This is a genomic window from uncultured Algibacter sp. (assembly GCF_947495925.1).
Lineage (GTDB): Bacteria > Bacteroidota > Bacteroidia > Flavobacteriales > Flavobacteriaceae > Algibacter_E.
Genome location: NZ_CANMAU010000004.1, coordinates 57,672 through 173,014, shown reverse-complemented (window position 1 = coordinate 173,014; position 115,343 = coordinate 57,672). Strand labels below are relative to the sequence as shown.

General features: G+C 33.6%; 93 protein-coding genes and 1 tRNA gene (2 of these 94 cut by a window edge). 59 read left to right on the top strand and 35 right to left on the bottom strand.

Annotated features, from left to right (window positions below; genetic code table 11):
* The 7 genes from Q0857_RS09825 to Q0857_RS09795 form a co-directional block, all read right to left on the bottom strand.
* Positions 1-532, bottom strand: the 5' portion of a protein-coding gene (locus tag Q0857_RS09825) for a cytochrome c peroxidase (RefSeq protein WP_298534485.1). 524 nt of this gene lie to the left of the window's left edge; 532 of the gene's 1,056 nt are visible here — the first part of the coding sequence; it begins with the start codon at positions 530-532; its stop codon lies off the left edge, out of view.
* A 57-nt stretch (positions 533-589) separates the two neighbouring features.
* Positions 590-1,372 carry an MbnP family protein gene (locus Q0857_RS09820; RefSeq protein ID WP_298534482.1) on the bottom strand — a complete coding sequence of 261 codons (783 nt, stop codon included), beginning with the start codon at positions 1,370-1,372 and terminating at the stop codon, positions 590-592.
* Between the two features lie 198 nt (positions 1,373-1,570).
* Positions 1,571-1,957, bottom strand: a complete 387-nt coding sequence (locus Q0857_RS09815; RefSeq protein ID WP_298534479.1) for a hypothetical protein — start codon at positions 1,955-1,957, stop codon at positions 1,571-1,573.
* Between the two features lie 73 nt (positions 1,958-2,030).
* A complete protein-coding gene (locus Q0857_RS09810; RefSeq protein WP_189360808.1) occupies positions 2,031-2,228 on the bottom strand; it encodes a hypothetical protein in 198 nt (65 codons plus the stop codon).
* Between the two features lie 124 nt (positions 2,229-2,352).
* Positions 2,353-3,153 carry a TIGR00266 family protein gene (locus Q0857_RS09805; protein WP_298534470.1) on the bottom strand — a complete coding sequence of 267 codons (801 nt, stop codon included), beginning with the start codon at positions 3,151-3,153 and terminating at the stop codon, positions 2,353-2,355.
* A gap of 137 nt (positions 3,154-3,290) precedes the next feature.
* Positions 3,291-3,746 carry a DUF4442 domain-containing protein gene (locus Q0857_RS09800; RefSeq protein ID WP_298534467.1) on the bottom strand — a complete coding sequence of 152 codons (456 nt, stop codon included), beginning with the start codon at positions 3,744-3,746 and terminating at the stop codon, positions 3,291-3,293.
* 209 nt (positions 3,747-3,955) lie between these two features.
* A complete protein-coding gene (locus Q0857_RS09795) occupies positions 3,956-6,796 on the bottom strand; it encodes a T9SS type A sorting domain-containing protein (protein ID WP_298534464.1) in 2,841 nt (946 codons plus the stop codon).
* A 402-nt stretch (positions 6,797-7,198) separates the two neighbouring features.
* Between Q0857_RS09795 and Q0857_RS09790 the strand changes: the two genes are divergently transcribed.
* The 4 genes from Q0857_RS09790 to Q0857_RS09775 all read left to right on the top strand — a co-directional run bounded on the left by Q0857_RS09790 (position 7,199) and on the right by Q0857_RS09775 (position 10,849).
* Positions 7,199-7,645, top strand: coding sequence for a DUF4870 domain-containing protein (locus tag Q0857_RS09790; RefSeq protein WP_298534460.1), 447 nt, complete (start codon positions 7,199-7,201; stop codon positions 7,643-7,645).
* Positions 7,646-7,880: 235 nt separating this feature from the next.
* Positions 7,881-8,222, top strand: a complete 342-nt coding sequence (locus Q0857_RS09785) for a PadR family transcriptional regulator (protein WP_298534457.1) — start codon at positions 7,881-7,883, stop codon at positions 8,220-8,222.
* Positions 8,219-10,009, top strand: coding sequence for a PspC domain-containing protein (locus tag Q0857_RS09780; RefSeq protein WP_298534454.1), 1,791 nt, complete (start codon positions 8,219-8,221; stop codon positions 10,007-10,009). The genes Q0857_RS09785 and Q0857_RS09780 overlap by 4 nt, the downstream gene beginning before the upstream one ends.
* A gap of 117 nt (positions 10,010-10,126) precedes the next feature.
* Positions 10,127-10,849, top strand: a complete 723-nt coding sequence (locus Q0857_RS09775; protein ID WP_298534452.1) for a head GIN domain-containing protein — start codon at positions 10,127-10,129, stop codon at positions 10,847-10,849.
* Between the two features lie 360 nt (positions 10,850-11,209).
* Here Q0857_RS09775 and Q0857_RS09770 read toward each other — a convergent pair whose 3' ends face one another.
* Both Q0857_RS09770 and Q0857_RS09765 read right to left on the bottom strand, forming a co-directional pair.
* Complete coding sequence (locus tag Q0857_RS09770) at positions 11,210-12,526, bottom strand: glycoside hydrolase (protein ID WP_298534449.1); 1,317 nt, start codon at positions 12,524-12,526, stop codon at positions 11,210-11,212.
* A 5-nt stretch (positions 12,527-12,531) separates the two neighbouring features.
* Positions 12,532-15,363, bottom strand: coding sequence for a glycoside hydrolase family 2 TIM barrel-domain containing protein (locus tag Q0857_RS09765; RefSeq protein ID WP_298534446.1), 2,832 nt, complete (start codon positions 15,361-15,363; stop codon positions 12,532-12,534).
* Positions 15,364-15,536: 173 nt separating this feature from the next.
* Here Q0857_RS09765 and Q0857_RS09760 point away from each other — a divergent pair, with 173 nt between their 5' ends.
* The 3 genes from Q0857_RS09760 (at position 15,537) to Q0857_RS09750 (ending at position 19,319) form a co-directional block, all read left to right on the top strand.
* Entirely contained in the window at positions 15,537-16,694 is a 1,158-nt protein-coding gene (locus Q0857_RS09760) for a hypothetical protein (RefSeq protein ID WP_298534443.1), read from the top strand.
* A gap of 418 nt (positions 16,695-17,112) precedes the next feature.
* Positions 17,113-18,435 (top strand): MFS transporter, encoded by a 1,323-nt coding sequence (locus tag Q0857_RS09755; RefSeq protein WP_298534440.1) that lies wholly within the window; start codon positions 17,113-17,115, stop codon positions 18,433-18,435.
* 119 nt (positions 18,436-18,554) lie between these two features.
* Entirely contained in the window at positions 18,555-19,319 is a 765-nt protein-coding gene (locus tag Q0857_RS09750) for an aldolase/citrate lyase family protein (RefSeq protein ID WP_298534437.1), read from the top strand.
* 157 nt (positions 19,320-19,476) lie between these two features.
* Here Q0857_RS09750 and Q0857_RS09745 read toward each other — a convergent pair whose 3' ends face one another.
* Entirely contained in the window at positions 19,477-21,912 is a 2,436-nt protein-coding gene (locus Q0857_RS09745; protein ID WP_298534434.1) for a hypothetical protein, read from the bottom strand.
* 669 nt (positions 21,913-22,581) lie between these two features.
* A tRNA-Pro gene (locus tag Q0857_RS09740) sits at positions 22,582-22,656 on the bottom strand.
* A gap of 120 nt (positions 22,657-22,776) precedes the next feature.
* On the opposite strand from Q0857_RS09740, the gene Q0857_RS09735 reads away from it, so the two are divergent.
* The 16 genes from Q0857_RS09735 to Q0857_RS09660 all read left to right on the top strand — a co-directional run bounded on the left by Q0857_RS09735 (position 22,777) and on the right by Q0857_RS09660 (position 40,545).
* Entirely contained in the window at positions 22,777-25,077 is a 2,301-nt protein-coding gene (locus Q0857_RS09735) for a TonB-dependent receptor (protein ID WP_298534431.1), read from the top strand.
* 30 nt (positions 25,078-25,107) lie between these two features.
* Positions 25,108-26,235 carry a PQQ-dependent sugar dehydrogenase gene (locus Q0857_RS09730; RefSeq protein WP_298534428.1) on the top strand — a complete coding sequence of 376 codons (1,128 nt, stop codon included), beginning with the start codon at positions 25,108-25,110 and terminating at the stop codon, positions 26,233-26,235.
* A gap of 6 nt (positions 26,236-26,241) precedes the next feature.
* A complete protein-coding gene (locus Q0857_RS09725) occupies positions 26,242-26,643 on the top strand; it encodes a cytochrome c (RefSeq protein ID WP_298534425.1) in 402 nt (133 codons plus the stop codon).
* 65 nt (positions 26,644-26,708) lie between these two features.
* A complete protein-coding gene (udk, locus tag Q0857_RS09720) occupies positions 26,709-27,314 on the top strand; it encodes a uridine kinase (RefSeq protein WP_298534422.1) in 606 nt (201 codons plus the stop codon).
* Position 27,315: 1 nt separating this feature from the next.
* Positions 27,316-27,639 carry a septum formation initiator family protein gene (locus tag Q0857_RS09715; protein ID WP_298534419.1) on the top strand — a complete coding sequence of 108 codons (324 nt, stop codon included), beginning with the start codon at positions 27,316-27,318 and terminating at the stop codon, positions 27,637-27,639.
* Positions 27,626-28,987 carry a methylmalonyl-CoA mutase subunit beta gene (locus Q0857_RS09710; RefSeq protein WP_298534417.1) on the top strand — a complete coding sequence of 454 codons (1,362 nt, stop codon included), beginning with the start codon at positions 27,626-27,628 and terminating at the stop codon, positions 28,985-28,987. Before Q0857_RS09715 ends, Q0857_RS09710 begins: the two co-directional genes overlap by 14 nt.
* A gap of 1 nt (position 28,988) precedes the next feature.
* Positions 28,989-29,660, top strand: coding sequence for a hypothetical protein (locus tag Q0857_RS09705; RefSeq protein WP_298534414.1), 672 nt, complete (start codon positions 28,989-28,991; stop codon positions 29,658-29,660).
* A 5-nt stretch (positions 29,661-29,665) separates the two neighbouring features.
* Positions 29,666-31,789 carry a methylmalonyl-CoA mutase gene (gene scpA, locus Q0857_RS09700; protein WP_298534411.1) on the top strand — a complete coding sequence of 708 codons (2,124 nt, stop codon included), beginning with the start codon at positions 29,666-29,668 and terminating at the stop codon, positions 31,787-31,789.
* A gap of 152 nt (positions 31,790-31,941) precedes the next feature.
* The gene (locus Q0857_RS09695; protein WP_298534408.1) at positions 31,942-34,764 is read left to right on the top strand and encodes a pitrilysin family protein; all 2,823 of its coding nucleotides are present in this window, start codon (positions 31,942-31,944) and stop codon (positions 34,762-34,764) included.
* A gap of 125 nt (positions 34,765-34,889) precedes the next feature.
* Positions 34,890-35,654, top strand: a complete 765-nt coding sequence (locus Q0857_RS09690) for a ParA family protein (RefSeq protein WP_298534406.1) — start codon at positions 34,890-34,892, stop codon at positions 35,652-35,654.
* Positions 35,655-35,657: 3 nt separating this feature from the next.
* A complete protein-coding gene (locus Q0857_RS09685) occupies positions 35,658-36,572 on the top strand; it encodes a ParB/RepB/Spo0J family partition protein (protein ID WP_298534403.1) in 915 nt (304 codons plus the stop codon).
* The gene (locus Q0857_RS09680) at positions 36,562-37,173 is read left to right on the top strand and encodes a DUF5683 domain-containing protein (RefSeq protein WP_298535083.1); all 612 of its coding nucleotides are present in this window, start codon (positions 36,562-36,564) and stop codon (positions 37,171-37,173) included. The genes Q0857_RS09685 and Q0857_RS09680 overlap by 11 nt, the downstream gene beginning before the upstream one ends.
* Positions 37,174-37,203: 30 nt before the next feature.
* A complete protein-coding gene (dapB, locus tag Q0857_RS09675) occupies positions 37,204-37,908 on the top strand; it encodes a 4-hydroxy-tetrahydrodipicolinate reductase (RefSeq protein WP_298534400.1) in 705 nt (234 codons plus the stop codon).
* Between the two features lie 66 nt (positions 37,909-37,974).
* Positions 37,975-39,558 (top strand): signal peptidase I, encoded by a 1,584-nt coding sequence (gene lepB, locus Q0857_RS09670; protein WP_298534397.1) that lies wholly within the window; start codon positions 37,975-37,977, stop codon positions 39,556-39,558.
* Positions 39,559-39,613: 55 nt separating this feature from the next.
* Positions 39,614-40,237, top strand: a complete 624-nt coding sequence (locus tag Q0857_RS09665; RefSeq protein WP_298534394.1) for a WbqC family protein — start codon at positions 39,614-39,616, stop codon at positions 40,235-40,237.
* Entirely contained in the window at positions 40,237-40,545 is a 309-nt protein-coding gene (locus Q0857_RS09660) for a DUF6122 family protein (protein ID WP_298534391.1), read from the top strand. Before Q0857_RS09665 ends, Q0857_RS09660 begins: the two co-directional genes overlap by 1 nt.
* Before the next feature lie 2 nt (positions 40,546-40,547).
* Here Q0857_RS09660 and Q0857_RS09655 read toward each other — a convergent pair whose 3' ends face one another.
* From Q0857_RS09655 to Q0857_RS09615, 9 genes are all read right to left on the bottom strand, one after another.
* Positions 40,548-41,276: an endonuclease/exonuclease/phosphatase family protein gene (locus Q0857_RS09655; protein ID WP_298534388.1), complete on the bottom strand. Its 729-nt coding sequence runs from the start codon at positions 41,274-41,276 to the stop codon at positions 40,548-40,550.
* A gap of 302 nt (positions 41,277-41,578) precedes the next feature.
* The gene (locus Q0857_RS09650) at positions 41,579-42,448 is read right to left on the bottom strand and encodes a rhomboid family intramembrane serine protease (protein ID WP_298534385.1); all 870 of its coding nucleotides are present in this window, start codon (positions 42,446-42,448) and stop codon (positions 41,579-41,581) included.
* A complete protein-coding gene (locus Q0857_RS09645) occupies positions 42,448-43,284 on the bottom strand; it encodes a rhomboid family intramembrane serine protease (RefSeq protein WP_298534382.1) in 837 nt (278 codons plus the stop codon). The genes Q0857_RS09650 and Q0857_RS09645 overlap by 1 nt, the downstream gene beginning before the upstream one ends.
* Before the next feature lie 3 nt (positions 43,285-43,287).
* Positions 43,288-45,138: a DNA mismatch repair endonuclease MutL gene (gene mutL / locus Q0857_RS09640; RefSeq protein WP_298534380.1), complete on the bottom strand. Its 1,851-nt coding sequence runs from the start codon at positions 45,136-45,138 to the stop codon at positions 43,288-43,290.
* A gap of 3 nt (positions 45,139-45,141) precedes the next feature.
* Positions 45,142-45,432, bottom strand: coding sequence for a riboflavin synthase subunit beta (locus tag Q0857_RS09635; RefSeq protein WP_298534378.1), 291 nt, complete (start codon positions 45,430-45,432; stop codon positions 45,142-45,144).
* 19 nt (positions 45,433-45,451) lie between these two features.
* Positions 45,452-45,685 carry a hypothetical protein gene (locus Q0857_RS09630; protein ID WP_298534376.1) on the bottom strand — a complete coding sequence of 78 codons (234 nt, stop codon included), beginning with the start codon at positions 45,683-45,685 and terminating at the stop codon, positions 45,452-45,454.
* Between the two features lie 225 nt (positions 45,686-45,910).
* The gene (locus tag Q0857_RS09625) at positions 45,911-48,451 is read right to left on the bottom strand and encodes a glycoside hydrolase family 2 protein (RefSeq protein WP_298534374.1); all 2,541 of its coding nucleotides are present in this window, start codon (positions 48,449-48,451) and stop codon (positions 45,911-45,913) included.
* 279 nt (positions 48,452-48,730) lie between these two features.
* Positions 48,731-49,216, bottom strand: a complete 486-nt coding sequence (ribH, locus tag Q0857_RS09620; protein WP_298534371.1) for a 6,7-dimethyl-8-ribityllumazine synthase — start codon at positions 49,214-49,216, stop codon at positions 48,731-48,733.
* Between the two features lie 10 nt (positions 49,217-49,226).
* Positions 49,227-49,997, bottom strand: coding sequence for a tetratricopeptide repeat protein (locus tag Q0857_RS09615; protein ID WP_298534369.1), 771 nt, complete (start codon positions 49,995-49,997; stop codon positions 49,227-49,229).
* A 137-nt stretch (positions 49,998-50,134) separates the two neighbouring features.
* Here Q0857_RS09615 and Q0857_RS09610 point away from each other — a divergent pair, with 137 nt between their 5' ends.
* From Q0857_RS09610 to Q0857_RS09595, 4 genes are all read left to right on the top strand, one after another.
* Positions 50,135-51,214 (top strand): DNA replication/repair protein RecF, encoded by a 1,080-nt coding sequence (locus Q0857_RS09610; protein ID WP_298534368.1) that lies wholly within the window; start codon positions 50,135-50,137, stop codon positions 51,212-51,214.
* Positions 51,215-51,225: 11 nt separating this feature from the next.
* Complete coding sequence (locus Q0857_RS09605; RefSeq protein ID WP_298534365.1) at positions 51,226-51,906, top strand: mutarotase; 681 nt, start codon at positions 51,226-51,228, stop codon at positions 51,904-51,906.
* Between the two features lie 22 nt (positions 51,907-51,928).
* Complete coding sequence (locus Q0857_RS09600) at positions 51,929-52,225, top strand: DUF721 domain-containing protein (RefSeq protein ID WP_298534363.1); 297 nt, start codon at positions 51,929-51,931, stop codon at positions 52,223-52,225.
* 98 nt (positions 52,226-52,323) lie between these two features.
* Positions 52,324-52,515 carry a cold shock domain-containing protein gene (locus tag Q0857_RS09595; RefSeq protein ID WP_067150460.1) on the top strand — a complete coding sequence of 64 codons (192 nt, stop codon included), beginning with the start codon at positions 52,324-52,326 and terminating at the stop codon, positions 52,513-52,515.
* 265 nt (positions 52,516-52,780) lie between these two features.
* On the opposite strand, the gene Q0857_RS09590 is transcribed toward Q0857_RS09595, so the two are convergent.
* Complete coding sequence (locus Q0857_RS09590; RefSeq protein WP_298534361.1) at positions 52,781-53,200, bottom strand: nucleoside-diphosphate kinase; 420 nt, start codon at positions 53,198-53,200, stop codon at positions 52,781-52,783.
* A gap of 87 nt (positions 53,201-53,287) precedes the next feature.
* Between Q0857_RS09590 and Q0857_RS09585 the strand changes: the two genes are divergently transcribed.
* From Q0857_RS09585 to Q0857_RS09515, 15 genes are all read left to right on the top strand, one after another.
* Positions 53,288-54,307: a bifunctional oligoribonuclease/PAP phosphatase NrnA gene (locus Q0857_RS09585; protein ID WP_298534359.1), complete on the top strand. Its 1,020-nt coding sequence runs from the start codon at positions 53,288-53,290 to the stop codon at positions 54,305-54,307.
* A complete protein-coding gene (gene gldI / locus Q0857_RS09580; protein WP_298534357.1) occupies positions 54,300-54,833 on the top strand; it encodes a gliding motility-associated peptidyl-prolyl isomerase GldI in 534 nt (177 codons plus the stop codon). The genes Q0857_RS09585 and gldI overlap by 8 nt, the downstream gene beginning before the upstream one ends.
* On the top strand, positions 54,799-55,971 hold the full coding sequence (locus Q0857_RS09575) for a peptidylprolyl isomerase (protein ID WP_298534355.1): 1,173 nt from the start codon (positions 54,799-54,801) through the stop codon (positions 55,969-55,971). The genes gldI and Q0857_RS09575 overlap by 35 nt, the downstream gene beginning before the upstream one ends.
* Positions 55,972-55,988: 17 nt before the next feature.
* Entirely contained in the window at positions 55,989-56,918 is a 930-nt protein-coding gene (lgt, locus tag Q0857_RS09570) for a prolipoprotein diacylglyceryl transferase (RefSeq protein ID WP_298534352.1), read from the top strand.
* 1 nt (position 56,919) lies between these two features.
* Complete coding sequence (locus Q0857_RS09565; protein WP_298534350.1) at positions 56,920-57,405, top strand: DUF192 domain-containing protein; 486 nt, start codon at positions 56,920-56,922, stop codon at positions 57,403-57,405.
* Positions 57,406-57,563: 158 nt separating this feature from the next.
* Positions 57,564-58,292 (top strand): DUF2092 domain-containing protein, encoded by a 729-nt coding sequence (locus tag Q0857_RS09560; protein WP_298534348.1) that lies wholly within the window; start codon positions 57,564-57,566, stop codon positions 58,290-58,292.
* A 27-nt stretch (positions 58,293-58,319) separates the two neighbouring features.
* Positions 58,320-59,387, top strand: a complete 1,068-nt coding sequence (locus tag Q0857_RS09555; protein WP_298534345.1) for a DUF6515 family protein — start codon at positions 58,320-58,322, stop codon at positions 59,385-59,387.
* Positions 59,388-59,474: 87 nt separating this feature from the next.
* Positions 59,475-61,055, top strand: a complete 1,581-nt coding sequence (locus Q0857_RS09550; protein ID WP_298534343.1) for an arylsulfatase — start codon at positions 59,475-59,477, stop codon at positions 61,053-61,055.
* A 15-nt stretch (positions 61,056-61,070) separates the two neighbouring features.
* A complete protein-coding gene (locus Q0857_RS09545) occupies positions 61,071-62,018 on the top strand; it encodes a transporter (RefSeq protein ID WP_298534341.1) in 948 nt (315 codons plus the stop codon).
* Positions 62,019-62,030: 12 nt separating this feature from the next.
* Complete coding sequence (locus tag Q0857_RS09540; protein WP_298534338.1) at positions 62,031-63,908, top strand: DUF3604 domain-containing protein; 1,878 nt, start codon at positions 62,031-62,033, stop codon at positions 63,906-63,908.
* A 7-nt stretch (positions 63,909-63,915) separates the two neighbouring features.
* Positions 63,916-66,069, top strand: coding sequence for a DUF748 domain-containing protein (locus Q0857_RS09535; RefSeq protein ID WP_298534336.1), 2,154 nt, complete (start codon positions 63,916-63,918; stop codon positions 66,067-66,069).
* 82 nt (positions 66,070-66,151) lie between these two features.
* The gene (locus Q0857_RS09530; RefSeq protein ID WP_298534334.1) at positions 66,152-66,958 is read left to right on the top strand and encodes a hypothetical protein; all 807 of its coding nucleotides are present in this window, start codon (positions 66,152-66,154) and stop codon (positions 66,956-66,958) included.
* Between the two features lie 136 nt (positions 66,959-67,094).
* The gene (locus Q0857_RS09525) at positions 67,095-68,636 is read left to right on the top strand and encodes an arylsulfatase (RefSeq protein ID WP_298534332.1); all 1,542 of its coding nucleotides are present in this window, start codon (positions 67,095-67,097) and stop codon (positions 68,634-68,636) included.
* 69 nt (positions 68,637-68,705) lie between these two features.
* Positions 68,706-69,092, top strand: coding sequence for a hypothetical protein (locus tag Q0857_RS09520; protein ID WP_298534329.1), 387 nt, complete (start codon positions 68,706-68,708; stop codon positions 69,090-69,092).
* An 80-nt stretch (positions 69,093-69,172) separates the two neighbouring features.
* The gene (locus tag Q0857_RS09515; RefSeq protein ID WP_298534327.1) at positions 69,173-70,630 is read left to right on the top strand and encodes a hypothetical protein; all 1,458 of its coding nucleotides are present in this window, start codon (positions 69,173-69,175) and stop codon (positions 70,628-70,630) included.
* A 121-nt stretch (positions 70,631-70,751) separates the two neighbouring features.
* Here the strand turns inward: Q0857_RS09515 and secDF are convergent, their stop codons facing one another.
* The 4 genes from secDF to Q0857_RS09495 all read right to left on the bottom strand — a co-directional run bounded on the left by secDF (position 70,752) and on the right by Q0857_RS09495 (position 76,847).
* Positions 70,752-73,742 carry a protein translocase subunit SecDF gene (gene secDF, locus Q0857_RS09510; protein WP_298534325.1) on the bottom strand — a complete coding sequence of 997 codons (2,991 nt, stop codon included), beginning with the start codon at positions 73,740-73,742 and terminating at the stop codon, positions 70,752-70,754.
* Between the two features lie 207 nt (positions 73,743-73,949).
* Positions 73,950-74,570: a hypothetical protein gene (locus Q0857_RS09505; RefSeq protein ID WP_298534321.1), complete on the bottom strand. Its 621-nt coding sequence runs from the start codon at positions 74,568-74,570 to the stop codon at positions 73,950-73,952.
* A 72-nt stretch (positions 74,571-74,642) separates the two neighbouring features.
* Positions 74,643-75,569 carry a malate dehydrogenase gene (mdh, locus tag Q0857_RS09500; RefSeq protein WP_298534319.1) on the bottom strand — a complete coding sequence of 309 codons (927 nt, stop codon included), beginning with the start codon at positions 75,567-75,569 and terminating at the stop codon, positions 74,643-74,645.
* Between the two features lie 258 nt (positions 75,570-75,827).
* Positions 75,828-76,847: a DUF6588 family protein gene (locus Q0857_RS09495; RefSeq protein ID WP_298534317.1), complete on the bottom strand. Its 1,020-nt coding sequence runs from the start codon at positions 76,845-76,847 to the stop codon at positions 75,828-75,830.
* 190 nt (positions 76,848-77,037) lie between these two features.
* On the opposite strand from Q0857_RS09495, the gene Q0857_RS09490 reads away from it, so the two are divergent.
* Positions 77,038-77,805, top strand: a complete 768-nt coding sequence (locus tag Q0857_RS09490) for a membrane metalloprotease (RefSeq protein WP_298534315.1) — start codon at positions 77,038-77,040, stop codon at positions 77,803-77,805.
* Between the two features lie 61 nt (positions 77,806-77,866).
* Here Q0857_RS09490 and gyrB read toward each other — a convergent pair whose 3' ends face one another.
* Positions 77,867-79,816, bottom strand: coding sequence for a DNA topoisomerase (ATP-hydrolyzing) subunit B (gene gyrB, locus Q0857_RS09485; RefSeq protein ID WP_298534312.1), 1,950 nt, complete (start codon positions 79,814-79,816; stop codon positions 77,867-77,869).
* Between the two features lie 413 nt (positions 79,817-80,229).
* Here gyrB and Q0857_RS09480 point away from each other — a divergent pair, with 413 nt between their 5' ends.
* From Q0857_RS09480 to gatB/aspS, 4 genes are all read left to right on the top strand, one after another.
* A complete protein-coding gene (locus Q0857_RS09480) occupies positions 80,230-81,501 on the top strand; it encodes a porin (RefSeq protein WP_298534310.1) in 1,272 nt (423 codons plus the stop codon).
* A gap of 255 nt (positions 81,502-81,756) precedes the next feature.
* Positions 81,757-82,026, top strand: a complete 270-nt coding sequence (locus Q0857_RS09475) for a hypothetical protein (RefSeq protein ID WP_298534308.1) — start codon at positions 81,757-81,759, stop codon at positions 82,024-82,026.
* A 2-nt stretch (positions 82,027-82,028) separates the two neighbouring features.
* Positions 82,029-83,429, top strand: a complete 1,401-nt coding sequence (locus tag Q0857_RS09470) for an amidase family protein (protein ID WP_298534305.1) — start codon at positions 82,029-82,031, stop codon at positions 83,427-83,429.
* A complete protein-coding gene (gene gatB/aspS, locus Q0857_RS09465; RefSeq protein ID WP_298534303.1) occupies positions 83,429-86,770 on the top strand; it encodes a bifunctional amidotransferase subunit GatB/aspartate--tRNA ligase AspS in 3,342 nt (1,113 codons plus the stop codon). Before Q0857_RS09470 ends, gatB/aspS begins: the two co-directional genes overlap by 1 nt.
* 87 nt (positions 86,771-86,857) lie before the next feature.
* Here gatB/aspS and Q0857_RS09460 read toward each other — a convergent pair whose 3' ends face one another.
* A complete protein-coding gene (locus Q0857_RS09460) occupies positions 86,858-94,168 on the bottom strand; it encodes a fibronectin type III domain-containing protein (protein WP_298534301.1) in 7,311 nt (2,436 codons plus the stop codon).
* A 397-nt stretch (positions 94,169-94,565) separates the two neighbouring features.
* Here Q0857_RS09460 and Q0857_RS09455 point away from each other — a divergent pair, with 397 nt between their 5' ends.
* Positions 94,566-95,102, top strand: coding sequence for a DUF2911 domain-containing protein (locus tag Q0857_RS09455; RefSeq protein WP_298534298.1), 537 nt, complete (start codon positions 94,566-94,568; stop codon positions 95,100-95,102).
* A gap of 124 nt (positions 95,103-95,226) precedes the next feature.
* Here the strand turns inward: Q0857_RS09455 and Q0857_RS09450 are convergent, their stop codons facing one another.
* Both Q0857_RS09450 and Q0857_RS09445 read right to left on the bottom strand, forming a co-directional pair.
* The gene (locus tag Q0857_RS09450) at positions 95,227-95,532 is read right to left on the bottom strand and encodes a DUF202 domain-containing protein (protein WP_298534297.1); all 306 of its coding nucleotides are present in this window, start codon (positions 95,530-95,532) and stop codon (positions 95,227-95,229) included.
* Between the two features lies 1 nt (position 95,533).
* Positions 95,534-96,163, bottom strand: coding sequence for a 7-carboxy-7-deazaguanine synthase QueE (locus tag Q0857_RS09445; protein WP_298534294.1), 630 nt, complete (start codon positions 96,161-96,163; stop codon positions 95,534-95,536).
* A 103-nt stretch (positions 96,164-96,266) separates the two neighbouring features.
* On the opposite strand from Q0857_RS09445, the gene Q0857_RS09440 reads away from it, so the two are divergent.
* The 4 genes from Q0857_RS09440 (at position 96,267) to rluF (ending at position 100,101) form a co-directional block, all read left to right on the top strand.
* On the top strand, positions 96,267-97,811 hold the full coding sequence (locus Q0857_RS09440) for a helicase HerA-like domain-containing protein (RefSeq protein WP_298534292.1): 1,545 nt from the start codon (positions 96,267-96,269) through the stop codon (positions 97,809-97,811).
* 37 nt (positions 97,812-97,848) lie between these two features.
* Complete coding sequence (locus Q0857_RS09435) at positions 97,849-98,406, top strand: hypothetical protein (RefSeq protein WP_298534289.1); 558 nt, start codon at positions 97,849-97,851, stop codon at positions 98,404-98,406.
* An 87-nt stretch (positions 98,407-98,493) separates the two neighbouring features.
* Entirely contained in the window at positions 98,494-99,321 is an 828-nt protein-coding gene (locus Q0857_RS09430) for an alpha/beta hydrolase (protein WP_298534286.1), read from the top strand.
* A gap of 18 nt (positions 99,322-99,339) precedes the next feature.
* Complete coding sequence (gene rluF, locus Q0857_RS09425; RefSeq protein ID WP_298534285.1) at positions 99,340-100,101, top strand: 23S rRNA pseudouridine(2604) synthase RluF; 762 nt, start codon at positions 99,340-99,342, stop codon at positions 100,099-100,101.
* A gap of 56 nt (positions 100,102-100,157) precedes the next feature.
* On the opposite strand, the gene Q0857_RS09420 is transcribed toward rluF, so the two are convergent.
* The 4 genes from Q0857_RS09420 to Q0857_RS09405 form a co-directional block, all read right to left on the bottom strand.
* Entirely contained in the window at positions 100,158-100,880 is a 723-nt protein-coding gene (locus Q0857_RS09420) for a TIGR02206 family membrane protein (RefSeq protein WP_298534283.1), read from the bottom strand.
* Between the two features lie 28 nt (positions 100,881-100,908).
* Complete coding sequence (gene folD, locus Q0857_RS09415; RefSeq protein ID WP_298534280.1) at positions 100,909-101,787, bottom strand: bifunctional methylenetetrahydrofolate dehydrogenase/methenyltetrahydrofolate cyclohydrolase FolD; 879 nt, start codon at positions 101,785-101,787, stop codon at positions 100,909-100,911.
* Positions 101,788-101,826: 39 nt separating this feature from the next.
* A complete protein-coding gene (gene ffh, locus Q0857_RS09410) occupies positions 101,827-103,155 on the bottom strand; it encodes a signal recognition particle protein (protein ID WP_298534278.1) in 1,329 nt (442 codons plus the stop codon).
* Positions 103,156-103,337: 182 nt separating this feature from the next.
* Positions 103,338-105,059 (bottom strand): hypothetical protein, encoded by a 1,722-nt coding sequence (locus tag Q0857_RS09405; RefSeq protein WP_298534276.1) that lies wholly within the window; start codon positions 105,057-105,059, stop codon positions 103,338-103,340.
* A 115-nt stretch (positions 105,060-105,174) separates the two neighbouring features.
* On the opposite strand from Q0857_RS09405, the gene Q0857_RS09400 reads away from it, so the two are divergent.
* The 3 genes from Q0857_RS09400 (at position 105,175) to Q0857_RS09390 (ending at position 108,970) form a co-directional block, all read left to right on the top strand.
* On the top strand, positions 105,175-105,690 hold the full coding sequence (locus Q0857_RS09400; RefSeq protein ID WP_298534273.1) for a sigma-70 family RNA polymerase sigma factor: 516 nt from the start codon (positions 105,175-105,177) through the stop codon (positions 105,688-105,690).
* Positions 105,691-105,762: 72 nt separating this feature from the next.
* Positions 105,763-106,662, top strand: a complete 900-nt coding sequence (locus tag Q0857_RS09395; protein ID WP_298534270.1) for a FecR family protein — start codon at positions 105,763-105,765, stop codon at positions 106,660-106,662.
* The gene (locus tag Q0857_RS09390) at positions 106,655-108,970 is read left to right on the top strand and encodes a TonB-dependent siderophore receptor (protein ID WP_298534267.1); all 2,316 of its coding nucleotides are present in this window, start codon (positions 106,655-106,657) and stop codon (positions 108,968-108,970) included. The genes Q0857_RS09395 and Q0857_RS09390 overlap by 8 nt, the downstream gene beginning before the upstream one ends.
* Before the next feature lie 70 nt (positions 108,971-109,040).
* Here Q0857_RS09390 and Q0857_RS09385 read toward each other — a convergent pair whose 3' ends face one another.
* Entirely contained in the window at positions 109,041-110,528 is a 1,488-nt protein-coding gene (locus Q0857_RS09385; protein ID WP_298534264.1) for a PLP-dependent aminotransferase family protein, read from the bottom strand.
* 83 nt (positions 110,529-110,611) lie between these two features.
* Here Q0857_RS09385 and Q0857_RS09380 point away from each other — a divergent pair, with 83 nt between their 5' ends.
* Positions 110,612-111,280, top strand: a complete 669-nt coding sequence (locus tag Q0857_RS09380; RefSeq protein WP_298534260.1) for a pyridoxamine 5'-phosphate oxidase family protein — start codon at positions 110,612-110,614, stop codon at positions 111,278-111,280.
* A gap of 132 nt (positions 111,281-111,412) precedes the next feature.
* On the opposite strand, the gene Q0857_RS09375 is transcribed toward Q0857_RS09380, so the two are convergent.
* Entirely contained in the window at positions 111,413-112,645 is a 1,233-nt protein-coding gene (locus Q0857_RS09375; protein ID WP_298534256.1) for a T9SS type A sorting domain-containing protein, read from the bottom strand.
* A 303-nt stretch (positions 112,646-112,948) separates the two neighbouring features.
* On the opposite strand from Q0857_RS09375, the gene Q0857_RS09370 reads away from it, so the two are divergent.
* From Q0857_RS09370 to ppk2, 3 genes are all read left to right on the top strand, one after another.
* Complete coding sequence (locus tag Q0857_RS09370; RefSeq protein WP_298534254.1) at positions 112,949-114,154, top strand: tRNA modification GTPase; 1,206 nt, start codon at positions 112,949-112,951, stop codon at positions 114,152-114,154.
* A gap of 159 nt (positions 114,155-114,313) precedes the next feature.
* Complete coding sequence (locus Q0857_RS09365; RefSeq protein WP_298534251.1) at positions 114,314-114,970, top strand: DUF2490 domain-containing protein; 657 nt, start codon at positions 114,314-114,316, stop codon at positions 114,968-114,970.
* Between the two features lie 94 nt (positions 114,971-115,064).
* On the top strand, positions 115,065-115,343 hold the beginning of the coding sequence (gene ppk2, locus Q0857_RS09360) for a polyphosphate kinase 2 (protein WP_298534249.1). It continues 501 nt past the right edge of the window; 279 of the gene's 780 nt are visible here — the first part of the coding sequence; it begins with the start codon at positions 115,065-115,067; its stop codon lies beyond the right edge, outside the window.

Below are 115,343 nucleotides of genomic sequence, written 5' to 3'. Positions count from 1 at the left end.
GCATACGTTCAGAATTAATTTCTGTTGTACCAAAAGCCTTCTCAAATAGCTGTGGATATTCAGGCAGGTTTTCAAGCTTCTCTAAAACCGAAGGAATCGTTTCGTTCATTTCAACTTCAGCAGTGATAGGAATTATTGGCTGCAAATCCAAATGAATCGCTGCCCCATCCCAAGTAAATTCATCAAAAAATGCTAAATTTTGGATGGGTTGGGTATTTCTAAAACCTTCCAATCCATTTTCACCATGGCTAATAGTATGTCCGTGGTGCGTAAATGCTGAAGCTTGTTCATGGCAGAATCCGCATGAAATGATACCGCTCGATGATAAATTTCCTTCATAAAAAAGCTTTTTACCAAGCTCAAATCCAGCATCTGTTGGGGTATTAGCCTCCAGGGCGTATTTTATTTCAGGAAAGTTAGAAGGTTGTTCAACCTCTAGAGCCATTGGCCCGGGTATATAAGCTTCATTATCATCATCAGAACATGACCATAACGAACATATAAAAGCTATAATTAATATTGTTTTTTTCATAACCATTAAATTAGCTTGATTAGGAATATACTTAATCAAGCTAATTATATTATGTTATTAATTATGCACATGATGCACCATAAACATTCCACTAACGTTAGTAGCTATTTGAGGCGATTTTACAGCATCAACATGAATTTGCGGAGCATCGTCTAATTTAAATTCAGTATCTCCCATAAGCGTATTGGACAAGTCAGCAACGATATGGACTATTGGAGTCATATCTGTTCTTACTCGAGCAGTGTTAGCTAAAGTCATACTAATTTCTTTATAATTATCTAGTGCTGTTCCATGACTTCCCATATGATATGCAAATGCGGTTTCAGTAGTTGTATCATCGGATGTATACAAACCTTCAAACACAAAAAACTTATAACCTGCTTGCCAAGACCACATCATGCCAGCTTCCTGTGCTTTGGTTAAAAAGTCTCCTTGACCATCGGCACCTTCCAAATATTTTGCTTGATCTACACCTAAACCATAAGTGATTTTAGTGTAATTTGCTGCTGGCACATCCGATAATTCAATCATTTGAGAATCTTCATTGGACTCATCAACAATAAAGTAAGATTCATTTTTGGGTACTACATAAACATGACCATCTTCATCTTCCAACTTAATATTACTAACAATATATTTTACTTTAGATATTTTAATTTTTTCTGTACCTGAAGCGTTGTAAGAACTTGTGTTTAATAACAAATCAGAATCTAGATAAGCATTATCAAATTCTACTGTTATAGAACCTGACCCTGTGATAACTTCTTCATTGTCATCAGATGAACATGATAGGATTGATATGGCTAGCATGATTAAACATGCGAATTTTATAATTTTCATTAATATTTAATTTAAAATAGATATGCTTTTAAGGCAAGCACCATATAGCCTAATGGTAATATGATTATCCCACGAAAATATGCTTGGTTTCCCGCAGTCATATTTCAATAAAGGACATTAAAAAAAGGCATACCACACCACTTAGTGGTATTAGCAGCACACAATTAAACCTGATTAGAGATCAAGCTTTATTTTAAATTAAATAATGGGAGGCCTGAATAAAGTCATATCGTGTAAGAACGAATATGTATTCATGTAGTTGTTTATATCCTTTGTTTTTTGGGGTAAAAACAATTTATCGTGTGTAAAAGAATAATCTTGAGGGTTATTAAAAATAGAATAAAAACATTCTAAAATAGCTATTGTATTTAAATTCCCATTCTGCGAGCCTTCATTAGTTTCAATTTGAATTTGCTTCGCTAAATGACATTTCCCATTACACTGTAGTTCAGGCTTATCAGTATTAATACAATAATTTTCAATAATGTAGTCTATATTTAACTGGTAGTATGCCACTTGCCCTAAATAATATGCGGGTCTTACTGATAGAACTAAGAATAATAGTATGGCAATACTTTTTTGCAATCTAACTTTTTTTGCAAATATAAATAATAGATTATCAATAAATATTAAAAAAGCGACCTTTTGGTCGCTTTTTTTATGGTTTTAAATAAATTAAACATTGATCTAACTCTGGGTTTTGCTGTACTAGAGAATGAATAAAAATTTTAAGCTCTTCTATCTCATAAGGCAATAAACGTTGTAACGCCTTTTGTACTTCTTTGCAAAACAATGTGGTGTCAAAACTGACTTTATTGAGTACAGTCTTTGTGTACTCTAGCATTGCTCTTGCCATTCTTTTTGTTTAGGTTTAGGTTTTAATAAATAGTAGATTTTTTTATAGGCTTTTCTTGTTTTAATAACATTTAAATGTACTAAAAAATTGCGTAAAATTGGCTTTTTAGAACAAAATTAACATTTTAAAATCGGTTGTCGCCATCTAATAAATCACCTAAACCTCCAAGAATACTACCTTCCCCTTTATCTTTACCTCCACCTCTTGGTGCCGAAGCTAAAACGCGACCAGCTAGCCTGCTAAATGGTAAGGATTGAATATATACCGTGCCTGGGCCTTGAAGCTTAGCAAAGAACAAACCTTCGCCTCCAAATACTGTGTTTTTAATACCCCCTACGAATTCAATATCATAATCTACAGTTTGATCAAAACCAATGATACACCCTGTATCTACCCTTAAGGTTTCTCCTGCTTTTAATTCTTTCATTGCCATGGTTCCTCCGGCATGAACAAAAGCCATTCCATCGCCTTCAAGCTTTTGCATAATAAAGCCTTCGCCTCCAAAAAGTCCCCGACCTAACTTTTTTGAAAATTCGACACCTATACTCACCCCTTTTGCTGCGCATAGAAAAGCATCTTTTTGGCAAATAAATTTGCCTCCAAATTGGGATAAATCAATGGGTATAATTTTTCCAGGATACGGTGATGCAAAAGACACATTACGCTTTCCTGAAAGATTGTTATAAAAAGCTGTCATAAACAAGCTCTCTCCAGTTAATATTCGCTTTCCGGCTCCTAATATTTTTCCTAAAAATCCCGAGTCTTTTTGAGAACCGTCTCCAAATATGGTTTCCATTTGTATACCATCATCCATCATCATAAAGCTGCCTGATTCTGCAACTACCCCTTCATTTGGGTCTAATTCTATTTCTACATACTGCATTTCTTCTCCGTAGATTTTATAATCAATTTCGTGTGCTGTCATTTTGAAAAAGTTTATTCGTTTAAAGATTTATTTGTTTATATGTTGATCTGTCAAGAGTTTTGTTACATCGTTTTTTAAATAATTAGCTTTCAAAGCCGATTAACCACAGGCTTTAAGTAAACTATTGAAACTATAAACTAACTTTTAACTTTAATACTCCACTCAAAAGTAAACGTCGACACTTCGTCCCCAATCTCATCAATTCCAACTGATTTTAAATCTACCGTTTGACCTTCACCTGTTTCTACGGCTTTACGCACAACCTCATCAATTAAATGTCCATCCTGACATGTAAAATGAATTCTACCAGTAGCTTTTTTTGTAAATCTTGCTTGATTTGAAGTCACTAACATAGAAATACGCTTTCCTGATATTTGTATTTTAGACATCATTAAAGCTCCTGTTGAAAACTCGGCTGCCATACCTTGTACTGCCCAAAACATAGATTTAAATGGATTCTGGTTTATCCATCTATGTTTTACAGATACCTTGCACTTTTCATCATCAATATGCTTTACTCTCACACCACATAGATACGCAGATGGCAGCTTTAGCATGCTAAAAGTATTTAGTTTACTTGGAGTCAATTTCATAAATTCACTATTTTATTATATCCGCATTTTCGAAACAAGATAAGATTTTATAATAATGTTGTGCTAATTTTATATTTAGTTTAATTTACATCGAAAAAAACGCCTAAATATATCCGTTAAATTTTAAAAAAATTAAACAAAAAAATCCCAAGCTTCATTGAAGCTTGGGATTTAACTTAATAACTATTCCTTTAAGATAGAGGAATACCTTATTTTTTTACCAACTTTAAAGTCCTTGAGCTAGTTTTACTAGATACTTTCAAAATATATATGCCTTGTTTTACTATTGAATCTGCATTTTTCAAATTGAAATCTAAAAGACCTTTGATGTCTTCAGAATAGATCACTCTTCCGTGTAAATCAATAATATCCAAGGAGTTAAAATCATGATTAGCCGGCAAATCTACTTTAAGACTGTTTTCAAATGGGTTTGGATAGACTTTAATTTTACTATCCGAAATATCAAATTCATCAGTAGACAGGTAGTTTGAATCTACCTTTATAACTTCTGTATCTTTCAATTCCAAATTCCCAGGCCATCCTACGCCTAAAACTCTTATAAATACGCGCCACTGATACCCTCCACCATTGGGAGGTAAATTATCTAGGTTAAAAACAAACTCTTTTTCGTGAGTCCCTGCTGGTTGATTCCCAAATTTTATTGTTTTAACTCTCCAACTATTATTTCTTAGTAATTGTATTACGATGTCTCTATTTTTATCGGTCTCATAACGTACTTTTATTACATTTCTAGTACTATTAATTATAGTGGGGTATTCAACAAAAGTTGAGACATTTAAGTCTTGATTAGCGTCTATAGAAAAACCATTTTGCACTTTTCTTATAGTAGTGTCATCTGTAACCGATTTCATAGAAGTAACTATTTTAAAAGTTTTCCCCCATTGTAATGGTGTACTTAGTGAAATGGTTACTGGTACCTCACCTGTTCCTGCATCTACCTCCACAATACTAGAACTAATAACATTCCCGTTTAGTTCTGCTAAATCAACCACAATAGACCTTGTTTCAACGGCAATATAACTCACTGTTAAAGGCATCTCTAATAAACTGTCTTCAAAGGTGGTAAAAGGATTAACCAAAGCGACTTCTTCGCCTGTAGGATTTTCTTCTTCTTCTTCACAAGTATTAGTTTCTTGTATAAGTGCAATTTCTGATGGTAAATCGGCTAGGTTTCTATCTTTAAATAAAATAATTCTATCTAGTTGAAAACCATGTGAACGACCACTTAAATTTAAGGTGTAATCTCCAGCCTCAGGAAAAACAACACTTACTCCATGAGATTCATGACTAATTTCTGCTGCACCATTCAAGGTGAAATCATCATCACTACGCCCTACATACTTGTAAAATTGTTTTAAAACGACCCCTCCATTTCCTCGAGCAATATCATTTGAAAAATAAAACCAGGCATCATTACCTAGATCACTTCCTTGTTCTTCTGGCGGCTGTCTCATTGTCCATTTAAAGGTATAAGTTCCCGGATTGTTTATTTTAAAAGTATATGAAATATTATTTGCTGAGTTTACATTTTGATAAGAGTTAGGACCATCATAGTAAATATATTTACCACTTGATGCTTTAGCGGCATCATTTCCTATTTTCCACGCACCTTGCAGGTTAAAACGTTCGGCTTCAAAAACCAATAACCCGTCCACTTCTTCTGGGTCGCAATCTTCTTCTTCTGGATCGTTTGCTGTTACCTCAACACATTGAAAATCAACAGATCTCCAACGCCCACGAGCCCATGCAAATCCATCACCTTCAGGAATAGTACCATTGGAATGCGTGTTAGACTCTATCTGAAAAACATCTCCCTTTTTAATTGCAACATCCGTAAAAGTATGCGTAAAAGGTGCCATATCAGTGATTGCAACAGGGTTTTGGAAAGACCCTACTAATTCTCCAGAAATTCTAAGGCGATATGTACTCTCTCCATCTTCTTCGGTTAAACTTGTTATCGTAATGTCATAGTTTCCAGTTGGGCCATCAAACACTTTTTGGGTTGCACCAAATTGGTCTTTATACTGCACTGCGTCTACGGCAATTGCATTCCTTCCTACATCTTTATAACTTATTACATAAGGATCTATTTGCGACATTTCGAAGTCTTGCACGCCATTAAAACTAAAATCTTGACAAGGTGTTGTAATTACTTCTGGCGCTACACCCTCACCTACAAAATTTTCGAATTTATTTGGATTTCCAAACTCATCATCAAGAAGTAAATACCATACCATACCTGCATCTGACATATCAGCTTTATTAGATGGGTGGAATATTAATCGGGAGTATAACCATTTAATATCTTCTCTATCATGATCACGTATCCAATAATAAGGTGAAAAATCTGTTCCCGAACACCACTTTACTGCAACATTATCACAACCATTTTGATCCTGAATTTTCTTATATTTAATTCTATCTCCACTTAGTGTAATAGTTTGCGCCATGGTATGGTGAGCCGTTCTTCGTAAATGGTTATCATTGTATCCACTATGAGAAATTACTTGTACATGAGAAAGAGGATCTAAATCGCCATCGTTTACAACTTGCTCAACAGCTTGATAGAAAAACTCAGAAGGCCCCATGTGTATAAAAAACAAAGGATTATTTTCCGTAGATTTTTTAATTTCGTTTACTAAGTGCGTAATAGCTGTGGATGGATTTACAGGAACATCAAAAAACCGTGTACTATCAAAACCCCATCTTTGAATGGCACCATTTACAGCATCGGCCATATAATTTATGGAAGACGTATGCGCTGGAGCACCAATAAAATTATTATATGAATAATGCACTAATTTATCTTGTAATCCTGCTTTTGCAAGCATAGCTAATGCTGCAGGTGTACCACTCCAATCATCAGGATCGGCCTTAGGCCATTGTGCTTCAGGATGATCATCGGCTTGATTGTTTCCATCTGCACTTATAGCAATTCGATGGTTATCATAACCAAGTGCTTGAGAAAACACTTGACAATTCAATAAAATAGCAAAACATAATGCTAAATGTTTAATGTTTAATTTCATTCTTATTTAATTTTAGTTGTTATTGATTATTACATTTTAAGAAGCAGAATTAAGATACCATGGGTAAAAAATTTAAGTAACCTCACTGAAACCTTGAATGTAATTTATTGATACACCAATACTAGTAAATAGCTTTAAACACAAGGGTTTTTATCACTTTACAATAACTATACTAATAGCTGTTTTTTAGATATAATCCTTCTTTTTGTGATAACTGACATTTTACTTCATTAAAAAAAAGTTTTAAGTCAATGAAGATTGAAGTTACTTTTCTGTGGTTCTTCTTTTTAAAAAATGTTAATTTTATGTTAATTTTTAGTACTATGCGTAACATAATACCTTTTTTTAGACATATATTTGCATAAGAAACTATTATATGTTTTAACATCAATCAAAAAAATCATGTTAACCAGTCATCAAAAAAACATCGCCACTTTTATTCATTTATCTACTTTTAGCAGGTTTATTATCCCTTTTGGAAATTTTATTGGTCCCATCATCTTATGGGTTAGTAATAAGGATAAATCTGAGTTTATAGATGAACATGGGAAGCAAGCTATAAACTTTCAAATAAGTATTTTGCTTTACGCCATAATTTTAGGAACCCTTACTATTCCGTTTTTCATTTTTAAAATATTTAACGGAATTGAGTTTATAGACTTTAATGGATTCAATGATTTCCATATCAATTTAGGAAAGCCTTCTCTCTTACTATACATTGGAGGTGGTTTAGGAGCTTTAGCCATTATTGGCTTTATACTAGAACTTATTTTTATAATTATGGCTAGTTTAAAAGCTAGAGACGGCAAGTTATTTCAGTACCCACTAACCATCAATTTTTTAAAATAAAACATATCATGACTCATAACGAAGACTTTATTAGAATACAATACTGCGTTAGGGATTGCAGTGAAAAGCCCACAGCGAGGTACGAGCGAGGACTTGTATCGTAAAGCCCGACCCTTGTGGTAACGCCAAAAAAGATAAAAATTTCATCAATATAATCATCAATCTGTACTGAACTTGTTTTAGTATAAAATCAATCAAAAAATGAACAGTTTTACAACATTAAACGAATGACACTATGAAGATAGAAAACACAAAAGCACAAATGCGCAAAGGGGTTTTAGAGTTCTGCATACTATCTGTCTTAAAAGACAATGATGCTTATGTAGCAGAGATTTTAGGCACCTTAAAAGACGCTAAGCTGCTCGTAGTTGAAGGTACTATTTATCCTTTACTTACGCGATTAAAGAATGCCGGACTTCTTAATTACCGTTGGGAAGAATCTACATCTGGACCACCAAGAAAATATTATGGTTTAACCGAAACAGGAAAACTATTTTTAAAAGAATTAGACACAACTTGGAGTGAATTACATAATGCAGTAACTATAGTAACAAGCCAAAAAACAACAAAAAAATGAATAAGACAGTCAACATAAATTTAGCAGGTATATTTTTTCATATAGATGAAGATGCGTACTTAAAATTACAACGCTATCTTGAGGCTATAAAACGTTCATTTACCGACTCGCAAGGTCGATCTGAAATCATAGCCGATATAGAAGCTCGCATAGCAGAACTATTTAGTGAGCGTGTACAGAACGAAAAACAAGTCATTAGAATTAAAGAGGTGGACGAAGTTATCTCAGTTATGGGACAGCCCGAAGACTACCTTGTAGATGATGAGATTTTTGAAGATGAACCACAACCGGCATACAAAGCAAAATCAACGCCATCAAAAAAATTATTTCGCGACACTGAAAACTCATATATAAGCGGAGTATCTTCTGGTCTGGGCCATTACTTTGGCATAGATGCTATATGGATTAGACTCGCATGGATTCTACTCATTTTTGGAGCTGGAACTGGTATTTTACTATATATTTTACTTTGGATATTAGTACCAGAAGCCAAAACGACAACCGAAAAACTAATGATGACGGGGGAACCTGTTAACATAAGTAACATAGAAAAAAAAATAAAAGATGGCTTTGAAAGTGTAACAGATACCGTAAGCGGTGTTGCCAAAAATGTGTCGGATTCTGTCTCGAACGCTGCCAAAAATGTAGATGTTAAGAAAGGGGCAAACTCGATAAAATCATCATCTCAAACTTTTTTCGATGCAGTAGGTAATGTGATTATGTTTTTCTTTAAAGTACTCGCGAAGTTTATTGGCATATTACTCATTATTATTGGAGCGGCAACACTTATTGGCCTTATAATTGGTTTGTTTTCATTAGGCATTGTGGATATTATAAATATCCCTGGACTTGATTTAGTAGATATTGCAAACACGGGAAACACACCAATATGGCTAGTATCCCTTTTAGCATTTTTTGCAGTTGGTATTCCGTTCTTTTTCTTGTTTTATCTTGGCCTTAAAATTCTTATAAACAACTTAAAATCTATTGGTAACATTGCTAAGTTCTCCCTATTGGGCTTATGGTTACTATCTATAGTAGCATTGGTAGTCATAGGAATTCGTCAGGCTAATGAACATGCTTTTGAAGAATACCATATTGAAAAAACGGAAATTCCTATTACTGCTGCAGATACTTTGAATATTAAAATGACTCATAATGAAAACTATAATGCTGGGTTTTACAGAGGTAGAAACAACTTCAAATTAGCCCATAATAATGATGGAGATAAAGTTATTTATGCGTCAAATATTGAGATTTTAGTAAAATCTACCACTGACAGTATCGCAACTATTGCCATAGAAAAAAGTGCCGATGGCAGCAGTTATGATAAAGCCATTGATCGTGCCAAAAACATTAATTACAACTTCGAGCTTAGAGACAAAACATTAATTCTTGACGCTTACTTAACCACAGACCCTATAAATAAATATAGCGACCAAGAAATTGACATCATTCTTTATATTCCTGAAAAGACAGTTGTTTATTTCAACAACAGTACGAAAGCGTTTCTTAACTATAGAAAACATAATGGCAATGTAATTTCGAGCAAAAGCACAAATCATTTTATGAGAATACTTGATAACGATTCTGAATGTTTGGATTGCCCTGTCGAAGAATTTGATATATCTGTAGATACTGAAGGTGTGAAAATTAATGATGATGGTATAGAAATCAATGCCGATGATAGCCGCATAAAAATTGACGAAAATGGTGTTAAAGCGGAAACAGAAGAAGTAAAGGTTAATATTGATTCTAACGGTATAGACATACAGACTGAAAACTAACAACTCGTCATTAAAAAACAACATTTCAGATATTTAAGTTATTAATCACAAAACAAAAAACAGATATTTGAACAACCAATAAACATAAATTAATCATCAATCAAAAAACGAACAATCATGACAACACTCATCAAAATTATTATAGCCACATTATTAAGTTTATCCCTTTTCTCTTGTAATTTCGATATCAACATGGGAGTCAAGGGTAACGGGGATGTAGTCACTGAAGATAGAACTACAAATGAACCTTTTTCCACGATAAAAGCAGCAGAAGGTTTAGATGTTTATTTAACGCAAAGTGATAATGAAAGTATTTTAGTGGAAGCAGATGAAAATTTACAAAGCCTAATTATAACCGAAATTGAAAATGGAGTATTAAAAATACATACAAAACAGAATATAGGCTCTGCTACTTCAAAGAAAATCATAGTGAGTTTCAAGGATATTTCAAGCATCATTTCAACCAGTGGTAGTGATGTTTACTCAACAAACACGATTTCTACTGAAAGTTTGGAACTGCAATCAACCAGTGGTAGCGATATGAAGTTAAGTGTTAACACATCTGTTTTAAACTGTAAATCGACAAGTGGTAGTGATATGCGCATATCTGGCACTACTTCAAAACTAAATGCTGAAGCTACAAGTGGGAGTGACATAAAAGCAGCAGATTTGCAGGCAGAATCTAGTCGTGTAAAAGCTACTAGTGGCGCAGACATTACTATAAACACTTCAAAAGAACTAATAGCGAATGCGAGTAGCGGGGGTGACATAATGTACTATGGCAACCCTGTAAAAGTGAACAAAACGGACAATCCTTCTGGAAGTATAGAAAAGAAATGACTCTACTTAAACAATCTAAGACTAAAACACTCCTGAAATAGAAACTTAGGAGTGTTCTTTTTAGTAAAAAAACTAAACATTCTCACTCAATCTTGTAAAGGAAATTGAAAAACTATTTTCCTAAGTCTTATAAATGTTTCGGGGTATTAATTGCTTCTTTAAGCAAATACACTGTAGAGTTTCCAATCCAAATGGACACGCCATTTTCATCAGCAAACCATTCCCGTGCGTCATGATTTTTTAAAAACGATCTAAACATTGCTTGACATCAAGCTATATGAGTTATACTAACTTACTGATTAATTTAAACTTATGCCTGCATATAAACAACAATTAAGTAACACCAAGACTATAAATAATTTAATCCTTTTTATTTTCATTTAAATTACTTGTTTGCTGTTCAATTCTCGCACGTTGCTTTTCACTCAGTCCGTGCTTGCTATAATAAAACTCGGGAGAATAATTATAATAGTGCTTCTTCATTTGGTCATCATGAATACTTACACTCAAGTCACAATCAAACCGTGTCAGAATAGTATGATTATACTTCCAGTCCCCGCCCGCATTTATAAAATGGGAAATCCCCCAAGAGATACCTTTCCCATCTTTAGTATCTGTAAAAGCATCTGGTATATATGGTCCTGCAGCAACTGGCAATAATTCAGTAATTGAAGCAATTTCAAAATTAACCCAATCTTCAGCATATTGAATAGTGTTATGCTCCTGTCCGTCCCGTTGAACTATTGCCGCTACACCTTTCTTAAAGGGGAACAATGTTGTTTCATGACCAGAATTTATCACAGGATTTAGTGGATGCTTAACAAATGGTCCTAATGGGTCTTCTGCAATAGCCAATCCTTGCATACGAATCTTTGAAGGTTTTAAATCTGGTTTTTTATCAAAATCTCCTTTATAATAAAGATAAATTTTTCCATCATGTACCAGAGGATAAGGGTCATGAATAGAATATTGATCCCAAGAACCTTCCGAGCCATTTGGAATTACAACTTTACTAGCAGATATCCATGGACCATCTGGCGAATCGGAATAGGATACCGCTACAGGACAAAAATCACCTCTCAGACCACTCGCTTCCATAAATGCCTGATAATATAAATAATATTTGCCCTTCCATTTTAAAATATCTGTGGTTGTAACCGAACGCCATCCAGGTTGAGGTTTTGGTGGACGTGGCACAGCAACCCCTTGCTCTTCCCAAATAAAGCCATCATTTGAAGTGGCATACCATATATCAGATAAGTCCCAATCTGAAGAAGGAATAGTGTCATTCGCTTCTTTAGCACGAGCCATTCCTACAGGTTTTACCGGTGTGTGCCTGTAAGTATACCAAACATAATACTTACCGTTTTCAAAGATCACTTTAGAAGGATCTCGACGTGTTATAGTACCGTCTCCATTATTATAATCAAACCCCTTTAATTCCGTGTACTTAAATTGTGTATATAGTTCTGTTTGCTCAGGTCTTATCGATTCATATGCGTCATAATTTCGCGCTACGGCAGCACTTAAAGGGCGATCTGGCTTGTCTTCTGGTATAAAGAAAGGAAACTCAAAACTGTCTTTATTCTCTTCAATGTTTATCTTTAAAGAAGTTTCACATGAAACCAACGAAACCATTAAAACAAGAAGACATACAATTCTTTTATTTTTTTTCATAATTCTTAAAATTCAAAAATCAAATTAATTACAATGGGGTTATCATCATTTCCAAAATAGTTTTCAGAATTCCCCTGTGGCCCCATTTTATCTCCCATTTGAAACTTTGTGCCAATTGCAGGGATATTCTTTACAAATGAGATATTACCTTCTGGAAAATCTACTGAAACTCTATGATTTGGATCTTCTTTTGGTTGCTGAGGCGTTAACATTCGCAAAAATGTATTTTCCGAATTACAATACACTGTAAATCCATTATCATGTTTTCCTTTTAATTTCATCCAATACAAACTTGAAAAGAAGCCTTTAAACTCAGGATACACAAAACCAGATTCGCCTGTAACCGTGTTATTATAATCGTTTTCCCAAACTTGAAACTTAGTACCCTTCATTCTATTACGCCAAACTCTGTATGGGCCATCTCCTAGCCATTTCACACCTAAAACTTCTGTTTCTGGATAAGAAAATGTTATTCCTTTAAAGCCTTTAACTATTTTCTTTCCTTTAATTTCAAGATACAAATCAAGTAATCCGTTTGAATGGATTGTCCATTTAATAACATCGGAACTATATTCTTTATGTTGTGCCCAGGTTGGAGATTTATCAGTCATTTCAAAAATGGTAATTAACTCTACTCTATCATCTAAAATGTTAACCTTGACAGATTCAATTTTGTCTTTATGATTGAAAATAATAGGACCATCACTTAACGGAATTACTTTTTCGTTTTTTTGAACTTCTTTTAACACACTAGTTTCTTTAGAAAACACATAGCGCATATTGTTGGATGAAACATAAACCAATCCATTTTCTTCCCATGTTGAGATTTTTCCGTTATTGGAAATTTTCATGTGGGCTTTATTGCTTTGTTTGGGTGTTTTAACAGGATATGTCCATGTAAAAATTTCTTTACCATGTTTGTTAGTTGCTGTTAAATGTAAAGCATCCGCTGTTCGCCAAATTTCAGGTAACTTCAACTTAAAATCGCCTTTAGCTAAAGGTTCTAAATCTGGTAATTCTACATGGCTTTCAGAAATAATCTCAAAATCAGTGTTGCCATGCGGTCCATTAAAACGCACCCATTTAGCAGTCATTTTACAAGCTTTTAGATTGGTAAAATGATACCGGTTTTCAACTCTAAAAACACCATTAAAATCAGGTTTAATGTACCGCTCTTCTATATGAATAGGAGACCATACTTCCTTTATTGTAAAATAACTAGCTTCCTTCTCACCATAAGGTCCAACAATACCATCTGCAGCATGGTTACCGTCAGTATCTAAAACACCATTTTTATCTGTTCTTACCACAGCTTCATCTGCAAAATCCCATAGAAAACCACCAGCAGAAAGCGGCATATTCCACATTTGTTTCCAATAATCTTCTAAACCAGCACCATGACCTCCATCATATAATCCATGTAAAAATTCAGTGGGGAAATAGATTTTATCTTTCGCGTAAGTATCGTAAGCAAAAATGTGATAACTTGGGTAATGCATGGTATTGGTTTTATTAAAAATATTCCAAGGGTGAATTACTTCTCGTTTTTGAATATCCCAAAAAGCATAATCGTCATCCAACTCGCTATTCCAACCTGTTTCATTTCCATTTGCCCAAAGTAAAATTGAAGGGTGATTTACATCGCGTATAACAGTTTCTTTTACAATTTTTTCACCAACTTTGGTGTCTAAATGCGGTGAATGCCATGTGCAAACTTCATCAATAACAAATAAACCTAAAGAATCACATGCATTGAGAAAATGTACATCTGGCGGATAATGAGACATTCGCACCGCATTCATATTCATATCTTTCATCATCTTTATATGTTCTATGCTTAATGTTTTAGATGTTGTCCTTCCAGAAGATGGATAAAACGAATGCCTATTTACGCCTTTAAACTTAATGCGCTGACCATTAACGTAAATACCATCACTTTCTACAACCTCAACAGTTCTAAAACCAATACGCTTAATGACTTGATGCAATACTTTTCCTTTTTTATCTAAAATTTGAATATTCAAATTGTAAAGGTTTGGAGATTCAGGATTCCATGATTTTATGTTTTTAGCTTTGGTTGAAACATGCCATTTATCAGTTAAATTCGAACTTTCAATTGTTAAATTTTGTACGTCTTCTCCATTCAAATTTGATAAGGATAAACGTATTGATTTTACTTTTTTTGATGTTGAAAAGACATCAGTTTTTAGTGTTCCATCAGATTTTGCATCAATTGCTACTCGCTCTATATGATCTTTTGGTAAAATTTCTAAGTACACGGGGCGAAATATCCCTCCAAAAATCCAAAAATCTGCATTTCGCTCAGCATGATTAATGGATTCGTTTTCAGAAACTTTATTCACCTTAACTTCTAAAATATTTTTAGTTCCGTACTTAAGAAGTTTTGAAATTGAATATTTAAACTCATAAAAAGCACCTTGGTGAATTTCTCCAGCAAGCTGTCCATTAATTTTTACTTCAGCATCAGTCATTACGCCTTCAAATACAATCCTTACTTCTTTATTTCCCCATTCTATTGGTGCTTGAAATACATGTTCATAAAGTCCATGCTCGTCATGTATTTCTTTTTTAGATTTAGCATCATGACCGTAGTTATAATTACCAAAGCCTTGTAATTCCCAACAAGACGGCACACCTATTTTTGTCCATTTTTTACTGTTCATTCCATCAGAACAATAAAAATCCCATTCCACTAAATTATCTTTATCCGTTCCAGACAGATAGTGTATTTCAGTTTTTAAACTGTCTTGAGCCACAACGAATTGTTGTAAAAGAACCATGAATACAACTAGAAGTGGTTTTAATTTTTGCATCATATATAGTTTAGTTAAAATTGACGTAATTTTTAGCTAATAAATTTAATCTTCTAACTATTACGGTCTCAAATCTAAGGGAAGTTATTTATTTTCGTAACTTTAACGCACCTTTAACGGTATCTATAACCGTTAAAGTATATCTATTTTATCAATACCCACGTATTATCTATCCAATGTTGCCACAATTTAAAGAGCATCAAAAGCAGAGCCTTGTAACCAAAATAAAAGAGAGCAATACCTTTAAGAACGCTCCTACAAGCATAGCTCTTTTGCAATATTTATTTGACGCAACAACTAAAGACACCGATTTAAAAGAAGCAGTTATCGACATTGAGTTTTTTGGAAAACAAGCTTCTTTAGGCAAGAATACTCCAAGAGTTAGGGTTAATGTCTTTAACTTAAGAAAAAAGCTAGCTGACTATTATATATCAGAAGGCGCAAATGATGTTTGGGTCTTAACAATTGACAAAGGACAATACCGGATTCGATTTTATAAAAAAGAATCAAAAAGCCTATCTACTCTAACACTAAGTTGGTCAAAAATAATACCTTATGCAGGGCTTCTTATTACAATTTTAATAATTATTTATACAAACACCACTCCTAAACCACCTAAGGTATGGGGTAAATTTCTTGATAATAATATAACTACAAATCTTTTTATTGGTGATCACTTTGGAGTAACGGGAAAAACAATTACAGGTGATGTTGGATGGACAAGAGACTTTAACATAAACGATGTAAATGAATTTTACGATTTTTTAGAAAAAAACCCTAAACTTAAGAACTCACTTAAACCAGCCAATTACTCCTATACCACAAGAATGGCAGCCCTTGCCACTCAACAATTTCAAATATTATTTCAGAAGTACAAAAAAAACTTCAATATTCGATTTTCTACTCAAACCTCAATATCAGAAATAAAAGAAGGCAATGCCATATATGCTGGTCCTACCAAAAACAACAATCAGTTTATTCATTTTTTTAATGAAGGAAACCCTTATTTCAAAATAACAAACGACTCTCTTATTCTTAATAATCATCCTGAATTTTCAAATACCAAATACTGCATTAACAAAGCAAACTACACTGAAGAATATGCTATTGTTTCAAAATACTCAAGCATAAACAACACTGAACATTTTGTGTTTTTTTCTCAACACGATATTGGAGTTATCGCCACTACAGAATACTTCACAAACAAAGATAGTCTAGCGCTTTTTAAAGACAATCATCTTAAGAACTCTGAACATTTTACTGCTATTTTTAAAGTAAAAGGCCAAGACAGGACAAATACTAATATTGAACTAACTCAGGTAATTTCTTTTTAATTTATAACTTTTAATAATTAAGATTTCTCTTTATCTCAAATCCAAAAGTAAATCAAATAGCAATATTCCATTTTGAAGTCATTTTAGTTCAAAGATCAAGGATAAATATTCATCATAAATTAGTAATAACAAGTCAAATAATCCCTTGCTAAATTTATTACATAAAAAACTTACTACATTTACAAAACTCTACTTTTAAGTTAAGTAAAGTTTGTTTCTTGTTAATATTTAAATTGGGAATTTAACCTGCGGCAAGGACTTTAGCTAACCTTAATCGAGCAAAAACCATATTCTATAGTTACAATTAAACAACATAAAATTACGTGAGTCTAAATTTAAACCCACTCAAAAACCACTTTTACATTCAAAACCAAAACCCACAACTACATAAGTTGAAAACCAAATTAAAAATAGATGTATGTCAATAAATAAGACTTTAAAATCAACTAAAAAGCGCTACAATATATTAGCTCTTATTTTTGGCACTGTAGTTATTAACTACCTTGATCGTACGAATATTTCCGTTGCAGCCTCTGCAATTAGTGAATCTTTGGAGCTAACCTCCGTTCAAATGGGGTTAATTTTTTCTGCGTTTGGTGTAGCCTATGCTGCTTTACAAATTCCAGGAGGCCTTATTGTTGACAAAGTAAGACTACGATTGCTATATGCCCTCATGTTATTTTTATGGTCTGTAGCTACACTATTTCAAGGGTTTGTAAATTCCTTCAAGCTTCTTTTAGGATTAAGAGTAAGTATTGGTGTTTTTGAAGCTCCATCCTATCCTGCTAACAATGCCATTGTAACAAAATGGTTTCCCGAAAGTGAACGTGCTACAGCTATAGCCATTTATACATCAGGACAATTTATTGGATTAGCTTTTTTGTTTCCTGTTTTAACTCTAATTCAAGATAAAGTAGGCTGGAGAGGTTTACTTATTGTTTCTGGTATTATTGGTATTATTTGGGCCGTTGTTTGGTACGCTTTTTATCGCGACCCCGATCAACACAAAACTATTAATGAACAGGAACTTCAAATCATTAAAGATGGTGGTGGTTACGCAAAAAAAGAAAAGCTAGTTGAACAAAAAGAAAAATTTAATAAGTCGGATTTCTACGAAGCTTTCAAACATAAAAAGCTATGGGGCATATACTTAGGTCAATTTTGCATTGGTGCTGTATCTATATTCTTTTTAACTTGGTTTCCGACTTATTTAGTTGAATTTAGAGGCTTTGATTTTATTAAATCAGGTTTCTTAGCTTCAATACCATTTTTAGCCGCATTCTGTGGTGTTCTTTTAGCGGGGTTTACATCGGATTATTTAATAAAAAAAGGACGTACTCCCGAATTCGCCAGAAAAACGCCTGTACTTATAGGTCTATCTTTATCAACCCTTATTATTGGCGCAAATTATACCGATAGTACGTTCCTTATTATTTTGTTTTTAACTATTGCCTTTTTTGGAAATGGCCTTGCCTCAATTACTTGGGTATTTGTATCCTTAATTGCACCTAAACGTATTATTGGCCTTGTAGGAGGGGTCTTCAATTTAATTGGTGGCTTATCAGCAGTTATTGTTCCTTCAGTTATTGGTTTTTTGGTTCAAGATGGTGATTTTAGCCCTGCTCTATTTTTCATTGGTGCCTTAACAGTAGTAGGCTTTCTTTCATTCTTATTGGTTGTTGGCAAAGTAAAGCGCATAGAACTAAAGCCCACGACTGAACATAAAAATGATAAGAATTAAGGTATTCCTCTTTAAATTATATTATATATTGCACCTCGAAAAACATCTAGATCGCACATATTACTCCAAGTAATTACATCGAACTTATTAAAAAAATCGCTTGTCATAAGCAACTAGTTATGAATCAGAACAAATTAAAAGATAACCTCATTAAAGGTCAAACATTATATGGTCCGTTTTGCAAGTTGCAAGATCCTGCCATAGTTGAGATAGCTGCATTAAGTGGTTTTGACTTTGTTATCATAGACATGGAGCATGGTCCATATAGCATTGAGTCTACTCAAAATATGATTAGAGCAGCCGAAGCCAGAGGGATTACACCTGTGGTAAGGGTAACTGAAAACTCAGAAACATTAATTTTGAGGGTTTTAGATATTGGTGCAAAATGTATTCAAATCCCACAGGTTTGTACAAAGGATGATGCTAACAAAGTAGTAAAGGCAATCAAATTTTTTCCAAAAGGAGAAAGAGGTATGTGCCGATACGTGCGTGCTGCAGAATATACTAATATCGAGCCAGAAAATCATTTTGGAAAGGCCAATGATAATGTTATATCGATTATTCATATTGAAGGGATGGAAGGTATAGAAAATCTCACCGAAATCGTTCAAGTTGACGGTATCGATGTTATTTTCTTAGGCCCTTATGATTTATCTCAATCTTGTGGCGTACCTGGACAGGTTAATGATCCTAAAGTAGTTAATGCCATGAAAGAAGCAGTAAAAACAGCTAAAAAGCATGGTAAAGCTGTTGGGACATTTACTGAGTCTCCTGAAAAAGCCAAAATGTGGAGAGATATTGGTGTTCAATATATTTCTTATGCTGTTGATGTTGGTTTAGTGATGAATACCTTTAAAAGCATTACTTCTGAACTAAAGAACTAAGTCGACACAAGTTCATTTTTAGCAAAAGACCTATAAAAGGTTATTATAGAAATCTACTTATGCCTTAATTCGAATAAGAGGCTAAATAAAGGTTATTTTCTGGTTAAGACCTAAATGAATCATTTTGTGATTTGGGGATAACAGTACTACTAAACTCTTATTCGTGTTTTAATTTCGTAAACCCAACCAATAACTCTCCTGTCTTTGTTTTACCGAGCATTTTACATGCAAAATTATCTTTGGTAACACCATGCCCCTTACCATCAAACTCAACTATAAGGTTCCTACCTTTTTTTCTTACTCTCTTAACTCTGGCACCATTTCCATAATTAACCTTTTCTGAAGCACCAAAACGTAATGAAGGTATATCAATATCCTTCTGTGCGTCAAAACCAGGTTCTGACATTATAAGTATTTTTATTGATTTCGTATCCTTGTTAACTAAAGTTCTATTTAGCATTTTAATGCGCTTATGAAGTGTAAGTGGAACAATAATATTTTTAGAACTGTGCTTGTCTCCAGCTAAATCATCGGCTTTTGGCACATCAATAACGGCCAATGAAAGGTGAGTTGCACGTCCGTATTGGTCTTGTAAAACATGTGGTCTTTCTAATTTATACCAATGTGTTTGTGTACCATCTTCATAAAGTGTATTATTGGGCGTATAAGCCGTTCCTGGATTAAATTTCCAATGAATACCATCTGGAGATCGTAAATAAATGGCTCGATAATCCCAAAATGCATTTATCATCATGTGGTATTGCACATCATCTTTCCACAGAACAGGATCTTCATAATTCGAATTTCTATATTTCTCAGGAATAATTGGGTTTCCTTCGATTGGCTTAGTAAGAACTTTATAGGGTCCCAAGGGATTTCTGTTTTCGCTAATCATCATAGCTCCTCCTTTTGTAACAAAAAGAAAATGTCCGTCATCCAAATGCACACCAGATAAGTTTCGATAAAAGCGATAAAAGCGCTCTGGTATTTCATCGGCAGTTTCTGTATTAACTTCCATAACCCCTAGACGTTTCCAAGGACCATTCATGCTTTTTGAAGTAAACAATGTTGCCTCCCAGTTTATTAAAGCATAAAGCATGTAAGTCCCGTCATTTAATAGAATTATATCTGGATTATGTCCAAAGCCGTTAGCATAATCATAGGCAACCTCTCTTTTAATAGAATACGGTCCTGTTGGATTAGCTGATATTGCATGTGCAACAGTCGACTCTGGCCATTCCCAATGTCCTTTAGTTGCATTTGCCGGCCAACGTGTCACACACATATGATATTTACCATCTGTTTTATCATAAACCGGACGACCACCCCAATAACTCCAATTCGGGTTTTCAATACCATTATCTGGATCTCGTGGTAAAACACCATTTGCTCCCCACAAATCTGATCGTAACTTATTGTGTATTGGCATTGGTTTAATTAAATCACTGAAAGATGCTCCAGAAATCATTTTTACTTTTGCTTTTACTAGCTTAGAAGCCTCACTCCTATTTCCGCTAAAATCATAAGCATATACCACATACGTATTTTCAGTTCCTTTTAAAGGTGTAAAATCCATATAGTTATCACCTGTTATATCATGAGCAATTTTTTGCATATTTTCGCCCTTGGCATCTCCCCGATATACCTCGTAATTTTTAATATCTGCGTCCGAATTTTTTACCCAACTAATTTTTAATTCAGCATCAAAAACCTCAATTTTAACATTCTCCGGCGAAGCTGGTGCTTCAGTATCAGGTTTTACGATTTTTATTTTATTGGATCCTCCAGATTCTTCTAAATCAAACCGAGTCACAACATAGGTATACTCAACTCCCGGTATAAAATCACTATCACTAAATTTATTCAGTTCAGTTTCTCCTATTAAGTTATAAGTAACACCTTTTTCAACTTCAAAACCTCTATATATTTTAAACTTAGAGTTTGGTCTAGCCCTTGAATCAGTCCAACTTAACTCAATACCCCTTTCCTTAGATTTTGCTTCTAAAATAGGTCCAGTTTTTTCCAGTGAAACTACAGATATATTAACATAATGCAGATAAACCTTAACATCCTCTCCCGAATAAAACGTTGCTCTTACAAATGGCAAACCTGCCCGGACATCTTCATCACTTATAATATAACGTCCTTTAAAATGCTCAACAACCTTATCTGAGCCAATCAATTTTACTTTTTCCGCCAGAACTCGTTCATGTTTTCCAAAGACTAAACTTAAAGTAATCGTGCCCTCGCTTATATATTCTAAATCGGCCCCAAAACTCCAGTTTAAAACATCACCTTCTTTTGGTTCTTGATATTCAGGATTTGTGTCCAGAACTTTTGACTCAGCTATAGCAATTTCGTTCATTGAAAAGAGAGTTCCTCGATGAAGACCTATTGGGTATTCACTTTCCCCCTTAATAACGGTAGTCGCCCAAAAAGGAGATTGCTCTGCTTTCCTCCAATACCCCCAAACAGCAGAAAAGTCACCATCATTAATATTTTCATGGGGAGCATTATCCCCAAGGAGTACCATTTGTGCGTGTATTGGTAAAGTGAAAAAAATTACCAATAAAACAAATAACCATAATCTCATAAATATTATATTTTCTTATTTAGAACTTACTATTAAATCTTTTTTCTTGCTACACTCGAGTTCTATGTAATAACCCCCTTCATTGCTTAACTCCTCTCTTCGTTCCGATATCTCCACCTCCGTATAACATTGACTCACTTGAATTTTCACTTTGACTACTCCATATTACACTATAATTTTCTAACCTATCCAACAAGTTTTATAAATTATCGAATTGCACACTACTATTCTCATGCCTACAAGTAAATAAACATATCAATAATACAGTAAATAATGAGAATTTGAGATAATCAAAGAAATGATGTGTTTCTTTAACACAGATGTTTTTTTAAGATGCAGATTAAAGTGCGTTTATAACAAAAGTTTAATATTTTCAATACTATTTTGAGTAACAAAATTCATCCTAAATATATAACTATATAATGATTTGACGTCAAAAAAAAACAAAATGAATAATCTGAGTCTTATATTAAAACCTCTATTAAGTTTCTATTCAAAAAATATATGCCTTAACTCATGAACATCTGTTTTCCCGATTATATTATGTAGTGATTTAAAATTAATAAGATATTTCTTTTCTAAGGAACCCTATGGAGTGATGATGTAATTTTAAATTACTGTTTGTAAACAAAAAACCTCACTATTGTCATAGTGAGGTTTAAATATTAGTCGGGGTGGCAGGATTCGAACCTGCGACCTCCGCGTCCCAAACGCGGCGCGATAACCGGGCTACGCTACACCCCGAATAATGGTTATCTGTAACGGGATGCAAATATACTTTTTTTATTCAATGCACAAATACTTTTTTAAAAAAATTACTCCCAATTAAAATCATATTTTAGCCCTCTAAATTCAAGAAAAAGAATGTTTTTCAGCAAAAAACTTATCATCACATATATTCTTATTAATTCTATTTTACTGGGCTTTAGCCAATCTCATGTTAAAGGTAAAATAACTGATAGTTCAACTGGCACCATTTTATCAAATGTGACTATAACAAATGCGTCTACTCAAGAATCATCTATTTCCCAGACTAATGGCACTTTTAAAGTTCCAAAATTTGGAGAATACCTCTTTAAAAAAGAAGGTTATTTGAGCAAAGCTGTAAATTTAAAGAAGAATACATTTTACATTATTCAACTTGAAATCAATCCTTTTGAATTAAATGAAGTCATTATTGAAACTAATCAAATACCTAAAAAACTACTAAACTCTTCGGCTTCTGTAAGCATCATTTCCTCAAAAGATATTAAACGATCAAACAATACCGATTTTGCTCCCGTTTTAAATAGAGTTACAGGGGTATTCATGCAAAATGGCGCCCTAAACACGAACCGAATTACCATTAGAGGTATAGGCTCGAGAAACCTTTTTGGAACCTCAAAAATTAGAGCATATTTTAATGATATTCCCTTAACAAATGGAAGTGGAGAAACAACCATTGAAGATTTTGAACTCGCCTCATTATCTCGTATTGAAATTATAAAAGGGGCTTCCTCAAGTATTTATGGTGCTGGACTAGGTGGTGTTATTCATTTAAGATCTCAGAATGCTCTATTAAACCAAACTGATGTGGGCACAGAACTTTCTATTGGATCTTTTGGTTTAACAAAAGGGATTGTTCAAATAAATCATGGTTCAGACAAAAATAGCTTTAGAGCTATTTACAGTAATACCCATAGTGATGGTTATCGCGAAAACAACGAATACGATAGGCAAACCTTTACAATTAGCACTAATCATTATATAAATCCATCAAACGAGTTAACATTTTTGGCTAGTTATGTTGATTTAAAAGCGTTTATCCCAAGTTCTTTAAATGAGACAAATTATTTAAACAGCCCCAAGTCTGCAGCTTTCACTTGGAAAGCATCTCGAGGTTTCGAAGACTCAAACCGAGGCATCTTTGGGGTATCTTGGAATCACGATTTCTCTCAACACATAAAACAACAAACAAGTATTTTTAGTTCGTTTAGGGAGGCCTATGAGCCCAGACCTTTTAATATTCTAAAAGAAAACACCTTTGCCATTGGCATGAGATCTCGTCTTTTAGGCACCTCCAAATTATTAAACAAAAAAATAAATTGGACCGTGGGTGGTGAATTTTTTAAAGACACCTACAAGTATCAAACTTTTGAAAATCTATATAAAGATTTTCCTCCTGGAAATGGAAGTGTTGAAGGAGATCAATTATCAAACTTCAAAGAGAAAAGAAATTATTACAACATTTTTATAGATTCTAATTTTAGTATTACATATACAACTTTACTTTCATTAGGCTTTAATTTTAATAAAACCGCGTATGATTTAGAAGACAGGTTTCCTAGCTCGCCTGAAAATCCGGATCAATCTGGTAACTTTAAATTCAAAAACATGTTATCTCCAAAATTTGGAATTTCACAACTATTATCCAAAGATATCAGTGTTTTTTCTAGCATAAGTCATGGTTTTTCACCTATTTCACTTAATGAAATCCTACTTCCTGACGGACAAATAAACACAGACATAAAGCCGGAAACCGGCTGGAATTTCGAAATTGGTACACGAGGTACCATACTAAATAAAAAATTACAGTTTGACATGTCTATTTATCGCTTAGACATTAAAAACTTACTAGTATCTCGAAGAACGGCAGAAGACGAATTTATTGGCATCAATGCAGGAAGAACACGGCATGATGGATTAGAATTAGCTTTAAATTACACTTGGTTTCAAAAAGAAAGCACATCTATAAACACCTTCCTAAATTACTCACTCAATAATTTCATGTTCAAGGATTTTATTGATGACACCAATGATTTCTCAGGCAATGATTTAACGGGAGTACCTTCTGATGTCTTCAATGCAGGAATTGATTTTAACTTTGCTTTTGGGCTTTACGGAAACGTTAATTATCAATACGTAGGGAGTATACCTATAACAGACAGTAATAGCTTATACTCAGACAGCTATAGTTTAACTAACCTTAAAATGGGTTATCAGTCGAACCTAAGTAAATCTTTAAAACTAAATATCTTTTTCGGTGTAAATAATATCTTCAATGAACATTATGCCTCACAGTTACTAATAAACGCATCGGGTTTTGGTGGAAATGCACCTAGATATTATTATCCTGGAAACCCCATAAACTATTTTTCCGGGTTTAATCTAAATTATTATTTTTAATGTAACTTTAAATCCATTAAAAAAGGCGTAATGAAAAAATTTCACTACTTACTAGTTATTATTTTCATAACATTTTATGCTTGTGCTCAACAAATCGAATCGGAAATTAAAGCTCAAGAACCTCAGGATTTAAATTACACAACAGAATTAGTTATTCCTGATTTAGACATCCCTTGGGGCATGGCTTTTTTACCTGATAGCAGTATACTTATTACTGAAAAATCAGGTGATTTAATTCATTTCAAGGATGGTACAAAAACTAATATAGAAGGCACTCCCGAAGTTTATGTTCGTGGTCAAGGTGGATTTTTAGATATTGAATTACATCCCGATTACGAGAATAATGGTTGGATTTATATGACTTATGCTTCTTCGGAAGGTAATGGTAACGGAGGAAACACTGCTATTATGAGAGCCAAATTAAATAATAATACTTTAACAAATAAAGAGGTGCTATACAAAGCAGAACCAAACACCAAAATTGGTAGACATTGGGGTTCCAGAATAGCATTTGATAATGATGGTTATTTATACTTTTCTATAGGAGACAGAGCTAATAGAGATGTTAATCCTCAAGACATAACTAAAGATTGTGGTAAAATATACAGAATAAAAGATGATGGCAGCATTCCTCAAGACAACCCTTTTGTTGATAACGCTGATGCTAAACATGCTATTTATAGTTATGGCCACCGAAACCCACAAGGTATGACTAAACACCCAATTACTGGCGAAATTTATATCCATGAACATGGCCCACAAGGTGGTGACGAGATTAATATCGTTTATGCAGGTAAGAATTATGGTTGGCCAATTATATCTTATGGCATTAATTACGACGGAACCTCTTTTACTAATATTACTGAAAAAGATGGTATGGAACAACCTCTGTTTTATTGGGTCCCTTCCATTGCTCCAAGCGGACTTGCCATTGTTAATTCAGATAAATACCCTAAATGGCAAGGCAACATACTTGCAGGGTCATTAAAATTTAGCTACTTAGAGCGCTTAGTTATTGTTGATGGTAAAGTTGAAAAGCGTGAAAAATTGTTTGAAAACATAGGTAGACTAAGAGATGTTAAACAAGCGCCTGACGGCTTTATTTACATAGCTGTGGAAGGTAAAGGCATCTATAAAATAATTCCAAAAAAAATATAATTTAAAATGAAGTCAATAATATCTGGCATTATCGGTTTGTTTTCTATTTTAGTTGTCCATTTAAAGCCCCAAGACCCTTTACTAGAAAGTATTAAAAGAGGGAGTGATGTTTATAAGGACTTTTGTGTTTCATGCCATATGTCCTATGGAGAAGGAGTTAAAAATGTTTATCCGCCATTGGCAAAATCAGATTTTCTTCGAGAAAATAGAGAAGAAAGCATTCATGTTATTAAATATGGCCAAAAAGGAAAAATTGTTGTAAATAATGTTACTTATAATGGTAGCATGAGCGCCCAAGGTCTAAGTGACGACGAAGTAGCTGATGTCATGAATTACATTACAAATACATGGGGTAACAAAAACGATAAAATGGTTACCGAAGAAGAAGTATCAAATATTAAAAAATAAAATAATTAACTAAAATGATTTTTTCATTTAACTAACTTTGTAAAAAGGAAATTAAACTTGAGGTTATGTTAATTATTGGAATAGCCGGGGGTACAGGTTGTGGCAAAACAACGGTTGTAAATAAAATTCTAAACGAGCTACCTGAGGGAGAAGTTGGTGTCATTTCTCAAGACTCTTATTATAAAGACACATCGCATCTATCTTATGATGAGCGGGTGAATATAAATTTTGACCACCCTAGATCTATAGATTTTGATTTATTGGCAGAACATTTAGAAACATTAAAACAAAAAAAATCTATTAAACAACCCGTTTATTCTTTTGTTAAGCATAACAGAACCGGAGATACTATTTTAACGCTTCCAAGGAAAGTAATGATAGTAGAAGGTATTTTAATTTTAACAAATCCTAAATTAAGAGACAAGTTTGATATCAAAATATTTGTTCATGCGGATAGTGATGAACGTTTAATAAGAAGATTAAAAAGAGACATTGCCGAACGTGGTCGAGATTTAGACGAAGTATTAACGCGCTACCAAAATACGTTAAAACCAATGCACGATCAATTTATTGAACCTATGAAAGAATATGCAGACATAATCATACCAAATAATAAACACAATACCGTAGCTATTGATATAGTAAAAACTATCATTGCCGAAAAACTATAATATGACTTTTAAAGACAACAAATACTTAAAACATTTTAAAAACATATTCATCCTTATTTTGGTTGTTTTTGCTGTTTGGATGTTGTTTTTTGATGCCAATTCATGGCTTATTCATCATGAACTAAATACGGAAATTGATGATTTAGAAAACGAAAAAGAATACTACAAAAAAGAAATTGAAAAGGATAAAAAAGATTTAAAGAAGTTAAGTACAGAAGAAGGTTTAGAAAAATTTGCAAGAGAAACCTATTATATGAAACGTGATAATGAAGACATTTTCATTATTGAATACGAAGACAGTTTAAAAACTGATGAAAAAAACTAAAGATTTATTTGATGAGTTTAGCGCTGTTTCTTCAAAACAATGGAAACAGAAAATTCAGTATGACCTTAATGGAGCTGATTATAACGACACCCTTATTTGGAAAACAAATGAAGGCATTCTAGTTAAGCCCTTTTATAACGTTGATGACTCTGAAAACTACCCGTTAATTTCTCAAACTAAATCTACCAACTGGCAAATCTGCCAAACCATTTATGTGGCCGATACGCTTAAATCGAATAAAAAAGCTTTAGACATTTTAGAACGTGGAGCGGAAGCCATAAGATTTATTATTCCTAATAAAGATATTTCGGTAAAAGACTTAATAAAAAACCTTAAAACGCATAAAGTCTCTATATTTTTTGATTTACAATTTATCTCCGAACGTTTTGTTGATAGCATTCTTAAACTTGCACCAAAATCAAAAATTAGTATTGATATTATTGGCCATCTTGTCAAAACAGGAAATTGGTATGATAATCTAAATAACGATTTTAAAAATTTCGAATCCTGTACAACTAAAGCATCATCAATTAGCGTTAATATAGATTTATATCAAAACGCCGGTGCTAATATGGTTCAACAACTTGCCTATGCCTTAGCACATGCTAATGAATATTTAAATAGACTTGATTTAAACACAACCTCGATTGAAGAAATTATTTTCAATGTATCTGTAGGTACTAATTACTTCTTCGAAATTGCAAAACTTAGAGCATTAAGAACGCTTTGGAATCTTTTGGCTTCAGAATATGAAATTAATGCGACTTGTATAATTATAGCTTGTCCAACAAAGCGAAATAAAACCTTATACGATTATAATACCAATATGCTGCGCACAACTACAGAATGCATGAGCGCTATTCTTGGTGGTGCCGACGTTGTATGCAATTTACCCTATGATGCCATTTATCATAAAGACAATGAATTTGGCGAACGTATAGCCAGAAATCAGTTATTAGTTTTAAAACATGAAAGCTATTTCGATAAGGTTAACAATCAAGCTGATGGCAGCTATTATATAGAATCGTTAACCAATCAACTTGCTGAAAAGGCTCTAAACTTATTTAAAAATATTGAATCCAGCGGTGGTTTTTTAACACAACTAAAAGAAGGTACCATTCAAAGAAAAATTAAGGACAGCGCCCATAATGAACAATCACAATTTGATAGTGGCCAAGAAGTATTACTAGGTTCAAACAAGTTCCCTAACGAAAATGACACCATGAAAAATGAATTGGAACTCTATCCTTTTGTAAAAACAAACACAAGAAAAACATTAATTGAACCCATAATAGAAAAAAGATTAGCAGAACAATTAGAACAATCTCGATTAAAAAATGAAAACTAAAATGAAATTAAAATCTACTCTTATTACTTTTTTACTGGTACTTACTTTATTAGGTTGTAAACAACAAAACTCTTTTTCTGATTATCAATATGCAGACAAACCTGATGTTATTACCTGTAGTAACTTAAATTCAAAATTATATAATGAAGCCCTATATAGTTTTGAAGATGATATTTTTAAATATTACAAAGCACAAAACTTTAAATCTACCTTAACAAATGCTTATTCTCAATTTATTAGAACGGCTGTTTATGGCAGACTTAAATATGAAGATGTCATTTCAAAACATACGTTAGATGTTTTTGAAGCTTTAAAAAATGAAAATGATTTATGGGATGCCAATAATAAAAAAAGTCATTTAAACTATAAGAGTAGCGCTCTTAATTGTGTTGGAAATAACATTAAAGATGAGAATCTTAAAACAACTTTCAATGCACTTATATCAACAAATAGCATGAGTCCGGAATTATTTGGATCTCCATTAATGCCCAAATTTAGAAATGCTTTAAGTGATAAGCATTTAGCCCTATACATTGCCTTAGATCTGTACTACTCAAATCTTTTCGATATTGATTTATCAAAGGTAAATTTGGAAAAACCTGAGCAAAAAGTAGACTTTAACAAAGTTCCTCCTAAAACGGAGGCTGATACTCATGCAGGCCACAACCATTAATTGATTTGAGAAAAAATCTTCAACATATTACATTAAAAAGCAAAGCTAAAACCCAAAAGTCTTTAGCTCAAGGCTCTTTTTTAACTGCTGAAGATATTGAGGTAAAATCCACTTACTCAAAAGAGGACATTAAACAATTAAATCACCCAAATTTTGCTGCTGGCATACCGCCTTTTTTGAGGGGCCCCTACAGTACAATGTACGTACGCAGACCATGGACAATCCGTCAATATGCTGGTTTTAGTACTGCGGAAGAAAGTAACGCTTTTTACAGACGTAATCTTGCAGCTGGTCAGAAAGGACTATCTGTTGCTTTTGATTTGGCTACGCATAGAGGCTATGATTCCGATCATGAACGTGTTGTTGGAGATGTTGGAAAAGCTGGTGTTGCCATTGATTCGGTTGAGGATATGAAAATATTGTTTAATCAAATTCCCCTAGATAAAATGTCGGTTTCAATGACTATGAATGGTGCCGTACTCCCAATCATGGCGTTTTACATAGTTGCTGCCGAAGAACAAGGGGTAAAACCAGAGCAATTAGCTGGAACCATTCAGAATGATATTTTAAAGGAGTTTATGGTTAGAAACACATATATCTACCCGCCTACTCCCTCTATGAAAATTATCTCAGATATTTTTGAATTCACAAGCAAAAACATGCATAAATTCAATAGTATTAGTATTTCTGGATATCATATGCAAGAAGCCGGAGCTACATGCGATATTGAATTGGCATATACCTTAGCCGACGGATTGGAGTACATTAGAAAGGGCTTAGCTTCTGGTATGGACATTGATAAGTTCGCACCTCGGTTATCCTTCTTTTGGGCAATAGGCATGAATCATTTTATGGAGATTGCTAAAATGCGTGCAGCCAGAATGCTATGGGCCAAATTGATAAAACAATTCAACCCTAAAAATGAAAAATCATTAATGCTTAGAACACATTGCCAAACTTCAGGTTGGAGCTTAACCGAACAAGATCCTTTTAATAATGTGGCAAGAACAACCATTGAAGCAGCAGCCGCAGCTTTTGGCGGTACACAAAGTCTACATACCAACGCCCTGGATGAGGCTATAGCATTACCAACAGATTTTTCAGCTCGTATTGCACGAAACACTCAAATTTTTCTACAAGAAGAAACCAAAATAACTAAAACCGTTGATCCTTGGGCAGGAAGTTATTATGTGGAAAAACTAACGTATGATATTGCTGAAAAAGCATGGTCACTAATTCAAGAAATTGAAGACCTAGGTGGTATGACCAAAGCTATTGAAGCAGGAATTCCTAAAATTAGGATTGAGGAAGCAGCAGCTAGAAAGCAAGCACGTATTGACTCAAATCAGGACATTTTAGTAGGAGTCAATAAATATAAGTTAGACGAAGAAGCGCCTATCACGACCTTAGAAGTAGATAACCAAACTGTTAGAGATTCTCAAATAGAACGTTTACAACATGTTAAATCGAAGAGAAATACTGAAAAAGTCAAAGTTAGTTTATCGAAATTAACCAAAGCAGCGCAGTCCGGAAAAGAAAATTTATTAGCTTTAGCTATTGAAGCAACAAGAGCACGTGCCACATTGGGAGAAATTAGTGATGCACTGGAAGTTGCTTTTGGTAGATACAAAGCTCAAATAAAATCCTTCTCTGGTGTGTATAGTAAAGAAATAAAAGACCATAAATCCTTTAAAAAAGCTCAGGAATTAGCCGATATTTTCGCAGAACAAGATGGGCGAAGACCCCGTATTATGATTGCTAAAATGGGGCAAGACGGTCATGACAGAGGGGCTAAAGTAGTAGCTACTGGTTATGCCGATGTGGGTTTTGATGTTGATATTGGTCCGCTCTTTCAAACGCCTCAAGAAGCGGCAAAACAAGCTGTAGAAAATGATGTTCATATTTTAGGTGTATCGTCTTTAGCTGCTGGACATAAAACTTTAGTCCCTCAGGTTATTGAAGCCTTAAAAAATTATGGTCGTGATGATATTATGGTTATCGTTGGCGGTGTAATTCCCAAACAAGATTATCAATACTTGTTTGATGCAGGTGCTATTGCAGTTTTTGGACCAGGCACAAAAATTAGCGATGCCGCGATTTCTATTCTTAAAATTTTAATAGAAGACTAGTTTATATTTTTCACTTGACACGCTTCTTCTTTCCAAGCTTACAACGAGTTTAAAGTTAATAAATGTTAATTTCAAAAGTACGTATCAAAAAGAAGTGTAACTTTATTCAGATTTTATCTACAAATACATCATTAATCAAAAAATCAACCTCTATGAAAACAGCAATAACCATCATTGTAAGTTTTATTTTAACGATTACAAATCAATTATTGGCGCAAAATAATACGAACCAAATTGATTTATCAGCAAAAATACCAATAGCCCCAAATGTTAAAATTGGAAAACTAAGTAATGGTTTGACCTACTACATAAGAAATAATGAAAAGCCTAAGGATAAAGTAGAATTAAGATTAGTTGTAAACGTTGGCTCTATTTTAGAAGATGAAGACCAATTGGGCTTAGCCCATTTTATGGAACACATGAACTTTAACGGCACAAAACATTTCAAGAAGAATGAGTTGATTGATTACCTGCAAAGCATAGGTGTGAAATTTGGCGCCGATTTAAATGCATACACGAGCTTTGACGAGACGGTCTATATTTTACCCATACCTAGTGATGATCCTGAAAAATTAGATAAAGGTTTTCAAATTATTGAAGATTGGGCTCATAATGCTTTGCTGGACCCTGAAGAAATTGATAAAGAACGTGGCGTAGTTTTGGAAGAATACAGGCTTGGTAAAGGCGCAGATGAACGCATGCTTCAAAACTACTTACCCAAAGTCTTATACGGCTCTAAATATGCCTCTCGCTTACCTATTGGAACTAAAAGTATATTAGAAAATTTTGATTACGCAACCTTAAAACGATTTTATAAAGATTGGTATAGACCAGATTTAATGGCCGTAGTTGCTGTTGGAGATATAGATGAAAACACTCTGGAAGAAAAAATAAAATCTCACTTTGAACATATTCCCATCCCCATAAACCCACGATTAAGAGAGGCTTTTTATGTACCCAACCACAAAGAGACTTTTATAGCCATTGAATCAGATAAAGAAGCTCCTTTCTCAAGAGTTCAGGTTTTGTTTAAAGATGATAGCAACGTTCAAAAGAAAGAAACACTTTCTGATTACATGGACATGATGACCAAATCGTTGTTTACGCAAATGATAAATAATCGATTAGATGAATTAAGAAATAGTGAAAATCCGCCATTTGTTTATGGAGCAAGCTTTCATGGAAACACTTGGGCAAAAACAAAAGCTGCATATCAATCTTTTGCAATGACAAGTGAAACTGGCCAATTAAATGGTTTAAAAACTTTACTTGAAGAAAATGAACGGGTTCGACAGTATGGCTTTTATGAAGGTGAATTTAACCGAGCAAAAGCCAATATTTTAGCTAGACTTGAAAAAGCCGAAAAAGACAAGGACAAAACACAATCGAACAGAGTGGTTGGTGAATACGTTAGACATTTTTTAAGCAACGAGCCCATACCCGGAATAGAATGGGAATATAATTTTCATAAAAAACACTTGCCCAACATTACGTTGGCCAGTGTAAATAACATTATTGCCAACTATTTAAAAGATGAAAATCGAGTAATTGTAATCACAGGGCCTGAAAAAGAAGGTGTTACTAAAGTTACGGAAACCGAAGTTACTGAACTTTTAAGGTCCATGAATAGCATCACCCTAGAACCTTATAACGATAAAGAAATAGCAAGTTCTCTAATTACAACACTGCCTAAAATTGGTAGCATTACAAGTAAATCAGCCAATAAAAACTTAGGCACTACAGAATTAACATTAAGTAATGGCGCAAAAGTAACCTTTAAAAAAACTGATTTTAAAAACGATGAAATCTTATTCAAAGCCTTTAGTTACGGAGGCACATCATTATATTCTACAGAAGATTATTTAGCAACGGCCTACGCAAACAGGGGTTTAACTGAAGCTGGTGTAAATAATTTTGATAAAATAACACTTGGTAAAATGCTTTCGGGAAAAATAGTTTCGGTATCACCTAATATTGGAAATTATAGCGAAAATTTTTCGGGTTCTGCCTCTCCAAAAAACTTTGAAGAATTATTTCAGTTAACGCATTTATATTTTACTTCCTTAAATAAGGATGAAAAAGCCTTTAATTCCTTTATCAATAAACAAAAAGCCATTTTTAGTAATGTCCTTGCGAATCCGCAGTACTACTTTCAAAACGAAATGGGTAAATTTTTGAATACTGATAACCCAAGATATGCTGGATTTCCAACGCCTGAAGATTTAGATAAGGCTGATTACAACTTAGCGTATGAAAAATATAGAGAACGTTTTGCAGACGCTGGTGATTTTCATTTTTATTTTGTAGGAAATATTGACGAAACCAAACTGATTGAGTATTGTGAAAAATATTTAGCAAGTTTACCTTCCAAAGGAAAAAAGGAGACTTACAATATTCCAGATTATAGACCAATTACAGGAAAACATACCAAAATTGTTGAAAAAGGCGAAGATCCTAAGAGTATTGTGCGCATTATTTATCAAGGCGAAACCTCTTTTGATGAACACGAAGCTCATGCTTTTAGAAGTCTAGGAGAAATATTAAGCATAAAGCTTGTAGAAAAACTAAGAGAAGAAGAGAGTGGCGTATATGGCGTTGGTGCTCAAGGTAGAATTCAAAAAATACCTTACGGCTGGTTTAATTTTAGTATCAGTTTTCCATGTGGTCCTGAAAATGTTGAGAAACTAAAAATGAATGCCATTAATGAAGTGGAAACGATAATAAAAAATGGCCCAACAGATAAAGATTTAGCTAAAATCAAAGAAGCACAAATTTTAAAAAGAAAACAACAACTTAAGGAGAATAAATTTTGGTTAAATCTACTTAGAAATGCCGACTATAATGACAAAGATCTTTCAAGAGTTTTTGATTATGAAGAAGACATTAATGCACTAACCAAAGACGATATTCAAAAAGTTGCCAAAGCATACCTCTCTAACGACTATATTTTATGTATTCATAATCCTGAGGAATAAAAAAGGAAATCGATAAAGACAACCTATTTGAGCGACTTTTTTTCATCTTAGTCTTTGTTAACAAATTCGGTTTTTATTCCTAATAATAAATCGTATTTTTGGCGGGAATAAAACCGAATCAATTCATGGGGAAAATCATTGCGATTGCTAATCAAAAAGGTGGGGTTGGAAAAACAACAACATCCATAAACTTAGCAGCATCACTAGGTGTTCTGGAAAAAAAAGTTTTACTTATAGATGCTGATCCTCAAGCAAATGCAACTTCTGGAATTGGAATTGATGTTGAATCTGTTGAAATAGGCACTTACCAACTTTTGGAGCATTCTAATATTGCAAAAGATGCCATTGTAAAGACTGAAACGCCAAATCTGGACATTATTCCGGCACATATTGATTTAGTTGCTATTGAAATAGAATTGGTTGATAAAGAGGCCCGAGAGTATATGCTAAAAAAAGCACTAAAGAACATTAAAGATGATTACGATTATATTTTAATTGATTGTGCACCATCTTTAGGTTTACTAACGCTTAATGCTCTTACGGCTTCAGATGCGGTTATTATACCAATTCAATGCGAGTACTTTGCTCTTGAAGGCTTGGGTAAATTATTAAACACTATAAAAAGTGTTCAAAAAATACATAACCCTGATTTGGATATTGAAGGTCTACTTTTAACCATGTACGATTCACGTTTACGCTTATCAAATCAAGTTGTAGAAGAAGTACAAAAACATTTTAATGATATGGTTTTTAAAACCATAATTCAACGTAATGTTAGATTAAGCGAAGCTCCTAGCTACGGTGAAAGTATAATTAACTATGACGCAAGTAGTAAAGGTGCTAACAATTACTTAAGTTTGGCAAAAGAAGTTATCAATAAAAACTCCTAAATTATGGCTAAGGCAACTAAAAAACAGGCTTTAGGAAGAGGTTTATCAGCATTGTTAAATGATCCTAGTAACGATATTCAGTCCGTACAAGATAAAAATGCAGATAAAGTTATTGGTAATATTGTTGAACTAGATCTTGATTTCGTTGAAGTTAATCCTTTTCAACCGCGAACTAGCTTTAGCGAAGAGTCGCTGCGAGAATTGGCGTCTTCAATAAAGGAATTAGGTATTATACAACCTATTACGGTTAGAAAATTAGATCTAAACAAATTTCAACTTGTTTCTGGAGAACGCAGATTTAGAGCCTCCAAACTTCTAGGTTTAGAAACCATTCCAGCTTATGTGCGCATAGCTAATGATCAAGAATCGTTAGAAATGGCTTTAGTTGAGAACATTCAACGTCAAGATTTAGATCCTATTGAAATTGCCTTGTCGTACCAACGCTTAATTAATGAAATTAATTTGACTCAAGAACAAATGAGTGAGCGTGTTGGAAAAAAACGATCAACTATAGCCAATTATTTGCGTTTATTAAAATTAGATCCTATTATTCAAACAGGCATGCGAGATGGTTTTATTTCTATGGGTCATGGTCGTGCTTTAATTACTATTGAAGATCAATCTATTCAACTTGATATCTACGAAAAAATATTATCAAATAAATTGTCGGTAAGAGAAACTGAGGGATTTGTTCGAGATTATAATACTTCAAAAAATAAGAGTGCTACCTCTAATGAAGTGGAAAACGAAGGAATTCCAAAATTTGTTAAAAAAGGCATTACGGCATTTTCAGAATACTTTGGACACAAAATTGACGTTAAAGTCTCTAAAAATGGGAAAGGAAAAATCACCATCCCGTTTCATTCAGAAGAAGATTTTAATCGTATTAAAAAATTAGTTCAAGGTGATTCTAAATAAACATCTCTTAACATGTATTCTCACATTTTGGTGTTTCTTTTCTTTATTTGCTCAAGAGGATAACAAAAAAAAAGAAGAAATTCCCAATATCATTGCCGTAGACTCCATTTCAGAAGTTAAAGAAGCTATTGATCCTCTAAGACCTGCGAAGGCAGCATTCTACTCTGCACTTTTGCCAGGTTTAGGTCAAGCTTACAATAAAAAATACTGGAAAATCCCCATAGTTTGGGGTGCCATTGGTACAGGTATTTATTTTTACGTAAAAAACGACAAAGAGTATAATAGATACAGAGATGCCTACAAAAGTAGACTTGCTGGTTTTACAAATGACGAGTTTTATTTTGATTCAAATGGCAAACTAACAAATCCTAGGGTTACTACAGATGGCTTAATACGTGGGCAAGAATTTTACAGACGAAACAAACAAGTGGCCCTGCTTGTCACCATCGGTCTGTATGCCTTGAATATAATTGATGCTAATGTTGACGCACATTTAATGCAGTTTAATGTTGATGAAAACCTATCTTTAGCGCCACATTATGAATTTAACGAATTTGATGCTTCTAGCAACCTTGGATTAACCTTAAATTTTAAATTTTAACCCGTAATTGGGTCTTAATAAAAAATATATATGAATATAGCCTTACTAGGATACGGAAAAATGGGAAAAACGATAGAACAGATTGCTATTAAACGCGGGCATAATGTGGTTTTAACCGTTGACAAAGATGATACGGATTATGACATTACAATAGCAGATGTTGCCATTGATTTTAGCATTCCTTCAGTGGCGTTTAATAATATTTCTAAATGTATAAACCATAATGTCCCTGTTATTTCGGGCACAACGGGATGGCTAGATCGATATGACGAAGCTGTAGCACTTTGTAAAGAAAAGAAGGGCGCATTTATTTATGCCTCTAATTACAGTTTAGGCGTAAACATCTTTTTTGAATTAAATAAAACCTTAGCTAAAATGATGAGTGCCTTGAAGCAATATCATGTTTCAATGGAAGAAATTCATCACACTCAAAAACTCGATGCACCGAGTGGCACTGCCATTTCATTAGCAAATGATATTATTGCACAACATGAGAGTTTTGACTCTTGGAAATTAGATGAAGGTAATGAGACTACAATTCCAATTATTGCAAAAAGGATTGAAGATGTTCCTGGTACACATACTGTTGATTATTCAAGTGAAGTTGACACCATTACAATAGAGCACATTGCACATAACAGACAAGGGTTTGCTCTTGGCGCTGTAGTTGCTGCCGAATGGATTGTGGGAAAAACAGGTGTTTTCACCATGAACGACGTGTTAAATATTGGTTAACACCTATTAAATTTGTAACATAAGAGTAACAAAGTTCTACTAACAAAAAATTAAAAGTACTAGATTATGACATTAACGCAGTGGTTTATTTTCATCTTGATTATTCAAGTGATTCATGGCTTAGGCACTTGGAAATTATATATTAAAGCTGGTAGACAAGCTTGGGAAGCCTTTGTACCTATTTACAATGGAGTGGTACTAATGAAAATTATCAACAGGCCTATATGGTGGGTTATCCTATTGTTTTTGCCTATTGTAAACTTAATTATGTTTCCTGTAATATGGGTTGAAACCACTAGAAGCTTTGGTAAAAATCAAACACTTGATACAGCGCTAACCATACTTAGCTTAGGTTTTTATAATTATTATTTAAATTATGTAGCTGATGTAAACTACGTTGAAAATAGAAGTTTACAGCCTAAATCTGGAACTGGAGACTGGGTAAGTTCTATTCTATTTGCTATTGTTGCAGCCACTATTGTACACACTTATTTTATTCAGCCATTTACAATCCCTTCTTCATCCTTAGAAAAATCATTATTGGTTGGAGATTTCCTGTTTGTAAGCAAATTTCATTATGGCGCCAGAGTACCCATGACGACTGTTGCCGCACCGATGGTACATGATACTATTCCTAAACTTGGTGCTAAATCTTATATGTTTGACGATGACTTTTCAGAACGGAAATCATCTTGGAAAAATAAGTTACAACTTCCTTATCTGCGTTTTCCAGGATTTGAAGATATAGAACGTAATGATATTGTGGTGTTTAATCAACCTGCAGACACCTTATTGGATATGAATGATTTCAGACCCGATAGAAACTATTACAAGCCCATTGATAAAAAAACAAACCTAGTAAAACGTTGTGTAGGAATAGCTGGAGACACTTTAGAAGTTAGAGATGGTTATGTTTATGTAAACGGTAAGAAAAACGAATTGCCCGATAGAGCGCATTTACAATTTAGTTACCACGTTCAGCCTAGAACAAACAGGTTTAACCCTGCGTTTATTAAAGAACGCTACGATATTACAGATGGTTTTGGAATAATAAATAATCAAAACACCTACTACTTTTCTGCAATTTCAGATGAAGCTAGAGAAAAATTCAAAAACAACCCCAATGTAGTAAGTATAACCAAAAACATACAAGAAAAAGGGGTTAGAGACCCAGGCATTTTCCCGCACGACCCCAATTATAATTGGAATGTTGACTTTTTTGGACCACTATATATTCCTGAAAAAGATAAAACTATTGATATTACCATTGAAAATTTACCATTATACAAACGTGTTATTACTGAATATGAAGGCAATACTCTTCAAGTAAAAGGCAATCAAATATTAATTAATGGTGAAGTTTCTAACTCATATACGTTTAAACAAAATTACTACTGGATGATGGGTGATAACCGCCATAATTCTATTGATGCTCGGGCATGGGGCTTTGTACCATTTGACCACGTTGTAGGTAAGCCAGTGTTTATTTGGATGAGTTGGGATGGCCTTAAAAATCCAAGATGGGAACGCTTCTTTACAACGGTAAGCGGAGAAGGTAAAGCAACATCTTTCTTTATTCCTTTTTTAGTTTTACTTTTTGGTTGGATAGGTTTTAACAAATGGAAAGCCCATAAAAAAACGAAAGCTTAATTTGCTTTTATAAATAATGGGGTTATGATTTTACTGGAATGACAAGAAAGCTTTGATGAACGTTCTATTACATCCTACATATTTCCCTAGTATTGCTAGCTTTGTAGCTATGGCACAAGCCAAGAAAATTGTTTTTGAAACCGACGACAATTTTTTGAAGCAAACCTATAGAAACAGATGTTATATTTATGGGGCGAATGGAAAACTAGGCCTAAACATTCCCGTTATTCATTCACAAAAAAATCGTCAAAAATATAAAGATGTTACTATTTTTAATGATGATAATTGGCAAGTAAATCATTGGAAATCATTACTTTCAGCATATAGAACATCTCCTTTTTTCGAATACTATGAAGACGAATTACAACCTCTTTTTAATACAAAAGCTAACTTTATTTTAGATTATAATTTTAAGTGTTTAGAGGTGATTTTTGACTGTTTACAATTAGAAACTAATTCTTCCAAAACAACATCTTATCAGAAAACTACAAATACAGAAATAGATTATAGGTTCTTGGTAAACGCTAAAAAAGAATCACTTTTACCCTTTGATACATACACTCAAGTTTTTGGCGACAAACATGGCTTTATTCCAAACTTGAGCATTTTAGATTTGCTTTTTAATGAAGGTCCAAATAGCTTGAATTATTTAGAGTCTCAATCATTATCTTTAATTTAATGCTTCAAACCTTTACACATTACGGATGCCATGTCTTAATACCTCTTGTGGTTGCCTTAGTTTGGTATAAGTCAAAATGGAAATTAGCTTTTCTAATTATGTTTGCAGGCATGCTTATTGACTTAGACCACCTATTAGCAAATCCTATTTTTGATCCTAACAGATGTAGCATCAATTTCCATCCCTTTCACACCTACTACGCCCTAATAGTTTACATACTTCTTTTAATTCCAAAAAAAACGCGATTAATTGGGCTCGGATTAGTTATACACTTTATTGCCGATATAGTTGATTGCTCGTTTATGTAATATTATTTATCTAAGCTAAGCGTAGTCATAATTGGATAATGATCTGAGTAATGCTCGTTATAACTTTTAAACCCATTTACACTAAAGGCATCGTCGGCTAAAATAAAATCGATACGTACAGGAAAAAATTTAAATTCGTAACTACGTCCAAATCCATTTCCAGCTTCCTTAAAAGTATCATTTAAGTCGCTTTTAATTATTCTATAAACATAAGAAAAGGCCGTATTATTAAAATCACCACAAATTACCATTTTGTATTTGCAATTCTTTTTATGCCTTAAAAATAATTCTGCCTGTAACTGTTGCATTTTAAAAGCTGAACTCACTCTGTTTAATAACCGTTCTGAATCTTCTTTTTTAAGATTTTCTACCTTAGTATCGATACGCAATGATTCCAAATGAATATTATATATACGAATTGTGTCGTTTCCCTTAACCACATCAGCATAAATTGCATTATTTGCTGTATCAGGAAATTCAATAGATCCTGAATTCACGATAGGAAATTGAGAAAAAATAGCCTGTCCATACTGCATGTTTCTTCCTGATAACTTTTCAAATTTATACTTAAAAAAAGACATGTCAATATTCTCATGAGGGTGATATTCTTGAAGACTTAAGACCTCTGGGGATTCTAATTTTATAAAATCAATAATTTTAGTTTCAATACCTTTTTCAGGAATCCATTCATACAGATTAAAGAGTCTCACATTATAATTCATAACTCTCATATTCTCCGGGTTCTCGACCTTTTTTGACGACGAAAATTTATACAGTGAACCAAAAGAAAAATAGCCCAAGCACAACACAACTAACGACAATATAAGCTGTTTTTTCAATCGAATAACCCAATAAATAAAAAATAAAACATTCAGGATAATTAAAAAAGATACACCCAAATTAACGACGGCTAATATCGAAAAGGTTTTAGGGGGCAAAAACGGCAGAACAAACGATAAGAGTAGCAAAACGGCAACAATGCCATTTATTAAATAAATGATTTTATTTATAAAGCTCAAATTTTTCATAGCTTTTACTTGCCCGCTCTAAATAAGAATTCCTTTTCTTCTGAAGTTAAACTATCATAGCCGCTTTTACTAATTTTATCAAGTATAACATCTATTTTCTTTTGGTTGTTAAACTCATTAAAATCAGCTTTAGTATATCCACCTACCTTACTTTTGTTTTTATGAACTGTTTTTAAAGGCCTTTTTTTCGAACTTTTAAAAAAGTTAACAATGCCGTCCATATATCGTTCAAAGCCTTTACCAATGTCTAGCCCTTTAGAAAGTTGTTTAGCATAAAAATATCCTAATAGAGCTCCGCCAATATGAGCTAAGTTACCACCAGCATTCCCAGTTTCCGGATTACTTATTCCAGCGAAAACACCTAAAACATCGAAAACAACAATAGCCGCACCTAAGTACCAGAGTTTCAAATTAAACGTAAAAAATCGAATGTCTTGATTGGGCATATAAGCACATAGGAATATTAAAAGTGCTCTAACTGCTGCAGATGCTCCCAACAATCTAGAATTAGCTTGAAACACACTAGGAAATATGGTATAACACAGCATAAACAATATACCTCCTGATATGGCTCCTAAAAAATAAATATTAAGTGCCATTTTAGGACTAAATAAGTTTAAAAACATACGTCCCAAAAAATACAACCACAACATATTAAAAAGAATATGCATAGCATCATAATGCAAAAAAGCATAGGTAATAATACTCCATGGTTTTAAAATAAAATCTACCACATCACTAGGCAAGGTCATCCAGCCTAAATAAGGTTTAATGACAAGAGACAAAATAAAAACCACCGCATTAAATGCAATAATTTTTTCCAATACATTAAGATTAGAAAACTTCTCTTTTATATCTTGAGTAAGAGTAGTCATTAATACCAACGATTTTTGTTAAACTGGTTCTTTTTCCAGTACCACATTATAAAAAAACCTGTTACGGCACCACCTACGTGAGCCATGTATGCTGTATTACTAGGGCTAAAGAAAGATTGCCCAGTTAATCCAGAGATTAAATCTAAAATGATAATACCTGGAATAAAGTATTTCGCTTTTATAGGTATGGGCAAAAATATCAACATAAGTTCTGCATTTGGATTCATCATGCCAAAGGCTGCCATAATTCCCATGATACAACCTGAAGCACCAACCATAGTACTGTTAGTTGAAACAACATTCATTTGAAATAAACTATCAAAAGATAGTTGAGTCAATTGATTGGGGTTAAAATTGTTTTCATTTAGCAATGTAAAGAGCTTATTTTGAAAAATTTCTTTACTAAAATATCCATCCCCATTGGGAGCATAGTCAACAATATTAAGATTCACAATATCACTGATTATATTTGATGAATATCCCAACCCAGAGATATTATTAATCAATGGATAATAATCATAATAATAATATGCGACTTGCAAAGCCACAGCCCCTAAACCAGCAGATATATATATAAATAGAAATCGTTTTGAGCCCAATACTTGTTCTACTGGTGTACCAAACATCCAAAGGGCAAACATATTGAATAAAATATGCATCGCACCGCCATGCATAAACATGTGCGTAATGATCTGCCAAGGTTGAAAAGCATCATTTTTTGGAAAATGCATGGCAAACCAATCGAAAAAAAGCTCTTCTCCAACGGCCTGAGTCCCAATAAACATAATCACGTTAATGATAATTAAATGCTTCACGGTTTCTGAAATCCTCATCATAATCTAAATAAATTTTTTATCTAATTCATCAACACTCATCGTAATAAATGTTGTCCTATTAGTAGGAGACACATTGGGTTCTTTACAAGCAAATAACTTGTTCACCAAATGCTCTTGTTCATCTTTTTTTAAAACTGTTCCTGTTTTGATTGCTAAACTTTTAGCCATCGATTTGGCTAATAAATCAGAAGCACTAAAATGACTATCAGGAACTTCATTTTCAACATCACTTATTAACTGCTCTAATATTATAGACACTTCACTTTCAGGAACACCAACTGGCACCCCTGTAATATCTATTGTCTCTTCCATTACCTTTGAAAACACAAATCCCGTATGTTCCAAATCTGCTTTCAATTGGTTTATAATTTCAATATCTTGAGTTGAAAAATGCAATTGAAGCGGAAACAGTAATTGCTGGCTTGCCGCTTCTTTAACGGTTAGGTTCTTAAGAAAATCTTCATATAAAACACGTTGATGTGCCCTATATTGATCTATGACTAACATACCCGATTTAATAGTACTTACTATATATTTATTGTGTAATTGATATGTGGTATTCGATTGTTCTACCGGGTGCTCTTCATCAAAAATTGAAGCTGTATGCTCTTCAGTTTCAAACTCAATGCTACTAAAGTCTTGTTGTGTTTCGTTGCCTTTAGATTCCAAACCAACATATAAACTCTCCCAACTAGAGGTTGGCTCTTTTTTATAAGCAACTGCCCTAGCCTTAGATTTAGTTTCTTCTTGAAACGGATTAAAACTACTATCCACCTCAACTTTGGGCGCACTTGTTCCTTCAGCTTTATAGCTATAAGGCGTATCAAGATTAGGATCACGATCAAAATCTAATACGGGTGCAATATTAAACTGCCCTAGGCTATGTTTTACAGCCGAACGCAAAATAGCATAAAGCGTATGTTCATCATCAAACTTAATTTCTGTTTTAGTTGGATGAATATTAATATCTATAGTTTGCGGATCTACCGTTAAATTCAAAAAATAACTGGCATGCGTACCACTTTTAAGAAGTCCTTCAAAAGCTGAACCAATAGCATGGTTTAAATACGGACTTTTTATGAATCTATTATTCACAAAAAAATACTGTTCACCCCGAGTGCGCTTAGCAAATTCAGGTTTTCCAACAAATCCAGAAATTTTTAGAACCTCAGTATCTTCTTCAACAGGTACTAACTTCTCATTAGTTTTATTTCCAAAAATATTTACAATACGCTGACGGTAATTACTAATTGGTAAATTAAACGATTCGCTGCCATTATTATACAATGCAAAGGCAATGATAGGGTGCGCTAAAGCCACGCGATGAAATTCATCAATGACGTGACGTAACTCAACCGCATCTGACTTTAAAAAATTACGTCTAGCAGGAATATTAAAAAAAAGATTTTTTACCGCTACAGAGGTCCCCGAAGGCGTAACCACAACTTCTTGCGAAACCACGTTACTTCCTTCAATAATTAGTGCATTACCAACATCATCAACATCTTGTTTGGTTTTCAATTCAACATGGGCAATAGCAGCAATACTAGCCAAGGCCTCTCCCCTAAACCCTTTCGTATTTAATTGAAATAAATCTTCGGCATTTCTAATTTTTGAAGTAGCATGACGCTCAAAACTCAATCTGGCATCCGTATGGCTCATCCCTTTACCGTTATCTATAACTTGAACAAGTGTTTTTCCGGCATCTTTAATAATAAGTTTAATAGAACCTGCTCCGGCGTCAATAGCATTTTCAAGAAGTTCTTTAACTACTGAAGCTGGACGCTGTACAACTTCTCCGGCGGCAATTTGATTTGCAACGTGATCTGGTAAAAGCTGTATGATGTCTGCCATATATTATTTAGAAAAGAAAATAGATAAATCAAAATCAATGATAAACAAAAATACCAAAACAAGAACGGCTACAATAATAAGGATTCGTCTGTTTGCTTGATCATCAGGATTATTTTTAAAATCATCTAAAGCATCATTAAATCTTCCTTTTAAACCTTTATTAGCACCAACAGTCTTACGAAATTCATCAAACTTATGTTTTATTTCAAAAGGACTACCTTCTGTCCCCTTATTGTCATAATAACGAGGTGTGTAACTAAATTTTTTGTTTTTACGCGTTTTTAAAAGTCCCATGATTTCTAAGTTTTTTGGATTACATGTATTTTCTTTCTAATAAATACATACAAATCAATAATAATACCAAAAACAAAATTAAGGTTCGCATACGCATAGCGCCTCTTGTTTTAGGTTTAGAACCAGCACGCTTTCTCCATTTTGAAATAAACTCCTTACTTTTAGAATCCTTATTTAAGCTAGAATCTACTTTATTCTCTTTAGAAAATCGGGGCTGATAATTGAACGTTTTATGTTTGCGTTGTTGAAACAAAATCTAGTGCTGCTTATCCTTCAAAAATACTTAAAAAACTAGAGAAACTGAGGTCAGGAATGCTAAAAATTGTTAACAAAAGCCATAGACTCTTGATACTTAGAAACAACAAAACAACCTAATTGAATAATCCAAACGAAAGATTAATCAATTAAGTTGTTAAAAATTAGAAATCTTAAATAATCTTCTCTACCGGATATAATATGCTATCTCTGGCAGGATAAACTATTTTTTCTCAAAACCGCTTGCTCTGGGTGTTTCAGTTTCACTTTGGTAATTCTGTCCCTCTTCTCCTGTTACATCATTAAAAAATCGGTAATAGTTACCATAACCATATTTCGTTTCCAAAACCCTACGCGCATCTCTCATTTGAATAAACTTTTGTGTGGCCTCTTTTTGATCCCCAATTAAAAAGAAATAATCATTACTTGATAATACATTTCCTTTAGAATCCTTCAATTCCAATTCCACAAATATCTGTTTATCTACTTCACTTAAAACATCAGCAGAAATATCTTCAAACTTTTTTGCACTGTTAGCCTTAACATCTCCAATATCAAAAGTCTCAGATTTTAATTGCTTACCAAGCTCATTCTTAAGAATTATTGTTGCCTTACATTTTTTATAATTTTCAAACAAGTCATTAACCACCCATAACTCACATTTAAAAGGCTCATTTTTAGACCATCTACGCTTATTAAAAGCAATATTAATTAACAATGGCTGATACGCTTTTTTAACGAAATCGTAAGACCGTTTTGTTTCCTGATAATTATCAACAATACCCCATTTCATATCGGGCCAATATGTGATAAAGTGGCATAAAGCGATACCACTTAAATTAGGCTTTTGTCTCCTAAAGTATTCAATTCCATTCTGAAATATAATACCTTGCGTATCCTGAGAAGCATTTACAAATTCTTCTAACGACCCAATTTTTTCATCTCCAAAAACATCCCAGTTCTGCATTTTTAAACGTGTTAAATCTGCCCAATGGTGCCCCCAACTCAATCCTGGAGGCCAAATTTCATCATTAGGAATAAATTTTTTCAAACTTTCTACAGATGGCACTGATGTGATGGCAAACTCCGGAACTATGGGGAATTCAAGAGTTTTAAGCCAATCTTCATGTAAAAAACTCCCCATATCATAAAAATAACGCAGCGCATGCACTGCCTCCTTAGGCTTAAAACCAGCTTCTTTAGACACTTCGCAAGTTAATGGGGAATCTGGAACATAAGGTAAGTTTGCATAAGCTTGTAGTGAATCTCCTAATCTTTCAAGAAATTCTCTACCAAATTTAGCATCCCGTGTTCTTAATAACATTTCCTCTCCACCTTCCATCATAATTAAAGACGGGTGGTTTCTACGTTCTTTTATAACTTTTACACCTTCGTTAAAAATATCGACTAATTGATCTTCATCACTTGGAATATTACCAGTACCTAATGGTATAATATCTTGCCAAACGGTAATACCCATTTCATCGCAGTACTGATAAAACTCAGGAATTTCCGGAGGATGCCAACCAAATATTCTTATATTATTCATATTAGCCCCTTTTGCAAGTTCAATGAGTTTTTTATATTCGTCTAAAGATGTACGACCCACAAAAATATCTGGTGGACCTCCCCAGCAAGCGGAACGAATAAAATGAAATTTTCCATTAATATATGTAGACCTAGGAAAACTAACATCCACGTCCTTTTTAAACCCAGGATTCCATTTGGAAGTCACTTCTCGAATACCAAAAGTAATTTCCTTAAAATCATGATTGACATCTCCTTCTTTTAAAGAAATTCGAGCTTCATATAAATTAGGTTTCCCCATATCCCAAGGCCACCATAATTTGGGTTTATTAATATGAATATTATGTTCGATTTTATGAATTCCTGGCTTTACAACTGCCGAAAACTTTACTGTTTTTAGGTCTGAAGAAAAATTCTTGCCCTCTACAGTTGCAATAAAATTCATGTTTTTATTTTGGACCTCTGTATTCTCAACGGTCAGCTCCAACTTAACATCAGCAGAACCATCTTTATTTATTGAAGTATTAGCATAAGCATCTTCAAAAAGCACTTTTCCCGATGACACCATTTTGACAGGTCTGAAAATCCCAAATGGCACTAAATCTCTCCAATAATCCCCAAACCAAGGTGTTTTTTTTCCAGCAACCAAAGCATTTACACGAGGTGGAGGGTCTAATTTAATCATCAACATATTGGTACTTTCTAGACGTTTCGAGGATATGCGTAAATACTCAGTCACATCAAAAGAGAAACCAGAAAAAGCACCTTCATGTCTACCCAAAAAATATCCATTCAACCAAACATCACAAGCGTAGTCTACACCTTCAAACACGATTTTAACAACTTTGTTATCTACAGATTCACTTACATGAAACTGTTTTGAATACCACCATTCATATTGCTGCACCCATTGTGCTTTAACACTATTTCTACCAAAATATGGATCATCAATTACGCCAGCCTTCCATAAATCGGTATACACATCACCTGGGACTTTAGCGTAGTTCCAAACTAGTGTTTCAATATCTTCAGGTGGTAATTGAGGTAAACCCATCTTAACACCCTCACCTGGCAACATCATTTTCATAGTCCACTTGACCCCACTTAAATCATTAACTAACTGACTATTATCTTTATGAGAAATCATTGTATTTGGCTGCCCAAAACTCATCACCCCAAAAAACAGTACCAATAAAACCATCAAGGTTTTTCTAAATTCGATCAGTATATTTTTCATTTTATATTTTGTTAATTTATTTTATATGTAAATATAACATTTATATATAAAATAATTAATAATTTTTCAGAACATTTTCATTTAAAAAAACATCACGTGACCCGTTACAAAATAGGGCACAAAAAATCGCCCAAACCAAAGTACAGTCTTGAGAAAAATGAGATAAAAAATAAAAAAATATTCTTGTAAAGTGCCACAACACCAATTACATCGTTGAAGATTTCAACTTAAAAGAATAGATGCAAGTTACATCTGCAAAAATGAAATAGTTTTAAAGAATTAACTATTTCTTCTTAATTCTGCCATTTTTATAGCAGCTATTGCGGCTTCAGTACCCTTATTACCATGTTTACCACCAGAACGCTCAAGCCCCTGTTCCATATTATTATCTGTTAGCACACAAAAAATAACGGGCGTTTCACGCATTACATTTAGATCCTTAATACCTTGTGTAACACCCTCACAAACAAAATCAAAATGCTTGGTTTCTCCTTGAATCACGCTACCAATAGCTATAACAGCATTAACCATTTGTTCTTGCATTTTTTTACAACCGTAAATCAATTCAAAACTTCCTGGCACATCCCAGCGAACAATATTACTCGGTATTACTCCATTTTCGATTAAAGCATCATAAGCCCCTTTATATAAGCCTTCTGTAATATTATCATTCCACTCAGAAACAACAATCCCAAAACGAAATTTGCTCGCGTCTGGGATTGTTGTTTTATCGTAATCGGATAAATTCTTGTTTGCCGTAGCCATATTTAGCCATTTATTTATTTGCCAACACCTGTGCTTTTCCAATAAACACATCTACTTTTGATGCTTCAGTAGAATCAGAATAATCATCCTTTATTCTTTTAAAGTAAGCCAGAGCCTTATCAGCCTGACCCAAATCTAAAGCGATAGAACCTGCTTTAAACAAGTACATAGGTGTTGTATATTCATTATCACGCATTTCAGCAGCTTCTTCGTAATACCCTAAAGCATCCTCTGTTTGGTTTAACTGCACAAAGGCATCACCAATATTCCCTTTAGCCAAAGGCGCTAATATTTCATCCTCACTCTTAAAATTACTCAAGTACTCCACAGCATTTTTGTAATCTTTCAATCTCAAATATGCAGTTCCCGCATAGTAGCTCGCTAAATTTGCTGAAGGCGTTCCATTATATTCCTCAATAATATCAAGCATTCCAAATTTACCCTCACCTCCGTTTAAAGCTAACGTATATAGAGAGTCTTTTGCTGTACCCGTAACTGCTTGGTCAAAATATTTCTGCGCTTGAAACATATCATTCATTGCCGCAGTTTGTTTTGGCTGAGAAATAAACTCTTTATACCCTAAAGAACCTAAAACCACAACAGCAACTATACCAATAATAATAAAAATGTACTTCTGATTTTTAGCTACAAAATCTTCAGTTTTTGAAGCCGTTTCATCAAGCGTATTGAAAACTTCAGCAGTAGTTGATCCTTCCTCAATATTCTGTTCTTTCTCTACTTTCGTTTTTGGTTTGTAACCTCTTTTATTATAAGTTGCCATGTATTCGTTCTAAATTATTGTGGCGCAAAAATATAATTTTTCTTCATAACTAAAAGGGTATTTATTTGATATTTTTCAATAATTTGCACTTCTTTTAGGCGTTTACGCATCTTATTGCACCCAAAGTTGCTTTTTGTATGATTTTAAAATCACTTTCTTTACTTAACTATAAAAACTTCGACAGTAAATCATTCATTTTCAATGAGAAAATTAATTGTATTGTAGGCAATAATGGTATAGGAAAAACAAATGTACTTGACGCTATTTATCATTTGTCTTTTGGTAAAAGTTATTTTAATCCCGTAGCTACACAAAACATAAAACATAATGCGGATTTTTTTGTAATTAATGGTGAATATAATAAAGAAGAAAAAACCGAAAAAGTTGCAATTAGCTTAAAACGTGGGCAAAAAAAAGTTATAAAACGCAATGGCAAAGCCTATGAGAAATTTAGTGAACACATTGGCTTTTTACCTTTAGTAATAATCTCTCCTGCAGATAGAGATTTAATTACCGAAGGAAGCAACACACGTAGAAAGTTTATTGACAGCGTGATATCGCAGAGCGACAAAAGCTATTTAACATATTTAATTAACTACAACAAAATACTTGCTCAGCGCAACGCCCTTCTAAAATATTTTGCATTAAACCATACATTTAACCAAGATACTCTGGACGTCTACAACAATCAACTAGCTGAATATGGAGCATTGATTTTTGAAAAAAGAGATACTTTTTTAAAAGAATTTATACCCATATTTAAGTCGAGATATAAAGCTATAAGCAATGCTAACGAAGTTGTTAGTTTAGTTTATGAAAGTGATTTATTTGAAGATAATTTAGATACGCTTTTAAGAGCCACTATCAATAAAGACAAAGCTCTTCAATACACCAGTGTTGGGATTCATAAAGACGATTTGAGTTTTAATATTGAATCACATCCTATTAAAAAATTTGGTAGCCAAGGACAGCAAAAATCTTTTTTAATAGCTTTGAAACTAGCCCAGTTTGATTTTATTAAAGCACAGAGCGGTGTAAACCCTATTTTATTGCTTGATGATATTTTTGACAAGTTAGATGAACAACGTGTTGCCCAAATTATTAAATTGGTAGATGATGAAAACTTTGGACAGTTGTTTATTAGTGACACACATGGGGAGCGTACCGAAAATGCCGTAAAGCAGGTACATCAATCTTATGAGATTTTTAAATTGTAAACACTTTATCAATGAATCTTGAATCTCATTATAAAAACCTGTATAAAACCTCTCGTCAAAAAATCTTAAATAATGATTACCAAATTGATGATTTAATAGATTCCAAAAATGACCAAAGGTTTGGCATCACTTTAATAATTAGACCTCCCTTGGAAGTTAAAAATGAAATTCAACAGTTTTTGAATAAACTTAAAATCATCGAGCCAAACCAATATTATTATAGCAATACAGGTATTCATATCACCGTTATGTCAATTATATCGTGTTATAACTGTTTTGCATTAGAGAAAGCGAATATATCTGAATACATAGAGACTATTAACAATAGTATTACAAATAGCTCAAAATTAGAGATTAAATTTAAAGGCATCACCGCATCACCTTCATGCATAATGACACAAGGTTTTCCTCTTAATCAAGCATTGAAAACCATAAGAAATAACTTGAGGAAAAATTTTAAAAACACTACCTTGGAGCAAAGTTTAGATAAACGATATGCTATTCAAACAGCCCACTCGACCGTTTTTCGATTTAAAGAAAAACTCGAAAAAAGAGCAGACCTCTTAAAGGCACTTGAAGATTATAGATATTATGATTTTGGTTCATTTAAGGTAAAAAGCCTCGAACTAGTTTATAACGATTGGTATCAAAAAAAAGAGCATGTTAAAAATTTATTTGAATTTCACCTTTAAATGCTCCTAGAAAACAATTAAAATGGCAAAACGTAATAACGAACATATTAGCATTAGTGATGCATTAAAGGAATTTGTTGAAACCAATAAATTAGAAAAAGGTTTAGATAAAGTTAATGTTGCTGAGGCTTGGGCTAAACTTATGGGTAACGGTGTTAATAACTATACAACATCGGTAAACCTAGAACGTGAAACGCTTTATATCCAATTGAGTTCTAGCGTACTAAGGGAAGAACTAGGCTACGGTAAACATAAAATAATTAACATGCTTAATGAGGAATTAGGCAAAGAAATTATTAAAAAACTGATTTTAAGATAATTAAGCAATCATCATAATTGTAAAAAAAATCACAAAAACCAATTTAGTATAATTTTTTACACTACCTTTGGCTTTTAATTTTTTATAATACAAATACAATGAGTAAAGGTACCGTAAAATTTTTCAACGATTCTAAAGGATTTGGTTTCATCGTTGAAGAAGACAACAACAAAGAACATTTCGTACACATTTCTGGACTTATCGATGAAATTCGTGAAGGTGATGTTGTAGAATTCGATCTACAAGAAGGTAGAAAAGGATTAAACGCCGTAAACGTAAAAGTAGTCTAAATATATACTATTTAACTATTACAAGTTAAAGCCTATCATTTATTTGATAGGCTTTTTTTTATGTGTAACACATAAAAAAAGAATTTAATTAGATGTGGAAATATTTACCGATTACACTGGTAAATACCATACTAAAAATGCGCGAATAATTACAATTATCTCAAAAAATGAGCTATAGTTAAGGAAGCCATTAAAACAAGTAAGTAAATTATATCAAAAAGCCCGTAACTTTAATTACAGGCTTTATTTTTTTACTCTTTTTTTTTTAAAACTGCTCTCTACCTGAAAAATGGAAAACACCCTCAATAGCAGCATTGTCATCACTATCACTACCATGAACCGCATTTTCACTAATAGAATCTGCATACATTTTTCTAATTGTTCCTTCTGCAGCATCCGCAGGATTTGTTGCACCAATTAAAGTTCTAAAATCTTCAACCGCATTTTCTTTTTCTAAAATTGCTGCCACAATTGGTCCGCGTGTCATATATTCAACTAATTCAGGAAAAAACGGACGTTCATTATGTATAGCATAAAAAGCTTCCGCATCAGTTTTAGTCATCTGTGTTAATTTCATAGCTACAATTCTAAACCCTGAAGCTGAAATTTTCTCTAATATTGCCCCAATGTGTCCTTTCTCAACAGCATCTGGTTTAAGCATTGTAAATGTTCTATTTGTTGCCATTCTTATTGTTTTATTTGCCTGCAAAAGTAATCTATTTCCATTTAAAAACAAGGTTATCAATTTTAAAAAATTGTATCTTCGCTACCTATGAATAAGCAAGACATTACAAGCATAAAACAGCTTTTATCTACCACAAAAAAAATTGTTATAGTACCTCATAAAAACCCGGATGGTGATGCCATAGGATCGACTCTCGGTTTATATCATTACCTTTTGAAAGGTGGGCATCAAGTGAATGTTTTAGTACCGAATGATTACCCTTCTTTTTTAAAATGGATTCCAGGAAATGATGCCATTTTAAAATATGATTCTCAAACAAAGATATGCCAGGATATCATTGAAGGTGCAGATATCTTATTTACTTTAGATTTTAATGCATTCCATAGAACAGGTGACATGGAAAAAAGTCTATCAGAATCGAAAGCACTAAAAATCATGATAGATCATCACCAAGCGCCTGATGATTATGCCACCTACACCTATAGTGATGTAAGTATGAGTTCAACATGTGAAATGATTTATCATTTTATTGATATGTTAGGTGATGTAAACCGTATTGACCAAACTATTGCAACCTGCTTATACGTTGGGATTATGACTGATACAGGATCTTTTAGATTCCGATCAACAACAAGTACAACTCATAGAATTATAGCTCACCTTATTGAAAAAGGAGCCGATAACACTCAAATCCACAATAGTGTTTATGACACAAATAGCTATGAACGTTTACAACTCCTAGGACGCGCCCTAACTAACTTAAACGTAATTCCTGAATCTAAAGCAGCATATATTACCCTCTCGCAGGATGAGCTAAACACGTACAACTATAAAAAAGGAGATACAGAAGGCGTGGTAAATTATGCATTATCTCTAGATGGTATTGTACTAGCTGCCATATTTATTGAAGATAAAAAAGAAGGCATTATTAAAATATCTTTACGTTCTAAAGGTGATTTTTCAGTTAACGAAATGTCAAGAGCACATTTCAATGGTGGTGGGCATACAAATGCTGCAGGTGGCAGGAGTCACTTATCATTAAGTAATACGGTTGACAAATTTATTAGTATATTGCCTAGTTATAACAAAGCCCTAAACAATGAATAAGTTAATCACATTATTATTGGTTTTACTCGTATTCAGTTGTAAAACACCTGAAGCCAGAAAACCAATATCAGTAAAAACAGGTTCTTTTATTGATGAATCTGTAGAGCGTAATAAAAAGTTAAATGCCAAGGAACAAGCTACAATCGAAAGTCTACTAAAAAAGCAAAAACTTAATTATCTGGCATCGGAAAGCGGTTTTTGGTACTATTACAACACGAAACTTGAAATAGACTCTTTATCTACCCCTAATTTTGGAGATATCGTTAACTACAATTACAATGTTAAATCTTTAAATGGGAAACTTATCTACTCTAAAGCAGATTTAAAAACTCAAAACTATACCATGGATAAAGAAGAGTTATTTACTGGACTTAGAGAAGGTTTAAAACTTATGAAAACAGGAGAAACAGTAACTTTTCTATTTCCATCTCAAAAAGCTTATGGTTATTACGGTGATGAAAAAAGAATAGGTAGTAACACCCCTTTAATCTGTGAAGTCACTATTAATTCCATTACCCCAAACTAATCATAAACGCATGTACTTTTTTAAAAATATCACGAAGATTTTTCTTGTCATTTTATGCGTAAATCTTAACTCTTGTAAATCGCAATACCCAGATCTTGAAGATGGCATTTATGCCGAATTTATTACAAATAAAGGAGTTATGGTTGCAAAGCTGGAAGACACCAAAACACCCATAACCGTTGCAAATTTCATATCCTTAGCCGAAGGAACAAACACTCTTGTAAGCGAAAAATACAAGGGCAAACTTTATTATAACGGGACCATATTCCATCGTGTAATTAATGATTTTATGATTCAGGGAGGGGATCCAACCGGAAAAGGATCGGGTAATCCAGGATATAAGTTTATGGATGAATTTAACCCCGAATTAAAACATGACAAGCCAGGTATTTTATCAATGGCAAATGCAGGGCCTAAAAGTAACGGAAGTCAATTTTTTATTACCGAAATACCAAAACCTCATTTAGATAATGCACATACAGTTTTTGGAGAACTTATAATTGGTTTAAATATTCAAGATTCAATTTCTAATGTAAAAGTGGACGGCAACAACAGACCAATTAATGAAGTTACTTTAGAAGAGTTAAATATTATAAGAAAAGGTAAGGCTGCCAAAAAATTTGATGCCAATAAAATTTTCACCAATCATTTTGCTGAAATGGAACGCATTGAAAAAGAAATCGCTGATAGAAAAGCCACTATAATAAAAGCCACTAAGGAAAAATTTGAGCAACAGAAAGCAAATGCAACCACATTAGAATCTGGTTTACAATTTTACGTTTCTCATAAAGGATCCGGAGAAAAACTTCCTTTTGATGCCCAAGTCTTAACGCACTATGCGGTTTACTTTGAAACAGGTAAAATTCTTGAGACCAGTAGCGCCGAAATTGCACAGGAGCTCGGTATTCTTAATGAGAAACGAAAAGCAGCAAACAGATACCAGCCTATTACTGCAGATATTGGACCTAACGCAGGAATGATACCTGGATTTAAAGAAGGTTTACAACAATTAAATGTTGGTGATAAAGCCACGTTATTTATTCCCTACCACTTAGCTTATGGCGAATCTGGCACTAGAGGTATTCCTGGAAAAACAAATATTATATTTGAAGTTGAAGTTATTGAACTTTTAAAATAAACTATAAGGCAAGAATTATGAATCTATTAAAATTTGATTGGAATCCAATACCGGGAATTGACATTGCAGGTTTTTATACCCTCCATTTTTATAGCCTCATGTGGGTTATTGCGTTTATATTAGGTTGGTATATTATGAAACGTATTTTCACCAAAGAAAATATATCGCTCGACTATTTAGACCCTTTATTTATTTACACCGTTTTGGCCACTATGCTTGGTGCTCGTTTGGGCCATGTTTTGTTCTACCAATCTGAATTAATTTCTGAAGATTTCTTCAGTATATTTTTGCCTTTCAGATTTAAAGGTGGATTTGAATTTACTGGATTCCAAGGATTAGCGAGTCATGGTGCCGCTATTGGTATTATAATAGGAATGTATTTATACAGAAAAAAATACAACTATAAATCATTGCTTTGGATTCTAGACCGCGTCGTAATTCCGGTAGCTTCAGGTGCCGTATTTATTAGAATGGGTAACTTTATTAATTCTGAAATTATTGGAAAAATAACAGATTCTGCTTTTGGTGTACGTTTTATTCAAGATCAATATTACAAAAGCGAAATTGTTCAGCGTACAGGAATTAAAGATGTGCAAAAAGCCTATAACGCCGTAACCGATAATTCTCAATTTCAAAACCTATTAGAAGCTGTACCATACAGGCATCCATCGCAACTTTACGAGTCATTTTGCTATATTTTTGTGTTTTTAATTTTATGGTATTTCTACTCTAAAACGACTAAACGAGATCAAACAGGATTTTTATTTGGACTGTTTTTGGTATTACTTTGGACGATACGATTTTTTATAGAATTCACAAAAGAGCCACAAGGAGAGGAATACATTAATTGGGCCAACCTAAACACAGGGCAATGGCTAAGTATTCCTTTTGTTTTAATTGGACTGTATTTCATGTTTGTTTTCAAACCAAAAACAGCGGTAAAATAACATGTGCTCAGGACGATATATTCTATTCGTTTTAACTATTGGTGTTTTTAGTCTTACAGGTTGCAAAAAAGACAAAAAGGTCATACAGCAAACCAAAGTAACATTTACTAAAGAAGGAGAATTGACTATTCAGAAAGCTTCAGACTCGAGTCAAGTTTCCTTCGATATCGAAATTTCCGACTCAGACTTTGATGTTCAAACAGGCTTAATGTACCGAGATTCCATGGAAAAGAACCAAGGCATGCTTTTCATTTTTGAGGACGAAAAAGAACGCTACTTTTACATGAAGAACACCAAAATTCCTTTGGATCTCCTTTATATTAATTCGAATAACAAGATTGTTAGCTTTCAAAAAAACGCTAAACCTTTTGATGAATCTTCTTTACCATCAAATTCTCCTGCCCAATATGTACTAGAAATAAATGCAGGGCTAATAGAACAATTAGCACTAAAGATAGGTGACAGCATTAGTTTCATTAAAAACTAACCCCTAATTAAAGTATTACCCAATTTATTTATGTTAACATAAAAATAATTTAGATTTCATTTACAAATACTCGGATTTTTCTTATTTTTATAAAAACTATTTCCCTGTAGTTCTAGTATACCTGCGCTATTAATTTATCTAATTATTTCATTACTACTATGAAGAAAGTATTAATTTTATGTATCCTATGTGCCTTCTCACTGCGTGGCATATCACAAACTTCCAAAAAAATAGATTCAACTGCCATTTTTGTTTTAGACAAAATGACTGATATTATTGGAAACTTAAGTTCAGTATCTTTTGATTTAGAAACCTCTAATGACCGGTTGGACAGCAATAAGAATATTATAAAAAACTACTCAAAAAGCACCGTTACATTCTCAGGTCCAGATAAATTATTTACTAGAACCGATGGGTCGAAAGGAAAAATGGGCTTTTGGTATGATGGTTCTTTTATGACCTATTACAATTATGATGAGAATAACTACGTGACTCTTGAAGCTCCGGAAACGACGTTAGAAATGATCGATCAAATGCATAATAGCTATGATTTTAAGTTTCCGGCTGCCGACTTCTTTTATCCTGATTTTACAGACCATATCATGGAATATTTTGACGAAGTTAAGTTCCTAGGTAAAAAGACCTTGTCTGGAGAAGAATGCTACCATATTATGGCCATTAATAAAGAGATGAACGTTCAATTTTGGATTTCAAACAAAACCCATTTACTGCCTAAACATTTTGTTATTATTTATAAGAACAAAAACAATATGCAATACGAATCTACTTTTAGCAACTGGTCATTAAACCCCAATGTCCCTGATGCTGTCTTTAATTTTTTAGCACCTCCAAGCGCAAAATTAATTAGCATTTTAAAGAAATCTTAATCATACCATCACTAAAAATTTAACGTCATGACAGTATATAAACTCAATATAAAACACACCCTAGGACTTATACTTATTTTTGTAGCACTTATATTCCCTTCAGACATGTTAGCGCAGCGGATGAGAGGAGGCGGAGGCATGTCCAGAGGTGGCATGTCTAGAGGTGGTGGTCATTCTATGTCTAGACCAACCCATACGCCTAGTAGGTCAAGGCAAACAACTCGACCTTCAACAACTCAAAGACCCCAAAATAAATCCATAAATGGCGGAAGTACAAGAAATAAGAGTCGTGACTTTTCTAACAAAAAAAACATTCCAAATAAAAGTACGAAACCGGCAACTAATAATAGAGCAAGTACTGGGCAATCAAAAGTTAGTAATAGAAAAACATCTAATGTTAAAAATAAAACTACTAATAGAGCTGGTAATAAAAATGGCAATAAAATTGGAAACAAAACCGGAAACAACAATAAAGTTGGTAACAACACCCGTATTGGGAATAATAATGTCAATATTAATGTAAATAATAGAAACACCTATGTTAGAGGTGGCAGTAGGGCTTATGTAAGGCCTCCATATAGGTATGGAGGCTTCGGATATTACTGCCATAGACCCTATTTTTACCACCCTTACACTCCTTTTTATTGGGGCCCAGTTTATCATCCATGGGGATTCTTTGTTGCTACATTAGCTACAACAGCCATCATTGTTAGTATTACCAATGATGACACCAATGAGAAGGAAGAATATAATTATGAAAACGGAAATTACTATCTCAAAACCGAAGATGGCTTTGTGGCCGTGCAAGCACCCATAGGAGCAGAAGTCCCCGAGATTCCGAAAGAGGCTCAAAAAGTGGAAGTCGATAATAGTACCAACTACTACTATGGAGGCGCATTCTATGAGGAAAATAAGGATGGCTATATTGTAGTACCAGCAACAGCTGGCACCATTGTTCCAGGCTTACCAGAAGGTGGTGAAGAAGTTAAAATTGGTGATGTCACTTACGTTCAATTTGGGCAAACCTATTATCAGCCTATTCAAGTAGATGGTAAAAATATGTATGAAATTGTAGAAGTTAAGAAAGAAAGCTAAAAACCTTACCAAATCCAGAGGATTTTCTTTAAACCTAGACACCTACTTAAGATTATGGCAGTATATATATTTCCATAATGTGTTGCTATGAAAAAGACCATAATTATTATTGCGGCTTTGTACATTTTTTGTGCCTGCCCTTATGCTCTAAATGCCCAAAGCTTTGACAAATCTGTTAAAACCAAAGAAAACTTTGAAGGATCCATCCCGCATCCAGAGCAAGAGCAGGAAGTTTCTAAAAAACTTTTAGAGCTTGAAAAAAAGACGAAAAAAAAGCCTAATATAGTTTGGCTAATTGTTGACGATATGGGCTATGGAGACCCTGGTTGTTATGGTGGCGGTGCTGCTATAGGTGCAGCTACTCCAAATATGGATAAATTAGCAGCTGAAGGCTTGAAACTAACGTCCTGCTATTCCCAACAAACCTGTACATCAACTCGGTCAGCCATTCGCACAGGTAGATTACCAGTTCGCACAGGATTGATTCGACCAATTTTAGCCGGTGACATATTAACGCAAAACCCTTGGGACACAGAAACTAGCATTGCTACGTTGCTTGGTAAAGCTGGTTATTATACCTTATTAACTGGGAAATGGCATATTGGAGAAGCTGTGGGCATGCGACCTCATGATGTTGGTTATGATGAATTTATGGGCTATTACCCGGCTCAAAAAGAAATCTCTCAAGGTGTGGACCCAAGACGTTATCCTGATTTAGTATTAAACCCAGAAAGAATGGCAGATTTTGAAGGCATCGGGCCGGATGATCACCTGCAACATGGATTTAAAGGCGGTAAAACAGAAAAAGTAAGCCAAGTGAAATCGATAGATGACATGGGTAGAGCAGATCAAGTGCTTACAGATTTCACCATTTCAAGAATTAAAGAATTAGCTAAATCAGATCAACCCTTTTTTATAGACCACAATTTCATGAAAGTTCATGCCGACAATCATGATAATCCTGATTATCCAGGTTTAAGCGCGGCAAAATATGCTTATAAAAATGCAGTTGCGGAGGTTGATATGCATATTGGAAATATCGTTAAAGCTCTTGATGAAGCTGGGGTGTTAGAAAACACTTTTATTTTTATTACATCTGATAATGGTCCACAGATGGATTCATGGCCAGATGGTGGTTACACCCCTTTTAGAGGCGCTAAAGGAACCACTTTTGAAGGTGGCGTGCGTATTCCAGGAATAGCTTATTGGAAAGGTATGATAGCACCTGGACGCCAGAGTGATGATATTTTTGATTTGATGGATCTATTCGGAACGAATCTAAGATTAGCAGGAATTACTACAGATGTACTACCTAAAAATAATTATTATGATTTTATTGATCAGTCAAGCTTCTTGTTTTTAGAAGACGGAACAACTAATAGAGAGGCTGTATATTTTTGGTGGGGTAAAGAATTAATGGCTATTCGTATGAAAGAATATAAACAGCATATCAAGGTTATTATTCCCCAAGATACTCATATGTGGATTGATTATTCTACAGTTCAAGATGTAGGTCTAGCACCATGGATGTTTAACTTATATATTGATCCAAAAGAAGAAATGCCCGTAGGCCACAGACGCAGTGCATGGTTAGCAACTCTAGGCGCTAAGTTAAAAACACATGCTGCAACCTTTAAAAAATATCCACCTAAACAAATTGGATTATAATTAATACCATTGGTAGTGTTTAAATCTAGACATATTCTTGCATACGCTATTGGGTTGTTCTACTTCTCCATAGCAGCCTATTCTCAAGGTGATGGGCCAAGATCATACTTATTAGGGCCTAAAGGTGTTATTGGTGCAAATCCTAAATACTTGAATTTAAATCAAAATTTAGTACCAGCTGGAAATATTTATTTAACAGACTCAGATATTAATGTCAATGTATTCCCTACAACCTTATTTTACAATTTTGGATTAGGTGGGCGATTTGCGCAAGTTCAATTTATGTTTAACCCTGCAAATGCCTCTGGTACTATTGTTACTGATCAGGATGAAACTATTACAGGCTTAAATAACTCTGGGTTTTCTGATGGTTTTATGGCCTTGAAATTAGGTTTAATTGGAGCTCCTGCCCTATCCATCAAAGAGTTTGCCCAACACACACCGGCATATTCTATGTTTGGTTATCTAAGAGTTTGGTATTCGGGGTCATACGACGCTTCTAAGCTATTAAACCTAGGTACTAACCGGTTTACCATTGAATTTGGAACCCCCATGAGTTTTCCTTTATCTAAAAATTCAAAAAGACCTATTTGGATAGAATCTTACCCCTATATACAATTATACACTAAAAACACAGATCCTTCTATAATTGTACAAGGGAATGAAGCTATACAAAATCCCCTTTTTGGAATTGAAAATCACCTTACACATAATCTAACAGAAAAATTCTGGGCAGGAATAGACTTGAGGTATGCCATTGGAGGTGAATCTGAAATAAATGGTCAAGCTCAAGATAATAAAATTAACGTTTTAGGAGGAGGCATATCTGCAGGCTATCAAATACTACCTTTTCTTGGAGCTACATCAAGCTATGGGATAGTCCTTGCAGGAGACAATGGGTTAGACGGAAATATGTTCCGCATAGGCTTAGTCTTTGTATACGCCAAAACAGAAAAAAATTAAAACACTATAACTATGAAACCTTTTCAATTAATCTGTATTGTTCTTGTATTTAGTTGTCTTACGCTTACTAATTGCAAAAATGAGGAAAAAACAATTACGGAAGAATCAACTGTAGAACAGAGTGATGCAAATCAAGAAAGTACAATCCCTTATTTTGAAAACAAGGAAGCTTTTTTTGGTGAAACACATATGCATACCTCCTACTCATTAGACGCCTATATCGGCGGCAATAGACTTACACCAGATCAATCGCTTCGTTTTGCACAAGGTGAAGAAATGCTTTTAGAATTAACTGGTAAAAAAGTGCAACTTAAACGACCTTTAGATTTTGCAGCTGTGACCGACCATTCTGAATATATAGGTGAAATGCAAACGGTTATGAATCCCAATGCTAAGGGTTATAATTCAACGGAAGCAAAACAATTAAGAAATGTTAAGGGCTTGGAAGAGGCCGAACAATTATTTCTTGATCTCGTTGTTAAAAGTAATAGGAGCGCCACACCGCAGCACCCACCGTTTTACCAAGGGGTTACCACCACTATGGATGCATGGTCCTTAATGAACGAAGCCACCGAAAAAAATTATAAACCCGGTAAATTCACAACACTTCATGCCTTTGAATGGTCTGGTGCCCCTGCAGGTGGCAACCTTCACAGAAACATCATTTTTAGAGATACTATTGTGCCAGATTTACCTGTAAGTTATATAGAAGTAAATCGTGAAACGGAGCTTTGGGCTTGGTTGGATCAAATTACAAAGAATGGGTCTACCGTATTGGCAATTCCCCATAATTCAAATGCCAGTAAGGGCATGATGTTCGATGAAAACATGCCAGATGGTATGCCACTAACTAAGAGTTACGCCGAAAAACGTGCACAGTATGAACGCACCATTGAAATTATGCAAATAAAAGGTGCCTCAGAAGTTTATCCAAAGTTCTGGCCTAATGATGAGTTTGCCCAGTTTGAAAATGCAGAGTCCTTAAAAAATTATAGTGGACGCTTATTTGAAGAAAAGAATTTTGTTCGACACGGATTAAAAAAAGGTCTTGAATACCAAACCAAATTAGGCGTAAATCCATACAAATTAGGATTCAATGGCGGAACCGATAACCATAATGGAGAGATGAGTAATGTTGAAGAAGATAACTATTCCGGTAGTCATGGATTAACAGATGGTACAGCTCAGGATAGAGTTATAAATGAAGTTCCAGGTTGGGCAAAAACCTATGACATAAACCCAGGAGCTATCACAGGAGTATGGGCGAACAATAATACCCGTGAAGGCATTTGGGATGGCCTTTACAACAGAGAAACATTTGCAACAAGTGGTCCTCGAATGAAAGTTCGATTTTTTGCAGGCTATGGATATAAGGATAGCTATGAAACCTATGACGATTTAGCAAAAGATGGCTATAACAAAGGGGTACCTATGGGCGGTGATTTGACAGTTAATCCAAACGAAAAACCAAAATTTTTAATTTGGGTTTTAAAAGACCCAATGAATGCTAATCTAGATAGGGTTCAAGTTATAAAAGGTTGGTATAAAGATGGGAAACTTCAGGAGAAAACTTATAATGTAGCCGTGTCAGACCATAGACTAAACGCTGATGGCAGTGCAACCCCAACAGATGCCAAAGTGAACCTAAAAACAGGTGCTTTTGATACCTCTAAAGGAGCAACACAGTTTAGTCTCACCTGGTCCGATCCGGATTTTAATGCCGATGAAATTTCATTTTACTACGTAAGAGCACTTCAGCTTCCAACAGCAAGATGGACGCTTTGGGACGAAATTAGGGAAGGAGTTTCTTATCCTGATCATGTTGCTAAAACCGTTCAAGAACGTGTTTGGTCAAGTCCTATTTGGTACACCCCTAATAAATCAATGTAATTGATAAATGAATAAACGATTTAAAATACTTTTAGGAATTATAGTAATAGTTGGTATAACAATGTTCTTTATACCAACTATTATTAAGAATTACGTGATCAATAATAGTAAAGAACTTCTTGGGAGAAAAATAGATGTTGGAAAATTAAAGTATAATTACTTTACAAGCACCATACGAATACATAACTTTAAAATGTACGAACAAAACGAAGTTGATGAATTTACTAAGTTTGACACACTCATTTTGGACATGGAACCCTATAAAATGTTATTCAATGAAAAAGTAGTGGAGCAATTTTATATTAAAGGCTTAATGGTTAAAACCGTTATGAAAGACTCCACTTTTAATTTTGATGACCTCATTGCATTTCACGCTTCAGAAGAAGATTCGCTATCTAAACCTGAAGAAAGTTTATTTAAATACGAAATTTCGAATATTGAGCTTAAAGAAGCCGATTTCTTCTTCAATAACGAAAATGTAAAAAAGGAAACGCATATAGAAGACTTTTCAGTTTTAATCCCATTTATAGGATGGAACCAAGAAGAAAAAAGTAGTGCAGACCTAAAATTTAATTTTAGAAGAGGCGGGTATTTTGAATCAGCACTAAATATAAACCCTGTTACTGGTGACTATGATGCCCATTTTACAATAAGTAAACTCTACCTAGATAATTTCTTGAACTACATAAAACCCTATGCACATATCAACTCTTTTGAAGGGCTTGTGAACTCTAAAATTGACATTATTGGCAACACGTATTCCGCTATAGAATCTGTTATTTCTGGTGAGGTTGAAGTTCTTGACTTTAAAATGACCGATACCTTAAACCATGAGTTTCTGTCTGCAAAACGTATTACATCCAGCATTAAAAAACTTGATTATGCCAACAATAATTACGTTTTAAACTCGGTAAATGTATCAGATTCATATACCTTATTTCAGTTAGACTCCGTATCAAATAATTTCTTCAAAATATTTAAACTGAACACCCCTAACGAACATGAAAATGAAATTGTTCAGACTGACTCTATGGGCTCAGGTTCTTCGGATGAAATTAAATATATGGTTCATAACTTTACATTAAATAACGGTATTCTTGATTATACAGATAACCTAACAGGAGATCCTTTTAAGTATCATTTAAGCCATATTGAAATAAAGTCAAATGAGATTTCTAGTACTTCAAATTGGCTAGATATCAATTCTACGATGTTGCTAAATAACCGAGGTAATTTAAAAGCCCAATTAGGCTTAAACCCTAACGATTATTCAAACTCGACACTCAATATTTCTATTGAAAAGTTTAAACTACCCGACCTCAATATTTACACGAACTATTACATGGGGCATAGTATTTTAGAGGGTGATATGTATTACTATTCTCAATCTAAAATTGTAGACGGCAATATTTCTAGCGAAAATAGACTATTAGTGAAAAATGCATCCCTTGAAAATGTTAAAGGTGGTCTATATGATTTACCTCTAAAATTTGCTTTCTTTTTATTAACAGATAAGAATGGTGATGTAAATCTGGAATTACCTGTAAGGGGTAATATGAATGATCCGGATTACGATGTTAGAAAAATTGTTTGGCAGACTTTTAAAAATGTAATTGGCAAAACAGTAGCCTCTCCAGTAAATTTCTTAGTCGGATTAGTTGGAGGAGACCCAAAAGAACTTGAAGAAATTGAATTTACATATACAGATACCATTCCTTCTGGCAAACAGAGTAAACAATTAGACAAACTATTAAAACTTGAACAAAGTAAACCTGAACTTCAAATTGAATTGACCTACTATATTGATAAAGAATTACAGAGAGAAGCCTTGGCAAAAGACTATGCAGGGAACTTGTTTAAACAAAAAACTAATAAAGACTATCGAAAGAAAGAAAAACAGTTTGAACAATTTGTTCTGAAAGAAATGGGCAATGAAAACACAACTTTTGATGACGCCATCAAGGCATTAACAAACACAGTTCAATTTGATAGTGTCGTTAATATAAAGAATGAAAAGCTTATCAAGAATACCATCGATTATTTAAAGAACGCGTCATTTCCGACAAAAATTATTGTTCAAAAATCTGAACCAGAGGCTCCTGAAAATACAGGTTCCTATCCTAAGTTTTTAATTACTTATGGTATGATAGAAAATAACTGATTTTTTTTACTCATAAATGTGGGAATGGAATTAATACATTTAAAACAGACATTGTTATTTTCTATACCCAATAAAAATTGATATGAAAAACTACTTAATCTCCAGCATTTGCTTATTTCTATCGAGCTTATTATTTTCTCAAGACAACGGAAACGACGTTAAAGGCGCAGCTCAAAATGCCACAAACCCATTGGCATTTGTAACCAAACTGCAGATTCAACCAAATTACACCTTTAAAGATAACGGTGGAGATCAATTAATTTTGATTAGTAGAATTATGCAGCCAACACAAACCATTGGCTTGCCTTTTATAAAAAGTAAAAATCCCTCAAAGGTTTATACTATATACCGCTTGGAAGTACCAGTAATTGGACAAACCCTACCAAACTCTCAGCTTGATGCAACAGGATTATCCGATTTGATTTTAGTAGATGTCATTGCTTTTAAAACAAAGATTGGATTATTAGGTATAGGGCCATCATTAATTATACCAACAGCAAGTTCAGAACTTTTAGGTGCTGGCAAATGGAGTCCGGGTTTAGCCGGAGTTTTTATGACTAAAGGCTTTGGAATGACTTTAGGCTTACTTGGCCAACAATATGTATCTTTAGGAGGCAGTTCAGAAAGACCAGATCAAAACTATATGTTGTTTCAACCCATTGTTACAAAAATATTTGACCAAGGTTATTTCATGAACTTTTCGCCTATTATGAAATTTGACTGGAAAAACGGCGCTTATAACATTCCACTTGGAGTGAATTTTGGAAAAGCATTTGCTAAAAACCTATCTATGTTTTTAGGGACCGAATATGTGGTAAGCGGCCCAGGCAGAGGCGATTTTACCATTCGACTAAATATCAATACAATGTTCGCACCACCAAAACTGTAAAAGGAAATACACGATTTATGCTACTTATGCTTACCATAGATCTAAACTATGCAATTATTAAAGATTATTTAATATTATCCTTTGATAGTCATACTGTAAAGTCGTATTTTTATTACTTAACTATTAATATTAATTCATGAAAACATTAAAACAATTTGGAGTATTCCTGATAATATGTTGTTTAGCATTGTCGGTAAACGCTCAAAAAAAACCCAATATCCTAGTGATTTGGGGAGATGACATTGGTCAATCCAATATCAGTGCCTATACAATGGGCTTAGTCGGTTATAGAACCCCTAATATTGATAGAGTTGCCAATGAGGGTATGATCTTTACCGATTATTATTCTGAACAAAGTTGCACTGCTGGTCGTTCGTCATTCATTTTAGGACAGAGTGTATTTAGAACTGGACTAAGTAAAGTAGGTATGCCTGGAGCAGCAGAGGGTATCAACGAAAAAGACCCTACTATTGCAGAATTATTGAAACCCTTAGGATATCGCACAGGCCAATTTGGAAAAAACCATTTAGGAGATCGTGATGAGATGTTACCAACTAATCATGGATTTGATGAATTTTTCGGAAACCTATACCATTTAAATGCCGAAGAAGAGCCTGAACTAGAAGATTATCCAGATCCTGCTGAGTATCCTAATTTCGCGAAAAGATTTGGACCTCGAGGTGTAATACATTCATATTCTGATGGTAAAATTGAAGATACCGGACCATTAACAAAAAAACGTATGGAGACGGTAGACGATGAAACTATTGTCGCTGCGAAGAAATTCATTAGAGAGGCTGTAAAGTCAGGAGAACCATTTTTTGTATGGTGGAATGGAACTAGAATGCATTTCAGAACACATGTAAAAGAAGAACATAGAGGTCTTTCTGGTCAAAATGAGTATGGCGATGGTATGGTAGAACATGATATGCATGTGGGTGAGCTTTTAGATTTATTAGATGAATTGGGCGTAGCAGAAAATACTATTGTGCAATATGGCACAGATAATGGCCCTCATAAAAACTCATGGCCAGATGCCGCTGTTAGCGCCTTTAGAGGTGAAAAGAACACCAATTGGGAAGGTGGTTGGAGAACACCATCCATGGTGCGTTGGCCAGGGAAAATCAAAGCCGGTTCGGTTTCTAATGAAATCGTTTCTGGGATGGATTGGATGCCAACATTTTTGGCTGCGGCTGGAAATGAAAATATTAAAGATGAACTGTTGAAAGGGAAATCAATTGGAGGAAAAACCTATAAAGTGCATTTAGATGGGTATAATATATTACCTCATTTAACAGGGGAATCAGAAAAAAGCCCACGTAAGGAACTATTCTACTTTTCAGATGATGGTGATTTAACCGCCTTACGTTATAATGATTGGAAAGTTATCTTTATGGAACAAAGAAGTCAAGGCACACTCCAAGTTTGGGCAGAACCTTTTGTAACCTTACGTATTCCTTTGTTATATAATCTAAGAAGAGACCCTTATGAATTTGCTACAGTAACATCAAACACCTATTGGGATTGGTATTTAGACCATGCATTTTTGTTACTTCCTGCTTCAGAGTATGTTGGCAATTTTCTAAAGACATTTCAAGAATATCCGCCACGCATGAAAGCCGCAGCGTTTAATTTAGACAATGTTATGGATAAATTATCGGATCCCGGAAATAATTAAAATAAACACAATTCAAAAATGGAGGTTAAACACCTCCATTTTTTTAATTAATCTATAAAACAATACTTTATGAAAAAATTATTATTTTTTACCATTGCATTAGCATTTTCAGCAACCGCTACATTAAGTGCTCAAACCTTACCATCAGTTAACACTAAAGACTTGAACAAAGCAGGAAAAGATGCTGTTTCACAAGCAAGTTCATCTAGTCAAGCAGATCAAATAAAAGAGGCTTTAATGAAAGACAAAGATCTACAAGAGAAAACGATAGATCACTTAAAATCTAACCCAGACACTAAAGATGCGCTTATGGGAATGGCAGCTAAAAACTCTGGTGGATTAAAAGGATTAATGAAATCTGTTTTAGGAGACAAATCATTGAGCCAAGCAGCCGTTGATTATATCACTAAAAATCCTGATTTACTTAAGAAAGCCATGAGTATTGTTGGCATGTAAAAACAAATTTTACAAATAATTAAAAAGCACAAGTTATAACTTGTGCTTTTTTTATGGCATATAATTTATCCTGTTAAACTTTGAAAACACTCATTTTAGAAGTAAGTTTACTTAATTCATTTTCAATTACTATGTCATTCAAATACTGCTTGGTTTTTGTTTTATTACTGAATTTATTTTTAGGACGGGCACAAGAAGGCAATTATAAATTCAATAACTTTGGTAACCGCTCTATTTTACTAGTAGGAAACGTTACTGGTAGTGTATCAGATTTAGGTTTAACTTATTACAACCCTTCTTTCCTAGCTAACACAGACAATGTTGGTTTTTCCTTAAACGCAAAGGCTTATCAACTAGTAAACCTAAAACTCAAAAGCTCTACAATTGATGATGCTCAAATTAGTAGTACCAAGTTTAATAGTGCTTCAACCATGGCGGGTGGAGTATTTAACTTATTCAATACGCGTTTTGCCTATTCCTATTTAACAAAATCTAACAACAATACGAACATAAGCTATAGCAAAAGTTATCTTAACGATGATATTTTAAATCAATTTCCAAATGCAAAAAATCACCATGCCAATATTAATTTAAATACAGACTTAAAAGATGATTGGACTGGAGGCTCTTGGGCCTATAAAGTAAATGAAAACTTCAATTTAGGTGTATCAGCCTTTGTTTCTTTGTATAAATATGGAGGAAGCTCTTTAGTGAATCATATTGTAGAATCCGGTGATGACGACATAGCCTTTTACCAGAATACCGTAAGTTTCAATCAAAAATCTTATGGCTTATTTATGAAACTTGGTGCAAACTACAAGTTTCCAAAATTTGTTGTAGGCTTAAATATAAATTTACCTTACTTAGAAGTTGTTAAAGATGGAAGCTTTTCTTATTCTAAAATTGTTTCAGGTGTTGGTCCTGGATCAAACCAATACCTTGATTATAATTTTGATGATTTAACAGCAAAAAGAAAAGTTCCTTTAGGAATATCTGTTGGAACAGGAATTCCTATAAACAGGGGAAAATTTCATTTAAATATTGATTATATAACAAGTATGACTAAATACACCAGGTTAACCATACCAGATATTGATACTGGCAGTGGAGAACAAGAACCTGTAAATTTTGATGAAGAACGCAAAGCGGTCCTTAACATTGGTATTGGTGTAGAATATAGGCTTCGTGATAATCTGAAGGCCTATGGTGGTTTCTCAACAGATTTTAATTCATTAAAAAACAGTGCCAATATTTTCGATATTTCTACCAGTGAAAATAAATCCATTAATACTGGTGAAGACTTTTATCACCTTAGTGCTGGAATTGATTGGAAATTAAAATGGTTAAGTATTATATCTGGTATAACGAACACAAATAGCTCAACTTCATTTGTAAGCCCATATACTATTAACTTTGGAGACTCAAACATCACTAACGAACCAAATACGCAGTTAAAGTACACACGCTGGCAATTTGTAATTGGTATTGATGTGCCTATTCTTAATAAAAAATTAAAAAGCTTTAGTAGTGAGGACTAAAACTTCCAGGGTAAAATCATCTTTATTAATTTCAAAACTAATTTTCAACACACTAAGAAATGACATAAAAAAAGCCTATTAACAAAGTCAATAGGCCTGATTTACAAATTAAGAATTAGACTTAACTTTTCTTCTTCTTCTCTTCCAATTTGTTTACAGTATCGTACATTATTGGCGTTGCAATAAATAATGATGAATAGGTACCAACAATAACACCAACTATCAAAGCAAACATAAAGCCTCTTATCGAATCTCCACCAAAAATAAAGATTGCCAATAATACCACTAATGTAGTCAAAGAAGTATTTAATGTTCTACTTAATGTACTGCTCAATGATGCGTTAACCACTTTATCAAATTTCCATGTTGTATGCTCATTAAAGAATTCACGAATTCTATCAAAGACAACCACCGTATCATTTAATGAGTAACCAATTACTGTAAGAATAGCTGCGATAAACGCTTGGTTTATTTCCATATTAAACGGCATAAACTTATAAGTTAAAGAGAATACACCCAATACGATTAATACATCATGAAATACAGCAGCAACCGCTCCTAAAGAATATTGCCATTTTTTAAATCTGAATAAGATATATAAGAACACTACTATCAATGACCCTAATACCGCCCAAAGTGACGCTTGCTTAATATCATCTGCAATGGTTGGTGTTACTTTATAAGATTCTAATAATCCTACTTGTTTATTCTCATCATTTAGATCAATGAATTTTTCATAAGATATACCTTCTAAATGGGGTACTAATGCCGTATAAAGTGATTTTCTAATTTCTTCGTCAATAGCTGAACCAGATTCGTTTACCTTATATTTCGTTGTAATTTTCAACTGATTTTCAGAACCAAATGTTTTAGCATCTGCACTACCAAAAACAGCAGGATCAGATAGTAAGTTCGTAATTTCAGAGGCTGAAACATCTTGAGCAAAACGTACTTGATACGTCCTACCTCCAACAAAATCTACACCTTGATCTAAACTATTTGTAAATAATGAACCTAAACTTAAAAGAATGAAAGCACCCGAAATTGCATAAGCCACTTTACGCTTCGTTAAGAATTCAATATTGATATTTCTAAATAAGTTTTTAGTAATTCCTGTAGAGAAATCCAGCTTACCTCCTTTATTCGCATACCAATCAATTAACAATCTAGTAATAAATATTGCGGTAAATAATGATGTAGCAATACCAATTAATAAAGTAGTTGCAAAACCTTTTATAGGACCTGTCCCAAATATAAATAAAATCAATGCTGTTAAACCAGTAGTAATGTTAGCATCTAAAATTGAAGATAAGGCATTGCTAAATCCATCTTGAATAGATTCTAACTGCCCCTTACCTTTAGCTAACTCTTCTCTAATGCGCTCAAAAATAAGTACGTTAGCATCCACAGACATACCAATAGTTAATACAATACCAGCAATACCAGGTAAAGTCAACACAGCTCCTAATCCAGATAAAACACCAAAGATTAATACGATGTTTAACATCATTGCGATATCAGCAAATCCACCAGCTTTTCCATAATAAAAGATCATCCAAATTAACACTAAGGCCAATGCGATTAAGAAAGACATGGTACCACTTTCTATAGCTTCTTTACCTAAAGAAGGTCCAACCACCTCACTTTGAATAATATCTGCAGAAGCAGGTAATTTACCAGCACGCAATACGTTTGCTAAATCTATGGCCTCATTTAATGTAAAATCTCCAGAAATAGAAGAACTACCACCAGCAATTGGTCCTGTAGTTACACCTGGAGCAGAATATACAACGTCATCTAAAACAATAGCTATTTGGCTCCCTTGCGTATATGCCTTGCCGGTCATTTCTTCCCAAATTTTTGCTCCTTTTGCATTCATCTGCATAGACACTTCCGAATTTCCTGTTGGGCCAAATTGGTTTCTAGCATCCGTTACTACAGCGCCACTTAATTGAGGTACATTTTCTCTGTTTCCTACTAAAGCATATAAATCTACAAGCTCGCTACCCTTTTCTGGCTTACCAAAAACAAACTTAACATAACGTTGTTCGGCAGGTAGTAAAGCTCTAACTTCTGATTTGTTTAAGTAATCAATAACTTTAGCCTTATCTTTAATTTCAAACTTCGCAATAATTGGTCCTCCTTGGTATCCTTGCCCTCTTAGTAAATCAAAAATTGGATTAGCAGCTTGAACGGCCGTTGAATCTGTTTCAGCATCACCCAGTAAATCATCAATCTGAGAATCTTGTGCATCTTCCTCATCTTGCGGCTCTACCTCTCCATCTACTTTTTCTTCAACAATACCTTTCAAAACTTCATTAGCTTGAGCCAAAAACGGAAAGAATTGCTCGCCTTTATAAGCATCCCAAAATTCTAACTGCGCCGTACTTTGTAATAAACTTGTAGCACGTTCAACATCTTTTACACCGGGTAATTCTACTAAAATACGTCCTGAGTTCCCTAAACGTTGAATGTTTGGTGATGTTACCCCAAACTCGTCAATACGTTTGCGCAATACTTCAAAAGCAGAAACAATAGACTCGTCAATCTTGGTTTCTATAATGCCTTTTACATCATCATCAGACATACTTCCATCTATTTCGCCATCTAAAGCTTTAGTATAAAATATATCTGGAGATGCTAATTTTGTATCTCCCTTAATAGCATCAAATGCAACAAAGAAATCTTCTAAATATGTGTTTTGACTATTTTTTTGCAATTCTGAAGCATCATCTAAAGCCTTATTAAATACAGGATCGCTAGTATTATTTGCAAGCCCTTTTAAAATGTCTTTTACAGATACTTGAAGAATTACATTAATTCCTCCTTTTAAATCTAGACCAAGATTCATGGCCTTTTGTTTCACTTCGTTATAAGTGAACTTTGCAATACCAATATTATAAACAGTATCAGTAGCGATTGACTGTAAATAATTTGCTTCTTCTTGACTACGTTTAGCACGATAATCGTCCTCTGTTTCAGAAACTGCATTTATAGCTATTTCCTCTGCTTCATTTTCTATTTGACTTGATTTGAATGTGAATGAAAGTTGATAAAGACTTACCAATCCAAACAAAATAGCAAATAGTTTTACTAATCCTTTGTTTTGCATTTTTTAATTTTTTTGATCAATTTTTTAAACGGGCAAATATAGAATTTACCTCGTACATTTGACAGTATGTTAAATTTAAATAAGGTTGAATACCTTCTTTTTTAAACAGAAGGCTTTTTTCGGAAAATTTTGAGTAATACAAATTTATAGAGCGATTCTTTTCGGCTCTTATTCACCTCAAAAGAATCTGATATAAACAAACCTCAACTACAATAATGGTCCTGCTCGAACTTCAGGTATGGTATGTAACGTCTCTCTAATAGCAACAGAGACGTTCTTTTGAACCCTAAAAGCTACATTTGAAACTTGGGTTAAACGCTTAAGCTCCAAATTCCCAGCAGAGAAATTAATATTTGGATCTAAAAACCGGTCACTTTTAACTTCTACTTCTAATGTAAAAGCACCGTCAAAATCCCAACCTGAATCACTCGAAGATTGAATTTCGTAGACATTAATATTATATGCAATACTATTTTCAGGAGAAGGAAATTCTGAAGCCCCCCTACCTGTTGTGCCACTTTGATAGTTAAGATCTAAATTATGTGCTTTGGCAAAACTGTTTTTTATGCTAGAAATATCAGCATCACAGTAGTAGCTAATTTTTAGCTTACCATTTCCCTGAGACTTAATTTGAATATTTTCAACACCCAACGCCTCAAGTTGCTTTCTTACAATTAAAATAGTGTGTTTAGCGTCTTCAGAGGTTAATTCAATATCTGAAAACTGTAATATAATCTCCTGGTTAGGGACAGCTATTTGTTGCTGCGAAATAACACCAAACAAAGTCAGTAAGAAAATAAAAGCACTAATGCACCATCTTGCTATCATGCGCCAAATATAAAAAAATAAAGACTGTATTGCTACAGTCTTTAAATAATTATCATTTTTGGATATTGAACATTACAATTCTAATAGTCCGTTAGTCTTTTTAACACCCTCTGCACTAGCTTGCATATGTGCTTTTTCAGCGTCGCTTAAAGGAATATCAACTATTTTCTCTATACCGTTTCTTCCTAAAATTACTGGAACACCAATACAAATGTCATTTAAACCATACTCACCCTCTAACAAAGTAGAACATGGAAACATTTTCTTTTGATCACAAGCTATAGCCTGAACTAAACCACTTACTGCAGCTCCTGGTGCATACCAAGCAGAAGTTCCTAACAATTTTGTAAGTGTTGCTCCCCCTACTTTCGTATCTTCTTTTACTTGATTTAAGCGGTCTTCATCTAAAAACTCCGAAACTTTAATACTATTTCTAGTAGCGTGACTAGTTAATGGCACCATTCCTGTGTCACTATGCCCTCCTATTACCATACCATCAACATCACTAATTGGTGCTTCCAAAGCTTCTGCCAATCTATATTTAAAACGAGCAGAATCTAAAGCCCCACCCATACCAATAATTCTATTTTTAGGTAATCCTGTAGATTTATGAGCTAAGTAAGTCATCGTATCCATTGGGTTACTCACAACAATAAGAATTGTATTTGGAGAATGTTCAATTAAACTAGAAGATACTGTTTTCACAATACCAGCATTAATTCCAATTAATTCTTCTCTAGTCATACCAGGTTTACGAGGAATACCAGATGTTATCACACAAATATCACTACCTGCGGTTGCACTATAATCATTAGTAATACCAGTTATTTTGGTATCAAAACCGTTTAATGATGCACACTGCATTAAATCCATAGCTTTTCCTTCAGCATATCCTTCTTTAATATCTAACAAGACCACCTCTGAAGCGAAATTCTTAATAGCGATATACTCTGCACAACTTGCACCTACTGCCCCTGCTCCTACTACTGTTACTTTCATTTTTAAATTTTTTATTATTAGTAATTTGATTTGTAATTTATATCACAAAAATCAAAACTTTAAATCATAATATATATGATTTCAATCATGAATTTTTGGAACTTTTTCTGAGATTAATTTTCAAAAACAAGCTCTGCAAAATTACGAATTAAAACACTCTTAATAAAAAAAGTACAGAACAAAATCCTGGACTTTTAAAAACAAAAACTTAAAAATATTAACTAAAACTAATCAATCATTTTCTTAATAGATTTGATTTTATCTAAATCCAAAGTTCATACCAACAGAGAAGACATTAAAATCTGAAATTTGATATTCGGCATTAAGTCTAAAAACACCTAGTTTCAATTTAGTTCCTAAAGTCCCTCGTAGGTCTGAAACTTTACTTGACACGGAAAACGGATCAACAAGAGGATCAGCTGAAATATTACCATCGGTTACTATATAAGTTCCTTTTAAACCAGAATCTGAAGTACCTGAAATAAATCCAATTCCACCGTAAAAATTAATAATAGGCAACTTTGTTGATCCAATTAATTGAAATAACCAAGTACTGGTATCGTTTTCAACGCGTTGATTTTCACCAGCGATACCCGAAGTGTTGGTAATATCAAAAGTAGTATTAACTTTAGTATATGCTATCAATCCAGAAATTGCAACTGGCATATAAATATCATCCGAAAGCCATTTTGTAAATTCAGCTTGAAGCGCTCCACCGTACAATCCAAAATCAACATCATCAACATTTATATTGGGCACGAAACGTGCTTTCACCTCTAAACCATTACTTATCCCTAAAGCCCCTTGAATTACAGCTGTAGGTATGAAATCAATATTTTCTGCGCCTAATCCTGAAGGTAGAGTCACCGAAACTTGTTGATTACCAAATATTGGGTCTTCATAGGTAAGAAGCACTTCAACATCTGGATTATTTTCTCCTAAAACAGTTGAAACTTTTTGAGAATTCTCACCTGTAAGAAATTCAACATTATTATATATCTCTGTATTCATCAAAAACGACTTCTTTTCGTCTTTAATTGGTCCATAATTACCAATAATAGATATTTCAAAACCTCCCAAGGGTTTAACCTTAGCCGTATTAAACCAATTAGCATTCATGCTATGCATCAAGCCATTGGTACCTGGTTTTAAATAATCATTTGCAAATCTTTGTGTATCTTCTACACCAGCAGCAAGAAGAACATCTAAACTATTATCTATTTGCGCGTTAGATGTCCATACTAGAGAACACAGTAGTAAGATTAAAAACTTCTTCATTTTTTATAGATTTGGTTGGACAAATATATGCAAAAACCAACAAATAATGTATTTTGTCGTTTAAAAATGTCTTTTATCGGTTTTTATAACAGCATAAATAGTTTAAACCAAAACAAAACTATATAAGGTATTAAACCAAAAATAATAATACATTAGCGTTTCAGGCGTTTATTATAAAAAAGAAATAAAAATGAAGAAGATATTAGCGATACTTACTATGGTAATACTTTTTAATGCGTGTTCTAATGATGAGAGCAGTAACGAAGTCCAGGCCATAAATAAAGTGCTTAATCGCCAAAGCACTGGAAGTTCAGCAAATGACTTGCTCTCAGACGACAAGTTCACAAGTATCAGAATAGAGTTGGTCTATGTTGAAGGGTTCGAACCCACGCAACAAACCGTAGATAACTTTATTTCATTTTTGACTGACCTCACATTTAAACCTGCCGGAGTAATAGTTGAAAAAAGATCGATAGTTTCTCCAGGAAAAGACACTTATACAATTGAAGAAATTGCTGATATTGAAAGAGAACAGCGAAAAAATTATAATGCGATTGATGAAATTGCCGTTTGGGCTTTATTTATAGATGGTAAATCTGATAATGATGAGGGCAACGAAGTGGTTTTGGGTACAGCCTATTGGAATACATCTTTTGTTATTTATGAAGAGACCATTCAAGGGTTAAGTGATAGCCCTTTTGAAGCCAACAGAACGACGTTAGAATCTACCGTTATTAACCATGAGTTTGGGCATATATTAGGTTTAACAGATTTAGGATCTCCCATGCAAACAGAGCATGAAGATGAAGAAAATCCAAATCATTGTAATATTCAAGAATGTTTAATGTATTGGGAATCTGAAGTGTCAGGAGGACGTTTCAACTTATTAAACAAGAGTAATATCCCTCAGCTAGACGCTCAATGTTTGGCCGACCTTAAAGCTAATGGCGGTAAATAATTAGTTAAAAAAAAAGCCGCCAAATAAATTGGCGGCTTTTTTTTTATAGTGTTAAAATTATTTAAGCGTCAATATTTGCATAAATAGCATTCTTCTCAATAAAATCTCTTCTTGGTGGCACTTCATCACCCATTAACATCGAAAATATTCTATCAGCTTCTGTTCCATTATCTATCTGAACTAAACGCATTGTTCTGAATTCAGGATTCATAGTCGTATCCCAAAGTTGTTCTGCATTCATTTCACCAAGACCTTTATAACGTTGAATTTTTGAACCATCACCAAATTCTGAAACAATTTCATCACGCTCAGCATCCGACCATGCATAACGTTTTTTAGCACCCCGTTTTACCAAGTACAATGGTGGTGTTGCTATATATATATGACCATTTTCAATTAACTCCTTCATGTATCTAAAAAAGAATGTTAAAATAAGCGTTGCAATATGACTACCATCAATATCGGCATCACACATAATAACTACTTTATGATACCTTAATTTAGACAGGTTCAATGCTTTGCTATCCTCTTCTGTACCAATAGTTACACCTAGTGCGGTAAAAATATTCTTAATCTCCTCGTTTTCAAAAACCTTATGTGTCATAGCCTTTTCCACATTTAATATTTTCCCACGAAGTGGCAGAATAGCCTGAAATGCTCTATCACGACCTTGTTTTGCAGTTCCACCTGCCGAATCTCCCTCAACAAGAAATACTTCACATTTTGCAGGGTCTTGCTCTGAACAATCTGATAATTTACCAGGTAAGCCTCCAATACTCATAACTGTTTTACGCTGCACCATTTCACGAGCCTTCTGAGCTGCATGACGTGCTTGTGCTGCTAAAATCACTTTCTGTACAATAGTTTTAGCATCATCAGGATGTTCTTCCAAATAATCTGTCAACATTTCAGAAACGGCTTGACTTACAGACGCAGACACTTCCCTGTTTCCTAATTTAGTTTTGGTTTGCCCCTCAAATTGAGGCTCTTGAACTTTCACCGACACAATTGCTGTTAAACCTTCACGGAAATCATCACCAGAAATGTCAAACTTCAACTTATCAAGCATTCCAGAATTATCCGCAAACTTTTTAAGCGTATGAGTTAAACCACGACGGAAGCCTGATAAATGCGTTCCTCCCTCGTGTGTATTAATGTTGTTTACATAAGAATGTAAGTTTTCAGCGTAAGATGTGTTATAAATCATGGCAACTTCAACAGGGACACCATTTTTTTCGCCTTCAAAAGAAATAACATCTTTCATTAAAGGCTCTCTGGTTGCATCCAAATATTGAATAAACTCAGATAAACCTTCCTCAGAATGAAACGTCTCACCTTCAAACTCACCATCTTCTTTTTTATTCCTTCTATCAACTAAATGAACAGTTATTCCTTTATTTAAATAAGCCAACTCACGCAGCCTACTCGCAAGTGTATCATAACTATACTCCAAAGTCTGTGTAAAAATAGTTGGATCTGGTTTAAAAGTAACAGTCGTACCACGTTTATCTGTTTCACCTACGGTTTTTACAGGATATAAAGTTTTCCCGCGTTCGTATTCTTGCTCGTAGATATTTCCATTTCTATAAACTGTTGCTTTTAAATGCTCGGACAAAGCGTTTACACAACTTACACCTACACCATGCAAACCACCAGAAACCTTATAAGAATCTTTATCAAACTTTCCTCCTGCACCAATTTTAGTCATGACAACTTCAAGAGCAGAAACACCTTCTTTTTTATGTAAATCTACAGGAATACCACGACCATCATCTTCCGTAGTAATCGAATTATCTTCATTAATTATTACCGTAATATTATTACAATGACCTGCTAAAGCTTCATCAATCGAGTTATCTACAACCTCATATACCAAATGATGCAACCCTCTTGTTCCAACATCTCCAATATACATGGAAGGGCGCATACGTACATGCTCCATGCCCTCTAAAGCTTGAATACTATCAGCTGAATAATTATGTTTATTAAATTCTTCCTTTGCTTCGCTCATATCCTTATAATTATCTTAATTAAAATTTGGTTTAATATCATAAAAAAAGATGCTCTTTTAGCATCCCTTTGAATACATACAAATATACGGAATTTCGGCTCCTTTAGAAAGCATTTTATCCACTCATTAATAAAATTATCAACATTTGTTGATTACCTTAAAACGTCTTAAATCGCTCTAAAAACACCTTAAAATCGATTTTAAACATTTTTCATCAATGCTAAAAACACAAAATTCACTAAGATCCCTTAAAGCCTTCTTTTGCAACTTTAATTTCATATAAAAAAAGTAATTGAAGACTTCAAACGTTGTAGTAAATACCAGTAAAAAAAATGTCTCTAAACATGATGTATGTCACTTTATGACGTTTCGGTTCGCTTTATTTTTGTTCTAGATTTCAGAATTAATTACAGATGAAAAATAGAAAAAGAAAACAACTAAAATTATTATTTTTTCTGAATTTAATAATTCCATGTATTTTACTGAGTCAAAATAAAGAGGAATTTAAACCAACTTTTAAATGGAACGTGACTGGCCAAATATGGCTTCGATATTCGGATTTAAATGAAGGATCACTTATTAATAACGAACCCGTTTCAAATTTTACCGATGTGTCACTTAGGAGGTTACGTATACCAATGTCTTCTCAAGTCACTCCAAAAATTTTCGCCTACGCCATTTTAGGTGGAAACAACTACAATTTCAAGGATAAAACCTTTGCGATTGAGGTTTTGGATTTATATGTTGAATATTCGTTTGCCAAATTTTTAGAAGTAGGCTTAGGAAAATCCGGATGGCAAGGTTTAAACAGATGGAATATCAGGTCTAGTAAAACCATGATGGGCCTAGATTCTCCTTTATTCACATTGAATTCAGTTGAAAAAAATGATGACCTAGGACGATTATTCGGATTTTGGTTTAAAGGACAAGCAGGTCAATTTGATTATAGGTTAGCTTTTAACAGGCCTTTTATGGTTAAGAACGCTCCTAATGGGGAGGTTAATTTTGCAAACAACAAACCAAGAATCAAAACCTCAACCTATGTGAAGTATCAGTTTTTTGAGCATGAATCAAACAAATCTGCGTACCAAACGGGCACATATTTACAAACAAAAAAAGTATTTAATATTGGAGTAGGTTACCAATTTCAACCTAAAGCTATGAGTGATGGTGATGCTAGTCTACCTGAAACTACGTTTTATGATATGGAACACTGGGCGATTGACTCATTTTTAAATCTGCCCTTAGCAAACGATGATGCTATTACGGCATATTTGGGATATTACGACTATGGTTTTGGAGAAAACTACATCAGAAACGTAGGTGCCAACAACCCAACCACTGGCGGAAGTGGAACAGACTTTAATGGCCCAGGTGTTGCATTTCCAATGATTGGTACAGGCACATCTTGGTACATGCAATTTGGTTATGCTTTTAAACAAACGCAACTTATTAATCATGCGGTCGTTATTCAACCCAATATTGCCATCCAACACTCAGATTGGGATGCGCTTAATGATAAAATGACTGTTTTTGATTTTACTACTAACTTTTTAATAAATGGATCTCACAATAATAAAATCAGTTTAGGATACCAATACAGACCCATCTTTGATGCAACCACGATAGGACAAAAAGATTATAAAGGAATGGCTGTTTTACAATACCAAATTTCCTTCAAATAGCAAAACCTCTTCGATTAATAGCTTTTTCAGAAGTAGTAAAACGTCATTTTACTACTTTTTGCATTCATAGCGCTTTCAATATTCTGAATTATTAAAGGTTTTAATATCGAATTTACTAATGAAATCGTAGTTATACTAAAGAATTCAAAGCAATAAAAAGTCCTATCTAACTTTAAAGAGCTGAGACTGTATTCTACATAAAAACTTTCGTAATTTTACAGGCTTAATTTTGAGTAATAAATCAAACAAAAAGACATGAGTAAAATTATGACAGTCGACGTATTGTCGAGTATTAAAGGAGCACAGCCATCAGAGACTGTGAACAAATTATTTGAAGTGATTAAAAACGCTAATACCTCAAATAATAATTCTTTTAATAATAATCATAATAATGCTGTGTCTTTAGATAATTTAAGGGATGATATTGTAGTTAATAGTCCTTCAGCTGAAAAGCAAATTATCATTGAAAACTTTCCGAAAGAAAAAGATGGTTATCTCGTTGTTTCTAAAGTTATAGAAGAATAGTTATGAGTTCTCAAATACATAAAATTCATCAACAACTGGTGAATAAGGACATTACTTGCACAGCATTAGTACAAGAAAAATTAGAAGAACTAAAACAAAATACTAATAATACTGTAAACGCTCTATTAGACACCTTAGCATTAGATTTAGCTGCAAAAGTTGATACTAAAATTGCTAATGGTGAGACTATAGGTTTATTGGAAGGTATTCCTTTTGGTATTAAAGATGTATACATGGTGCAAGGCACTTATACTACTGCGAGTTCAAATTTGCTTAAAAATTACAAATCTGCATATACGGCGACAGCTATTCAAAAATTATTAGATGCTGGAGCTATTCCTTTAGTAAAAGAAAATTGCGATAGTTTTGGTCATGGATCGTCCAGTGAAAACACCATTTTTGGTGCCGTTAAAAATGCTATAAACCCAGACTTAGTTGGTGGGGGGTCAAGTGGAGGTTCTGCTGTAAATGTTGCTAAAGACTATACGATTTTCTCAATTGGTGGTGATACTGGTGGTTCTGTGCGTCAACCTGCAGGATATAACAATGTGTATGGTTTAAAACCTACCTACGGACGCATATCGCGCTTCGGATTAATGGCCTATGCATCATCGACTGACTGTGTTGGTCCTATTGCCAAATCTATTGAAGATATACGTATTGTTTTAAATACTATGAGTGGTCAAGATGTAAAAGATCAAACAACATACGCTTCCGCGGATATATCTCAAGACGACATTCAAACCTCTGACAACATACAAACAGTAGGGTACTTTAAAAATTTTATTGAAAGTGAAGCTATTGATGCTCAAGTGAAATCTGATTTCTTAGCGGTCATCGAAAAAATAAAAGCAAAAGGTATTGCAGTAAAAGCCTTAGATTTCTTTAAGTCTGACACCTTAGTTTCAACATACTACACCTTAGCCATGGCTGAAACGGCGTCTAACTTATCACGTTTAGATGGTACGAATTATGGAAATCGTATTGAAGGAGATACTTTAAAAGAGACCTATTCAGTAACACGTTCTGACAACTTTTCAGAAGAAACTAAACGCAGAATTATTGGTGGAAACCAAGTGTTATCTCAAGGATTTTCAGATGAAATCTATTTAAAAGGATTAAATCTAAGAGATCAAATCTCTGAAAATTTCGAGAATGATTTTAAGGAAGTTGACATCATCATATCTCCTGTTACACCCAGTACACCTCCTAAAATTGGTGATAGTTTAAAAGATCCTTTAGCTATGTATTTATCTGATGCATATACGGTAGGTTTCAGCTTAGGGCAATTACCAACTTTAACTATACCACAAGGTACGGCTACGGGCTTGCAACTTACTGCCGCAAAAAATAATGACGAACTTGTTTTGAAGTTTGCTAACTTCTTAAAAGACATCATATAATGGAACTGGAACAATTAAACGAGCTGTTAAAGCAACACGAACTAGAGTTAGTTATAGGTTTAGAAACCCATGTTCGCTTAAATACTAAAACCAAATTATTTTGTTCTTGTGCCAATCAGGAAATAGAAACACCTAACGAAAACATTTGCTCGGTATGTACAGGACAAATGGGAGTTTTACCAGCAATTAATAAAGAAGCTATTAAAAAGGCTATTTACTTTGGAAAAGCTGTAAAATCGACTTTTGAAAACGAAGTCATTTCTTGGGATAGAAAACATTATGAGTATCCAGATAATCCCAAAAACATTCAGATCACTCAATTTCATAATCCTGTAATTCCTGATGGTCAGGTATCATGTTATAGAAATGATGGTTCGCAGTTTACAGTAAACTTAACACAAGTACATATTGAAGAAGATGCCGCTAAATTAATGCACGAGAAAAAAATCTCACTAGTAGATTTTAACAAAGCTGGTGTTCCTCTTATAGAAATTGTTACTGAACCTTGTATTCGCCATATCGAAGATGCTTCAACTTACGCACAATACATTCAGCGTATAGTTCAAAATTTAGGAATATCTGAAGCCAACCTTGAAAAAGGAGAGTTCAAATCGGACGTTTCAGTATCACTTAGAAAAAAACGCGATTACAATTTAAATCCCCGTACAGAAATAAAAAACTTGAATTCATTTAAGTTTATGGTTGATGCTTTAAAAGAAGAAGTTGAAAAACAATTAAGCTACTTTTTAGAGCATAAAGAATTTAGACCAGACCAAACAACGGTTTTGTGGGATGCTGAATTAAAGCAAACCAAAACCATGCGTAAAAAGGAATTTGAAGCAGATTATCGCTTTATTTCTGAACCCGACTTACCGTTTGTAAGTATCAAGGAGGTCGTTGAGTCTATTGATGTAGATTTAAGTACATTACCATATGCCGTTGAATCTATTTTAATTAAAGGCGGTGTTTTACCGCAAGACGCTAAATTCTTTACAGCTGATTCTTTACGTTCTGAAACTTTTGTTGCGATAAACAATGTTATTAAAGAACCTTCATTTGTTGCCAAAACATTAACTAATAACATTAAGGCCGAAGATTATTCAAAAATAGAAAACCTTTCAGACTTTATCGCAATTTTCTCATCGTTTAAGGATAACAAGGTAACACCTGTTTTAGCACAACATGCCATTAAAACATTATTGGCAGATGCTAATTTTGATTACGAAACGTATTTCAAAGAAAACACGATTTCAGAATCTAAAATAGAGGATGCCATAGCGCAAGTAATTTCAGAAAATGAAACTGTAGCAAACGATATTAAAACTGGAAATCAAGGTAAAGCTGGTATTTTAGTTGGAAAAGTAATTGCTATTATTGGAAAAGGTGCTTCAGGAAAAATAATCCGCGAAGGTATTCTTAACGCCCTTGCGGAAGATATGGATCAAGGGCAAAAGATAGAGAACACACTTGAACAACCAATAACTAATAACCAGCAAGCAGCAACCAAAAAAGAGGAAGAGGTTCTTCCTAAAATTCCTATCATCATAAAAGATGAATACCGAACGCATGTCGTCTCTGAAATTTCAGATGAAAATATTGACGAAAATGTAATGCTTTCCGGTTGGGTTTCTAGTGTTCGCGATCATGGTGAACTTATGTTTATTGATTTACGCGACTCAAGCACACAAGTATTTCAAGTGCGTTTGAGTAGAGAATCGTTTGCTAATTTAGATGAATTGGTAAAACTAAAACCAGAATCGGTTATTACGGTTTCTGGAACTATTGTTCAACGTAAAGAAGACGACTATAACGCAGCTTTAAGAACAGGAAAAATAGAATTAGAAGCTACTGAATTAGAAATTTTAAACCTTTCTAAAACCTTACCTTTTGAAATAAAACGCGCCACTAAAACAAACGAAAACGTACGTTTCCAACATAAATACCTAGACCACAGAAATGATGATGTACGCCGTGTTATTGTGAATCGTCATAAGGTCATTAAATTCATGCGTGATGTTTTAGACGAACAAGATTTTCTTGAAATTGAAACGCCTATTTTGAGCGCAGGAACAGACGAAGGTGCTCGTGAATTTATTGTACCTACTCGCAAACAAGCTGGTTCATTCTATACCTTACCACAAGCACCTCAACAATTCAAACAAATGCTGATGGTAAGTGGTTACGAAAAATATTTCCAATTAGCACGTTGTTTTAGAGATGAGGATTCTCGTGGCGATCGCCAACCGGAATTTACGCAATTAGATATTGAAATGGCCTATGCCAGTATGCAACAAATCATTGATTTGAATACAGAAATGTTTAATGGCATTGTTAAAAAAATATATGGCAAAAAATGGATTTTACGCCCATTTGAAATACTAACTTTTAAAGAAGCTATGGACGACTACGGCTGTGACAGACCGGATTTACGTTTTGGCTTAAAACTTAAAGATATTACTGAAATTGTTAAAGACACCACATTCCAAGTCTTTAGTAAGCCTATTGATGAAGGGGGTATTGTAAAATGTATCAAAGTATCTGCTGAAGAGCAGGGAAATAAGCGCATCTCTAAAGGGCAAATTGAAAAACTAACCTCTTTAGCTCAAAGTCATGGCCTTGGCGGTTTAGCATATATCATCGTAAATGAAAATGATCTGCAATCTCCAATTATTAAGTTTTTAGGAGAAGATATTGCTGCAGGTATTATTAAAATTGCTGAGGCTAAAGTTGGTGATATTGTATTCTTTTCTGCAGCCGATTACGCTACAGCCAATAAAGCCTTAGATGCTGTTAGACAAGAATTAGGTAAAATGCTACGTTTAATAAATCCTAAGGAATTAAGACCTGCTTGGGTTGTCGATTTCCCTATGTTTGAAAAAACAGATGAAGGCCGTTGGACTTTTACTCACAACCCATTCTCTATGCCTGCTATCTATGATTTAGACAAGCACATGAATGGCGAAGAAGATGAAATAGGAAATATTATCGCACAACAATACGATTTAATATTGAATGGTTATGAAATCGGTGGAGGCTCTGTACGTGCTCATAAACCAGAGATTTTAGAAGCTACATACAAAAATATGGGCTACAACAAGGAAGAGATGATGAAGAGTGTAGGAACCATGTATAAAGCGTTCCATTACGGTGCACCACCACACGGTGGTATTGCCTGGGGTGTGGATAGACTAATGATGATTTTAGAGAAAAAAGCATCTATTAGAGAAGTGATGGCATTCCCAAAAACAGGGACCAGTGAAGACTTATTATTTGGAGCTCCTTCTGCCTTATCTGATAAAAAAGTTGAAGAAATGAATGTAAGAGTGATACGAAAAACATAAAGACATCTTTAATTTATAAAAAAAAGCGCTATCTAATTTAGATAGCGCTTTTTTTATGGGCATATTTATGCTTTTACATTTAATAATTTACTCTACCACAATCCTTTTAGTGTATTTGTGTCCTTCTATCAATACTTTAACAAAATATGTCCCCGAAGTTATATTTTGTAAACTCACATCAACCTTTTGCGAAGGAATTTCAATCTTTTCTTTTTGAATTAGTCGCCCTGAAACATCAAATACTTCAATCATTTCAATCAATCCCCCTCTTTTATTATGTATTGTGAATTGACCTTCATTAGGAATTGGATAAATACTTAATTCTCCTACTGAAATCGAACTACTATCATAAGAAAGCGTCTCATTTAAAACTAAAGACACATTATCAATTAAAGCATCAGCCGGACCTGTATTACTTTCTGGCATATAAGCTGAAAATTTAAGCATAATAGTATCACCAGCATAAGCAACTAAATCGGATAAGATATCATCATTAAAAACGACATCAATACTACCTGAATTTGGAGATAAACCAAACCTCACTTCTTCCAGTTGAAATAACTCTACTCCCAACAAATCGGTAAATTTTGCTGTAAAAACTCTTTCTTGAGTTGGATTATTATATAATAAAGCATAATTGGCTTTGAAACTAAAAGACATTATTGCATTCTCTGCATTATCTATATCATTAGGTATGATAATATTCTGACTTAAGCTATAGGTTATATCCGACTCTACATTATTAAAAGAAGTAAAAGCTCCATAAGTCCCATCAGTTGGTAATATTTGACTCAAAAAAACCGAACATAGTGTAGTTGAATTTTCTAATACATGAAAATTCTTACTGCAATCAAAAAAGATATCAGGCCCTGTAACTTTCCAACCAGCAAGAGAACCACATTCAAAACTACCATTTACGACTAAATCATCTCTATCTGATTGAAGGCCACAAAGCGTATCAAAATTTTGTAAAGGTGTCCAATTACTATAACCATCAACACCACAATTACTTCTTAAATACACATAATATGTTCTGCCCGACAATAAACCTTCAAGATTTATAGAATTTGTTGATGCCTTTATTTCTGTTCCGATACCATTTCCTGGGATAAAATAGCTGGAAAAATACTCAATCTCCCAGTCTGCCACATTTTCGCTATCGTCCCACGCTAATTCTGCTGAATTTTCAGTAACATTTTGAATTGTAAAACCATCTGGAGCAAAACAAGCTACTTCAGTTCTAAAATTAATATACCCTACCCAATTACTATTACCATCAGTATCACAATTACTCCTTAAATAAGCGTAATACGATGTGTCTGGTAAAAGATTCTCAATACTTATTGAGCTTACTGAAGTCGTTTGAATTGTACCTATTCCACTTCCTGGTTGAAAATACCCAGTGTAATACTCAACTTCCCATTCTGTTGCATCACCGTTATCACTCCAAGTTAATTCAACTGAATTTTTGGTGACATTCTGTTCAGTAAAGCCATTTGGAATTGTACAGGCAACTTCAGTTCTAAAAGCTACATAATTAGTCCATCTGCTATAACCACCATCAGCACAATCACTTCTTAAATAAATGTAATACAATGTATCTGGTAAAAGATTCTCTATATTTATTGAGTTTACCGAAGTCGTTTGAATTGTACCTATTCCATTTCCTGGATTAAAATAGCCAGCTTGATATTCCACTTCCCATTCTGTTGCATCTCCGTTATCGTTCCAAACCAATTCTGCCGAATTTTTAGTTAAAGATTGCATTGAAAAATTAGCAGGCCTACTACAACTTTCTTCGGTTTTAAAAAATATTGCATTTGTCCAATTGCTATAACCATCAACACCGCAGTTACCCCTTAAATAAAGAAGGTACCAAGTATCTGGCAATAAGTTCTCAATAGTTACTAAGTTTGTTGTTGTAGTTACTAGTGTTCCAATACCATTTCCTGGGTTAAATGAAATTGTACTATACTCGACTTCCCATTCTGTTGCATTACCATTATTATCCCATATTAACTCTGCCGAATTACTACTAAAAGAATTAACGCTAAAATTTGTTGGTGTTATACATGATTCCGTGGTTGAAAAAGTAATAGGCCCAATAAACTCACTAGAATCACCTATTCCACATACAGCTCTTATGTACACATCATAGGATCGCTCAGGAACCAAATCACTTATAACAAATGGATTTTCTGTAGTAAATACGGTAGTAGCTCCAGCAATTGTAAAACCTGTAAACCCATATTGAATCTCCCAATCAGTCTCATCATCTGTAGACTCCCAGGAAAGTTCCGCCGTTTTACCCGTAATATTTGCTACCACAGGATTTACAGGGTTTGTACAAGATGGTAATTCATCAAAACTAACTTCATCAATTAAAATATCGTTATACCTTTTACTAAAAGATTGATCTAATGTAATTTTAAATTCAACTTGAATTTCATTAGAAGTAAAACCATAATCACTTAAATCAATCACAAAATCCTTCCAAATATGTGTATTGCTATTTACCGTAATGACATCCGTAAATGATGTACCATTCGAATCCGATAATGTAACATTAAGCTCATTATAAACATTGTCGAGTGTATTTTTACTAAAAGCAGAAAATGTAATAGCCGGGTTTGATAAAGTGGAAACATCTACCCATGGCGATTTGAGTATATAATCTCCATTAAAAGCGTTAAGAGAACCATCTAACCAGGCGTAATTAGAATTTTTAAGTGAACTTCTATCTTGAACATTAGATGCCTCAGAACTTGCATAGGTATTAAAACTCCAATTTCCATTATTACTTTCCTCCCAACAATCTGGAATAATATTTGTATTTACAAAACTTTCTTTATAGGGTGCCGAAATAACATTACAATTTGTCTTTAACGTTAATACAGAAGACCATTGGCTATATCCATCCAAATTACAATTAGCTCTAACATAAATATCATACTCTGTATTGGGTGTTAAATTCTCAATTAATCCGCTATTCGTATTTAGAGATATTCTTGTTCCTGTATCCAAAAGAAAACCTTTATTTCCATATTCAATTTCCCATTCATTTTCACCGCTTGTACTAGTATCCCAAGTAACATTTGTACTGGTTGTAGCCACAGAAACTGATCTAAGATTTTGTGGAATAAAACATGCCACTGGAGTTGTAAATTGAATTGGACCTTGAACGTCACTATAACCTCCGACCGTACAATTTGCTTTAATATATGCTTCGTAATCCGTATCTGGTGTTAAATCGGTAATAGTTTTATTCGTTGTATTTGCCATTATTTCCGTACCTCCTCCTAATATAAAGCCTCTTTCTCCGTATTCAATAGTCCAACTATTTTCACTATCTGGTTGCTGCCAGGACAAATCAACTTGCTTAGATTCTATATTGCTAACGGCAAAAGAGGTAGGAGTAACACAATTGGGTTTCTCCTCACAAATCACAGTAGCATCCCAGCCAAAACTTGTAACACTACCATCCGAAGTAAATAAAAACGTTAATGCACCACTTTCATGTGTTGACACTAACATTCCTGGATTTGACCTATAAGTTCCCAATAAAGGAGACTGTGTATCTGGCCCGTCATATATTCTTAACCTATCACAACAGGACTCAACCAAGAAGCTATTAAAAACAACTCTCACGCGCTCATCCATTGTTTTAGGATGAATTGTTGTGGTGGTATTTTCCCCATTAGAATAATTTCCAGTAGGTCCTCCTGAATCATAAAAATGATCACCACTACAATAATCAGGAGTTGTTGTAAATCTTATAGGACCCGCCCAATTACTATACCCATCCCCATCAACTTCACAGTTAGATCTTACATAAAATTCATATTCCGAATTTGACACCAAATCATTTAAAGTAGCTGTCTTTTCTGTAACACTTTGTGTAGACCCTGACCCTAAAGTAAAACCTCTAGCCCCATATTCTACTTCCCAAGTATTGACATTCAAGTTAGGACTTCCCCAACTTATTACCGCTGTATCGTTTGTAAAGCTAGTAACATTCAAATCAATTGGTGTAGAACATAGTTCTGTTGTTACAAACCTATAAGGCCCCAAAATCTCGCTATAACCACCAGCATCACAAATTGTTTTTATATAAACCTCATACGAAGTTAACGGTGTCAAATTCTCAATAATTATGGATTCTTCTAATGCGGTAACAATTGTTCCATTTCCTCTTACAAAACCAGATTCTTCATATTCCAATTCCCAACTACTATCGCTTCCAACAGCATTCCAACTAAAACTGGCCTCATCTCCCTTTATCTCCGTAGTTTCAAAATTTACAGGCTCAAAACAATTTGGTTTTTCCTCACAACTCACAACTGCATCCCATCCACTAAAATTCAAAAAACTATTGGAATAAAAAACAAAAGTTAATGCTCCAGAATCATGTGTTGATGCAAATTCTTGTCCTATCAACTGATTTCCCGTGAAAGACCCTAAAAATGCCCCGGTATCATCTTCACCATTAAATATGGTTAAAAAGTCAAAATTGTAATGAACATTAAAGCTATCAAACCTTACACGCACTCTATCTGAGCTATTATCAGGATAAATTTGTGTGGTGATATTCTCATTATCCGTATAATTACCATCGGCACCTCCGGAATCATAAAAATGATCCCCATTACAATAGTCTGCTTCTGTAGATATTATAAAAGGACCAATAAATGAACTACTTCCTCCAACCGAGCAATTACTCGCAACATAAAAATCATATTTAGTCCCTGATTCTAAACCTTCTGCTCTAAACTGTTTAACATCTTCTATCGAACTTACCCCTGTCCCAATTAAGAAGCCAGAAACACCATACTCCACTGTCCAGGAACTTGAACTTGATGAATCTTCCCATGCAATTTCGATACTATTAATATCTGTAGTTAAACTCGTGATATTTTCGGGTGTATTACAAGCTGTTGAAAAACTACGGGTAGCTGAAAAACTTGATGCACCGCAAGGATTAAGAGATTGAACGCGCCAGTAATACAATTGATTATTCTCTAAGCTTGAAGGCACAAATATAGTTTCTGTTGTTAAAGCGTCTTCAACAATATTATTAAATGCCTCATCAGTAGCAATCTCTATTTGGTATGAAATAGAATTATTATCATTCTCCCAAATAAGTTCTAAATCTAATTCTTCAGAATCTGCATTATCTATTGGAGAAACTAGATTTAGAATAACTTCATTTTCTAAAAATACCGTAAAACCTAGGGTGATATTTTTCTTAATATTCGATTCTGATATACCTTCAACAGTAAAGCTATAATCTCCAGAATCTAAATTATCTAAACCAGATACCGTTACAACAAAGTTGCTTCCTTCTGTATTCGTCCCGTTAAAAGTATCTTGCGAAAACGAGGCACTCGTTCCATCCGGTAAATTAGAATCCGAAACTATAACTTCTTCATCAAAAGTTAAAAATGTTTTATATTCAACATTAAAAACGGCATTACCAGAACTACAAGCGTCTATATAAGGCTCATTTGAAAGAATAACGTATTCAGATTTTTGAATAGTAAAATCCACCTGATTAACAGCAAAAAACACATTATTTACTGCTTTTACCATTAGTCTCGCATTTGAACTAGCATCAACATCTGGCAGGTTAAAGGTTTCCGTCCCATCATTATCTGTAACAATCAAACTATTAGGAAAACTTTGCCCTCCATCTGTAGACAAAAATATTTCAACTTGGCTTGTATTAATAGGTGAAGAATCAGTCCCAGCAACATTCCAATTAACAGTTACTAAATCTCCCACCGTCCATACTTCTGAATTCTCAGTCTGCGACGTTACGTTAAAAGGACCGGCACTACCTTCAACATTTATTGCTATGGCATCTGAAACGGTTTGTCCTCCACTAACGTCATTATCTCTAACAGTCATAACAAAATTCAATGTTCTAGAAACCGAAGGAAGCACTTCCCAAGTAGGGGTTAAATTATTTATTAAAACATCATCCAAATTAGGGAAGTATCTCTTATTACTTGAGCTTGGAGGTAGTGACCTAAACATGGGTCCAACTACATTTGTTGGCCTAGGCGTAAAAGAATTTCCTGGGTTTTCGTTATCATTTTGCTCCCAACAATAGGTAAGCATCTCATTACCATCAACATCTGTTGCCCTCCCCTCTAAAACAAATGGTGTACTCCTTGGAATACTATAATCCATCCCTTGAATAATTACTGGAGCACTATTACTTGTAGGTATTAATTCAGCACAACTTGAGTTATTGATAGTCCAGTTAGCAACATCACGAATACTTGTATAATTAAAATAATCATCAGCTCCAGATTGTACATTCGGTGGACAAATACCAGCATAACTCATAATGGTACTACCACTTCCTGGTTCAACCTCACTATTTATCCCACTTCTACAGTTACTACTGCTTTGTGTGTGATATGCTCCAAACTGATGTCCAAATTCATGTGCAGCTAGCAGATTCATATCATCAGAATCTGGGCTACCATGTACACTATATGCCTGACCTTTTTCCCCATCTTTGCAAACGCAAGCTATGCATCCTGCATTACCATATTTTCTATTTGATTCTTTATGAAATAAATGCCCAACATCATAATCATCATTACTCATAGTAGCATTAAGAGTACTTACCAATTGCCCTCTTAAGCTGCTACCAGTTGTATAAGGATCTCTTAAGGGATCTAAATAAATCAACAAATCAGAATTTGGAATTAACTGCATGGTTATCCCAAAGTCACGTTCAAAAATACCGTTTAATCGATTTACAGAACCTACCATAGCCTGTAAAACTTTTGCCTTCCTTTCACTATCATTAGTTTCAGAACCATCCAAAAAGACTTGTGAATAATCACCGCTAACAGAAAGTGCTAAGCGATATCTTCTTAAGTTTCCATCATCGACATTTCTATCAAAAACACCACCTCCACTAAATTGATTTCTAACATAATCCTCTGTTTCACAAGAAAATGGAGCATCATTTTCCTGAGAAGAGGTTATTGTAAATTCATAAAGTGAATTACTTAAAGGTTTAATTTCTGTTTTTTCATAAATATTACTTTCAAAAACGCCATAAAAACCTGTCTTAGACGAATATGTAAAAGCTATAGTTTTCTTTGATGGACTTGTAGAAACCCCTTTAAAACTTTTAATATGAGGAAATTTGTTTTCCAGAAGTGGGTGCATGACTTTAGTTTCATACAACATAAACTCTAAAGATTGACCATCTTCGGTTGGAAAAGATATCTTCTCTGGGTTACTTGCCGTTATTTTTTTTAATTTTTGCTCAAAATCATCAACCCTTAAACTATAAATGGATGATTTAGTTTTGCCATAAGAAACTTTACTAGAATTACTTGCCTTTTCCCATGGGCCACTTTGAGAATTTGACATTTGGAAGGAAATCAAAAAAACAAAACAGAATAAACTTAAACCCTTGCGGAACTTAATAATATTTTTTTTCATAAGTAGGAATAAATAAATTTGAAATAAATTCAAGTAAATACTTACAAGTTTATTAAAACCTATCCTATTTACAAATAAAAACACCATAAAAACGTTTAAAAGATTTCAATTCAAGATGTAAGACTTTTATAGACTATATTCCATTTGAATTAAGAGAATATCTCAGTGATTTTCCTATTTATTCTTTCATTGGTCGTCTTATGACTTTAGTAATTTGACGCTATAAAAAAGAACACTATAAACTTTAACACCTTATTTAGACTTTTATAAAAACTTTAAGACAATTACGGTTTATCTTTCGCCTAATTAATATAAAATATTTGACATGAAAAAAACAACAATAATTTCGAGTATAGCATTTACATTTATAATGTTAATCTCCCTTAACATGAATGCCCAAAAATTCGCAAAAATTGACAAAAGCCCTATGGATGCTGTAGCATTCCCTTCAAGCAATCGGGTATCTGACAAATTAATAAAAGTAGTTTATAGCAGACCGCAATTGAAAGGACGAGAACTAAGCAAATTAGCTCCAAACAACAAAGTATGGCGAACTGGCGCTAACGAAGCGGCAAACATTACGTTTTATAAGGATATGAAAATTGAAAATAATATTGTTAAAGCTGGTGAATATTCACTTTTTACAATACCAGGTGATAACGAATGGACTATAATATTAAATAAAGATATTAATGTTTGGGGGGCATATTCTTATAACGAATCTAACGATGTTGTTCGGGTAAAAGCCGCCGTAAGTAGTGCAACAGATTCACTTGAAGCTTTTTCAATTGCTTTTGATGACAAGGGCAATATGCATTTAGGATGGGGAACAACGAGAGTTGCTGTCCCTTTTACAGAATAAGTTCTTGTTTAAAATATTAAAATAAAAAGGCTCTGAGTTTTCAGGGCTTTTTCATTTTACATCGTTTTACTAGGATGTAGTATATTAAAAAAGTTCGAAATCACCTTCCAAAGACCATTTTAAATCATTTGCTTTCTTCAGTCATATAATACAACTTTTTCAAACTCTTTTTGAGCAGTCGAAATCGAAATATTCCTATCACAAAAAAGATGATACAAAACACCAAAGAAGCTAATGCTAGATACTTAAAATTTGGGAAGTCTTTAAGCTGAAAAAAACCAATACTCCCTAAAAGTAAATATAGAGAAGACCTTATATAAGACAAAAGTGTACGTTCATTAGCCAAACGTGTACGTTCTATAGCTAAATAATCTCTTAGAATTACTTTTTCATCGGGTTTAAAATCACGTCCAAATTTTAAAAGTTTCATGTTATGGTATATTCAAATATTTATGTGTTTGCAACGATACTTTCCATTTAGGGTTTTTCATAACATAATCTACAATTTCAGGAACAACTTTGTCACGTTTACTCCATTCGGGTTGCAAATACAAAATACAACTCTCATTCACTTTAGCTGCCTGTTCCTCGGCAAAACGAAAATCGTCTTTATTATAAATAATCATTTTAAGCTCATCTGCCTTTTCATAAACCTCTTGCGTAGGCAACTTCATTTTTTTTGGTGATAAACAAATCCAATCCCATATCCCTGTTAGCCTATAAGCCCCTGAGGTTTCAATATGTACTTGCATATTTTCTGCTTTTAAACCTTCTGTTAGCCTTGTCATATCCCAAGTTAAAGGTTCTCCTCCCGTAACTACAATAGTGTCACTATATGTTTTAGCGTTCTCAATTATCTTTGATGTTTCAGTTGGAGGATGCAAGTTAGCATTCCAACTTTCCTTTACATCGCACCAATGGCAACCAACATCACAACCACCAATACGCACAAAATATGCCGCTGTACCTTTATGATAGCCTTCTCCCTGAATCGTATAAAACTCTTCCATTAACGGAAGCATTTCTCCCTTATCTACTAATACTTGCACGTCTTTTTTCATTGTTGGCAAAGATAGTCGTTTGAAAGCTAATTGTTCAAATATTTATATATCTTGTTCATTTGAATTAACCCAGAATAGTTATTTTTATCAAAATTTCATTGGCATGACTAAAAAGGAGACTTTTTTCAACTACATTTTAGAAGGTAATACTACAAAAGGAGATTTTATTCCAGTGGGGGCAGCTATGCTAGACGGGGAAACTGTAACTGGAGCTCACGTTAAAGTTCCATTAAAAACAATGAATCGACATGGTTTAATAGCAGGAGCTACAGGAACTGGTAAAACAAAATCTTTACAGGTACTAGCTGAAAATTTAAGTAACAAAGGTATCCCTATTTTACTCATGGATATTAAAGGGGACTTAAGTGGACTAGCCCAACCAAGTCCAGGACATGCTAAAATTGATGAACGTCATGAAAAAATTGGCCTTCCATTTGAAGCCAAAGCATTCCCTGTTGAAATTTTAACATTATCAGAGCAAAATGGTGTACGCTTGAGAGCCACAATTAGTGAATTTGGCCCCGTATTGCTTTCACGTATTTTAGATTTAACTGAAACACAATCTGGAATAGTTGCTGTTATATTTCAATATTGTGATGATAACAAACTACCTCTTTTAGATTTAAAAGATTTTAAAAAGATACTGCAATATGCTACTCAAGAAGGTAAAGCTGAATTTACCGAAGCTTATGGTCGGATTTCAACATCATCAACGGGCGCAATTCTTAGAAAAATTGTTGAATTAGAACAACAAGGGGCTGATCTGTTTTTTGGAGAAACTTCTTTTGACACGCAAGATTTATTGAGGGTTGATGAAAATGGTCGTGGCTATATTAACATCATCAGATTAACAGATATTCAAGATAGGCCTAAGTTATTTTCAACATTTATGCTGAGTCTATTGGCAGAAATATATTCTACTTTTCCTGAGCAAGGTGATAGTGACAGACCAGAACTTATTATGTTCATTGATGAAGCGCATTTAATTTTTGATGAAGCTTCTAAAGCATTGCTAAGTCAAATTGAAAGTATCGTAAAACTTATTCGAAGTAAAGGTGTAGGATTATATTTTGTAACTCAAAGCCCTACTGATGTTCCTGAAGCCGTTTTAGGTCAGCTTGGGTTAAAAATTCAACACGCCTTAAGAGCATTTACAGCAAAAGACAGAAAAGCCATTAAACTTACTGCTCAAAACTATCCTGATTCTGCATATTATGATACAGAAGATATATTAACCTCACTGGGCATTGGAGAGGCTTTAGTGTCTGCTCTGGATGAAAAAGGAAGACCTACACCGTTAGCAGCTACCATGATGCGAGCACCTATGAGTCGCATGGATGTTTTAACCGATAGTGAATTAAAAACTTTACTCTCTGAATCTAAACTAGTAAAGAAATACAATGAAGATATTGACAGAGAAAGTGCTTACGAATTACTTAATAAAAAAATAAAAGAAGCGGAAGCAGAAGAGGCCAAAGAAAAAGCGAAAAAAGAGCAAGAAGCTATTAAAAAAGCTGAATCAAAAAGAAAAACATCTTCTTCTAGACGTCGTTCAAGTACTAGAATGAATCCCATAGTTAAAGTATTAACAAGTGCTACCTTTATACGTAGTGTTTTTGGTATTTTAACTAAAGTGATGAAAAAATAACTAATTACAAATATTTACAACCTACAAATCCATTTTTATGCGTCATTTACTTTTAGGCACTGTTGCCTTAACATTTTTATTTTCAAGTTGTAGTAAAACTCAAAACCCTTTTAGAATTTCAAAGCAACATATAGGCTTATTAACCGACTCCACTCAAGTTAAAGATCTTGAGAACATTTACCCCAATGATTCTGTAGTCAAATTCATTGCTGGAGATGAGTTTATTGGAAATATGAATACGATCGACATTTTTGAAAAAGGAGGCAAACAGCTGCTATCATTAACGCCAAAATTCGCATTAGATTCAACATCAACAATAAGTACTATTCGAGTTTTAGATGAACGCTTTAAAACGGATAAAAATGTTTCTCCTATAAGTACTTTTAAGGATATTCAATCCCAATATAAAATATCAAGAATTAGCAACTTAATTAACTCCATTGTGGTTGCTGTTGATGATATTAACGCAAGCTTCACTATTGATAAAAAAGAACTTCCCGCAAACTTAAGGTTTGATATGGATTTAAAATTTGAAGCCACCCATATTCCTGATGAAGCCAAGGTGAAATACTTTTTTGTGAATTGGAGTAACTAAATACAATAAGGTTCATCAAGACTGAGCTCCTACATTGTTATTAAAAAAAGAAATTTTCAACCTCGAAAAGGAAACAGAGAATATTTAATGGAACAATATCTTCCTAAACTAATAAGTTTTTCACTAAACTTTTTAAGCTATATTGCACCTAGTTACGCTGCTAAACTAGCCGTACTAGTTTTCTCTATTCCAAGGAATGCACAATTGAATGAAGAGGCAAAAGATTACTTAAGTTCGGCCAAACGAGAAGATATAAAAGTCAAAGACTTTTTAATTAAAACTTATAAATGGTCTGGAAATAAAGAGTCCGTTTTATTGCTTCATGGCTGGGACAGCAATTCCTTTAGATGGGAAGACCTTATAGAGCTTTTAAAACAGTATGATTACAACATAATAACCATGGACGCCCCTGCTCATGGAGCCTCTGGCAGTAAAATTTTTAACGCCCCTTTATATTCTAAGTGTATTAACGAAGTGGTCAATAAATACCAACCTGGTATTATTATAGGCCATTCCGTTGGAGGAACCGCAGCTGCTATTGCTTTAACAAATTATAAACTCTCATCAGTAAAGAAACTCGTATTACTTGGTGCACCCTCAAATCTTGATATCTCTGTTAGTAATTATGTTCGAATAATGAATTATAATACCAAGGTTCATAAAGCAATAAATCATTATTATTTAAAACACTTCAATCATTTACCATCGTACTATTGTGTTGAAAATTTCTATAAAGATATTAGACCAAAAGGCCTCATTATACACGACAGAAGAGATAACATAATTTCTTATAAAGAAGCTCTCGATATTCATAGGGTATATAAAAACTCTGAATTAATAAAAACCGTTGGTTTAGGACATCGACTTAAGTCTGATAAAGTATATCAAAATATTTTAGACTTTCTTAAAGCCTAACTTTCGTATTTTTGCGACATGGAAGAACAGCAATTAAAACGAATCAATAAATTTTTAAGCGAAGTAGGATATTGTTCCAGACGCGAAGCCGATAGACTTATTGATGCAGGCAGAGTCACCATTAATGGAAGTATCCCAGAAATGGGAACCAAAATTGCGCCAATTGATGTTGTAGCTGTAGATGGAGATATAATTAAAAACACAAAAGAGACATTTGTATATCTTGCTTTTAATAAACCTGTCGGTATTGTTTGTACTACAGATACCTCGGTAGAAAAAGACAACATTATTGATTACTTAAATTATCATAAACGCATTTTTCCTATAGGAAGATTAGATAAACCTAGTGAAGGTTTAATTCTTTTAACTGATGATGGCGATATTGTAAACAAGATTCTTCGTGCAAGTAACAACCATGAAAAAGAGTACGTTGTAACTGTAGACAAACCCATTTCTCAAACCTTTGTTGAGCGCATGGCGGGAGGCATTTACATTGAAGATTTAAACAAAAAAACAAAAAAATGTAAAGTTGAAAAAGTTAGCACATACAAATTCAAAATTATATTAACACAAGGTTTAAATAGGCAAATTAGGAGAATGTGCAGTTATTTAAATTATGAAGTGCAAACTTTGCAACGCATTAGAATCATGAATGTTAAGTTGAATATGCCTATTGGAAAGTACAGAGAATTAACAAAAGAAGAGTTTACAGAACTTAACGAGCTTATTAGTAATTCTACAAAAGAATACAAAGCAGATAGCTTCAAAAGAAAAAGGTAATTTAGAATCCTTTAATTTATCACCCAAAAATTTAAAATCTTCATTCAAAGATTGTGTTATTCAGTTTTATTTCCGGATAAATAAAACGGAAAATAAATTAATAAAAAATAAGGGATGATTATAATTTGAACAACCAAAATGTACACCGGCCATTCACCAAAATAATCTAATAAAGATGCTGATTTGGGTTTTTCATTCAAATAAAAATAATTCGCATTCAGCACATTATTTATAAAAACCATAATTAAGATATAAACTTGTAAAGCGAAGAAAGACTTAAATACACTCTTTAGTTTAGGTCTATAATCAAACACAAAAGTGGCATAGAATATAATGGTTAATAAGCCTAAATGCACGGTCCAATACCTGAAGTAATCAAAACTTGGAAAACCCTGAGGAATATCAGGAGTTAAAACACCTTGTAAAGTCCCTCCAATAATCCAAAACAATAAGATTTCATACATCCAATATTCTCTGTAATATGTAAACACAGGAATAAACAAACCTAATAAACTACATAGATATAATGGTAAATCGGTAGAAATCAAATAGCTGCCGAATAGTATTTTATTAAGATGAAAAACTACTACAACGGTACTTATTAAACATGCCAATACATGCCATACAAACCTCCTTTTTTTTTGCCCCCATTTCCTTTTAGCCTGACTTATTAAAAATGTTGCAAATAGAATAGAAAAAACTATGGGAACAAGATGCTCTAAGCTACCAATAGCAACCCTATTAAACAAAAAAATTGCATTATGAATTAACAAACTCATAATGCAATTTAATTAAATATTATAAATCTTACTGATTGTGCCTTTCTCTGGCGAGTAAAGTGTTTTTCAATAACATTGCAATGGTCATAGGACCTACACCACCAGGCACCGGGGTAATATAGCTTGCTTTCTGGCTTACACTTTCAAAATGGACATCACCAGCTAATCTGTAACCGTTCTTTTTAGTAGCATCAGGAACACGAGTAATTCCAACGTCAATAATTACAACATCTTCTTTAACCATGTCTCCTGTTAAGAATTCAGAAATTCCAATAGCCGCAACAATAATATCGGCTTCTCTAGTAATAGCTTCTAAATTTTTAGAACGACTATGAACTACGGTAACAGTAGCGTCACCAGCTTTTCGTTTCTGACTCATTAAGATACTCATGGGGCGGCCAACAATGTGACTTCTACCCATAATCACCACATTTTTTCCTGATGTTTCTACCTGATACCTTTCCAATAATTCAAGAATACCATAAGGTGTAGCTGGTAAAAAAGTTGGTAAATCTAAAGCCATTCTGCCAACATTTACAGGGTGAAAACCATCAACATCCTTATCAGGATCAACAGCCATTAAAACCTTTTGTTCGTCTATCTGTTCTGGCAGAGGTAATTGAACAATAAACCCATCAATCTCGTCATTAAAGTTTAACCCATTAATTTTTTCTAACAACTCTTCTTCTGAGGTATATTCTGGTAATTCAATTAGTGTAGATTTAAAACCAATACGTTCGCAAGCTTTCACTTTTGCGTTTACATAGGTCATACTTGCTCCATCTGAACCTACTAAAATTGCCGCAAGATGAGGTACTTTTTCACCTTTAGACACCAATGATGCAACATGATCGGCAATTTCTTCTTTAATATCGTTACTTACTTTTTTACCGTCTAAAATTGTCATTAGCTGGACTTTATTAATTTAAAAATGTGTTTTGAAGGATTAACGCATGTTTTGCATCATTTGCATCATCTTTTTGCCACCACCACCTTGCATCATCTTCATCATTTTGCTCATTTGGTTAAACTGTTTTAAAAGTTGATTAACTTCCTGAACCGTAGTTCCAGAACCTTTGGCTACGCGTTTTTTTCTACTAGCATTTAAAACAGAAGGATTAGTGCGCTCTTTAGGAGTCATAGAATGAATAATAGCTTCAATACCTTTGAAAGCGTCATCATCAATATCAATATCTTTCATCATTTTTCCAGCTCCAGGAATCATACCCATAAGGTCTTTCATATTCCCCATTTTCTTGATCTGTTGAATTTGTTTCAAGAAATCATCAAAACCAAACTGATTTTTCGCGATCTTCTTTTGAAGTTTTCTGGCCTCCTCTTCATCAAACTGTTCTTGTGCTCTTTCAACTAATGAAACCACATCTCCCATCCCCAGAATACGATCTGCCATTCGAGACGGATAGAACACATCAATAGCTTCCATCTTTTCACCTGTACCAATAAACTTAATAGGTTTATTTACTACAGATTTAATTGAAATTGCAGCTCCACCACGTGTATCTCCATCTAATTTGGTTAAGATAACCCCATCAAAATTTAAGACATCATTAAAGGCTTTAGCAGTATTCACAGCATCTTGCCCTGTCATAGAATCAACTACAAACAAGGTTTCTTGAGGTTGTATAGCTTTATGAATGTTAGAAATTTCAGTCATCATCGCCTCATCTACAGCTAAACGACCTGCTGTATCAATAATTACCACATTAAACCCATTGGCTTTAGCATGTGCCAACGCAGCCTTTGAAATAGCAACTGGATCATTATTTCCTCGATCACTAAAAACCTCAACACCTATTTGTTCTCCAACTACATGTAATTGGTCTATTGCTGCAGGACGATAAACATCACAGGCAACCAATAAAGGCTTTTTAGTTTTCTTATTTTTAAGGTAATTAGCAAGCTTTCCTGAGAATGTTGTTTTTCCAGAACCTTGTAAACCAGACATTAAAATAACACTTGGTGTGCCAGAAAGGTTAATACCCTCAGCATCACCACCCATAAGTTGTGTCAACTCATCCTTAACAATTTTAACCATTAACTGCCCCGGCTGGAGTGTAGTTAATACGTTTTGCCCGAGTGCCTTTTCTTTAACAGTTTGGGTAAATTGTTTGGCTATTTTAAAATTAACATCGGCATCTAATAAAGCGCGTCTTACTTCCTTTAAAGTTTCAGCTACATTTACCTCGGTAATGCTTCCATGCCCTTTAAGAACGTGTAAGGCTTTATCTAATTTATCGCTTAAATTATTAAACATAGGTTTTTCAAATTTTAAGAAATGCAAATTTAGTGATTTGCTTGCTATTATTGAAAAATCATAATGTAAAAGTATCCATAAAAAAAGCTGCCAATTAAAATTGACAGCTTTTTTAAAGGAAACTTAAATATTAACCTAACCAACCAAAAACATAAGCTTTCCCTATATAAACCAATAACACATTATTCCCAAGGCTCTAAGACTAATACTCTTTCAATACCTCCATCAGAATTATAATCTTTTAGCTCTATTCTATTCGGAGTAATTTCCTTAATTTTCCATCTGTGTCGTAATTCACTAAATGGTTCATTTTGAGTTCTAAAATTTAATCCTAAAAACAAACCTTCATTTCTGTAGGCTACCCAAGAACCTCTATAATCATTTCCATCACCTTCTGTAAACAACATTCCATTTTCATTAAAACCAATAACATACTCGCTATAATTATCAGTTTCATCAATATCTTGATCGATATATGAGGCTACCGCCCATTCTCCATCTGTGAGTACCTCAGTTATGTAATTAACATCATCATCTGGACACATTCTCACTAACACCATTTGGTTGTTTTCATTTGCTAATTTAATTAGTCCTGGTTCAAGGAAATTAATTAACCAAGCCAATCTTAGATTCGGTCTATCTTCTAAATTAATTTTTAAAATAGCCCCTGCCGGACTTAAACCAATCTCATAGGTTCCTTCAACCAATTCACCGTTGACTCTTAGTTTAACTACATCATCTTCATAAAACTTAAATGGCGTTCCGATATACTCTTTTTCATTGTCAGCACCATCAACATTTAATCTTGCTAATCGCCACAAACATTCTTGTAAATAATTTTTAATACGTTCTTTTGTAATATCTATCACAACATCGCAGTTTCGCTTCATTATTATGCGATTACCGCCAACTTCATGAATTTTAATTTTTCCATCTTCAAAATCGTACAGCAGCCATTCTAAATTAAAATCTGCTAAATTTGCGAACTCCATTTTTAAAAGCACACCACGTCTTGTGCATCTTAAGCCCCAACTTCCAGTTAAAATATCTCCATTTCTTGAACGCATAGTAACTAAACCTTCATCCTTAAAATTAATAGCGTATTGCGTAAATACTTCTGTCTTGTCTTGATTATCTCTTGTAAATTCGTTAACAATCCAAGGGCATCTTTTTAAATAGTTTTCTAAGCGCTCTTTAGAAAAATCATTATCTTCTTCACAGCTATCCTTTGCTTCTTCAATAATGCGTTTTAATTGCTCGTTATTCTCTGCGGTTAAAACAGTTCCATCTTTTAACACCATGTTTACTGGAAAGTTTAAGCTCGCTAAAAACTCAGAGTTTTTAACACGCTTCATAAAAAGATGTAGTTCTCTTTTATTTGCAATTTCAACAGTTTTAATCACTTCAAAATCTGTATCAAATAGTGAAAATGCTATTGGGAACTGAAACTCAACACAACGAATTTCCTCTTCTTCGTCATCATCGCTACATTCCGCACTAAATTCTGATAATTGCTCTACATCTTCAATTACAATTTCTTCGTGATCTGCCGTAACGATAGTTATAGGAAAAATAATATCTAAACGATCTATATCGTCTTCAAATTCATCGTAAAGTCTTTGTATTTTGGTATAGTCTGCCTCTGTATCAATTCTAATCTCAATACCTTTTATGATTACTACAGCCGGTAATTTTACAGAAACACAACTGGTTCCGTCAATAATATTGTCTTTAGAACCATCATTCTTAGCTGTTGCACTAATAATTGTTGTAAGTTCAGATTCGGCAACAAGGGCTTCACTTTCCTGTGGTTCGGTGACTTCAATCACTTCATCTTGACAAGACGCGAAGAATAAAAGGGCAATAAAAGGTAATAACAATAAAAGATTCTTTTTAATTTTCATGATACTGAATTTTGGATGAAACATAGCTTTTTGAATATAAAACAGGTTAACTTTAAAAATTCCTACCCCCTTATTGCATTTTTTTTATTTTAGTGAAGTAAACTACCAATAAATAATGGGTAAACAACTACATGATAATATTTGCGAAGAACATATTTATTCTTCCATATTTAATAAACACGCCACAGATTTGCACAACTTTTTATACTATAAGTTTGGTGAATTACTAAACCCTAAAGATAAAGTCCAGGAAGCATTTATAAAGCTTTGGGAGAATTGCTCAAAGATTTCTCCAGATAAAGCCAAGAGTTTTGTATTCACTACAGCCAATAATTTAATGCTAAATGAAGTTGCTCATCAAAAGGTTGTTTTAAAACACCAGCAAACTAAACCAAAAATGTCTACCAATGAGAATCCTGAGTTTTTAATGCAGGAATCCGAATATAATGATAAACTCCAAAAGGCATTAGCTAATTTAACCGAAGCGCAACGCGTTGCTTTTATGATGAATCGAGTTGAAGGAAAACGTTTTAAAGAAATTGCAGAACTATTAGACATATCTACTAAAGCTGTTGAAAAACGTATTTATGGTGCTTTGAAAAAATTACGAAAAGACATAAAAGAGTTGTAACTTAAAAAATAGCGTTTAAAAAAATTACCTGAAGGGGTAGGAATAAATTGATGTTAACTGTTATATAAATGAATGATGAACAGAGAAGAACTCATATCGAAATGGTTAGATAACGATCTAAGTAACCAAGAGCTTGAAGCTTTTAAGCAACTTGATGATTATGATGAATTGATTAAGTTGAATCATAGCCTGAAAGCTTTTAAAGCTGATGAATACAATACTTCTAAGGAATTAGAAGGTGTACTTACTACGGTAAAAAATAAAAAGCAATCATCAAGGCAGTGGCTAAAACCATTTATGCGCATTGCAGCCATTTTAGCTGTTTGTTTTGGTTTATATTATTACACCACAACTCTAGACACTACTATATCTACGGAGTTTGCTCAAAAAACCACTATTGAGTTACCTGATTATTCTAGTGTATCTCTAAATGCTAAATCTCTTTTAGCCTTTAATAAAAACAAATGGAAACAAGACCGAGAAGTTAAACTTCAAGGAGAAGCTTTTTTTAAAGTAGCAAAAGGATCATCATTTAAGGTAAAAACAGCATCTGGAATCGTAACGGTTTATGGTACTCAATTTAATATAAAACAACGAAATAATTATTTTGAGGTTATTTGCTACGAAGGACTCGTTGGGGTTAGCTACAATTCTCAAGAATCAAAACTAAAGGCTGGAGACAGCTTTTTAATTCTTGACGGGAAACTAATTGCTAAAGAAAAAGAAAACCGCATCATGCCTTCGTGGTTAAATAACGTTAGTTCTTTTAAAAGCTTGCCTTATAAAACCATAATAACAGAATTTGAAAGGCAATACAATGTTGAAGTTACTTTAATTGGCATTGATTCCACCCAATTATTTACTGGCAGCTTTGCTCATGACAATATTGAGTTAGCGTTAAAGTCTATTTCTCTCCCATTAAACGCAACCTATAGTAAAACTAACCGTACTATAATTTTAAAGCGTGAGTAGAAAAGAGATTTACTATATTATAATATCTCTTTTTTTATTGAATGTTTCGTTTCTAAAAGCGCAAAGCATTCGTAAAGAAAAGCAACCTCTTATTGTTGTTTTAAATAATCTTGAAGAAAAATATAATGTCCGCTTTTCATTCACGGATAATACTATTAAGGATAAATTAAGTGTACGCCCTGAGGAAAACTTTTCGCTAGCTGAAGTTATCTCATTTCTTAAGAAAGAAACAGGATTAAATTATGAAATATTACAAGATAATTTCATAATAGTAAGGGTTCTCAAACAAAAGAAATTTTCTTTTAAAATCCAAAACCTTGAGGAAGTTGTCGTAACCAATTATTTAACATCGGGAATCACAAAGCTTAATGACGGGTCAATTAAAATAAAACCGGAAACTCTTGGCATTTTACCAGGCCTAATAGAGCCTGATGTTTTACAAACTATTCAAGCTATTCCGGGTGTTTTAAGCGCAGATGAAACGGTTTCAAACATTAATATTCGAGGCGGAACCCACGACCAAAACCTTATACTTTGGGATGGGATAAAAATGTATCAATCTGGACATTTCTTTGGATTGATTTCAGCTTTTAACCCATACACAACTGAGCAAGTAAATATTTTTAAAAATGGAACACCTACTAAATTCGGCGATGGTGTATCTAGTATTATTGATATGCATTTACCCAATGAGATTGATCATGAATTTAAAGCGGGAATGGGCTTTAATTTAATAAATGTAGATGGGCACGCCAAAATTCCATTATCTAACAAAACAGAATTACAAATATCTGCACGTCGCTCTATTACAGACTTTATAAATACCATAACTTTTGAACAGTATTCGAAACGTATTTTTCAAGATTCAGATTTGACAAAGGCAAAAAGCAACAACTCAATTTCTCAAAACGAGAATTTCTACTTCTACGATCTTACGGCTAAATTCCTATATGATATCTCCAAAAAAGATAAGATTCGATTTCACTTTTTTAATGTAGATAATAATTTAGATTATGACGAACGATCTAACGTAAATAATAAAAATGAAGTTTTAAACAGTAAATTATCACAGCGAAGTACAGCAGGAAGTATTACTTACCTGAGAAATTGGAATAACAAACTTAATACGTCGTTTCAAATATATATTTCTAATTATGATTTAGATGCAACTAACTTTGATATTATTAACAACCAAAGGCTTATTCAAGAAAATGAAGTTTATGATGGCTCAGCAAAACTTGACTTAAGCTACAATTACAATAGTCAATTAAAAATAAATAGTGGCTATCAATTTGCAGAAGTAGGCATAAGTAATTTAACTGATGTTAACAATCCGCCTTTTAGAAGCTACATCAAAGAAGTTATTAGAAGTCATGCCCTTTATGCAGAAGGTCATTTTTTATCAAGTAGTGCAAAAACTAAAGTAAATTTTGGAGGAAGACTAAACTACTTCGCAAAATTCGATACGTTCATTGTTGAACCAAGAGTATCTTTAAGTCAAAGATTTTTAAACAACTTTAGATTTGAAGTTTTAGGAGAATTTAAAAGCCAGACAGCCTCCCAAGTTATTGATTTACAAAATGATTTTTTAGGTATAGAAAAACGACGTTGGGTTCTTGCTAACAATGAAGACATTCCTGTTATTAAAAGCAAACAACTTTCTACAGGTATTCATTACAACAAAAATAACCTGCTTGTAAGTGCAGAAGGGTATATCAAAAAGGTTGATGGTATAACCACTAGAAGTCAAGGTTTTCAAAATCAATTTCAGTTTGTAAATAGCATTGGGAGTTATGAAATAAAGGGTATAGACATTCTACTCAATAAACAGTTCAGTGATGTTTTTCATAGCTGGATTTCGTATTCCTATAGTTCTAATAATTATACTTTTGATGAATTGAATAATGGGAAACCGTTCCCTAACAATATTGACATTAGACACATACTTACTTTGGCAGGCACTTATACATACAACCATTTTAAACTAGCAGCAGGTTTTAATTACCATACCGGAAAACCTTCAACACAAATAAATGTAAGTGATGCAATTACAGATAACACCATTGAATTCTCCAATCCTAACAATGATCGATTACCAGATTATTTTCGTGTAGATTGCTCTGCTACTTATGATTTTGACCTTTCAAGGAAAGCGCAAGCAACCGTAGGAGCTTCTGTGTGGAATTTACTAAACCAAAAAAACATTCTCAACTCCTACTATACGATTAGTAATGAAAACAATATTGCTAAAGTGGATAATGAATCCTTGGGCATTACTCCTAATATAAGTTTTAGAGTTTCTTTTTAAACCTTATCCTTATCGTTTAGCAATGATAAATTATAATTTAACATTATTTAGGGAGTGAAATAAACTAGACCTAAATATTCTCATCAATGCGTCTCATAGTGCTTTTAAACCGCCTTATAAACTCATAAATCTCATCTTCAGTATAAGCGGCAAAGCCCATTCTAATTCCGTTGTGATTTAAATTGGCACAATCATAACGTTTCCATTCAAGAATGATTAATTTTTCCTCTAAAGCTTCAGTAGTTACTAGGTTCCAATTATATTTTTTATTCAATATTACCCAAATTGCCATGCCTCCCTTTGGGATTTCAAAAGACAAATATTCACTCAACTCAGATTTCAATAAACTGCAAAATAAATCACGCCTAGATTTATAAATCTTTAGCACTTTTTTAATATGCCTATCTAGACTCCCTTGCTTAATAAACTTAGCAAATGTCATTTCCAACAAAGCATCTCCCTGTCGATCAATAAACCGCCTTAATCTGGCGCACTCATCAACAAAATCTTTCGAAGCTATTAAATATCCAACCCTGTAAACTGGAGCAACCGTTTTACAAATAGAACCCACATAAACAACATTTCCATTTTGGTCATGGCTTGCCAATGGTAAAATAGGCGCATGGTTATAATGAAAATCATAATCGTAATCATCTTCAAGAATTGCGAAATGGTAAATCTTTGCCAAATTTAAAAGCTCAATTCTACGTTCTGCTGATAAAGTTACGGTTGTTGGATGATGATGATGGGACGTTGTATATACAGCTTTCACCTTATATTTTTCACAAAGCATTTTTACTTCCTTGGCTACTAAACCTTGGCTATCCACTTTAACTCGTAAGACCTTTGCTCCAGAAAATTCGAAGGTCGTGTCTGAAGAACTATAATTAGTTTCACCAATAATAACGTAACCATTATCTGCAAACAATAATTGTGATGCCAAAAACATACCCATTTGACTGCCTCTGGTAATCATAATATTATCGACACCTATATTTAGCCCACGGGTTTCGTTTAAATAGCTTACCAAATTCTTCCTAAGTAAAATATTCCCGTAAGTGGTCCCATACCATAATTCATTAACTGTACTTTTCTTTACAGCCAAACCCCTATAAATCAAAGCAATTTCATTAACGGGAGTAAGTCTACTATCGGAAATACCATCATTTACATACATACTATCTTCATCAAACTTTTGAGGAAAACTTCTATCGAGAATAGGATTTCTTTTAAATTCAAACCCAGAGACTTTATTATCACATTGTTTTTTTGGATTACCTAATCTTCTTTGCTTTAAAATAGGTAAATCAGCATTCACAAAAGTTCCTTTTTGAGGTACACTTACGATCCAGCCTTGTAAAATTAATTCCTCATAACATGCTACAATGGTTTTTCTATGTAACGTCAATAATTCTGACAAAGTTCTGCTTCCCGGTAATTTGTTCCCTGGAGAGAGTTTTCCATGTTTTATAAGCTTAATAAATTGATTGGTTAATTGAATATAAATAGGCTGCTTGCTAGCTCTATTTACAGAAAAAATGGTTTTATACGGAATCACAACTGGACTATTTTAAAAATGTTTTCTGGACGAATTGAAGCATCCACTAAAGTAGTAATTTTGATCTATTAAATAATAAAACCATGGAAGAATTCAAAAAATCTGAGCTAAACGAAGTTAAAAGAGGCATCAACAGAGCACTTTATGATGTAGATAAAATAAACGCTATTTTGGATGCTGGATTTATCTGTTTTGTCGGCTACAATTATAATGGTAAAGTTATAAGTCTTCCTATGTCTTATGGTAGAATAGGCAACAAAATTTATTTACACGGTTCTGGAAAAAATAGAATGCTTCTAAACCTATTAGAATGTAAAGACGTAAGCATAACCGTAATGCATTTGGATGGTTTAGTCTTGGCTCGTTCTGGTTTGCACCACTCGGTTAATTATAGATCTGCAACACTTTTTGGTAAATTAGTAGAAGTTGAAAACCTAAAAGAAAAGGAAGCCATATTAAAGTGTGTTGTGGACCAAATGATAAATGGACGATGGGAAGAACTTCGCCCTATTACCAATTTAGAACTCAAGAGAACATTAGTCGTTGAAATGACTATTGAAACAGCCTCGGCAAAAATTAGAAATGAAGGTGCCATTGATGAAAAACGTGATAGACATTTACCTATTTGGGCAGGAGTTATACCCATAAAGCAAGTTTCAGAATATCCCCTACGCGACCATTTACTTCCAGAAGACATAAAAATGCCTGATCATGTTTTGGAATATTATAATACGCACAAAAGCAACTCATAAATTGACCTGTTCAAAACAGTAAAAAATGATTCTCTAGTAAATCGCTTATAATGATATTTGGTGCGGAGTATTACAAAAAAAAGGTAAGCATTATAAGTATGCTTACCTTTTTCTATTTTTTCTAATAAAAAATTATTTCTTTATAATTTTCTTATATGCCCAACTCCCACTGTTATTTTCAACTTTCAAAATATATAAACCTGATGATAGTTTATCCAATACGATAGTATTGTTTAACGCATTGATGTTTTTTTGAGAAAACACTTCTGTTCCATCAATACTATATAATTGAATTTGATTCAACAAAACACCAGATTGAATATCAACTTTACTTTCAAACGGATTAGGAGACACTTTAAGGTTATTTGTGAACCATTCATCCACTGACGCAGTATTTTCAGGTTTGTACGCTCTTATCCAATCTATACGTAATGTATGATTATCCGTATTAGCCAATTCAGCATCTGTTGGAGTAACACTGTTATTAGATCTCCAATCTTGATCCTCAACTGTAAAAAGAATATCCATTGCTTTATTCAAACCAGTTCTGGTATCATTATTTGTATCTCCTTGATTTACAGAGTTTGTAAAAAACAATGGATCAATTTGTTCCATACCTTCTCGTTGAGTAACTAATACCCCATCAATATAATAATACAGATGTGTAGGATCTTCCCAATACACCCCATATCGATGATAATCATCCCTCCAGTTAATATTACCAGCACCATCATTTCTTGTTATCCATGTAGGAAATTCTGACGGATTACTTCCTGTACTACCAAACTCACTTGGCTGCCAATCTTGAAAAGGCCTTCTTATAAATACATGATGACTTTGATGCATTCTTTGAGCATACCATACTTGATTACTATTGCTTGAACCGCAATTACCACATGTACTTGCTCCATACCCTTCCATAAAATCAATCTCCTGAGTATCATCAGGACTTAATAGCCAACCTCCATTGGCTAAAACTGAGTTCATAATCTTTGCTCTAATTTCAATGTAAACTGGGTACACAATGGTATTGTTAGAATGCACGGCACCAGCATTTACCCTATTTGTTTGAAATCTAGAAGCAATTAGTTGCAATTCGCCTTCATCTACTAAAGAATGGTTCCTTGCCCAAGTTGTCAACCCCGGTCCCTGCCAAGAATTATGATAAAAATCATCCCATTTACTTAAAAATGTACTCCCCTTATTTCCCGCGGGGGCCGAATAATTAAAATCATCTGAAACGTTTTCTTGTAAAACCCACTCCTTTCCTGTTCCAGGATCAGCAGGAATATTAATACCCGTCCAATCTTGAGAAAAACCTAGACAAGTAAGAAGGCTAAATAATAGTGTAAATATTCTTTTCATAGCATTATATCATTTTTAGTTTAAACCCTAAAAATAAGCTTTTTAATAGTTTACGATTCTTTTAAATATAAAAAGTCAAGTTTTAATTGAGTTTTTTTATAGTCTAGTCTAGAAAACATAAAAACACATTTTGCATAAATAAAAAAAATAACACGCTGTAAATCAAACAATTATATTTCGAATAAAGAAAAAATAGAATTCAATTATTAGTTAGGTACAAAAAAGCACCAAACACATTAAAAATTTCAAAAAAAAAGCCTAATATTAGAAGTATTATCTTACTACACCTAAAACCGAGAATTTATGACATATCCCATTCAAAAGTATTTAACTATTATTCTTGTAATTTTTTTTAATTTAATATCCAATGCACAAATTACATTTGAAAAAGGTTATTTTATTAATAATAATGGCCAAAGAATTGAATGCCTAATTAAAAATGTAGATTGGGAAATTAATCCTATAGAGTTTAAATACAAACTCACTCAGGATTCTGAGCAAAAAACTCAAAACATTAAGTCAACTAAAGAATTTGGTATCTATAACTTTTCAAAATACATTAAAGCAAATGTAGGCATTGACCGTTCTAGCGAACAGATTGACAAATTAGATTATAAAAGAGAGCCAAATTTTAAAGAAGAGGAGCTTTTATTAAAAATACTCGTAGAGGGAAAAGCGAATTTATATGGTTATAGTGATGGGTTAATTTCAAGATATTTTTATAGTCTAAACACTTCTGAAATAGAACCTTTAGTTTATAAAAACTATTTAAGCAACCAGAAAGAGTTACGATATAACATTAGATACAAGCAACAAATTTTAAACCATCTAAAATGTAATGACATAACACAATCGAAAATTGAAAGAGCAGAATACACAAAAAAAGATTTGACAAAAATATTTATGGAATACAATAAGTGTATGAACCCTGAGTATAAGAACCTTGTTGAAACTACTAAAAAGAATTTGTTCAATTTAAAACTCAGACTAGGCGTAAATAGTAATTCTTTAAAAACATATTATTTTAACTCACATGGACTAGATGTTGATTTTGGAAATGAGCTAGGTTTTAGAATTGGTTTCGAAGGTGAATTTATTCTTCCATTCAACAAAAACAAATGGGGAATTATAGCTGAACCCTATTATTTTAGCTTCAAATCAGAAAAAGAATTAGGAATTGGGACTCGTAGTGCTAAACTAGATTATAAATCAATTGAATTAGCTATAGGATTAAGACACTATTTTTTTCTTAATCAAAAATCAAAACTTTTTATTAATGCTTCCTTTGTTACGGACTTAAGCAATAGCTCAACTATTCAATACTCTTATGGAAGAGTCATCGACGACATATCCAATATTTCTGGATTAGCCCTTGGTGCTGGCTATAATTACAAAAAATATCATTTAGAACTTAGATATCATACTCCTCGAGACATTTTTAGAAATCATCACCATAGGGATTCAGATTTAAATACTATTGCCTTAATTTTTGGGTACACCATATTTTAATTTTAACAAAGGTAAAAACCGGCATAAATGAACTTAAAATTCTAAGTCTTGGTCTATACCTATACTACCACGACAATCATTGGAACAGTAAGGACTCACCTATATTAAAAATTAATTTCGCTATTTTTGAAGGTGACATAAATTAAAATAGCAGGTTTAATGAAACGTCTTCAAATAATAGTTCTTGTTTTAGCACCCTTTATTGGGTTTTCACAGAGTAGTGATTTAGGGAATTGGCTCCTCTATTTCGGAAATAAACAAATTAACCATAAACTGAATTGGCATAACGAGGTGCAATACCGAAGTTATAATGCTATTTCAGACTTAGAGCAGCTCCTTATAAGAACTGGAATTGGTTATAATCTAACCGAAAATAATAACAATTTACTTCTAGGCTATGGCTATATACTAAGTGAAAATTACGTTGGAAACTCCAATAAAAAAGAAAGCGTAAATGAACACAGAATATACCAGCAATTTATTACCAAACAAAACATAAGCATTATTAGTCTTCAACATCGCTACAGATTTGAACAACGTTTTATAGAAAAGGATTTCAAGTTAAGACTGCGCTATTTCCTAGGATTAAACGTTCCATTAAATAAAAAAGAATTGATTGATAAAACTCTATACTTCTCTATGTACAATGAGATATTTTTAAACACAAAAAAAGACGTTTTTGATAGAAATAGACTGTATGGTGGTTTTGGATACAAATTAAACAACAGCATTCGTTTTGAACTGGGTTACATGAATCAATTTTTAAACAACGGTAACCGCGATCAAATTAATATGGTTACTTTTTTGAACTTCTAAATTTTTATTACAATTCTTTAACTTTTTAAGGCTTTTCGACAAGGTAAAATTCATCCATTTTTTTTAAATTGTAGTTTCTTTAAAAAAGAAACACATGTCTAAAAATAATAAGTTTAATTATGATGAAGAGCTAGCAAAACTTCATACCGAGTTGGTGCATCTGCAAGAATGGGTTAAAAATCAAGGTTTAAAAGTAGTTATACTTTTTGAGGGTAGAGATGCTTCTGGTAAAGGAGGTACTATCAAACGCTTTACCGAGCCATTAAACCCTCGTGTTTGTAAAGTAGTTGCTTTAGGTGTCCCTACTGAAAAAGAAAAAACACAATGGTATTTTCAGCGCTATGCCTATCATTTACCTGCTGCTGGTGAAATT

Excerpts from the sequence above, each read along its gene's own strand:
- Q0857_RS09820 (WP_298534482.1), bottom strand. The coding sequence starts at position 1,372 with ATGAAAATTATAAAATTCGCATGTTTAATCATGCTAGCCATATCAATC.
- Q0857_RS09810 (WP_189360808.1), bottom strand. The coding sequence starts at position 2,228 with ATGGCAAGAGCAATGCTAGAGTACACAAAGACTGTACTCAATAAAGTC.
- Q0857_RS09805 (WP_298534470.1), bottom strand. The coding sequence starts at position 3,153 with ATGACAGCACACGAAATTGATTATAAAATCTACGGAGAAGAAATGCAG.
- Q0857_RS09800 (WP_298534467.1), bottom strand. The coding sequence starts at position 3,746 with ATGAAATTGACTCCAAGTAAACTAAATACTTTTAGCATGCTAAAGCTG.
- Q0857_RS09795 (WP_298534464.1), bottom strand. The coding sequence starts at position 6,796 with ATGAAATTAAACATTAAACATTTAGCATTATGTTTTGCTATTTTATTG.
- Q0857_RS09790 (WP_298534460.1), top strand. The coding sequence starts at position 7,199 with ATGTTAACCAGTCATCAAAAAAACATCGCCACTTTTATTCATTTATCT.
- Q0857_RS09785 (WP_298534457.1), top strand. The coding sequence starts at position 7,881 with ATGAAGATAGAAAACACAAAAGCACAAATGCGCAAAGGGGTTTTAGAG.
- Q0857_RS09780 (WP_298534454.1), top strand. The coding sequence starts at position 8,219 with ATGAATAAGACAGTCAACATAAATTTAGCAGGTATATTTTTTCATATA.
- Q0857_RS09775 (WP_298534452.1), top strand. The coding sequence starts at position 10,127 with ATGACAACACTCATCAAAATTATTATAGCCACATTATTAAGTTTATCC.
- Q0857_RS09770 (WP_298534449.1), bottom strand. The coding sequence starts at position 12,526 with ATGAAAAAAAATAAAAGAATTGTATGTCTTCTTGTTTTAATGGTTTCG.
- Q0857_RS09765 (WP_298534446.1), bottom strand. The coding sequence starts at position 15,363 with ATGATGCAAAAATTAAAACCACTTCTAGTTGTATTCATGGTTCTTTTA.
- Q0857_RS09760 (WP_298534443.1), top strand. The coding sequence starts at position 15,537 with ATGTTGCCACAATTTAAAGAGCATCAAAAGCAGAGCCTTGTAACCAAA.
- Q0857_RS09755 (WP_298534440.1), top strand. The coding sequence starts at position 17,113 with ATGTCAATAAATAAGACTTTAAAATCAACTAAAAAGCGCTACAATATA.
- Q0857_RS09750 (WP_298534437.1), top strand. The coding sequence starts at position 18,555 with ATGAATCAGAACAAATTAAAAGATAACCTCATTAAAGGTCAAACATTA.
- Q0857_RS09745 (WP_298534434.1), bottom strand. The coding sequence starts at position 21,912 with ATGAGATTATGGTTATTTGTTTTATTGGTAATTTTTTTCACTTTACCA.
- Q0857_RS09735 (WP_298534431.1), top strand. The coding sequence starts at position 22,777 with ATGTTTTTCAGCAAAAAACTTATCATCACATATATTCTTATTAATTCT.
- Q0857_RS09730 (WP_298534428.1), top strand. The coding sequence starts at position 25,108 with ATGAAAAAATTTCACTACTTACTAGTTATTATTTTCATAACATTTTAT.
- Q0857_RS09725 (WP_298534425.1), top strand. The coding sequence starts at position 26,242 with ATGAAGTCAATAATATCTGGCATTATCGGTTTGTTTTCTATTTTAGTT.
- udk (WP_298534422.1), top strand. The coding sequence starts at position 26,709 with ATGTTAATTATTGGAATAGCCGGGGGTACAGGTTGTGGCAAAACAACG.
- Q0857_RS09715 (WP_298534419.1), top strand. The coding sequence starts at position 27,316 with ATGACTTTTAAAGACAACAAATACTTAAAACATTTTAAAAACATATTC.
- Q0857_RS09710 (WP_298534417.1), top strand. The coding sequence starts at position 27,626 with ATGAAAAAAACTAAAGATTTATTTGATGAGTTTAGCGCTGTTTCTTCA.
- Q0857_RS09705 (WP_298534414.1), top strand. The coding sequence starts at position 28,989 with ATGAAATTAAAATCTACTCTTATTACTTTTTTACTGGTACTTACTTTA.
- Q0857_RS09695 (WP_298534408.1), top strand. The coding sequence starts at position 31,942 with ATGAAAACAGCAATAACCATCATTGTAAGTTTTATTTTAACGATTACA.
- Q0857_RS09690 (WP_298534406.1), top strand. The coding sequence starts at position 34,890 with ATGGGGAAAATCATTGCGATTGCTAATCAAAAAGGTGGGGTTGGAAAA.
- Q0857_RS09685 (WP_298534403.1), top strand. The coding sequence starts at position 35,658 with ATGGCTAAGGCAACTAAAAAACAGGCTTTAGGAAGAGGTTTATCAGCA.
- dapB (WP_298534400.1), top strand. The coding sequence starts at position 37,204 with ATGAATATAGCCTTACTAGGATACGGAAAAATGGGAAAAACGATAGAA.
- lepB (WP_298534397.1), top strand. The coding sequence starts at position 37,975 with ATGACATTAACGCAGTGGTTTATTTTCATCTTGATTATTCAAGTGATT.
- Q0857_RS09665 (WP_298534394.1), top strand. The coding sequence starts at position 39,614 with ATGAACGTTCTATTACATCCTACATATTTCCCTAGTATTGCTAGCTTT.
- Q0857_RS09660 (WP_298534391.1), top strand. The coding sequence starts at position 40,237 with ATGCTTCAAACCTTTACACATTACGGATGCCATGTCTTAATACCTCTT.
- Q0857_RS09655 (WP_298534388.1), bottom strand. The coding sequence starts at position 41,276 with ATGAGAGTTATGAATTATAATGTGAGACTCTTTAATCTGTATGAATGG.
- Q0857_RS09650 (WP_298534385.1), bottom strand. The coding sequence starts at position 42,448 with ATGACTACTCTTACTCAAGATATAAAAGAGAAGTTTTCTAATCTTAAT.
- Q0857_RS09645 (WP_298534382.1), bottom strand. The coding sequence starts at position 43,284 with ATGATGAGGATTTCAGAAACCGTGAAGCATTTAATTATCATTAACGTG.
- mutL (WP_298534380.1), bottom strand. The coding sequence starts at position 45,138 with ATGGCAGACATCATACAGCTTTTACCAGATCACGTTGCAAATCAAATT.
- Q0857_RS09635 (WP_298534378.1), bottom strand. The coding sequence starts at position 45,432 with ATGGGACTTTTAAAAACGCGTAAAAACAAAAAATTTAGTTACACACCT.
- Q0857_RS09625 (WP_298534374.1), bottom strand. The coding sequence starts at position 48,451 with ATGAAAAATATACTGATCGAATTTAGAAAAACCTTGATGGTTTTATTG.
- ribH (WP_298534371.1), bottom strand. The coding sequence starts at position 49,216 with ATGGCTACGGCAAACAAGAATTTATCCGATTACGATAAAACAACAATC.
- Q0857_RS09615 (WP_298534369.1), bottom strand. The coding sequence starts at position 49,997 with ATGGCAACTTATAATAAAAGAGGTTACAAACCAAAAACGAAAGTAGAG.
- Q0857_RS09610 (WP_298534368.1), top strand. The coding sequence starts at position 50,135 with ATGATTTTAAAATCACTTTCTTTACTTAACTATAAAAACTTCGACAGT.
- Q0857_RS09605 (WP_298534365.1), top strand. The coding sequence starts at position 51,226 with ATGAATCTTGAATCTCATTATAAAAACCTGTATAAAACCTCTCGTCAA.
- Q0857_RS09600 (WP_298534363.1), top strand. The coding sequence starts at position 51,929 with ATGGCAAAACGTAATAACGAACATATTAGCATTAGTGATGCATTAAAG.
- Q0857_RS09595 (WP_067150460.1), top strand. The coding sequence starts at position 52,324 with ATGAGTAAAGGTACCGTAAAATTTTTCAACGATTCTAAAGGATTTGGT.
- Q0857_RS09590 (WP_298534361.1), bottom strand. The coding sequence starts at position 53,200 with ATGGCAACAAATAGAACATTTACAATGCTTAAACCAGATGCTGTTGAG.
- Q0857_RS09585 (WP_298534359.1), top strand. The coding sequence starts at position 53,288 with ATGAATAAGCAAGACATTACAAGCATAAAACAGCTTTTATCTACCACA.
- gldI (WP_298534357.1), top strand. The coding sequence starts at position 54,300 with ATGAATAAGTTAATCACATTATTATTGGTTTTACTCGTATTCAGTTGT.
- lgt (WP_298534352.1), top strand. The coding sequence starts at position 55,989 with ATGAATCTATTAAAATTTGATTGGAATCCAATACCGGGAATTGACATT.
- Q0857_RS09565 (WP_298534350.1), top strand. The coding sequence starts at position 56,920 with ATGTGCTCAGGACGATATATTCTATTCGTTTTAACTATTGGTGTTTTT.
- Q0857_RS09560 (WP_298534348.1), top strand. The coding sequence starts at position 57,564 with ATGAAGAAAGTATTAATTTTATGTATCCTATGTGCCTTCTCACTGCGT.
- Q0857_RS09555 (WP_298534345.1), top strand. The coding sequence starts at position 58,320 with ATGACAGTATATAAACTCAATATAAAACACACCCTAGGACTTATACTT.
- Q0857_RS09550 (WP_298534343.1), top strand. The coding sequence starts at position 59,475 with ATGAAAAAGACCATAATTATTATTGCGGCTTTGTACATTTTTTGTGCC.
- Q0857_RS09540 (WP_298534338.1), top strand. The coding sequence starts at position 62,031 with ATGAAACCTTTTCAATTAATCTGTATTGTTCTTGTATTTAGTTGTCTT.
- Q0857_RS09535 (WP_298534336.1), top strand. The coding sequence starts at position 63,916 with ATGAATAAACGATTTAAAATACTTTTAGGAATTATAGTAATAGTTGGT.
- Q0857_RS09530 (WP_298534334.1), top strand. The coding sequence starts at position 66,152 with ATGAAAAACTACTTAATCTCCAGCATTTGCTTATTTCTATCGAGCTTA.
- Q0857_RS09525 (WP_298534332.1), top strand. The coding sequence starts at position 67,095 with ATGAAAACATTAAAACAATTTGGAGTATTCCTGATAATATGTTGTTTA.
- Q0857_RS09520 (WP_298534329.1), top strand. The coding sequence starts at position 68,706 with ATGAAAAAATTATTATTTTTTACCATTGCATTAGCATTTTCAGCAACC.
- secDF (WP_298534325.1), bottom strand. The coding sequence starts at position 73,742 with ATGCAAAACAAAGGATTAGTAAAACTATTTGCTATTTTGTTTGGATTG.
- Q0857_RS09505 (WP_298534321.1), bottom strand. The coding sequence starts at position 74,570 with ATGATAGCAAGATGGTGCATTAGTGCTTTTATTTTCTTACTGACTTTG.
- mdh (WP_298534319.1), bottom strand. The coding sequence starts at position 75,569 with ATGAAAGTAACAGTAGTAGGAGCAGGGGCAGTAGGTGCAAGTTGTGCA.
- Q0857_RS09495 (WP_298534317.1), bottom strand. The coding sequence starts at position 76,847 with ATGAAGAAGTTTTTAATCTTACTACTGTGTTCTCTAGTATGGACATCT.
- Q0857_RS09490 (WP_298534315.1), top strand. The coding sequence starts at position 77,038 with ATGAAGAAGATATTAGCGATACTTACTATGGTAATACTTTTTAATGCG.
- gyrB (WP_298534312.1), bottom strand. The coding sequence starts at position 79,816 with ATGAGCGAAGCAAAGGAAGAATTTAATAAACATAATTATTCAGCTGAT.
- Q0857_RS09480 (WP_298534310.1), top strand. The coding sequence starts at position 80,230 with ATGAAAAATAGAAAAAGAAAACAACTAAAATTATTATTTTTTCTGAAT.
- Q0857_RS09475 (WP_298534308.1), top strand. The coding sequence starts at position 81,757 with ATGAGTAAAATTATGACAGTCGACGTATTGTCGAGTATTAAAGGAGCA.
- Q0857_RS09470 (WP_298534305.1), top strand. The coding sequence starts at position 82,029 with ATGAGTTCTCAAATACATAAAATTCATCAACAACTGGTGAATAAGGAC.
- gatB/aspS (WP_298534303.1), top strand. The coding sequence starts at position 83,429 with ATGGAACTGGAACAATTAAACGAGCTGTTAAAGCAACACGAACTAGAG.
- Q0857_RS09460 (WP_298534301.1), bottom strand. The coding sequence starts at position 94,168 with ATGTCAAATTCTCAAAGTGGCCCATGGGAAAAGGCAAGTAATTCTAGT.
- Q0857_RS09455 (WP_298534298.1), top strand. The coding sequence starts at position 94,566 with ATGAAAAAAACAACAATAATTTCGAGTATAGCATTTACATTTATAATG.
- Q0857_RS09450 (WP_298534297.1), bottom strand. The coding sequence starts at position 95,532 with ATGAAACTTTTAAAATTTGGACGTGATTTTAAACCCGATGAAAAAGTA.
- Q0857_RS09445 (WP_298534294.1), bottom strand. The coding sequence starts at position 96,163 with ATGAAAAAAGACGTGCAAGTATTAGTAGATAAGGGAGAAATGCTTCCG.
- Q0857_RS09440 (WP_298534292.1), top strand. The coding sequence starts at position 96,267 with ATGACTAAAAAGGAGACTTTTTTCAACTACATTTTAGAAGGTAATACT.
- Q0857_RS09435 (WP_298534289.1), top strand. The coding sequence starts at position 97,849 with ATGCGTCATTTACTTTTAGGCACTGTTGCCTTAACATTTTTATTTTCA.
- Q0857_RS09430 (WP_298534286.1), top strand. The coding sequence starts at position 98,494 with ATGGAACAATATCTTCCTAAACTAATAAGTTTTTCACTAAACTTTTTA.
- rluF (WP_298534285.1), top strand. The coding sequence starts at position 99,340 with ATGGAAGAACAGCAATTAAAACGAATCAATAAATTTTTAAGCGAAGTA.
- Q0857_RS09420 (WP_298534283.1), bottom strand. The coding sequence starts at position 100,880 with ATGAGTTTGTTAATTCATAATGCAATTTTTTTGTTTAATAGGGTTGCT.
- folD (WP_298534280.1), bottom strand. The coding sequence starts at position 101,787 with ATGACAATTTTAGACGGTAAAAAAGTAAGTAACGATATTAAAGAAGAA.
- ffh (WP_298534278.1), bottom strand. The coding sequence starts at position 103,155 with ATGTTTAATAATTTAAGCGATAAATTAGATAAAGCCTTACACGTTCTT.
- Q0857_RS09405 (WP_298534276.1), bottom strand. The coding sequence starts at position 105,059 with ATGAAAATTAAAAAGAATCTTTTATTGTTATTACCTTTTATTGCCCTT.
- Q0857_RS09400 (WP_298534273.1), top strand. The coding sequence starts at position 105,175 with ATGGGTAAACAACTACATGATAATATTTGCGAAGAACATATTTATTCT.
- Q0857_RS09395 (WP_298534270.1), top strand. The coding sequence starts at position 105,763 with ATGATGAACAGAGAAGAACTCATATCGAAATGGTTAGATAACGATCTA.
- Q0857_RS09380 (WP_298534260.1), top strand. The coding sequence starts at position 110,612 with ATGGAAGAATTCAAAAAATCTGAGCTAAACGAAGTTAAAAGAGGCATC.
- Q0857_RS09375 (WP_298534256.1), bottom strand. The coding sequence starts at position 112,645 with ATGAAAAGAATATTTACACTATTATTTAGCCTTCTTACTTGTCTAGGT.
- Q0857_RS09370 (WP_298534254.1), top strand. The coding sequence starts at position 112,949 with ATGACATATCCCATTCAAAAGTATTTAACTATTATTCTTGTAATTTTT.
- Q0857_RS09365 (WP_298534251.1), top strand. The coding sequence starts at position 114,314 with ATGAAACGTCTTCAAATAATAGTTCTTGTTTTAGCACCCTTTATTGGG.